Source organism: Paenarthrobacter sp. NPDC057355 (assembly GCF_042667405.1).
Lineage (GTDB): Bacteria > Actinomycetota > Actinomycetes > Actinomycetales > Micrococcaceae > Arthrobacter.
On record NZ_JBHVAL010000002.1, the window covers coordinates 230687 to 336746 of the forward strand.

The 106060-nt window shown below is 63.2% G+C and carries 109 protein-coding genes, 2 tRNA genes and 1 riboswitch (1 of these 112 only partly in view); of the genes, 59 read left to right on the forward strand and 52 right to left on the reverse strand.

Features of this window, described 5'->3' with window-relative positions:
- Positions 1–468 carry the 3' portion of an NAD(P)/FAD-dependent oxidoreductase gene (locus tag ACFUOZ_RS04955; protein ID WP_377545340.1) on the forward strand. 780 nt of this gene lie to the left of the window's left edge, so only the last 468 of its 1248 coding nucleotides appear in the window; the start codon falls outside the window, past its left edge; it ends in the stop codon at positions 466–468.
- A gap of 7 nt (positions 469–475) precedes the next feature.
- On the opposite strand, the gene ACFUOZ_RS04960 is transcribed toward ACFUOZ_RS04955, so the two are convergent.
- Both ACFUOZ_RS04960 and ACFUOZ_RS04965 read right to left on the reverse strand, forming a co-directional pair.
- Positions 476–1699, reverse strand: coding sequence for a cysteine desulfurase family protein (locus ACFUOZ_RS04960; protein ID WP_377545342.1), 1224 nt, complete (start codon positions 1697–1699; stop codon positions 476–478).
- Between the two features lie 26 nt (positions 1700–1725).
- On the reverse strand, positions 1726–2409 hold the full coding sequence (locus tag ACFUOZ_RS04965) for a helix-turn-helix transcriptional regulator (protein ID WP_377545344.1): 684 nt from the start codon (positions 2407–2409) through the stop codon (positions 1726–1728).
- Between the two features lie 92 nt (positions 2410–2501).
- On the opposite strand from ACFUOZ_RS04965, the gene ACFUOZ_RS04970 reads away from it, so the two are divergent.
- Positions 2502–2909, forward strand: a complete 408-nt coding sequence (locus ACFUOZ_RS04970; protein ID WP_377545346.1) for a hypothetical protein — start codon at positions 2502–2504, stop codon at positions 2907–2909.
- A gap of 24 nt (positions 2910–2933) precedes the next feature.
- Here the strand turns inward: ACFUOZ_RS04970 and ACFUOZ_RS04975 are convergent, their stop codons facing one another.
- Both ACFUOZ_RS04975 and ACFUOZ_RS04980 read right to left on the reverse strand, forming a co-directional pair.
- Positions 2934–3608: a hypothetical protein gene (locus tag ACFUOZ_RS04975; protein ID WP_377545348.1), complete on the reverse strand. Its 675-nt coding sequence runs from the start codon at positions 3606–3608 to the stop codon at positions 2934–2936.
- Between the two features lie 83 nt (positions 3609–3691).
- Positions 3692–4624: a diacylglycerol/lipid kinase family protein gene (locus tag ACFUOZ_RS04980; protein WP_377545350.1), complete on the reverse strand. Its 933-nt coding sequence runs from the start codon at positions 4622–4624 to the stop codon at positions 3692–3694.
- Positions 4625–4744: 120 nt separating this feature from the next.
- On the opposite strand from ACFUOZ_RS04980, the gene ACFUOZ_RS04985 reads away from it, so the two are divergent.
- The 4 genes from ACFUOZ_RS04985 to ACFUOZ_RS05000 all read left to right on the forward strand — a co-directional run bounded on the left by ACFUOZ_RS04985 (position 4745) and on the right by ACFUOZ_RS05000 (position 7832).
- Positions 4745–5686 (forward strand): J domain-containing protein, encoded by a 942-nt coding sequence (locus tag ACFUOZ_RS04985; RefSeq protein ID WP_377545557.1) that lies wholly within the window; start codon positions 4745–4747, stop codon positions 5684–5686.
- A gap of 51 nt (positions 5687–5737) precedes the next feature.
- Positions 5738–6205, forward strand: coding sequence for a tRNA (cytidine(34)-2'-O)-methyltransferase (locus ACFUOZ_RS04990; protein WP_377545352.1), 468 nt, complete (start codon positions 5738–5740; stop codon positions 6203–6205).
- Positions 6206–6394: 189 nt separating this feature from the next.
- On the forward strand, positions 6395–7000 hold the full coding sequence (gene sigK / locus ACFUOZ_RS04995) for an ECF RNA polymerase sigma factor SigK (RefSeq protein ID WP_377545354.1): 606 nt from the start codon (positions 6395–6397) through the stop codon (positions 6998–7000).
- A 1-nt stretch (position 7001) separates the two neighbouring features.
- The gene (locus ACFUOZ_RS05000; protein ID WP_377545356.1) at positions 7002–7832 is read left to right on the forward strand and encodes an anti-sigma factor domain-containing protein; all 831 of its coding nucleotides are present in this window, start codon (positions 7002–7004) and stop codon (positions 7830–7832) included.
- A gap of 80 nt (positions 7833–7912) precedes the next feature.
- On the opposite strand, the gene ACFUOZ_RS05005 is transcribed toward ACFUOZ_RS05000, so the two are convergent.
- From ACFUOZ_RS05005 to ACFUOZ_RS05030, 6 genes are all read right to left on the reverse strand, one after another.
- Positions 7913–9316: a gluconate:H+ symporter gene (locus tag ACFUOZ_RS05005; protein ID WP_377545358.1), complete on the reverse strand. Its 1404-nt coding sequence runs from the start codon at positions 9314–9316 to the stop codon at positions 7913–7915.
- A complete protein-coding gene (locus ACFUOZ_RS05010; protein ID WP_377545360.1) occupies positions 9313–9858 on the reverse strand; it encodes a gluconokinase in 546 nt (181 codons plus the stop codon). Before ACFUOZ_RS05010 ends, ACFUOZ_RS05005 begins: the two co-directional genes overlap by 4 nt.
- 74 nt (positions 9859–9932) lie before the next feature.
- On the reverse strand, positions 9933–10712 hold the full coding sequence (locus ACFUOZ_RS05015; protein WP_377545362.1) for a PIG-L deacetylase family protein: 780 nt from the start codon (positions 10710–10712) through the stop codon (positions 9933–9935).
- A 5-nt stretch (positions 10713–10717) separates the two neighbouring features.
- A complete protein-coding gene (locus tag ACFUOZ_RS05020) occupies positions 10718–11671 on the reverse strand; it encodes an electron transfer flavoprotein subunit alpha/FixB family protein (RefSeq protein WP_377545364.1) in 954 nt (317 codons plus the stop codon).
- A gap of 14 nt (positions 11672–11685) precedes the next feature.
- Positions 11686–12489 carry an electron transfer flavoprotein subunit beta/FixA family protein gene (locus tag ACFUOZ_RS05025; RefSeq protein WP_377545366.1) on the reverse strand — a complete coding sequence of 268 codons (804 nt, stop codon included), beginning with the start codon at positions 12487–12489 and terminating at the stop codon, positions 11686–11688.
- A 233-nt stretch (positions 12490–12722) separates the two neighbouring features.
- Complete coding sequence (locus ACFUOZ_RS05030; protein ID WP_377545368.1) at positions 12723–14384, reverse strand: S1C family serine protease; 1662 nt, start codon at positions 14382–14384, stop codon at positions 12723–12725.
- A gap of 320 nt (positions 14385–14704) precedes the next feature.
- On the opposite strand from ACFUOZ_RS05030, the gene ACFUOZ_RS05035 reads away from it, so the two are divergent.
- Together ACFUOZ_RS05035 and ACFUOZ_RS05040 are read left to right on the forward strand one after the other, a co-directional pair.
- A complete protein-coding gene (locus ACFUOZ_RS05035; protein ID WP_377545370.1) occupies positions 14705–16759 on the forward strand; it encodes a TPM domain-containing protein in 2055 nt (684 codons plus the stop codon).
- Positions 16760–16858: 99 nt separating this feature from the next.
- The gene (locus ACFUOZ_RS05040) at positions 16859–17647 is read left to right on the forward strand and encodes a PspA/IM30 family protein (protein ID WP_377545372.1); all 789 of its coding nucleotides are present in this window, start codon (positions 16859–16861) and stop codon (positions 17645–17647) included.
- 78 nt (positions 17648–17725) lie between these two features.
- Here ACFUOZ_RS05040 and ACFUOZ_RS05045 read toward each other — a convergent pair whose 3' ends face one another.
- The 5 genes from ACFUOZ_RS05045 to ACFUOZ_RS05065 form a co-directional block, all read right to left on the reverse strand.
- Entirely contained in the window at positions 17726–18538 is an 813-nt protein-coding gene (locus ACFUOZ_RS05045) for a GntR family transcriptional regulator (RefSeq protein WP_377545374.1), read from the reverse strand.
- A gap of 135 nt (positions 18539–18673) precedes the next feature.
- Positions 18674–18747: transfer RNA gene (locus tag ACFUOZ_RS05050), tRNA-Met, on the reverse strand.
- Positions 18748–18978: 231 nt separating this feature from the next.
- Positions 18979–19052 (reverse strand) — tRNA-Met (locus ACFUOZ_RS05055).
- Positions 19053–19183: 131 nt separating this feature from the next.
- Positions 19184–22174, reverse strand: a complete 2991-nt coding sequence (locus tag ACFUOZ_RS05060; protein ID WP_377545376.1) for a UPF0182 family protein — start codon at positions 22172–22174, stop codon at positions 19184–19186.
- Between the two features lie 126 nt (positions 22175–22300).
- Positions 22301–23455 carry a PDZ domain-containing protein gene (locus ACFUOZ_RS05065; RefSeq protein WP_377545378.1) on the reverse strand — a complete coding sequence of 385 codons (1155 nt, stop codon included), beginning with the start codon at positions 23453–23455 and terminating at the stop codon, positions 22301–22303.
- Between the two features lie 213 nt (positions 23456–23668).
- On the opposite strand from ACFUOZ_RS05065, the gene ACFUOZ_RS05070 reads away from it, so the two are divergent.
- Positions 23669–25096: a zinc-dependent metalloprotease gene (locus tag ACFUOZ_RS05070; protein ID WP_377545380.1), complete on the forward strand. Its 1428-nt coding sequence runs from the start codon at positions 23669–23671 to the stop codon at positions 25094–25096.
- Between the two features lie 46 nt (positions 25097–25142).
- On the opposite strand, the gene ACFUOZ_RS05075 is transcribed toward ACFUOZ_RS05070, so the two are convergent.
- The 3 genes from ACFUOZ_RS05075 to nudC are packed head-to-tail and all read right to left on the reverse strand — an operon-like array spanning position 25143 to position 28881.
- A complete protein-coding gene (locus ACFUOZ_RS05075) occupies positions 25143–25766 on the reverse strand; it encodes a M48 family metallopeptidase (protein ID WP_377545382.1) in 624 nt (207 codons plus the stop codon).
- Positions 25766–27898: an ATP-dependent DNA helicase UvrD2 gene (locus tag ACFUOZ_RS05080; RefSeq protein ID WP_377545384.1), complete on the reverse strand. Its 2133-nt coding sequence runs from the start codon at positions 27896–27898 to the stop codon at positions 25766–25768. The genes ACFUOZ_RS05075 and ACFUOZ_RS05080 overlap by 1 nt, the downstream gene beginning before the upstream one ends.
- Positions 27895–28881, reverse strand: coding sequence for an NAD(+) diphosphatase (gene nudC / locus ACFUOZ_RS05085; RefSeq protein WP_377545386.1), 987 nt, complete (start codon positions 28879–28881; stop codon positions 27895–27897). The genes ACFUOZ_RS05080 and nudC overlap by 4 nt, the downstream gene beginning before the upstream one ends.
- Positions 28882–29063: 182 nt before the next feature.
- Here nudC and ACFUOZ_RS05090 point away from each other — a divergent pair, with 182 nt between their 5' ends.
- Positions 29064–30284, forward strand: coding sequence for a phosphotransferase (locus ACFUOZ_RS05090; protein ID WP_377545388.1), 1221 nt, complete (start codon positions 29064–29066; stop codon positions 30282–30284).
- Between the two features lie 27 nt (positions 30285–30311).
- On the opposite strand, the gene ACFUOZ_RS05095 is transcribed toward ACFUOZ_RS05090, so the two are convergent.
- The 3 genes from ACFUOZ_RS05095 to ACFUOZ_RS05105 are packed head-to-tail and all read right to left on the reverse strand — an operon-like array spanning position 30312 to position 37569.
- Positions 30312–33830 (reverse strand): ATP-dependent helicase, encoded by a 3519-nt coding sequence (locus ACFUOZ_RS05095; protein ID WP_377545390.1) that lies wholly within the window; start codon positions 33828–33830, stop codon positions 30312–30314.
- Positions 33827–37156: an ATP-dependent helicase gene (locus ACFUOZ_RS05100; protein WP_377545392.1), complete on the reverse strand. Its 3330-nt coding sequence runs from the start codon at positions 37154–37156 to the stop codon at positions 33827–33829. Before ACFUOZ_RS05100 ends, ACFUOZ_RS05095 begins: the two co-directional genes overlap by 4 nt.
- Positions 37153–37569, reverse strand: a complete 417-nt coding sequence (locus ACFUOZ_RS05105) for an MGMT family protein (protein ID WP_377545394.1) — start codon at positions 37567–37569, stop codon at positions 37153–37155. The genes ACFUOZ_RS05100 and ACFUOZ_RS05105 overlap by 4 nt, the downstream gene beginning before the upstream one ends.
- A gap of 66 nt (positions 37570–37635) precedes the next feature.
- Here ACFUOZ_RS05105 and ACFUOZ_RS05110 point away from each other — a divergent pair, with 66 nt between their 5' ends.
- The 4 genes from ACFUOZ_RS05110 to ACFUOZ_RS05125 all read left to right on the forward strand — a co-directional run bounded on the left by ACFUOZ_RS05110 (position 37636) and on the right by ACFUOZ_RS05125 (position 41124).
- Positions 37636–38346 carry a 3'-5' exonuclease gene (locus ACFUOZ_RS05110; RefSeq protein WP_377545396.1) on the forward strand — a complete coding sequence of 237 codons (711 nt, stop codon included), beginning with the start codon at positions 37636–37638 and terminating at the stop codon, positions 38344–38346.
- Positions 38347–38662: 316 nt separating this feature from the next.
- Positions 38663–39613, forward strand: coding sequence for a transporter substrate-binding domain-containing protein (locus ACFUOZ_RS05115; protein WP_377545398.1), 951 nt, complete (start codon positions 38663–38665; stop codon positions 39611–39613).
- A 12-nt stretch (positions 39614–39625) separates the two neighbouring features.
- Positions 39626–40390 (forward strand): amino acid ABC transporter permease, encoded by a 765-nt coding sequence (locus tag ACFUOZ_RS05120; protein WP_377545400.1) that lies wholly within the window; start codon positions 39626–39628, stop codon positions 40388–40390.
- A complete protein-coding gene (locus tag ACFUOZ_RS05125) occupies positions 40387–41124 on the forward strand; it encodes an amino acid ABC transporter ATP-binding protein (protein ID WP_377545402.1) in 738 nt (245 codons plus the stop codon). Before ACFUOZ_RS05120 ends, ACFUOZ_RS05125 begins: the two co-directional genes overlap by 4 nt.
- Before the next feature lie 82 nt (positions 41125–41206).
- On the opposite strand, the gene ACFUOZ_RS05130 is transcribed toward ACFUOZ_RS05125, so the two are convergent.
- The 10 genes from ACFUOZ_RS05130 to hemE all read right to left on the reverse strand — a co-directional run bounded on the left by ACFUOZ_RS05130 (position 41207) and on the right by hemE (position 52474).
- Positions 41207–42481 carry a glycoside hydrolase family 3 N-terminal domain-containing protein gene (locus ACFUOZ_RS05130; protein ID WP_377545404.1) on the reverse strand — a complete coding sequence of 425 codons (1275 nt, stop codon included), beginning with the start codon at positions 42479–42481 and terminating at the stop codon, positions 41207–41209.
- A gap of 118 nt (positions 42482–42599) precedes the next feature.
- Positions 42600–43913, reverse strand: a complete 1314-nt coding sequence (gene hemL, locus ACFUOZ_RS05135; RefSeq protein ID WP_377545406.1) for a glutamate-1-semialdehyde 2,1-aminomutase — start codon at positions 43911–43913, stop codon at positions 42600–42602.
- A gap of 65 nt (positions 43914–43978) precedes the next feature.
- Positions 43979–45049, reverse strand: coding sequence for an LLM class flavin-dependent oxidoreductase (locus ACFUOZ_RS05140; protein ID WP_377545408.1), 1071 nt, complete (start codon positions 45047–45049; stop codon positions 43979–43981).
- Positions 45049–46029 carry a porphobilinogen synthase gene (hemB, locus tag ACFUOZ_RS05145; RefSeq protein WP_262275480.1) on the reverse strand — a complete coding sequence of 327 codons (981 nt, stop codon included), beginning with the start codon at positions 46027–46029 and terminating at the stop codon, positions 45049–45051. The genes ACFUOZ_RS05140 and hemB overlap by 1 nt, the downstream gene beginning before the upstream one ends.
- Positions 46026–46871: a uroporphyrinogen-III synthase gene (locus ACFUOZ_RS05150; RefSeq protein WP_377545559.1), complete on the reverse strand. Its 846-nt coding sequence runs from the start codon at positions 46869–46871 to the stop codon at positions 46026–46028. The genes hemB and ACFUOZ_RS05150 overlap by 4 nt, the downstream gene beginning before the upstream one ends.
- Before the next feature lie 61 nt (positions 46872–46932).
- Positions 46933–47916 carry a hydroxymethylbilane synthase gene (hemC, locus tag ACFUOZ_RS05155; RefSeq protein WP_377545411.1) on the reverse strand — a complete coding sequence of 328 codons (984 nt, stop codon included), beginning with the start codon at positions 47914–47916 and terminating at the stop codon, positions 46933–46935.
- A complete protein-coding gene (locus tag ACFUOZ_RS05160; protein WP_377545413.1) occupies positions 47913–49136 on the reverse strand; it encodes a ferrochelatase in 1224 nt (407 codons plus the stop codon). Before ACFUOZ_RS05160 ends, hemC begins: the two co-directional genes overlap by 4 nt.
- The gene (gene hemQ, locus ACFUOZ_RS05165; RefSeq protein ID WP_144659734.1) at positions 49133–49834 is read right to left on the reverse strand and encodes a hydrogen peroxide-dependent heme synthase; all 702 of its coding nucleotides are present in this window, start codon (positions 49832–49834) and stop codon (positions 49133–49135) included. Before hemQ ends, ACFUOZ_RS05160 begins: the two co-directional genes overlap by 4 nt.
- 72 nt (positions 49835–49906) lie before the next feature.
- The gene (gene hemG, locus ACFUOZ_RS05170; protein ID WP_377545415.1) at positions 49907–51355 is read right to left on the reverse strand and encodes a protoporphyrinogen oxidase; all 1449 of its coding nucleotides are present in this window, start codon (positions 51353–51355) and stop codon (positions 49907–49909) included.
- A gap of 6 nt (positions 51356–51361) precedes the next feature.
- Positions 51362–52474 carry a uroporphyrinogen decarboxylase gene (hemE, locus tag ACFUOZ_RS05175; RefSeq protein ID WP_377545417.1) on the reverse strand — a complete coding sequence of 371 codons (1113 nt, stop codon included), beginning with the start codon at positions 52472–52474 and terminating at the stop codon, positions 51362–51364.
- A gap of 158 nt (positions 52475–52632) precedes the next feature.
- Here hemE and ACFUOZ_RS05180 point away from each other — a divergent pair, with 158 nt between their 5' ends.
- Positions 52633–53955, forward strand: coding sequence for a glutamyl-tRNA reductase (locus tag ACFUOZ_RS05180; protein WP_377545419.1), 1323 nt, complete (start codon positions 52633–52635; stop codon positions 53953–53955).
- Positions 53956–53967: 12 nt separating this feature from the next.
- Here the strand turns inward: ACFUOZ_RS05180 and ACFUOZ_RS05185 are convergent, their stop codons facing one another.
- Genes ACFUOZ_RS05185 through ACFUOZ_RS05195 form a run of 3 tightly spaced genes read right to left on the reverse strand, consistent with a single transcriptional unit; the run spans position 53968 to position 56526 of the window.
- Entirely contained in the window at positions 53968–54957 is a 990-nt protein-coding gene (locus ACFUOZ_RS05185; RefSeq protein ID WP_377545421.1) for an SDR family NAD(P)-dependent oxidoreductase, read from the reverse strand.
- 39 nt (positions 54958–54996) lie between these two features.
- Positions 54997–56199 carry a molybdopterin-synthase adenylyltransferase MoeB gene (gene moeB, locus ACFUOZ_RS05190; RefSeq protein WP_377545423.1) on the reverse strand — a complete coding sequence of 401 codons (1203 nt, stop codon included), beginning with the start codon at positions 56197–56199 and terminating at the stop codon, positions 54997–54999.
- A 36-nt stretch (positions 56200–56235) separates the two neighbouring features.
- Positions 56236–56526, reverse strand: a complete 291-nt coding sequence (locus tag ACFUOZ_RS05195; RefSeq protein WP_377545425.1) for a helix-turn-helix domain-containing protein — start codon at positions 56524–56526, stop codon at positions 56236–56238.
- Positions 56527–56635: 109 nt separating this feature from the next.
- Here ACFUOZ_RS05195 and ACFUOZ_RS05200 point away from each other — a divergent pair, with 109 nt between their 5' ends.
- From ACFUOZ_RS05200 to ACFUOZ_RS05300, 21 genes are all read left to right on the forward strand, one after another.
- Positions 56636–56848: a hypothetical protein gene (locus tag ACFUOZ_RS05200; protein WP_377545427.1), complete on the forward strand. Its 213-nt coding sequence runs from the start codon at positions 56636–56638 to the stop codon at positions 56846–56848.
- Positions 56845–57561, forward strand: coding sequence for a helix-turn-helix domain-containing protein (locus ACFUOZ_RS05205; protein WP_377545429.1), 717 nt, complete (start codon positions 56845–56847; stop codon positions 57559–57561). Before ACFUOZ_RS05200 ends, ACFUOZ_RS05205 begins: the two co-directional genes overlap by 4 nt.
- On the forward strand, positions 57558–57740 hold the full coding sequence (locus tag ACFUOZ_RS05210) for a hypothetical protein (RefSeq protein ID WP_377545431.1): 183 nt from the start codon (positions 57558–57560) through the stop codon (positions 57738–57740). Before ACFUOZ_RS05205 ends, ACFUOZ_RS05210 begins: the two co-directional genes overlap by 4 nt.
- Positions 57737–57895, forward strand: a complete 159-nt coding sequence (locus ACFUOZ_RS05215) for a hypothetical protein (RefSeq protein WP_377545433.1) — start codon at positions 57737–57739, stop codon at positions 57893–57895. The genes ACFUOZ_RS05210 and ACFUOZ_RS05215 overlap by 4 nt, the downstream gene beginning before the upstream one ends.
- Positions 57889–58122 carry a hypothetical protein gene (locus ACFUOZ_RS05220; protein ID WP_377545435.1) on the forward strand — a complete coding sequence of 78 codons (234 nt, stop codon included), beginning with the start codon at positions 57889–57891 and terminating at the stop codon, positions 58120–58122. The genes ACFUOZ_RS05215 and ACFUOZ_RS05220 overlap by 7 nt, the downstream gene beginning before the upstream one ends.
- Positions 58115–58306: a helix-turn-helix transcriptional regulator gene (locus ACFUOZ_RS05225; RefSeq protein ID WP_377545437.1), complete on the forward strand. Its 192-nt coding sequence runs from the start codon at positions 58115–58117 to the stop codon at positions 58304–58306. Before ACFUOZ_RS05220 ends, ACFUOZ_RS05225 begins: the two co-directional genes overlap by 8 nt.
- Positions 58299–58577, forward strand: a complete 279-nt coding sequence (locus ACFUOZ_RS05230; protein ID WP_377545439.1) for an HNH endonuclease — start codon at positions 58299–58301, stop codon at positions 58575–58577. Before ACFUOZ_RS05225 ends, ACFUOZ_RS05230 begins: the two co-directional genes overlap by 8 nt.
- A complete protein-coding gene (locus ACFUOZ_RS05235; protein ID WP_377545441.1) occupies positions 58574–58828 on the forward strand; it encodes a hypothetical protein in 255 nt (84 codons plus the stop codon). The genes ACFUOZ_RS05230 and ACFUOZ_RS05235 overlap by 4 nt, the downstream gene beginning before the upstream one ends.
- 241 nt (positions 58829–59069) lie before the next feature.
- Positions 59070–59444, forward strand: coding sequence for a hypothetical protein (locus tag ACFUOZ_RS05240; protein WP_377545443.1), 375 nt, complete (start codon positions 59070–59072; stop codon positions 59442–59444).
- Complete coding sequence (locus tag ACFUOZ_RS05245; RefSeq protein WP_377545445.1) at positions 59441–60940, forward strand: hypothetical protein; 1500 nt, start codon at positions 59441–59443, stop codon at positions 60938–60940. Before ACFUOZ_RS05240 ends, ACFUOZ_RS05245 begins: the two co-directional genes overlap by 4 nt.
- Positions 60941–61025: 85 nt before the next feature.
- Positions 61026–62204, forward strand: coding sequence for a phage portal protein (locus tag ACFUOZ_RS05250; protein ID WP_377545447.1), 1179 nt, complete (start codon positions 61026–61028; stop codon positions 62202–62204).
- On the forward strand, positions 62201–63769 hold the full coding sequence (locus ACFUOZ_RS05255) for an HK97 family phage prohead protease (protein WP_377545449.1): 1569 nt from the start codon (positions 62201–62203) through the stop codon (positions 63767–63769). Before ACFUOZ_RS05250 ends, ACFUOZ_RS05255 begins: the two co-directional genes overlap by 4 nt.
- A 5-nt stretch (positions 63770–63774) precedes the next feature.
- Positions 63775–64095 (forward strand): hypothetical protein, encoded by a 321-nt coding sequence (locus ACFUOZ_RS05260; RefSeq protein WP_377545451.1) that lies wholly within the window; start codon positions 63775–63777, stop codon positions 64093–64095.
- The gene (locus ACFUOZ_RS05265; RefSeq protein WP_377545453.1) at positions 64092–64460 is read left to right on the forward strand and encodes a hypothetical protein; all 369 of its coding nucleotides are present in this window, start codon (positions 64092–64094) and stop codon (positions 64458–64460) included. Before ACFUOZ_RS05260 ends, ACFUOZ_RS05265 begins: the two co-directional genes overlap by 4 nt.
- A gap of 9 nt (positions 64461–64469) precedes the next feature.
- A complete protein-coding gene (locus tag ACFUOZ_RS05270) occupies positions 64470–64892 on the forward strand; it encodes a hypothetical protein (protein ID WP_377545455.1) in 423 nt (140 codons plus the stop codon).
- Positions 64893–64895: 3 nt separating this feature from the next.
- Positions 64896–65315 carry a hypothetical protein gene (locus tag ACFUOZ_RS05275; RefSeq protein WP_377545457.1) on the forward strand — a complete coding sequence of 140 codons (420 nt, stop codon included), beginning with the start codon at positions 64896–64898 and terminating at the stop codon, positions 65313–65315.
- Entirely contained in the window at positions 65312–65617 is a 306-nt protein-coding gene (locus ACFUOZ_RS05280; protein WP_377545459.1) for a hypothetical protein, read from the forward strand. Before ACFUOZ_RS05275 ends, ACFUOZ_RS05280 begins: the two co-directional genes overlap by 4 nt.
- Before the next feature lie 119 nt (positions 65618–65736).
- The gene (locus tag ACFUOZ_RS05285; RefSeq protein WP_377545461.1) at positions 65737–67161 is read left to right on the forward strand and encodes a hypothetical protein; all 1425 of its coding nucleotides are present in this window, start codon (positions 65737–65739) and stop codon (positions 67159–67161) included.
- Complete coding sequence (locus ACFUOZ_RS05290; protein WP_377545463.1) at positions 67158–68516, forward strand: hypothetical protein; 1359 nt, start codon at positions 67158–67160, stop codon at positions 68514–68516. The genes ACFUOZ_RS05285 and ACFUOZ_RS05290 overlap by 4 nt, the downstream gene beginning before the upstream one ends.
- A gap of 2 nt (positions 68517–68518) precedes the next feature.
- Positions 68519–68974, forward strand: a complete 456-nt coding sequence (locus tag ACFUOZ_RS05295; protein ID WP_377545465.1) for a hypothetical protein — start codon at positions 68519–68521, stop codon at positions 68972–68974.
- Between the two features lie 5 nt (positions 68975–68979).
- On the forward strand, positions 68980–70677 hold the full coding sequence (locus ACFUOZ_RS05300; RefSeq protein ID WP_377545467.1) for a GDSL-type esterase/lipase family protein: 1698 nt from the start codon (positions 68980–68982) through the stop codon (positions 70675–70677).
- 4 nt (positions 70678–70681) lie between these two features.
- On the opposite strand, the gene ACFUOZ_RS05305 is transcribed toward ACFUOZ_RS05300, so the two are convergent.
- Positions 70682–71401 carry an SGNH/GDSL hydrolase family protein gene (locus tag ACFUOZ_RS05305; RefSeq protein WP_377545469.1) on the reverse strand — a complete coding sequence of 240 codons (720 nt, stop codon included), beginning with the start codon at positions 71399–71401 and terminating at the stop codon, positions 70682–70684.
- Between the two features lie 83 nt (positions 71402–71484).
- On the opposite strand from ACFUOZ_RS05305, the gene ACFUOZ_RS05310 reads away from it, so the two are divergent.
- From ACFUOZ_RS05310 to ACFUOZ_RS05320, 3 genes are read left to right on the forward strand one after another with little or no spacing between them, the layout of a single operon-like run.
- Complete coding sequence (locus tag ACFUOZ_RS05310; protein WP_377545471.1) at positions 71485–72135, forward strand: N-acetylmuramoyl-L-alanine amidase; 651 nt, start codon at positions 71485–71487, stop codon at positions 72133–72135.
- Positions 72135–72365, forward strand: coding sequence for a hypothetical protein (locus tag ACFUOZ_RS05315; protein ID WP_377545473.1), 231 nt, complete (start codon positions 72135–72137; stop codon positions 72363–72365). The genes ACFUOZ_RS05310 and ACFUOZ_RS05315 overlap by 1 nt, the downstream gene beginning before the upstream one ends.
- Positions 72358–72669, forward strand: coding sequence for a hypothetical protein (locus ACFUOZ_RS05320; RefSeq protein WP_377545475.1), 312 nt, complete (start codon positions 72358–72360; stop codon positions 72667–72669). The genes ACFUOZ_RS05315 and ACFUOZ_RS05320 overlap by 8 nt, the downstream gene beginning before the upstream one ends.
- Here the strand turns inward: ACFUOZ_RS05320 and ACFUOZ_RS05325 are convergent.
- Positions 72666–73202 carry a tyrosine-type recombinase/integrase gene (locus tag ACFUOZ_RS05325; protein ID WP_377545477.1) on the reverse strand — a complete coding sequence of 179 codons (537 nt, stop codon included), beginning with the start codon at positions 73200–73202 and terminating at the stop codon, positions 72666–72668. The genes ACFUOZ_RS05320 and ACFUOZ_RS05325 overlap by 4 nt on opposite strands.
- 696 nt (positions 73203–73898) lie before the next feature.
- Here ACFUOZ_RS05325 and ACFUOZ_RS05330 point away from each other — a divergent pair.
- From ACFUOZ_RS05330 to ACFUOZ_RS05340, 3 genes are read left to right on the forward strand one after another with little or no spacing between them, the layout of a single operon-like run.
- Positions 73899–74480 carry a TetR family transcriptional regulator gene (locus ACFUOZ_RS05330; protein WP_018776515.1) on the forward strand — a complete coding sequence of 194 codons (582 nt, stop codon included), beginning with the start codon at positions 73899–73901 and terminating at the stop codon, positions 74478–74480.
- A 50-nt stretch (positions 74481–74530) separates the two neighbouring features.
- On the forward strand, positions 74531–74755 hold the full coding sequence (locus ACFUOZ_RS05335; protein WP_144659727.1) for a DUF3107 domain-containing protein: 225 nt from the start codon (positions 74531–74533) through the stop codon (positions 74753–74755).
- A 35-nt stretch (positions 74756–74790) separates the two neighbouring features.
- Positions 74791–75093 (forward strand): hypothetical protein, encoded by a 303-nt coding sequence (locus ACFUOZ_RS05340; RefSeq protein WP_377545478.1) that lies wholly within the window; start codon positions 74791–74793, stop codon positions 75091–75093.
- Between the two features lie 85 nt (positions 75094–75178).
- On the opposite strand, the gene ACFUOZ_RS05345 is transcribed toward ACFUOZ_RS05340, so the two are convergent.
- From ACFUOZ_RS05345 to thiO, 3 genes are all read right to left on the reverse strand, one after another.
- Entirely contained in the window at positions 75179–75976 is a 798-nt protein-coding gene (locus tag ACFUOZ_RS05345; RefSeq protein ID WP_377545480.1) for a thiazole synthase, read from the reverse strand.
- 3 nt (positions 75977–75979) lie between these two features.
- A complete protein-coding gene (gene thiS, locus ACFUOZ_RS05350) occupies positions 75980–76216 on the reverse strand; it encodes a sulfur carrier protein ThiS (RefSeq protein ID WP_377545482.1) in 237 nt (78 codons plus the stop codon).
- A 34-nt stretch (positions 76217–76250) separates the two neighbouring features.
- Positions 76251–77495, reverse strand: a complete 1245-nt coding sequence (thiO, locus tag ACFUOZ_RS05355; RefSeq protein WP_377545484.1) for a glycine oxidase ThiO — start codon at positions 77493–77495, stop codon at positions 76251–76253.
- Positions 77487–77607: riboswitch (TPP riboswitch) on the reverse strand. Its footprint overlaps the gene before it by 9 nt.
- A gap of 27 nt (positions 77608–77634) precedes the next feature.
- Here thiO and thiE point away from each other — a divergent pair.
- The 5 genes from thiE to ACFUOZ_RS05380 all read left to right on the forward strand — a co-directional run bounded on the left by thiE (position 77635) and on the right by ACFUOZ_RS05380 (position 83800).
- On the forward strand, positions 77635–78318 hold the full coding sequence (thiE, locus tag ACFUOZ_RS05360; protein ID WP_377545486.1) for a thiamine phosphate synthase: 684 nt from the start codon (positions 77635–77637) through the stop codon (positions 78316–78318).
- 74 nt (positions 78319–78392) lie between these two features.
- A complete protein-coding gene (locus tag ACFUOZ_RS05365; protein WP_377545488.1) occupies positions 78393–79343 on the forward strand; it encodes an NINE protein in 951 nt (316 codons plus the stop codon).
- Positions 79344–79455: 112 nt separating this feature from the next.
- On the forward strand, positions 79456–80925 hold the full coding sequence (locus ACFUOZ_RS05370; RefSeq protein ID WP_377545490.1) for an RNB domain-containing ribonuclease: 1470 nt from the start codon (positions 79456–79458) through the stop codon (positions 80923–80925).
- 275 nt (positions 80926–81200) lie between these two features.
- Complete coding sequence (locus ACFUOZ_RS05375) at positions 81201–82907, forward strand: DEAD/DEAH box helicase (protein WP_377545492.1); 1707 nt, start codon at positions 81201–81203, stop codon at positions 82905–82907.
- Positions 82908–82915: 8 nt separating this feature from the next.
- A complete protein-coding gene (locus ACFUOZ_RS05380; protein ID WP_262275494.1) occupies positions 82916–83800 on the forward strand; it encodes a site-specific DNA-methyltransferase in 885 nt (294 codons plus the stop codon).
- Positions 83801–83840: 40 nt separating this feature from the next.
- Here the strand turns inward: ACFUOZ_RS05380 and ACFUOZ_RS05385 are convergent, their stop codons facing one another.
- Positions 83841–84449 (reverse strand): MarC family protein, encoded by a 609-nt coding sequence (locus ACFUOZ_RS05385; RefSeq protein ID WP_144659717.1) that lies wholly within the window; start codon positions 84447–84449, stop codon positions 83841–83843.
- Between the two features lie 31 nt (positions 84450–84480).
- Positions 84481–85326, reverse strand: coding sequence for a PHP domain-containing protein (locus tag ACFUOZ_RS05390; RefSeq protein WP_377545495.1), 846 nt, complete (start codon positions 85324–85326; stop codon positions 84481–84483).
- Between the two features lie 80 nt (positions 85327–85406).
- Here ACFUOZ_RS05390 and ACFUOZ_RS05395 point away from each other — a divergent pair, with 80 nt between their 5' ends.
- Positions 85407–86990, forward strand: a complete 1584-nt coding sequence (locus ACFUOZ_RS05395) for an aminopeptidase P family protein (RefSeq protein ID WP_377545497.1) — start codon at positions 85407–85409, stop codon at positions 86988–86990.
- 82 nt (positions 86991–87072) lie between these two features.
- On the opposite strand, the gene ACFUOZ_RS05400 is transcribed toward ACFUOZ_RS05395, so the two are convergent.
- Positions 87073–87879: a general stress protein gene (locus tag ACFUOZ_RS05400; protein ID WP_377545499.1), complete on the reverse strand. Its 807-nt coding sequence runs from the start codon at positions 87877–87879 to the stop codon at positions 87073–87075.
- A gap of 76 nt (positions 87880–87955) precedes the next feature.
- On the opposite strand from ACFUOZ_RS05400, the gene ACFUOZ_RS05405 reads away from it, so the two are divergent.
- Genes ACFUOZ_RS05405 through ACFUOZ_RS05415 form a run of 3 tightly spaced genes read left to right on the forward strand, consistent with a single transcriptional unit; the run spans position 87956 to position 91084 of the window.
- Complete coding sequence (locus ACFUOZ_RS05405) at positions 87956–89239, forward strand: magnesium transporter MgtE N-terminal domain-containing protein (protein WP_144659714.1); 1284 nt, start codon at positions 87956–87958, stop codon at positions 89237–89239.
- Positions 89220–89951 carry a DUF1003 domain-containing protein gene (locus tag ACFUOZ_RS05410; RefSeq protein ID WP_377545501.1) on the forward strand — a complete coding sequence of 244 codons (732 nt, stop codon included), beginning with the start codon at positions 89220–89222 and terminating at the stop codon, positions 89949–89951. Before ACFUOZ_RS05405 ends, ACFUOZ_RS05410 begins: the two co-directional genes overlap by 20 nt.
- A 5-nt stretch (positions 89952–89956) precedes the next feature.
- Complete coding sequence (locus ACFUOZ_RS05415; protein ID WP_377545503.1) at positions 89957–91084, forward strand: Mrp/NBP35 family ATP-binding protein; 1128 nt, start codon at positions 89957–89959, stop codon at positions 91082–91084.
- A gap of 26 nt (positions 91085–91110) precedes the next feature.
- Here ACFUOZ_RS05415 and ACFUOZ_RS05420 read toward each other — a convergent pair whose 3' ends face one another.
- The 3 genes from ACFUOZ_RS05420 to sigE form a co-directional block, all read right to left on the reverse strand.
- On the reverse strand, positions 91111–91509 hold the full coding sequence (locus tag ACFUOZ_RS05420; RefSeq protein WP_377545505.1) for a Sec-independent protein translocase TatB: 399 nt from the start codon (positions 91507–91509) through the stop codon (positions 91111–91113).
- 31 nt (positions 91510–91540) lie between these two features.
- Positions 91541–92299 carry a hypothetical protein gene (locus ACFUOZ_RS05425; RefSeq protein ID WP_377545507.1) on the reverse strand — a complete coding sequence of 253 codons (759 nt, stop codon included), beginning with the start codon at positions 92297–92299 and terminating at the stop codon, positions 91541–91543.
- Positions 92300–92462: 163 nt separating this feature from the next.
- A complete protein-coding gene (gene sigE / locus ACFUOZ_RS05430; RefSeq protein WP_377545509.1) occupies positions 92463–93086 on the reverse strand; it encodes an RNA polymerase sigma factor SigE in 624 nt (207 codons plus the stop codon).
- A 236-nt stretch (positions 93087–93322) separates the two neighbouring features.
- On the opposite strand from sigE, the gene ACFUOZ_RS05435 reads away from it, so the two are divergent.
- Positions 93323–93955, forward strand: coding sequence for an O-methyltransferase (locus ACFUOZ_RS05435; protein ID WP_377545511.1), 633 nt, complete (start codon positions 93323–93325; stop codon positions 93953–93955).
- A gap of 69 nt (positions 93956–94024) precedes the next feature.
- On the opposite strand, the gene ACFUOZ_RS05440 is transcribed toward ACFUOZ_RS05435, so the two are convergent.
- The 4 genes from ACFUOZ_RS05440 to ACFUOZ_RS05455 all read right to left on the reverse strand — a co-directional run bounded on the left by ACFUOZ_RS05440 (position 94025) and on the right by ACFUOZ_RS05455 (position 96869).
- On the reverse strand, positions 94025–94192 hold the full coding sequence (locus ACFUOZ_RS05440) for a DUF3117 domain-containing protein (RefSeq protein WP_064721643.1): 168 nt from the start codon (positions 94190–94192) through the stop codon (positions 94025–94027).
- 227 nt (positions 94193–94419) lie between these two features.
- The gene (locus ACFUOZ_RS05445; protein ID WP_377545562.1) at positions 94420–95595 is read right to left on the reverse strand and encodes a hypothetical protein; all 1176 of its coding nucleotides are present in this window, start codon (positions 95593–95595) and stop codon (positions 94420–94422) included.
- A 77-nt stretch (positions 95596–95672) separates the two neighbouring features.
- Positions 95673–96014: a DivIVA domain-containing protein gene (locus ACFUOZ_RS05450; protein ID WP_377545514.1), complete on the reverse strand. Its 342-nt coding sequence runs from the start codon at positions 96012–96014 to the stop codon at positions 95673–95675.
- Positions 96015–96032: 18 nt separating this feature from the next.
- Positions 96033–96869, reverse strand: coding sequence for a TIGR00730 family Rossman fold protein (locus ACFUOZ_RS05455; RefSeq protein ID WP_186313518.1), 837 nt, complete (start codon positions 96867–96869; stop codon positions 96033–96035).
- A gap of 163 nt (positions 96870–97032) precedes the next feature.
- On the opposite strand from ACFUOZ_RS05455, the gene ACFUOZ_RS05460 reads away from it, so the two are divergent.
- The 4 genes from ACFUOZ_RS05460 (at position 97033) to ACFUOZ_RS05475 (ending at position 100308) form a co-directional block, all read left to right on the forward strand.
- Positions 97033–97788, forward strand: a complete 756-nt coding sequence (locus ACFUOZ_RS05460; RefSeq protein ID WP_144659707.1) for an amino acid ABC transporter ATP-binding protein — start codon at positions 97033–97035, stop codon at positions 97786–97788.
- A 56-nt stretch (positions 97789–97844) separates the two neighbouring features.
- Positions 97845–98720: a glutamate ABC transporter substrate-binding protein gene (locus ACFUOZ_RS05465; protein ID WP_377545517.1), complete on the forward strand. Its 876-nt coding sequence runs from the start codon at positions 97845–97847 to the stop codon at positions 98718–98720.
- Between the two features lie 92 nt (positions 98721–98812).
- Positions 98813–99463 (forward strand): amino acid ABC transporter permease, encoded by a 651-nt coding sequence (locus ACFUOZ_RS05470; protein WP_262275505.1) that lies wholly within the window; start codon positions 98813–98815, stop codon positions 99461–99463.
- A complete protein-coding gene (locus tag ACFUOZ_RS05475) occupies positions 99460–100308 on the forward strand; it encodes an amino acid ABC transporter permease (RefSeq protein WP_377545519.1) in 849 nt (282 codons plus the stop codon). Before ACFUOZ_RS05470 ends, ACFUOZ_RS05475 begins: the two co-directional genes overlap by 4 nt.
- 74 nt (positions 100309–100382) lie before the next feature.
- On the opposite strand, the gene dapE is transcribed toward ACFUOZ_RS05475, so the two are convergent.
- Complete coding sequence (gene dapE, locus ACFUOZ_RS05480; protein ID WP_377545521.1) at positions 100383–101513, reverse strand: succinyl-diaminopimelate desuccinylase; 1131 nt, start codon at positions 101511–101513, stop codon at positions 100383–100385.
- Positions 101514–101598: 85 nt separating this feature from the next.
- On the opposite strand from dapE, the gene dapD reads away from it, so the two are divergent.
- A complete protein-coding gene (gene dapD, locus ACFUOZ_RS05485; protein WP_377545523.1) occupies positions 101599–102624 on the forward strand; it encodes a 2,3,4,5-tetrahydropyridine-2,6-dicarboxylate N-succinyltransferase in 1026 nt (341 codons plus the stop codon).
- A gap of 13 nt (positions 102625–102637) precedes the next feature.
- Complete coding sequence (locus ACFUOZ_RS05490) at positions 102638–103480, forward strand: hypothetical protein (RefSeq protein ID WP_377545525.1); 843 nt, start codon at positions 102638–102640, stop codon at positions 103478–103480.
- A 63-nt stretch (positions 103481–103543) separates the two neighbouring features.
- Here ACFUOZ_RS05490 and ACFUOZ_RS05495 read toward each other — a convergent pair whose 3' ends face one another.
- Positions 103544–104155 carry a hypothetical protein gene (locus ACFUOZ_RS05495; protein WP_377545527.1) on the reverse strand — a complete coding sequence of 204 codons (612 nt, stop codon included), beginning with the start codon at positions 104153–104155 and terminating at the stop codon, positions 103544–103546.
- A gap of 111 nt (positions 104156–104266) precedes the next feature.
- On the reverse strand, positions 104267–104890 hold the full coding sequence (locus ACFUOZ_RS05500; protein ID WP_377545529.1) for a TetR/AcrR family transcriptional regulator: 624 nt from the start codon (positions 104888–104890) through the stop codon (positions 104267–104269).
- 80 nt (positions 104891–104970) lie between these two features.
- Between ACFUOZ_RS05500 and galE the strand changes: the two genes are divergently transcribed.
- Positions 104971–106011, forward strand: coding sequence for a UDP-glucose 4-epimerase GalE (gene galE, locus ACFUOZ_RS05505; RefSeq protein WP_377545531.1), 1041 nt, complete (start codon positions 104971–104973; stop codon positions 106009–106011).
- Positions 106012–106060 lie beyond the last annotated feature (49 nt).

The window sequence follows — 106060 nt, forward strand, 5'->3', positions numbered from 1 at the left end:
ATCGTGGTGGACGCCAGCCTGCACACCAGTGCCCCGGATGTATTGGCGGCAGGGGATGCAGCCAACGCCTTGCACCCCTTCACAGGTGAGCACCATCGCAGCGAACATTGGGCCAATGCGCTCAATGGCGGGAAGGTGGCCGCCAAATCCATGATGGGGAAGGATGCCGTGCTGGATGCAGTTCCGTACTTCTACACGGACCAGTTCAACGCAGGCATGGAGTATTCCGGCTACCCGTCCTTGGCTTCGGGTGCATCGCCGGTGGTTCGTGGCTCCATGGAGGAGGGCAGCTTCATCGCCTTTTGGCTTCAGCACGACAGGGTAGTTGCGGGAATGAGCATCAATCAGCGGCGTGTCCAGAAACCCATCAAGGCGCTCATCTCCGGTCGCGTCGCAGTGGATGTCGGCCGGCTCACCGATCCTGATGTGCCTCTGGAAGAACTGCTGCCAGACGGCAACCAGCCATAGAGGCAGGCTACGCGACGCCCCGCCGGGCAACAGTTGCCGCTGTCTGGATGGAGGATTCATGCCCTGCCATACCGGCCTGCCGCGCCCGGGCACAGGCGTCAGGGAGCGCCTTCAGGAGCGCATCGACATCCGCTTGGGTGGAAGTATGCCCCAGAGTGAAGCGCTGCGCGCCACGGGCCGCGTCCTCATCAAGTCCCATGGCCAGCAGGACATGCGACGGGCGCGGCACACCCGCGGTGCACGCCGAGCCTGTTGAGGATTCGACGCCGGCCAGGTCCAGCAGGAACAGCAGCGAGTCCCCTTCACAGCCGCCGAAGGTGAAGTGGGCGTTGCCGGGAAGCCGCCGCTCACCGCGGGCGCCGCGCAGCACGGCATCGGGAACCGTTTCAAGGACTCCACTGATGAGTTGTTCGCGCAGGGCGGTCAGTCGTTCCCGTTCCTCGGGCAGCTTCGCAGTGACTGCCTCCGCGGCTGCCGCGAACGCGGCAACGGCAGGCGTATCAAGTGTTCCGGAGCGAACGTCCCGTTCCTGTCCGCCGCCGTGTTGGACGGGGGTCAGCTTGACCGCCCGGCCGAGGAAGAGCGCACCAACACCCACGGGTCCGCCCAGCTTGTGCCCGGACACGGACATGGCAGCCAGGCCGGAAGCACGGAAATCGATAGGCACGGAGCCGAAAGCCTGCACGGCGTCGGAGTGGACCGGAATGCCGTGCGGCTTGGCCAGTTCCACGATCTCCGCCACGGGCTGGATGGTGCCGACCTCGTTGTTGGCCCACATCACCGTTATCAGCGCAATGGCCTCGGGGTCTCGTGCAATCTCGGCTTCGACGACGTCCAGCCGGACAGCACCTTCACTGTCCACCGGAAGCCATGTGACGTCCGCGCCTTCGTGGCGCTCAAGCCATTCGACAGTGTCCATGACCGCGTGATGTTCGACGGCGGAACAGAGTATCCGGGTCCGGCGAGGGTTTTCGTCGCGGCGGGCCCAGTAGAGACCCTTGACGGCGAGGTTGTCGGCTTCCGTTCCACCCGAAGTGAAGATGACCTCTGAGGGATGGGCGCCTGCAGTGGCGGCCAGGGTTTCCCGGGCATCCTCGACGGCCCGCCGTGCCCGCCGGCCGGCACCGTGCAGGGATGACGGGTTTCCGGTCTTCGCCAACTCGCGTGTCATGACGGCAAGCGCTGCGGCCGAGAGTGGCGTTGTCGCGGCGTGGTCAAGGTATACAGGCACCTTGCCATTCTACCGACGCCTGAGGCTCAGGACTCAGTGATCTCCTGCACAGTGCCGATGCGCGCACAGCAATGTCCCGCACCCGGGTCAGGTATCACGCAATCCTCCGGTTGCCCGGACGCCGAAGCCACGCCCGAGAGGAAGGCTCCATTCATGGTGCAGACGACGTCCTCATGGTCTTGCGACAAGCGGTGGAATGGACAGTTGCGCAGGCGGTACCCTCCCGAGCCATCAGCCGACGGCACATACCCAAGCTCCCGCAACGCACCAGGCAAGTCTCCGGGCTTTCCCAACTCACGTCCCTTGAAACGGGCGACCTCAACCAAAGCCTTGCCTACCGGAATGTCCTCGGCACCGGAGCGTGAGATCGCCTCGGCCATGAGATGGCCGGCGAGATCATAGTTCCGTTCGGGGATGGAGGCAGCCACTTCGTGGACCTCGGGGCTGTAGAGCTTCGCCGGCCGGCCTGAGCCGGGGCCGGCTTTGTGCGCGGCCTTCCTGAATTCAACCCGCAGGATCCCCTCACGGACCAAGCGGTCCAAGTGGAACGATGCAGTGCTGCGCGGAAGATCCATGGCAGCCGCAGCCTCGTCCCGCCCTACCGGTTCCGGTGCCGCAAGGACGTACTCAAACAGCCGGCGGCGGTGTTCGTCTCCCAGGGAGGCTACAGCCGCTATTCTTCTGGTCCACGGAAGACCGGATGCGCTCATGCCCACAGGATAACTCTAAAAACAAGATCCATTGCTTTAGTAGTCATTTCGAGTTCTAAAATTAATGAATCTACTTTTAGAAAGGAACGGCCATGTACACAGCAGCAGCACCGGCGCAGACTTCAACCCTGCAAGGACCTTCCAAGCAGGCCTATGCCCTGCTCAGGACGCTGTTCACCGTAGCGCCGATAGCCTTTGGCCTGGATAAATTCACCAATATCCTTACTGACTGGACCAATTACCTGGCCCCGGTGGCAACCACCGTCATCCCGGTGTCTGCGCAAACATTCATGTATGGGGTGGGAGTAATAGAGATCGTCGCCGGGATAGCCGTAGCGCTTCGGCCTCGCTGGGGTTCCCTGGTAGTAGCGGCGTGGCTGCTGGGCATCATCGTCAACCTTCTCGCCCTGGGCTCCTACTTCGACGTAGCCCTGCGGGACTTCGGCCTGATGGTGGGCGCACTGGCCCTTAACCGGCTGGCCACGACGCACAGCAAGTAAACCCGATCAGTACCGGGGGCATGCCTAGGACGGCGGAATCACCGCGAGCTTGGCTTGGACATCAGCCCGGGCCGCGGCCAGGGCAGCATCACTTGGGCACGCCAAGGAGATATAGACCGAGGACGCAGGGGCACTGAACAGCCTGGCAAACACCAGCACAGGCTTGCTCCCGGCTGCCGCGGATGACTCCAAAGACAGGAACTCCACGCTGTGCTTGGGCTTGTCCGAGTCCTGGCCCCACGGCAACGACGCCGGCTTCAGCGTCTCCGCGTCGATTCCCGGATTCAGGTAGTGGAAAAGGGCCTTGGTGGACGCAGCATCATCACCGGCCACTACCAACGGACCTTGGTTCACGCTGACACGGGCGGCGAGCGTGCATCCGTCGGTTTTCCTGTACCGGACCTCGCCCTGCAAACCGGAGTGCACCAAGGACCACCCCGGCACTTCTTCCAGCTTGCCGGCCACAGTCACGGGATCACCGGGAGCCAGGGTGCCACCGGCCGCCAACGGCAGGTCCTTCGCAGCCACGGCCTCGGCATCATGCCCGGGCGTAATGGTGGGGGTCGCGAGGGTTGATTCCGACGGCGAAGGCTTGGGCGCCGTTGGGTCGGGAACATTCACGCTGCAGGCAGCCAGCACAACACCGACGGTTCCCAAGGCAGCCGCCCCCGCCATCCGCCGTCGAACACTGAACGCCACCTGTGTCTCCCCCTGTATGTCCTGCCGCCTGCCGGGTCTGAGTCTAACCGTATGCAACGGAACCACCGGCCAGCCGAAACAAACTACGCAAGAACCCGCAAGGCCAACGGCAGGAGATCTATATCAACGGGCAAGGGAGCAACGCGTTCACCATCGGCATACGCCACAACGCCCGCGGCTTCCAAGCGCACCGTGCGGACACGGCGGATCTCCACCTCCGGCCTGCCTGTGTGCTTGCCTGCGAAGACCTTGGGAAAGATGGACAGAAACTTCAGCCGCGACAACGGCTTCACCACAAAAAGATCCAGCCACCCGTCATCGGGCAACGCATCCGGGGTGATCCGCATGCCACCACCGATTGATTGCCCGTTCGCGACCGAAATCAGGAGCGCGCGCTGGTTCCACCGCACGTCGTCGGCAATCACCGTGTATTCAGTACGCCTAAAAGTACCGAGCTCCCGCAGCATCGCCAGGTTGTAACGGCTTTTCCCCCGCGGCCAACGCCACGAGTTGGCGCGCTCGTTCACAGCGGCATCGAAACCCGCTGACAGTACGCCTGCGAAGTGGGTGGTGCGCCCGTCCGCCCGGACCCTGCCGACGTCGATCCTCCGCCCGCCGGTGACCAATGCGTCGAGAATCCGCTGGCATGCTTCAGCTGGCCTGTTCAACGGAAGACCCAGCAACCTTGCCACGTCGTTGCCTGTGCCAGTGGGGATGATACCGAGCGGCACTTCCAGCCCGGCGAGCGCATTCACCCCCAGATGGACCATACCGTCGCCACCGGCCACCACCAGCGCATCCACCCCTGAATCGGTGGACAATGCCTCCCGCACCAACGTCTCCAATGAATCGTCGCCATCAGCTCGAAGAACGACGACGGCCCGGCCTGCGGCGCGAAGATACGCGGCGGCCCGGTCCCCCACTCCCTCGGTACGGCCGAAGGAGGCCGCAGGGTTGATGGCCAGCAGAATCTTGACCTGCCCGTGGGGGGCCTGTGGATGTTCCGGAGGGTTCACAGCCCGAATTATGCCAGTCGGGAACCACGGCCCCGGGTGCCTGCGTTCACATAGTGGCTGGATAAACTTGCCAATACCGCCCTGATGGGGGCGGTCGTCAACTCAGAGAAGGGCCCGTGCTTGGCCGAGGGCAGCAGTTCGCACTATCAGGTTCTCCGCGTCTCCGTCACTGCGACGGACAAAGAGATCAAAGTGGCCTACCGCAAGGCTGCCCGGAAAGCACACCCCGATCATGGCGGCGAGGCCGAGATGTTCCGGCGCGTGACTCTCGCGTACGAAACACTCATCGACCCGCAGCGCCGGGCCGAATATGACCGCCGATACGCCAGCGGAGCCTCCGGACGCACCCAAGCACGCCCGGGAGACTACACCGGAGCGGCTGCCCCGGCGCCGTCAGCGACCACCAACGTCAAACGGCCGCAAACACAACGCAATACCGCGGGCGATCCGCCGGTCTATGTTCCAGCCTTCGATGATCCCAATGAAGTGCCGCTGATTTCGGCAGCGGAAGCGGCCCAACAGGTTCACGGACTCCCCCGCAAACGCGGAATCTTCGGGGCAGATGCCCGCATCCAGCGCGAAATGCGTACCGTCCAACTCATCAGCAGGCAGATCCTCCCCGCCATACCGGCTGCGCGACTGATCAACGGACTGCGCTCGCCGTCGGACAACAACCACATCGACCACGCCGTCCTGTCCGGGTACAGGCTGGCACTGGTCGGCTCAATGCTGCTGCCCAAGGGCGCCTATGCCTGGGACGGGCATTCCCTGAGGCATGGCGGCCGCTCGGTCGCGCCCCCACAGCTGGCCCATATCGTCCGCCACATGCAGGACATCTTCCCGGAACTGAACGTGACCGGTTGGGTAGTCCTGCATGGACCGGACGGCAATCTGCATGAACCGGTCATTGACCAGTATGGAAAGGGCCAGGGCGGCAGCGCCGTTGAGATCGTTAATGGCGCCGGGCTGGTCCGGGGCCTGAAGCAATTCCTCAGTTCAGGGCCCGCGCCCAACACAGTGGTGGTTCCGGTGTTGGCCCGGCTGCTTCGGGGCATGCACTAGCTTCCACGATCCCTGTCGGACGCCCAACGCGCGCCTGACTAAGATGGGACGGTGTTCCGCATCCTTTTCCACACTCCAGAAATCCCGGGCAATACCGGCAACGCCATCCGCCTCGCCGCCATCACCGGCGCCGAGCTTCACCTGGTGGAGCCCCTTGGTTTCGACTTTTCCGATGCCAAGCTTCGCCGGGCGGGCCTTGACTACCACGACCTCGCGGTGGTCACAGTGCACAAGGACATCGAGGCCGCCTGGGAAGCCCTGCAACCGGAGAGGGTCTTCGCCTACACCTCCGACGGCGAGACGTCCTACACTGACATCGAATACCGCGAGGGCGATGTGCTGTTGTTCGGACCGGAATCCGTGGGCCTTCCCCAGTGGCTCAAGCAGGATCCACATGTCACCGCGCGCGTCCGCCTCCCCATGAGGCCGTCCCTGCGCTCACTCAACCTCGCAAATGCCGCTTCGATCGCCGTTTTCGAAGCCTGGCGGCAGAACGGTTTCGCCGGCGCCAAACTGTAACCCATCCATGACGGCTGCTACACCGAATACCTTATGCAGGGACAACCCCCGCACAGGACATTCTTGGAGGGAGCCTCCGTGAGCGCGCTGCAGACCAGGGCCACGGCATCACGCGGCCATGCCGCCGCGCTTGCAACGTCGCTCCTCGGTTCTCACGGTTTCATACGGGACAACATATGCTGGACAGTAATGGACACCCCCAACAACCCCGGCCCCCCGGTCTTCGAAGCCACCGGCACTGCCAGCGACCTCAACGCGCAGCTGACCAGCCTGCTGGAACTCATGGCAGCGGGAGACCAGAAGGCGTTTGCCGAGTTCTATGCACTGACCTCGCGGCGCGTCTTCGGTATGGCCAAGCGCGTGCTGATAGACCCCGATCTCAGTGAGGATGCCACTCAGGAGGTCTATATCCAGGTCTGGCAAGGAGCAGCCAACTTCGATCGCGCCGCAGGGACTCCCCTGGCCTGGCTCATGACCATCGCACATCGCCGGGCCATCGACAGGGTGCGTGCTGTTCAGGCAGCAACTGACCGGGAGGCCCGTTACGGTGCCGCGAGCCAGGACCTGGACCGGGACCTTGTTGCCGAGGAAGCCGACAGCAACCTCGAAGCCGAGGCCGTGAGCCGCTGCCTCGGTACCCTGACGGACACCCAGCGTGAATCCGTGCGCCTGGCCTACTACGGTGGCCTCACCTACCGTGAAGTGGCCGAACACCTGGGCGCCGCAGTCCCAACCATCAAATCGCGCATCCGCGATGGACTGCTGCGCCTGAAGACCTGCCTGGGGGTGGGCTGACATGACTGAAAACACCGGTGGAGGCTATATCCGCAGAATGTTTGCCAACGACATTGCCACAGACCTGGCTGAGGGCAGGATCCTTGAGCTGGCGGAAATCTATGCCTTGGACGCGCTCAGTGACGAAGAACGTGGCTTGATCGACCAGCACCTCAAGGACGCCCCTGAAGGTCCCGAATTCTTTGAACGGGTACGCGCGGCCCGCGAGACACTGGCCGTGAGCTTCACCGCCGAGGATGAGCCTCCCACGGGCCTCTTCGACAACATCATGGAACGCATTGCCAAGGAGACGACTGCCCCGGCCGCAGCCGAACCGGCAGCCCCTGCGGTTGGGCCCGCCGCCGTCGACGAACTCGCGGCAGCCAGGGCCAAACGCGCAGGGCGTCAGCAGTCCGGCGCGCGGCGCTGGATCATTGGCGCGGCAGCCGCGGCCGTCATTGCACTTGGCGGCATCGGCGTGGGAGCCTACGTCGCGCAGCAGAACGATCCCGTCAACCAGGTGCTCCAGGCCCAGGATGTGCAAAAGCAGTCAGCATCCGTCCCCGGCGGCGGCACTGCCACGATTTCCGCATCCTCGGCGAAGGATTCGTTCGTGGTCCTGATGGACGGCGTCGCACCCGCACCGGAGGGCAAGGTCTACCAGCTGTGGACGCTGCCGAAGGACGGCTCAGCGCCGGTTCCCCAAGGCACCATGGACGCCCAGACCCTGTCCAAGCCGGCTGTGGTGAAGGGTTTGTCTTCGGCCTCCTCGGTAGCCATAACGGTTGAGCCCGCCGGCGGGTCGCGCGCCCCTACCAGCGCACCGGTCCTGGTGGTGGCCCTCAGCGCCTAAGCCGCAAGGACTAATGCACGACGGCGGCCGTCCCACCTTGGGGACGGCCGCCGTCGTTGTGTGTCAAGCGGTTTTGCTAGCTACAACACCAGCGACAAGAGCATCACGAAGCCGAAGCCGACCACGGAAATCAGCGTCTCCATCACGGACCACGTCTTGAAGGTCTGACCGACAGTGAGCCCAAACAATTCCTTGACCAACCAGAAACCGGCATCGTTCACGTGCGAGAGGAACAACGACCCCGCGCCGATGGCCAACGCCAGCAACGCGGCGTGCGTCGGGCTGAGGCTGCTGGCCAGGGGCGCCACGATTCCCGCCGCGGTAACCGTTGCGACCGTGGCCGAGCCAGTGGCCAGGCGCAGAGCAACGGCCACGATGAAGCCCAGCACGAGGACTGACATGTTGGCGCCTTCGGCCCATTTCTTCACCGCGTCACCAACGCCGGCACCGATCAGGGTCTGCTTGAAACCGCCGCCGGCACCCACGATCAGGAGGATGGCTGCGATCGGGCCCAGGCTTTCACCCAGCTTGGCCGTAATCTTGCTGCCCGTGAAGCCCACCGCGTACCCGAAGGTCACGATGGCCACCAGGACGGCGAGCGTCATGGCCACCAGCGGCTGGCCCACGAAGTCGAAAAAGATCCGGATTCCAGGGGCAGTTTCGGCGTTCGGCCAGATGATGCCGCCCAAGGCTTTCAGAAGCATGAGGACGACAGGGAAGATGATGGTCAGCAGCGTAACCACGAACGACGGTTGGCGCTTGACCTCGCTGAGGTCCGCCGAATGCCGGGTGTCGATGCCACCGGCTACGGCTGGGGCGTCGACGGGAACCCAGCGGGCTGCCAGCCTCGAAAACAGCGGGCCACAGATAATGACCGTGGGGATTGCCACCAGGATGCCCAAACCGAGCGTTGTTCCCAGTTCGGCTTTGACCGCGCTGATGGCGATCAACGGTCCCGGGTGCGGGGGCACCAGCCCGTGGAGCACGGACAAGCCGGCCAGCGCCGGGATCGCGATCCGCATGAGCTTCATCTTGGATCTCTGCGTCACCAACACAATGACCGGGAGCAGCAGCACAAGTCCGATTTCGAAGAACATCGGCAGGCCGATAATGACGGCCACCAATGTGATCATCCAGACAAGTTTGTTGCCGCTCGCCTTGGCCAACAGCGTGTCCACCACACGGTTCGCCCCACCGGAATCCGCAAGCAGTTTCCCCAGCATGGCACCGAGAGCGATCAGGAGCCCAACCTCTTTGAGGACACCTCCCACACCGTCCTCAAAGTTGGTGATGACTTTGCCCAGTTCAACGCCGGAAGCCAAGCCAACGAAGGCGGAGCCGAGGACCAGGGCAAGGAACGGGTGGAGCTTCAGCTTGGCGATGAGGACAACGATCAGGGCAATGCCCAACGCGGCCACCACCAGGAGCTGGGTATCGTGCCCCGACCATTCCTGGACTTCCGCGGCCGCCTGCAAGGCGATCACAGGGTGCCTGCTTCTGCATCCCCAGCAACCGGGCGGAGTCCGAGTCGGTCAATGACCTCATCTGCTTCTTCTGCCGGTGATGCGGAAACACAGAGGGAAATGTAGTTCTCGTCTTCCGTGGGCTCCTCGAGTGCTTCAAACTGCGATTCGAGCAGGGACGGCGGCATGAAATGGCCGTGCCTGGAAGCCAGCCGGTCCGAGATCTTGTCCTTGCTGCCTTGCAGGAACACAAAGACGACGCCTTCGGCACGAAGGACGTCACGGTACTTTTTCTTCAGGGCCGAGCACGTGATGATCGCTGGGACACCGGCGTCGACGTGTTCCCGGATCCAGCCGGAGATGATTTCAAGCCAGGGCCAGCGGTCCTCGTCAGTGAGCGCCTGTCCGGAGTGCATCTTGGCCACGTTTGCTTCCGGGTGCAGATCGTCGCCTTCGGCCAGATCCCATCCCAACTTGCCGGCAAGCACGCCTGCCACGGTGGACTTTCCTGAGCCGGAGACTCCCATAATCACCAGCACGGGTTGTTGCGCAGTCTTCGCCATCAAAGTCTGCCTTCCTCAAATAAATATGATTTAACCGAGGTCAAGCATATGACACGCGTTACATGAGGGCAACGTCAGAAGCCGGCGATGGTGCTGGACCCGTTCACGGAGACCACATGGAAGGCCTCCGCGCTGGCTCCTGCCGGGAGGCCACCTCGCTCTCCATTGGCCAGCATCATGCCCCTGACTACCCGCTCCATGCCCGCGACATCAGGGTGCTGGCTGGCATGGACCCGGATGGCTTCGAGCTTGGCTGCCACATGGGCCGAAACGTCCACGAAGTGGTTCTCCCTGGCCTCCGGGCTGGAGATGAACCACAGCCATGGCAGCTTGTAGGCTCCAAGCCCGGCCTCAGCCAGCTCGGGGTAGGCAAACGGGTTCTCCACGGCAGGATAGACAGCCCGCGTGACGGCCTCCCCCGCCGCGAGGTGGTCCGGGTGGCTCTTCTGGAGCCGGTCCCAATTACGCTCCGGATGCATGGTCAGCACGATGTCCGGGCGGATCTCACGGATAAGTTTCACCACCTGCTTGATGACGCCGTGTGACGGTTCCAGGTACCCGTCGCGCTCGTGGAGGTAATGGATATCAGTGACGCCGACAAGCGCCGCCGCCCGTTGCTGCTCCTTGGCACGGAGCTCAATGATTCCGGCCCGGTCCGCGGGGTCAAAGCCGCCGGCATCGCCGTCGGTCATGATGCAGTAGCTGACCTGGACGCCGGCCGCGGTCCACGCCGCGATGGTCCCCGCAGCACCGAAGTCGATGTCGTCCGGGTGGGCAGTAAAACAAAGCACCCGCTCGACGCGCTCCTGGGAGGCATCGAACGGGCTCTTTGCTGACGAAACGCCAGTAGGCAAGGAGATCAGCCTTTCCGCTTCTTGATTTCGGCCGTGGCCTGAGGGATGACCTTGAAGAGGTCGCCGATGATGCCGTAGTCAGCGATTTCGAACACCGGTGATTCAGCGTCCTTGTTGACGGCGACGATCACCTTGGACGTCTGCATGCCGGCCTTTTGCTGGATGGCTCCGGAGATACCAGCGGAGATGTACAGCTGCGGCGAGACGGTGACACCGGTCTGGCCGACCTGGGCGTCGTGGCCGATCCAGCCGGCGTCGGTAGCGGCACGGGACGCGCCGACGGCAGCGCCGAGGGCATCGGCAAGCTCTTCCAAAGGACCAAAGTCGCCATCGACGCCGCGGCCACCGGCCACGACGATCCTGGCTTCGCTAAGGTCCGGCCGACCGCTCACCGGCTTCTCGGCACGTGCGGTGATACGGGCGGAACCAGCAACAGCGTCAGCAGGAACATCCACAGTGGTGGTTGCCGGAACACCCGCATCGGCAGCCGGCGCGGGCTCGACATTGTTGGCCTTGACCGAGAGGACGGTAACAGGAGTCGTGGCCTTCGCCGAAGTGTTGTAGGAGCCGGCCAGAACCGACTTGTGCGCGGTGCCGTCCGGCTCCACGCCTACGACGTCGGTGATGACCCCGGCGTTCAGCTTGATGCCGAGCCTGCCCGCGATCTCCTTGCCCTCAGGCGAGTTGTCCAGCAGGACTGTCGTGGCTCCGGACGCTGCGGCAGCGGCTGCCAGGTAGGCGGCTTTCGGGCCCACCAGGTAGTTCGCGAGGTCCTCCGTCGACGGACGGTAGACCGCCGTGGCGCCGTAGGCACCCAGGGTGGCGGCGACGTCGTCGGTCAACTCGCCGGTGAAGGCGACGGCGGTCTCCCCCAGCGAGCGGGCGATGGTGAGAAGCTCAAGGCTGCTCTTCTTCAGAGAGGAGCCCGGGTTGTCAATAAAAACAAGTGCATTTGCCATGGTTGGAGTCCCCTTTAGAGCAGCTTCTGGGCGGCAAGGAAATCGACCAGCTTGATGCCGGCGTCGCCTTCGTCGGTGATGATGGTGCCGGCAGTGCGCGGCGGCCGCGCTTCCGCAGACTCCACCAAGGTCCATGACCCGGCCAGGCCCACCTGCGAAGCGTCCACGCCGATGTCGGACAGGGTAAGGGGCGTGATCTTCTTCTTCTTCGCTGCCAGAATGCCCTTGAAATTGGGATAGCGCGGCTCGTTGATCTGGTCGGTCACCGAAACGACCGCAGGAAGCGGCGCCTCAACAGTTTCCGAGTACGGGCCTGCGTCCCGACGTGCGGTCACCTGGCCACCGGCCACCTCAAGGCTGGAAGCAAAAGTCACCTGCGGGAGCGACAAGCGCTCGGCCAGCTGGGCAGGGATCAGCGACGTCTCGCCATCGGTGGATGCCATTCCCGTCAGGACCAGGTCCACGGGGCGGCCGTCGGCGGAAATGTGCCGGATCGCGGCGGCCAGCGCCAGCGAAGTAGCGGCAGCATCGGAGCCAGTCAAAGCGTCATCGCTGAGGTGGACTCCCGAGTATGCGCCGATCTGCAGCGACTTCTTGACCGCGTTGACGGCCCCGGAGGGTCCCATGCTCAGGGCAATAACCTCGTTGCCCGCCTTCGGGCCGCCGCGTTCCTCGGCCAGCTGCAGCGCCGCCTCGAGGGCATACTCGTCCAGTTCGGACAAGATGCTTTCTTCACGATCGGTTGTGTTGGCAGGGCCGGTGATGTGCCGGTCGAACTGCGCGTCCGGGACGTGCTTGACCAGAACGACAATCTTCAATGTCTCTTCCACTGTCTTCGAAGCAGCCTTCCATGCTTGTGGACGGCCAACCGCAACAGCGTGGCCGTGAATTGCCCAGCGCGTGGGCTCGTCCTAGCTAAGCATATTGCCCGCAGAAAACCACTCCCAGCGTTAACGCCTGTTGCGCTTGCGCGAACCATGCCGGGAACGGCACGACGGCGGCCTCACCTCTTGGGTGACGTCCGCCGTCGTGGTTTATCCGCTTTTGTGTCCTACTGCTGGGCGGCGTCGAGGGTTACCTCGATTTCCTGGTTCTGGCCGCCGCGCTGGATAGTCACCTTCACCTTGGCGCCTGCCGGCTGCTCCCGGACCGCTGCGGTCAGCTGGTTGGGATCGCTGACAGCGTAGTCGCCGAACTTGGTGACGACGTCGCCCACCTTGATGCCGGCCTTGGCGGCGGCTGAACCGGAGGTGACCGATGCGACCTCGGCACCCACTGAGAATCCTGAGTCACTGTTGGTGCCGGACTTCGCCCGGACCGAAACGCCGAACTGTCCGTGGCTGGCCTTGCCGGAATCGATGATCTCCTGCGCGACACGCTTGGCGTGGTTGATCGGGATGCTGAAGCCCACGCCGATGTTGCCGCTTGAAGAATCGGAAGCGCCGCTGCCGGCGGAGGCAATCGCGACGTTGACGCCGATAATCTCGCCCTTGCTGTTGACCAAGGCACCGCCGGAGTTACCGGGGTTGATGGCCGCGTCAGTCTGGATGACGTTGATGGCAATGGAGCCTTCGTTGGCTGAACGCTGGTTCTGGCCGCCGTTCGGCGGCGCGAACTCGAAGCCTTGGTCACCACCCTGGGAGTTGTCCGTGCCCTCCTTGGGCGCAGCTGACGACGCCACGCTGATGGTCCGGTTCAGCGTGGAGACGATGCCGTCCGTGACCGTACCGGTCAAGCCCAGCGGTGAACCGATGGCGACGGCGGTGTCCCCCACATTGATCTTGGAGGAGTCGCCCAAGGTGGCAGGAACCAAGCCCGAAGCATCGCTGACCTTGATGACAGCGAGGTCGGACAACGGATCTGTTCCGACGACCGTTGCTTTCAAGACCTTGCCGTCGTTGGTGCGCACCTCGATGGCGGCACTGGACGTAGCTCCGTCCAAGGTCACCACGTGGGTGTTGGTCAGGATGTGGCCCTGGTCATCCAGAATGATGCCGGAGCCCGTGCCGCCTTCGCTTCCGCTGGTTGCCTTGATGGTCACCACGCTCGGGGATGCCTTGGCTGCAGCAGCGGTGATGACATTGACGTCGTCCTTGTTGTTCACAATGACGGTGCTGGATTGTCCGCCACTGGAGGCTGCCGGAGCCGGGTTGTCCCAGAGGGCGTTGCTTCCGGCCACTACCCCGCCGCCGATCAGGCCTGCCGCGAGCATGCTGGCCACAAGGGTGCCCACGCCAAAGGCGGGCTTGCGCTTGGTGGCTACAGTCGAATGGCTGCCTGTCTGCACTCCGGGAGCGTGCTGGCTGTGCGTCGAGTGGAACTGGGTGCCGGGGTTGTTGCCGGACGGGTTCGCGGCGCCGCCGTAGAAAGGCTGGTGCTGCGGGTAGCCGGGGCGCTGGGCCGGGTCGTGCTGCTGGTTGCCGTAGTAGGTCGGCTGGGGCTGCTGCGTCACTTGTGGCTGGGCCTGTGTCTCTTGTGGCTGGGCCTGTGAGTTTGGCTGGTAAGCCGGCAGGGGCGTGGTGGGCTGCGTCGGCGTAACCGGCTGCGCCGCGGTTTCGTCGCCCTGCTTCTGACCTGAGTTCCAGGCGGGCTGCTGCGGCTGCTGTGAGTCGTCGCTGTGCCGGGAGGCATCATTGTGCTGGCCGGGTGTCGCATGGGGCTGGGATGGCTCCCGGTTCTCCGGTGCACTGCCCTGCGCTGGGTTCTCCGTCATGGGTCTTCCTTTCGTCCTCGTCTTCATCAACTATGTACCCAGTAACTGGAACAAAAGGGGACGTTCGCTGGGAGCTTCCTGAAAGGGGTAATCTCTCCGTATTCGGCCAGCCCGGGACCCCTCAACGACACAACAAACGATGTTTCTCCTATATTTCGCTGGTGGCATATTCACCCCTGTGGACGGGTCAAGGGGTGCACCATAGAATCAAGAGGAATTGCCACAGCGACCTGCGGCTTTACACCATGCGTGGGGGCGCTGAGCATTCTGTGACGATTGGTACGCCTTGTTCCAGTCGCAGACGTGCTGAAGGGTTGCACATGCGGTCAATAGTTAAACGCGTACTCGCTGTCATTGGCGTGGCTGGAATGTTGGCCCTCCCGGCCGGCGCGGCCTGGGCCTCTGACCCGGTAACGATTCCGTCCGGTCAGAACATCGTCGATGATGCCAACGTCCTTGGCGCCCGCAAGGGCGAAGTCCAGGACGCTATCCAAAAGACTCTGAAGGACCACAAGTACAACCTGTATGTGGTCACGGTGAACTCCTTCACGAATCCTTCGGATCCCAAGGCGTGGACAAAGGCCGTTGCTGACACCAAGGGCATGGGGAAGGCGGACGCCATTCTGGCGATCTCCACGGCAGGCCAGTACAACTTCGTCCTGAACTCCGGGAGCGCCATTTACTCCAAGCAATCCGCCATTGCACAGAATGCCGTGGTACCGAACCTCGCCGGTGGCAAGAAAGATTACGCCCAAGCGGCCATCGACACAGCTGCCGCGATCGGCGATGCAGCCGGTGGGGGAAGCGGCACGGTTCCCAGCGGCAACGCAGGGGTGGGCGTGCTGGTTGGCGTAGGAGTCGTAGCGGCCGGCGGAGCGGGTACCTACCTCTACCTCCGGAATCGCCGCAAGAAGGGTGGCACCAAGGCCGTCAATGCTAGTTATGGTCCGCAGGGTGAACAGCTTGACCCCCTTGCAGGGATGAGCATCCCTGAACTGCGGCAGAAGAGCGGCTCCCTGCTGATCGAAGCCGATGACGCCATCAGGTCCAGCGAGCAGGAACTGGGCTTCGCACAGGCGCAATACGGCGACGCGGCGGTCGGCAACTTCACCAAGGCCTTGGAAGAAGCCAAGGCCCACATGACCGAGTCCTTTAAGCTGCAGCAACAGCTCGATGACCATATTCCGGACACCGAAGAACAACAGCGCAGCTGGCTCGGTGAAATCATCCGCCGCTCGGAGGCTGCCCTTTCATCACTCCGCGACCAGAAGGCGGATTTCGATTCCCTGCGCGAGCTGGAGAAGAACGCCCCACAGGCTCTCTCTGCAGTGGCCACCGGAGCTCAGGAAGCTGACGCCAAGATCGCAAGCGCGGAGCAATCACTTGAAGGTCTGCGTGCCAAATACGCCGAGTCGGCGTTGACGCAGGTCTCCGACAACATTCTGCAGGCGAAGGAACGCCTCGCATTTGTCCGGAACGCAGCATCCACTGCACAGGAAAAGCTGAGCTCCGGCGACAACAGCATGGCCGCTGTGGCCGTTCGCGCCGCGGAAGAAAGCCTGCACCAGACCAACATCCTGATGGAGGCGATCTCCAAGACGGCCGGCAGCCTGGATGAGGCGCGCACCGCTCTCGACAGCGCTGTCGCCGAAACCAGCCAGGATCTCGCCCAGGCACGGGCCATGATCCAGTCCGGGCAGCATCCCGAACTTGCCGGTCCGGTGGCCGGAGTGGAAGCCGCCCTGGGGCAGGTAAAGAACGAAATCCAGAGCGGAAAGATCGATCCCATCGCGACCCTGAGCCGGGTCGAGTCCGCCCACCAGGCGCTTGACCAGTCGCTGTCCGGCATCCGCGACCAGCAGGAACAGGCCCGTCGCGCGCAGGCTTCGCTGCAGCAAACGATCATGGCTGCACAGGCCCAGATCAGCGCCACGTCCGACTACATCACGGCACGCCGCGGCGGCGTCGGCACCGACGCCCGCACCAGGCTGGCCGAAGCCCAGCGCAATCTTGACTATGCCCTGTCGATCTCCCGCAACGACCCCGTCACGGCGCTGACCTACGCCCAGCAGGCACACTCACTGGCGGCGCAGGCAGCCCAACTTGCGCAGTCCGACGTCGACCAATTCGGCTATGCCAACCAGGGCTACGGCCGCGGCGGCATGTTTGGCAGCGGTGGCGGTGGCGGCGGCCTCGGCGGCGCCATCCTCGGCGGAATCCTCATCAACTCCATCCTCAATGGCGGTGGAGGCGGCTGGGGCGGAGGCCACAACGACGGCGGTGGCGGCGGAGGCTTCTTTGGCGGCGACTCCGGCGGTGGCGACTTCGGTGGCGGTGGCGGCGACTTCGGTGGCGGCGACTCCGGCAGCTTCTAGACCCAAAAACTAAGCGGGGTCCGTGCCCCGCATAGAAGCGGTACAACAACTGATCACTGATTTCAGTGAGCATCACTGAGCAGGACGAAAGGCAACACCATGGTTAAGCAGTCCATTTTCGGTCGGATCTCACAGTTGGCAAAGGCCAACATCAACGCCTTGCTTGACCAGGCAGAGGACCCGCAGAAAATGCTGGACCAGATGGTCCGCGACTACACGAACAACATTGCCGAGGCCGAGTCCGCCGTGGCACAGACCATTGGCAACCTTCGTATGCTTCAGGCTGACTACAACGAGGACATCAAGAACGCACAGGACTGGGGCAACAAGGCCCTCGCGGCGTCCAGGAAGGCCGATGAGTACCGCGCGGCCGGTGACGCCGCTGATGCTCAGAAGTTCGACAACCTGGCCAAGGTTGCCATTCAGCGCCAGATGACCGCCGAGTCCGAAGCCCGTACTGCGGAGCCGAGCATCGCTTCCCAGACGGAGGTCGTGGAAAAGCTCAAGTCCGGCCTCGACCAGATGAAGAACAAGCTCAACCAGCTGACGGCCAAGCGCAACGAACTGGTGGCACGTTCCAAGACGGCTGCCGCACAATCCCAGGTCCACGACGCCCTCAAGAGCATCGACATCATGGATCCCACCAGCGAAGTGGGCCGTTTTGAAGAGAAGATCCGTCGCGAAGAGGCCAAGGTGCTTGGCCAGCAGGAGTTGGCTGCTTCGAGCCTCGACGCCCAGTTCAACCAACTGGAGGACCTTGGTGAGCAGACGGAGATTGAGGCCCGCCTTGCAGCCCTGAAGTCCGGTGGCTCCAAGCCTGCCATCGGCGCAGGTGCCCCGGCTTCGTCCGAAGCCACAGTTGACGAAGCAGACTTCGACAAGCTCTAACAACGGCTTCAGGGTTCAGGCCCTGCACCGCACCAACGGAAGTGGGCAGGATCCAATGGGATCCTGCCCACTTCTTCTCTAAGTGCTTACCATCTGACCCGCGGCGTTCTGTTGGGCTTCGTCCCCCGGGCTGGCATCGGTTGCCACTTCTGCGCGGATCTCGAATCCCTTCGGGTGGAAATATGTCACTGTGCACTCAAGGACCTCCCCATGTGGGCCCAGGGTGGTCCGTTCCAAGCGGGGCACCATGGCGAATGCACGGACGTTCAGGGCGTCGGCCAAGTGCTCGGGAGGCGCGTGCATGGTGACAGTGATTTCGGCACGTTGCAGGGGCTTCAGGGTCCGGTCCTGGATGACCTGGTAGATGGAGTTCCGCTCTGCATCAGCCAGGCTGATGTGGCGTCCTATGTGCGAGGGAATGAAGATCTCCGCGATGGCGTAAGGCCAGCCGGCGCTGGAGTAAGAACGCCGAATCACCAGCACAAGGTTGTCATCCGAAACCAGCTTGGCCGGAACCGTCTTGTCCTTTTCCATCCATTTGTATTCAATGAGGCCCTTGACGGTCTTCATTCCGGCCGCAGTAAACGTCTCCATGAACGGGGCGAGGCGGTTCAGCATCTTCACGGGACGCTGCGCCATCACAAACGTACCTTTGCCCTGCCTGCGCACCAACAGCCCCTTCACTACAAGGGTCTCGATGGCCTTCCTCACTGTCGTTCGGCTGATGCCGTACTCATCCATGAGGGCTTCCTCGGTGGGAATGCGGGAACCTGGTTCCAGGCGGCTCACCAAGTCAGTGAGTACGTCGGCCACTTGCTGATAAACCGCTATTGGACTGTCCCGCTGGAGGACTTGGCGGTCCGGGCTTGGATTGGTGTCGTCATTGACCATTGGGCCGTCCCATCGGAGTCTTCCTGCTTCAGCGAATTCGGAATCGATGCTAGCACCGCGGCTCCGGCGACATTTTCCGTTACAGGTTAAGCAAAAGATCCGGACCAGTATTACTGATCCGGATCTTTTCTCCAGTTGCGGGGACAGGATTTGAACCTGTGACCTCTGGGTTATGAGCCCAGCGAGCTACCGAACTGCTCCACCCCGCGTCGCACGAACAACTCTACCGCACGCGCAGGGGTGCTTCCGACCATACGGCGCCCAAGGTGCCGGAGATCACAGCAGGCCGCTTTAGGTGCGGGACGTGAGAGAGCAACGCCGCCAAGCAGGTGGGACGTGAGAGAGCGATGCCGCCAAGCAGGTGGGACGTGAGAGAGCAACGCTTTGCGGGAAAACAAAAGGTCCGGATCAGTGATTACTGATCCGGACCTTTTCTCCAGTTGCGGGGACAGGATTTGAACCTGTGACCTCTGGGTTATGAGCCCAGCGAGCTACCGAACTGCTCCACCCCGCGTCGCAAGAACAACATTACCGTCCGGTGAATGACAGACCAAATCCTGGCTACGTGATGAGCATCTCCCCCACGCAAAAGGCCGGCACCAGCTCCCGTGGGAACTGGTACCGGCCTTCAGGCGGCGTATGCCTTTAGCTGCTCGGCGAGGGTGACGGTGTCGGCGTCGCACTCGGCGATGCAGTCGGCGTCGACGTCGTCCCCAATCGGGCTTCAGCGTCCACGGCCTTCTTCAAGGCTTCCGACAGCTTGTTCTGCTGGTCGCCATACCCGGCAAAGTCACCCTTGGCGAGAGCTGCCTGCCCGTCCTGGATGGCTTTGTTGGCTGCCTCCAGAGCTGCCTTGAGGTCGGCCTTGGCATCGGTGGGACCCGCAGGCGGGGTGGTTGTTCCCGGAGGCGGAGTGGGCGTCTGACCATTGTTGGCCGAGTCCCCGGCAGTTGCTCCGGAGTTACCACCGAACAACTGGTCCAGTGCCGCATCCAGGGTCGGCGCAAAGCCGATCTTGTCACCGAAGGCTACAAGGACACGCTGCAGGGTGGGGTACGAGGTCTCACCGGTCGACTTCAGGTAGACCGGCTGGACGTACAGCAGACCGCCACCAACAGGCAAGGTGAGCAGGTTTCCGTTCAAGACGTCCGAGGCACCCTGGCGCAGGAGGTTCAGCGCCTGCGAAACCGTGGGATCGGAGTTGAACTTGTTCTGCGCCTGGCCCGGACCAGGAACCTGCGTATCGGTCGGGAGCTCCAAGAGCCGGAGCTTTCCATAGCTGTCCGCCTTGACTCCCTTGACGTTGCCGGCGTCGGAATCTGCCGCAAGGAAGCCATACAGGATGTTGCGTGCATTCCCGTTCACAGTCTGCGGAATGAACGAGGACGTCAGCTGGAAGGCGGGCTTCTCCTGGTCCGGCATCTGCAATGACATGTAGAACGGCGGCTGCTTCACAGCCTCCGAGACGGTGGGATCGTTGGGAACGCTCCAGGCGTCGTTGTTCTGGTAGAAGCTGTCAGGGTCCGTCACGTGGTAGCGGCCAAGCAATTCCCGCTGGACCTTGAACAGGTCCTCCGGGTAGCGGACGTGGCTCATCAGATCGCCCGACATTTCGGAGTAGGGCTTGATGGTGGTCGGGAAGACCTTCTGCCACGCCTTCAGGATGGGGTCCTGGTCGTCCCACGCGTAAAGGTTTACCGAACCGTCGTAGGCGTCGACTGTGGCCTTCACGGAGTTCCTGATGTAGTTCACGGAGCTGTTCGGCAGGGCCACTGTCCGACCCGAGGTTGTCTGGGAATCGGCCGTAGCATTCTGCAACTGCTGCGGCTGCGAGTACGGGAAGTACTGGCTGGTGGTGTAACCGTCGACAATCCACTTCACGCGACCGTCAACCACGGCCGGATAGGCGTTGCCATCGACAGTCAGGTACGGCGCCAGTTTTTCTACTCGTTCGCGCGGGTTGCGGTCGTAAAGAATCTGGGATTCAGCGTTGACGCCATCGGAAAGCAGCAGATCCGAAGACTGGAACTTGATGGAGTAAAGAATCCGGTTGAGCCAGTTTCCAACGTTTGGCCCGCCGTTGCCGTTGAAGGTGTACTGGGTCTCTCCCCCGCCTTCGCGGCTGGCGGGACGATCCTGCTCGCGGTTCGGCGCGCCATCCGGGGCACCGACGATCGAGTACTCCGGGGAGTTTTCGCCGAAGTAGATACGGGGCTCATAAGTGGTGTCGTTACCCAGGACGCCGTTGGAGGGAATACCGGACTGCAGGAACTCGGGCTTGCCATCGGCAGTAAACTTATTGCCCTTCGCAGCCACCACGCCATAGCCGTGCGTGTACACAATGTGCCGGTTGACCCAGGTCTGCTGGTTGGCGCTCAGGCCATCCGGGTTCAGCTCGCGGACAGCGATCACGGTGTCCTGAACCTTGCCGTCCACCGTGTAGCGGTCCACGTTGAGGGTCTGCGGGAACTGGTAGTAGGGGCGGAATTGCTCAAGCTGGGCAAACGCGGAGGAGATGAGGTTAGGGTCAAGGAGCCGGATGTTCGCCGCCGTCTGGGCGTCCGCAGCCAGGGCGCCGGCGGTAGCGGTGGTCGTGGCGTTATAGGCGGACACATCGATCTTGTCCAAGCCGTAGGCAGACCGGGTCATGTTGATGTTCCGGTTGATGTACTCCCGCTCAAGGGTGTTCTCCGAGGGGCGCACCTGGAACTGCTGGATAACCCAGGGGTAGACACCACCGGCGAGGATGGCGGTGATGACCAGCATCGCCGTGCCGATGACCGGCAAACGCCAGCGTCCAATCACCGCAGCAACAATAAACAGTATTGCTACCAAAGCCGCGGCCACGGCAAGGATTGCCTTCGTGGGCACTACGGCATTGACGTCCGTATAGAGGGCGCCGGCCCAACGGCCCGAGTTGCTCTGGACGGTGGTGTACCTGTCCAGCCAGAAGTTGACGCCCAAGAGGATCAGGAAGAGTGCGCCCGTGACCGCAATGTGGATCTGCGCCGCGCGGCTGGTGAAGATGCCACGCTCCATAAGCCGGATGCTGCCGTAAAGGTAGTGCGTCAGGATGCCGGCGATGCCGGCTACGACGGTGATGCTGATCAGGAACCCGGTGACGAACCCGAGGAACGGCAACGACATCAGGTAGAAGCTGATGTCGAGATTGAACAGGGGGTCCGATTGACCGAAAGGCTCCTGGTTGAAGAACAACAGGGCCTTCTGCCACTGGCTTGCGGCCGCACTGCCTGCGAAGAGTCCGAAGAGGATAGGCAAGCCGATCATGACCACCCTGCGGACAGGCTCAAGCTGGGCCTGGTAGCGGTTCAGGTTGTCCCTCGACTCCGCATCGGGAGCGTAGACGGGACGTGACCGGTAGGCAATCCGGATGGCGAAGAAAACGGCTGCGAACATCATGGCGAAACCAACCAGGAACGTGATGATCCTGGCAAGGTTTTCGCGAAGATAAACTTCGAAGAAACCAAGCTGCTGGTACCAGAGGACGTCAGTCCAGACGTTGGCGAAGAAAATGAACCCGACGACGGCCACAGCCACGACAATGAGCGTCGGAGTGAGGGCACCTCGTCTCAGCGGTGATCTTCCGGGCGGGTTGGTGCTGGCGGGACGGGACAAACTCTGTACCTCATTGATGTCAGTGAACAGTCGGTGTGCGAGTACTTGACATTCTCTGCCGCTGGGATATGGCGGAGGCCGTCATATATGCCACGAGTGGCGGTGGAGCTAAGTTCCACCGCCAGTCTAGTTGTTTGTGCAGGTGGGAAGGCCCGATGTGTCCTGTCCGGACCCCAGGCGCTCCACGGCGGCGGTTGCGTCCGCCAACGTTTCGACCTTCACTACCTGAAGACCATCGGGAACATGGCCTGCAACATCTGAACAATTGGCAGCCGGGGCGAGGAACATCGAGGCCCCGTGCTGGCGGGCACCGATCATCTTTTGGGCAATGCCGCCAATCGCTCCCACAGCACCGTCCGCGGTGATGGTGCCCGTGCCGGCGACGTGCTGGCCTCCGGTGAGGTCCCCTGGAGTCAGGTTGTCCACGATTCCCAGAGCGAACATCATGCCCGCGCTGGGCCCTCCCACGTTGTCAAGGGAAATGCTGACGTCGAAAGGAAAGGTGAAATCGCTCGACAACAGCACGCCGAGCACGTAGCGTCCTGCCTGGTTTTTCGTGGGGGTAACACTTTCGGTTACCAGGGTCCCGTTCCGCTCGACCTCGACGGCGACCGGTGCTCCGGCGCCGGCAGCAAGTTCCGCTTGCACCACGCTCATGGAGGTGATGGCCTTCCCATTGATGGTCTTCAGCCGGTCGCCCTCCTTGATCTTGCCGGCGGACGGGGACGGGTCGGACAGTCCGGCAACATCCAGCCGCTGCTCGAAGGGAATCTCCAGTTGCCGCAACGCGGCAGCCACCGCATTCTCCTGGGATGTCTCCATGTCGATTTCACCCTGTTGTACCGTCTGCTCGGCAGTAGTGCCCTTGGGATAGATGAGTTCCTCGGGATAAACCGCCTTTGAGCTGTCGAGCCAGGCGCGGAAAACATCAAAAATCGTAGCGGGAGTCTTGGGACCACCTGTCATGACCACGGTGGTGAGGTCCAGGTTGCCTTTAGCTGGGAACGATTCATGGCCGGAGATGCTGATGACCGGCTTGTCGCCGTCCTTGCCCAAGGTATTGAAGGTGGGCCCGGCTGACTCGATTACGTAAGGGACAGGCAACGCCGCCGCCCCGATGCCAAGCGCCAGGGCCAGCAAGCCTGAGACCACCATGATCATGTAGCGGCCATCGCGCGCAGGTACCGGAGGCACCCGGGAGGGATCGGCGTCGGAAGTCAGACGCGGATCCTGGCTCTGGCGCGAGGTGGAGGAGCCCTCGGGGCTGGGCGAAGTAAGCATTGAGGCCTCTCATTTTCCGGCATGGGATGACCGGTTCCTGTAGCTTGCTGCCTCCGCTGGCTGCGGCAGCACGTACCAAGCATCAACACTACGCGGAACTGCGTTGCTATACTGCTTTGCCTACAGCGAACGACGCCGCGTCCGGGCAGACACCGTTGCGGCTGCGCGGTACGGTGAAAGAGATCACCAGCCAGTTCGACGATCGGCGGCACCATGACTTCCAACCCCAACAACCCGTCCAACGACGACGAGAACCCCAAGGATCCGCTGGCAGAAATGCTGCAGAACCTCATGGGCGGACAGGGCATGGGCAACATCGATCCCGCTGAACTGGCCAAAGCGGCTGGCCTGCCGAACGACCCCCAGCTGTTGCAGCAGATGTTCGCCCAGGTACAAGCCATGATGAGCTCAACTTCAGAGGGTCCCGTCAATTGGCAGCTTGCGCACGAGAATGCGCGGCGCGTGGCAGCGACCGGCAGCGATCCTTCGGTCAACGCCCAACAGGCCCGCGAAATCGACGAAGCCCTGAGGCTCGCAGAACTCTGGCTCGACCCCGTCACCGATCTCTCGGCAACCGGACTGATCGGGCGTGCATGGTCACGCGCTGAATGGGTGGAAGCGACCCTGGGGACCTGGAAGCGCCTGACAGAACCGGTGGCAAACAGCATCGCGAATGCCTTGTCCAATGGGCTCACCCAGCAAATGCCCGAGGAAATGAAATCCATGATGGGTGGTGCCTCGTCGATGTTGCAAAACATGGGCGGAGCGATCTTCGGAATGCAGCTGGGCCAAGCTATCGGAGCGCTTTCCGCTGAAGTCGTCAGCTCCACTGATATCGGTGTCCCGTTGGCGGATCTCGAGATGGCGCTTTTGCCTGCCAACGTCGCCAAGTTTGGCGAAGGACTCAGCCTTCCGGAAAACGACGTACGGCTGTTCCTGGCCGTCCGTGAAGCCGCGCATGCCCGCTTGTTCGTGCAGGTCCCGTGGTTGCGCGGCCATCTGCTGGGCGCCATCGAGGCTTACGCCCGCGGCATCCACATCGATATGTCCCGAATTGAGGATTTGGCCCGCGATCTCGATCCCAGCAACCCCGAGGGCATCCAGGCCGCCCTGTCCCAGGGCGTCTTCACCCCGGAACGGACTCCGGTCCAGACTGCCGCGTTGGAGAAACTCGAAACTGCCCTTGCACTGGTGGAGGGCTGGGTTGACGAACTGACGGCTGAAGCCACCGCCAAGGTATTGCCCTCCGCGACAGCCCTGCGCGAGACTGTCCGGCGCCGGCGAGCCACCGGAGGACCTGCCGAGCACGCCTTCTCCTCCCTGGTGGGCTTGGAATTGCGCCCACGCAGGCTGAGGGAGGCTGCCACCTTGTGGGCCACTCTCAAGGAGGAGCGCGGTATCGCCGGGCGCGATGCCATATGGCACCACCCGGACCTGCTGCCTACCGCCGAGGACCTGGACGATCCCAAGGGCTTCTCGGAGCGGCGCCGCCTTGCCGAAGCAAGCGACAGCGAAGTTGACGACGCCCTTCAGAAACTCCTGAATGGCGGTTACGACGAGGCCGGCGATGCTGAAGGTTCCGATTCCTCAACAGACGGCCCCGGCACGGACGACAACGATCCCCAGCCGCCCAAGAAGTAAATACTGCCAGACAGCAACGGCCACCGTGAAGGGTGGCCGTTGCGCTTTAACGGGCGTGATCCGCGTCAGCGTCTGGGTTGCCATTGTCCGGGCCGCCGGAGAGCCCCCTCGACGATGCGAAGGCCACGCCCTCAAGAAAGGCCTTGGCCCGCTCGGTCTCGGGGTAGGCAGCAACGAGCGACCAAAACTGTGCATTGTGCCCCGCGACCAGCAGGTGCGCCAGCTCGTGCACCAAAACGTAGTCGATGACCCATTGGGGCATGGGCTGGAGCTTGTCTGAAAGCCTGATGCTCCCGTCCGCGGGCGTCGCCGAACCCCAGCGTGAGTTCTGGTTGCCAACCCAGCGGACCGAGGTGGGAACAGCCCGTCCGCCGAGATAGGTGCGTGAAAGATGCGCGGCATGCTCAGCAAGCACCTCGTCAGTGGCCGGGCGGCGCTTATTCCTGCCTGATCCATGCTCGCCTTGCTTCTTGAGCTTTGCGAGCATCCGACGGACCCATTCCCGTTCCTGCGACTTCGTGAAGCTCGCGGGAATGGCCACCACCGCATTGCCGTCCTCCCAAAAAGCGGCGACCGTTCGACGCCGCCTGGCAGATCGGCGCACAACCACCGGGGCGCCATCCTCAGTCATCTGGGGTACGCCGGTATCCCCTGCCCGTGCGCCCGCCATCAGAGAACAGCATTCTCTGCGAGGACCGCCAAAACAGCTTCGCCGTAGCGCTCAAGCTTGGACGGGCCGATACCCGCCAAGCCCGCCAATTCCTCGAGGGAGGTCGGCTTGGCCTCGGCGATCGCCGTCAGTGTGGCGTCAGTAAACACCACGTAGGCCGGGACGTCGGCGGACTTTGCCTCGTCTTTGCGCCACTGCCGCAAGGCGTCGAAGGTCTGTTCCTCGTAGGAGGGAGGACACTGGTTACAGCGTCCCACCTTCCGCTCGGCGCCGGTGGCAAGCATGCTTCCGCACACCCTGCACGACGCCGGCGCTGCAGCTTTACGGCGCATCGGACCGGTCGTGCTCCGGGCGTTTGCGGACGCCACGGAGTCGGGGCGAAGCCCGTCGAGGAACCGTGAGGGTTTACGGTTGGCCCTCCCGCCGGGCGTACGCGCGGTGGACCAGGACAGGCTCAGATGTTCACGGGCACGGGTAATACCCACATAGAGGAGCCGGCGTTCTTCGTCGACGTCTTCGGGTGAATCCGCGAAGGAAATCGGCATCAGGCCTTCGCTCAGGCCCACGAGGAACACCGCATCCCATTCAAGGCCCTTGGCTGAGTGCAGGGAAGCCAGGGTGACACCTTGGACAGTGGGCGCATGTTGCGCCACCGACCGTTCCTGGAGTTCATTGACGAATTCTGCCAACGTGAAGGACTCACCTCGACTGACGGAGAGTTCATCGGCCAAAGCGACCAGTGCTGCCAACGATTCCCACCGTTCGCGCAAAGCTCCTCCGTTGTGCGGGGCGGCATCGGTGTATCCAAGGGAGGCGACGATGTCCCGGACGATCTGCCCCAGCGGTTCCTGGGGACCTTCGGCGACGGCGCGGGTGGCGGCGCGAAGTTGCAGGATGGCGTCACGGACTTCCTTACGGGCGAAGAACCGCTCACCGCCACGGAGCTGATAACCAATGCCGGCCGAAGCCAGCGCCTGCTCATAGGCCTCCGACTGGCCGTTGGTACGGAACAAAATGGCGATCTCACTGGCCTGGACACCGGCGTCGAGCAGTTCATGGATGCGGCCCGCCACCACAGCGGCCTCAGCTTCGTCGTCAGGGCATTCCATGAACCGCGGCTCAGGACCGGAGGGGCGTTGGGCCACGAGCTTGAGGGGAGGTGCCCATGCAGCATCGGCAACGGGCCCACCGCTTCGCCGTGAGCCCAGGAGCTCGTTTGCCAGCTTCACCACCTGTGGCGTGGACCGGTAGTCGCGGATGAGCTTGACCACGTTGGCTTCAGGGAATTGGGCCTTGAATCCCAGCAGGTGCTTTGGAGAAGCTCCAGTGAAGGAGTAGATGGTCTGGCTCGCGTCCCCCACCACGCACAATTCATCGCGTCCGCCCAGCCACAAATCCAACAGCCGTTGCTGAAGCGGCGAAACGTCCTGGTACTCGTCCACCACAAAGTGTCGGTACTGCTCACGAACGGTCGCCGCCACTTTCGGATCCTCCTGGAGAATCCCCACGGTGATGAGCAGAACGTCCTCGAAATCGATGACGTTACGGTCGGTCTTGATGTCCTCATAGGCCTGGAATACCCGGGAAACAGCCGTAAGGTCGAAACCCCCGGGCGTCCCGCGGCCTTGGGCGTTCTCCAGGTAATTGGCAGGGGTCAGCATGGACACCTTGGCCCACTCGATCTCCGCCGCCAGGTCCCTGATGGAGGCACGGTCTGTGCTGAGGCGAAGACGGCGCGACGCCTCGGCGATCATGTTCGCCTTGTGGTCCAACAGGTTCGGCAAGGTACCGCCGATGGCCTGAGGCCAGAAAAACTGCAGCTGTCGCAACGCCGCAGCATGGAAGGTGCGGGCCTGCACGTTGGGCACACCCAGATCGCGGAGCCTGCTGCGCATCTCTGCAGCAGCCCGCGCAGTGAACGTCACGGCAAGCAACCGCTGGGGACTGTAGACCCCGGAATGGACCCCATAGGCGATGCGATGGGTGATGGCGCGCGTCTTCCCTGTGCCAGCGCCGGCAAGCACGCACATGGGACCTGTCAGGGTGCTGGCCACCTCGCGTTGCTCGTCATCCAAGCCGCCGAGGATGCGCTCCTCAAGCGATCCCTCGTTGTTGAATAACCCCTCCGTCACGGCTGGAGGTCTTCGATGACGCCGCCGTACCAGTGCTCGATCAAAGAACGGGCAATCGAAAGCCGGGTGGAAATGGTGATTTCGCCACTGAGCACGGCTTCCTGCAGCTCATCCCGGCTGAACCACCGCGCGCGGGTGACCTCCACGCCGTCGGGCCTGGCAACTGTGTCCTCCGTAGTGGCCGTGAACCCCAGCATGAGCGAGGCAGGAAAAGGCCACGACTGGGAGCCAAGATACTGGCAGGCAGTGACGCGCACACCCACTTCTTCCCCGATTTCCCGGACTACAGCTTGTTCCAACGACTCACCAGGCTCCACGAATCCGGCCAGAGTTGAGTAGTTCTTGGCGTCAACCGGGCCCCCACCGCCCAAAAGAAGGCGACCATCCGGGCCCACTACGGTGACGATAATGGCAGGATCGGTCCTGGGATAGTGTTCCGAGTTGTCCCTGGGGCAGCGCCGGACCCAGCCGCTCGCCTCGATATCCGTGGGACTGCCGCACTGCGGACAATGCGTGTGGGTGGCATGCCAGTTGGAGATAGCACTGGCTTCGATAAACAACGCAGTGTCCATGGCGTCCAGGCTGGCAGCAACCTCCCGGAAGCCGGCCCACTGGACATCGGAAGGGATCGTGGCCGTGCCTGCGGCAGGAGGCTTAGCGGTAGTAAAGAGCAGGACCTGGGTGCCTTCAGGCAACGAGGACGACGCCAGAGTGGTCCCCAGGTAGATGGCGGCAGCACCGGCGTCGGACTCTTTGAGGGCCGTCCAAAGGGCGGTGGCATCTCCGAACCAGAGACCGTCGGCAGTCACCAACGCCTTGCGCTGCGAAATCACCATGGCCTTGGCAGTTCCGGAGGCTATGGCGTCTTGCACCATGCCCGGCTTCATGCGGACAACCGAACCGCGGTCCACCATGGCAGGGCGGACGGGAAGCACAGTGTCCATCAGGTGGTTGGCAAGCGCCGGCGACTCGGTATGACTCATGTATCTACCGTACTGACTCGCACCGACAAAAAACATTTGAAAGGGTCCCCGCTTGTGGACGGAGGGGCTCCGGGACAGAGCACGCTCCCGTTTTGCTCTCTTCCGCTGTGGATTTGCTGCAGATCTGGAGACTCGCCGCACTGCATCATGGCCACAGGCCGCACTCAATCTACCGTGGAGAGGTGAGAAGAACACCGCTCGAACTGGCCGCTATAGCAACTGCGGCGGTGCCTGGTTTGGCGCCGACGGCTACAGCCTATTCCCCCGACGACGACGCCGACTTCGACTCCGCGTCGCTGCTGGACGGGGAAGGTAAACGCTGGCGCGTCCGTTCGCCGCGCCATCCGGAGGCAAGCACGCGGCTGGAAACCGAGTTCATGGTGCTCCGCGCTTTCGCCCCGGCCATCCGCGCGGAACTGCCCTTCCATGTGCCCACCATTGCCGGGACCGTCCGCCAGGGAACTCTCACCACTTTCGTGTATGCCCACCTGCAGGGATCCGTGCTGTCCATCGACGAACTTTCCGCCAGCAGTCCGGCGTTGGCCAAGGAGATCGGCGCAGCATTGGCCGCGATCCATGACCTTCCGCTGTCCCTGGTCACCAATGCCGACCTCCCCAGCTACTCTGCCAACGAATTCCGGCAGCGCAAGCTCAACGAACTGGACCAGGCCGCGACTACGGGCAAGATACCTGCCACGCTGTTGCGTCGATGGGAGCACGCCTTGGAGGACGTGGCCCTGTGGCGGTTCAATACCTCAGTAGTCCACGGCGACCTGCATGAGGACAATCTGATGGTCCAGGGCGACTCTGTGACCGCTGTTACCGGTTGGACCGATCTCCGGATCGGAGATCCGGCCGATGATTTCGCCTGGCTCGTAGCATCCAACGAAACATCCTTCGTGGAATCAGTACTGGCCCATTACACCGGGGCCCGCCGGGAAACGCCAGACACCCATCTGCTCAGGCGGGCGGCCCTGCTGGCAGAATTCGCGCTGGCCCAGTACCTGGTCAAGGCCATGGCCGCAGGACATCAGAGCATGACGGCGGAGGCCGAGTCCATGCTCCAGGCCCTGGCCAATGACATCGAGGAGCAGGCGCGCCGCGATGAAGAAGCCGAAGCCGCGATGAAGGAGAGTGCAGAGCATCAGGCGGCAACCGCCGTCGAGAACCGGCCAGCGGTGAGCGTGGTACCAATTCCCGACGCCGGTCCCGCCGTTTCGGTTGCAGCGATACCTGCCGCTGAGCCTTCTGCGGAACCTTCGACGGACGCCGATGCTCCGGCGAAGCCGAAGGATTCCGCCTCGACGGACCGCGATGATGCCGCCGTAGAGCACGACGATACATCCACCGCGGCCATCAGCGTCGTCTCCGTGACGCCTCTCCACGCGGGCGAGCGCACGTAGGCATCCGTCGCCCGTTAGGCCTGGCCATCAGCTGCCCTTCAGGGCAGTGGCAACAATCCTCTCCAGGGCCTCGGCGCTGCCGAGATCGTGCGGGCGCACCACGGCATCCTCCGCTACGTAGTAGAACGCAGCACTGACGTCTTCGAGGGGCACGTCCTTAAGGCGTGACCACGCCAGACGGTACACAGCAAGCTGTACTGCACGTGTTGCCAGTTGCTTACCGGCGGGACGTCGGCCTGTCTTCCAGTCAATAAGCTGCCATCGGCCATCGGCGTCGCGGAATACCGCATCTATCCGGCCGCGGACCACGACATCGCCGATACGGGTCTCCACGGGCACTTCGACGAAAGCAGGGGCGCGCTGCGCCCACTCGGATTGCTTGAACGCGGCCACCATGTGGTCCAGCCCATAGGCCTCGTCAATGTGGGAGTCCGAGCCAGGTGCTTCGTCAAGGTCCAGCATCCCGGTGGTACCGAAGTACTCCTCCACCCAAGCGTGGAACGCCGTACCCTTCCGCGCGGAGATCCCGGGTTCCCTCGGAACGGGCCTGCGGAGTTGGGACAGGACAGCGGCCGGGTTGTCTCCGAGATCAACGAAAAGCGATGCGGAGATATGGCTTGGCAAGTGGATGTCGTGGATGTTCTTCCGCAGCCGTTGCCGTTCCAGCAGCAGTTCAGCCTCTTGTGACCATCGCCCGGCAATACCGTTCAGGGAGGAGGGCTCTTGGGAGGACGAAAGAGTTTGCAGCCCGGGATCTTCCATGTAAGTACGGACCATTGCTGCAGCCCTGTCCATGGCCTCGCGACGACCAGGTGCCAGTCTGAGACGGGCTCCGGTCCGGGGGTCCGATGGCCCTTCAAGGGGATCGTAGGGAAATTGGGCTACCTCGAGGGCAGCTGTCAGGGGGCTGGTATCGGGCAACGATTCCTCAGCTACTGACTCCGGGTGGACCACGGCGCCGGGCAGGCGGCGACCGTTTCCTTCGAGGTGCTGTCCCGCCTCCGCAAGGGGCGCCAGCTCCGATAGGAACGCAGACATGTCGGCTATTCCCGAGCGCGACCCATTCCACGCCGCGCTGGAGGCCCACAAGACGAACTTTGCCCTGGTGTAGGCAACGTAGGCGAGCCGTCGTTCCTCCGCTTCACCGTGGTGCTGGACCTCTGACTTGAAGTCCTTCTCCGCGTCCAGCCAGCCCTTTTGGTCAGGTTGGTCCAGATCCCATTGAGGGAGGTCGGCGCGATCTCCACGCAGAGGCCATGGCAGGGCCGCGGCCCCGGTGCTCCATCGGGAGTCCCTGTTGCTGGGGAAGGAACCAGCGTTGAGGCCGGGTACAAAGACAACGTCCCATTCCAGGCCTTTGGAGGCGTGCACGGTCAGCAACTGCACGGCCTCACGATTGGTGTCGGCAGGAGCGATGTCCAGGCCGCCCTCCTCGGAGGCTGCTGCTTCCAGCCAGGACAGGAACGCGAGAAGGTCAATCCGCTGGGCGGTTTGAAGGAATCCCGCAGCAGCGTCCTGGAAGGCATCCAAATTACGCCGCGCCTGGTGGATGCTGACTCCAGGCTTGGCAGCGACTTCAATGTCAAGGAGCATGGCACGCTCCACCTCGCCCAGCAGCGTCGTGAGGTCGTCGCCGATAAAGCTCCGCAACGAGCGCAGCTCTGCGGCCAGGCTGCTCAGCCGTTCCAGGGCGGTGTCGCTGATGCTGCGTCCAGGCCCGGACGTCCAACCCGGCTTCGGCAGGTAGTCCAGGGCCTCCACCAAACTGGCGGCATCGGTGATATCGCTTTCGACAACCACGGCCGACGCCTCCTCATTAGCATCGAGGGCCTCGCCTTGGGAATCCGGAGCGGCCCGTCGACGGGCCAGGAACCGCGACCAGTCGCTGAAGGCCATCAGGTCCGCCGGCCCGATCCGCCAGCGCGCGCCGGAGAGCAGCCTCATCAAAGCATCGGACCGTCCCGGATCGGCCAGCACCCGCAGGGTGGCCACGAGGTCGACCACCTCGGGAGTATCGAGCAAACCACCAAGCCCGACGATCTCGTAAGCGATTCCCTGCAGTTCGAACTCCCGGCGGAGACACTCCATCTGAGCCCTTCGACGGCAGAGAACGGCCATGGTCGGCTTCACTGGAGTGCCGTCCTGCTCTTCCTCAAACACTGTCCGCTGGTACCGCCGGACATCCCGGACGATTGCTGCGGCCTCGTCCTCGTCCGTTCCGAAGCGGCCGATCACTACACTCCCGTCCACGGCGGCCGGGCTGGGAACCAGCGGTGGGACGGAGACGTTCCCCGGATGCCCCTTCTCCCCCGGTGCCGCATCGGTGGCAGCAGCTTTGTTCAAGGGTGCGGCGATGGTGTTGGCGGCCTGAAGGATGTTCCGCCCGTTCCGCCACGCCGTGGTCAGGTACGAGGTAGGGGCCACCGAATAAGAGTCCGGGCCGCCGTGCCCGTCCTTGCGGACAACCGGAAATTCCTGCACGAAATGGAAGAGCTGCCCGGCGGAAGCACCGCGGAATCCGTATATGGATTGGTTCGGGTCACCCACGGCCGTGACAGCGTGGCCTTGCCCGAAAAGCCGGGAGAACAGAACCAGCTGGGCATGGGAGGTGTCCTGGAACTCGTCCAACAGCACAACCTTGTAGCGGGCGCGTTCGGTGGCAGCAGCCAGGGGAATGTCCCGCGCAATCCGGGCAGCCAGGGCAACGAGGTCCCCGAAATCCAGGACGCCGCGTTGGCGCTTGGCTTCCTGGTAGCGCACCACCATGTCCGCCACGCTGGCGCGGGTCCGCAGCATGGCGGCCAGATTTCCCGCGGCCTGAGTGGGATTCTTCTTTGCACCCGCTGTGTAGGGAAGCTGTTCAAAGCCGTTGACGCGTTCAAGCACCCATTCACGCACCAACGCCGGATCCTGGAGATGTTCGGCGCACTCCCCGGCCAGCTGGATAACACCGTTGACCAAGGTGGACTTGGCCGCGGTGAAGTGCTCGTAGTCGCCGTCGTAGGCCTCCACGACCTCGCTGGCCAACTGCCACGACTGCGCGCCACCGAGCAAGACGACGTCGCGCTCGATCCCCAACCGCAGGCCGTAATCGGACACGATTCCGCTGGCATAGGAATGGTAGGTGGATACCCTGGGCTCCAGGTCATCGGCACCCAGCAGTCCCTGCGGAAATCCGATCCTGCCATCGTCCTCGGCAGCAACGCGCTGCAGCGTTGCAAGCTTGCTCCGGATCCGGCTGGCCAGCTCTCCCGCGGCCTTGCGCGTGAACGTTACGCCAAGGACCTCCTCCGGACGAACCCAGCCGTTGGCCACAAGCCACACCACACGGTCGGCCATTGTGGCAGTCTTGCCCGAACCTGCTCCCGCAATGACCAGACGCGGTGTCAAAGGAGAAGCAATGATGTCGGATTGTTCCGCGGTGGGACGGTTCTTCTCGCCCAGGATGCCCGCCAGTTCCGAAGGGCTGAAGCGGGGTTCCGGGAGGTCAGCCCCAACGACGGAAGAAGACAGGCCCCCAAGTCCGTCCAGAAGTTCGGTACTCATTCTGTGACCTGCTTTCCTCGGGCGCACAACGGGCAAATATCCGGCAGCCGGCAACCATGCCCGCCGTGGCTTCCCTTGCCGGGATCGTGCCTTGCTTCGAACGTTGCCCCGGCCATCAAGACGGCGGCCCCATTGACGAGGCCTTCCGCCCAGTTGTCCTCCGGGTCCAAAGGATCCTGCTGCTGAACGGCGGGACTCTTGGTCGTGGTTCCGAGCTGGGCCAACACCGCACCACCAGGGACCAGGGCTGTGGCGGGCTCATCGCCTGCATCTTGCCCCGCTGGTAAGGCGTCCCGGAACGCACCTTTCAAGACCGCAGCCTGATAGGCACCCAATTGGGGATGGTTGGCGACCTCCGCCTTGCCAGGTTGCCTCTTGCCGGTTTTGAGGTCGACTATGACCAGTCTCCCCTCAGCGTCAATCTCCAAACGGTCCACCTGGCCGCGCAGCACGGCATGGCGTTGAAGAGGCCCGGCGTCAGTATCTCCGGCGCCTGCTTCAAGCAGCACGTCGGGAAGTGCGACGTCGAAGTCGTGCTCGACTGCCAACAGGCTCCTGCCTTCGCTGCGCATGATGAGGACATACTGGGCCAGCTTTCGGACCATCAGCTCAGCCCGCTGGTAGTCCAGTTTGCCCTCCCAGTTGTCCTTCATGCCCAACGTGGGCCAGCGGCGGACCAGTTCGGCTACGTACTCTCCTCCGGAGGCTTCGGGCAGGTCCTGGGCGATGCTGTGGACCAGCGTGCCGAGGCTTCGGGCGAAGTCGGTGGCGGCCTCGCCTCCGGCGGCCTGGACAAACCAGTCCAACGGGGATTTGTGGACGGCTTCGACCTTTGACGGTGAAACCGACACTGTACCTCCCGGGGGTACCACAGGGTCCGTCGAACTCAGGGCCGCCAGCCCCCACCATGTGTCCGGGTTCGCGCCCGGCACTGGAGGCTCGGTGCCGGCGAGCCTGGCCAGAATCCTCGCCGCCTCCTGGGTGGTTTGGAGATCCTGGCCGGAAGAGTCATCCAACTGGACATGCTGCCGTAGTTCGGCCACAAGAGCACGCAGCGTCATGGGCCTGTCTACAGGGGTATAGCCTCGCTTGTATTCCCCCTGCTCCAAGGGAGCGACGTAGTCCAGGAATGCTGATGGTTGCTCATCCTCGGATGAAACGGCCGTGCAGATCAGGACCTCGCGGGCGCGGGAGACGGCAGTGGAGAAACTCCGGAGTTCGTCGTAGCGGATGTCCCGGAGCCGGCTGAGCGGGCCGCGGCCCAGGGCGTACTCCACGCCGTGTTCCACCGCGTCCGCATACACAGTGCTGCCCAGCAGTTCACCGCGCAGGCGGGTATTCGGCCAGACTCCTTCCTGCAGACCAGCGACAATTACCACCGGCCATTCGCGCCCGGCAGCGCTGGCCGGCGTCATGATTTCCACGCAGTCCTCAAGCTGCGCGCGGGCTGCCAAGGTGTCCATGGGCAGCTCCTGGTTCAACAGATAGTCCAGAAACTGCTCGGGGCCGGAACCCGGGAGCTGGTCCACGTACCGTTCTGCAGTGTGGAACAGTGCCATCATGGCATCAAGGTCCCGATCGGCGCGGGCCCCGCCGGCACCGCCTTCCAAAGCGGCTTCTGCCCATCGAGAAGACAGACCCGTTGCTTGCCACAACGCCCAGAGGACGGACTCGGCATTGGCCCCGGGCTCAGTGGCCGCTGCGGTGCCGGCCGCGATCATCCGGGAAAGCCTGCGGGCCGCGCTCCCTTCGATTCCCATTGAGGCCAATGCTCCCGGTTCCAGCAGGGCCTCAACCAGCAGTGAGTCACTGGACCGGCCGCCACCTCCGAGCAGCTCCTCACGACGAAGCGACTGCCGCAGGCGTCGCAACTCAATGGCAGTGGCCCCGCCGATCCGGGAGGTGAGCAAGGAGACAGCCGTCTCGGGAGTCAGCTTGGCGGGGTCCAACACAACGGCGAAAGCCTCAAGGAGGGGTCGGACGGCGACTTCGTCGCGTACCGCGGAGTCTGCTACGGGAACCCGCACAGGTATGCCCTGCCCGCCGAGGTAGCGCTGCAACTGCGAGATTTGCCCGCCGTTGCGGACGATCACCGCGATGTCGCTGAACTCCCGTCCCTCCCGTAGCTGGGCTTCAAGAATCCGCTGCGCAACATAGCGCATTTCATGGACCGCGGACGGCAGCACATGGCCTTCCACCCGGCCTTGTGCCACCGTTGTCCGGCTGGCATCGCCGGAGTGCGAGGGCTGCTCCATTTGCCGGGCAAGCTGGCCGCCGGACCGCTGGGAGATGCGCGCCGCTACCCGGATCCAGGCCTCAGCGATTGCAGGAGCGTGGCGGTGCGTGACGGACAAAGGACGTTCCAGGACCACGCGCTCCGGACCTCCCAGCAGGGACGGTAACTCCGCTACAAGATCGGGCCGTGCGCCACGGAAGCCCTGCACGACGGTATCCGGCGAGTAGGTCACCACGGCGTCCTTGCCCTCTGCTACATCGGCCAGGAGCTCGAAGACCGCCGGATTGGATTCCTGGGCGTCGTCCACCAGGAAAAGCTGGATTCTCCTCCGCTCTTCGGCCAGGAAGTCCGGGGACTCCTGGAAGATCTGACGCGCGGTGGTGATGATCCCGGCCGGGTCGAAGGCCTCCGGCATGCGGAGGTCGAGGACGTCCCTGTATTCGCTGTACAGCTCGGCGGCAGCCATCCAGTCCGGTCTGCCGCATTCGTAGGCCAGGCCAACCAGGTCATCGGCTGTACGGCCGGATTCGATGATGCGATCGAACAGCTGGCGGATCTCGTGGCGGAAACCGCGGGTGGGAAGGGCTGCTGCCAGGTCATCCGGCCATGGGAGTCCGAAGCCCGGACGGGCGTGGCCTTCCAGCAGTTCCTTGATAATGAGGTCCTGCTCCGGGCCGGACAAGAGCTTCGGCGGCCGAGCGAGCGGCAGGACACCTTCGGCTTTGGCGCGTCGGATGATATCGAAGGCATACGACGCCCAGGTGCGGGCCGGCGTCGTACTTAAACTGCGGTCCAGGCGACCCGTAAAGGTGTCCCGCAAGGCCGCCGCAGCATGGCGTCCCGGGGCAAGGATGAGTACTTGTCCGGGGTCCAGGCCGTCATGCACACGGCGGACGGCCGACTCCACGAGCACGGTGGACTTCCCGGTTCCAGGGCCTCCGGGTACGAGGATCGGTCCACTCCCCTGTGGCAGCGAGACCACAGCCTCCTGGTCCGGCGACAGGGCGGGTGCCGCGTAGTGGGTTTCCCGCGGCGGCAGCAGCCGAAGGGCTGCGGATGCTTGGCGTATTTTGGCAGGAGTCGCGGTCACACAGTCATTTCATCATCGGGCACCGACAATATATGGCGTTGACGCTCCAACTGGTCGGAGATCACATCAAGTTGGTCAAAATCATTGTCCGTGGGAGCCCATCGGGCCAGGGCAAGGTCCACCCGCCAGCGGCCTTCTCCGGTGAGCATGAACGCCTTGTACGCGCCATGCAGCGGGGTGGACTCTTCCAGATAATGCTTCAGGGCGTCGGCCTCGTGGCCGGGGGGCGCTTCACCACTGGCCCGCAGGACCCGCCACCAGGCCACTGCGCTCCCATAGTGGCTCATGACGGCGCCAACCTGCCGGGGCCCGCCTGAGCCGAGGAGCTCGGCGACGTCGCCGTAGGACACTGCCGAGCCTGGCGGTACGAGGTCCACGACGGCCAGGACCGCCGTTACGTACTCCATCCGCATGTGTTCAGCCTAACGTCAGGAGTGTCGTACCCAATAGTGTCGGGGCCAGCCGGTAGCGTGAAAAACATGAGCTCCTGGAACACCCACTCCCGCGCCGCATTCGATCTTGAGACCACCGGGAAGAACTCCCGATCGGCACGGATTGTCACCGCTTCCATCACCGTAGTGGATGCCCGCGGGGAACTCATCGCGGAGCACGAGTGGTTGGCGGATCCAGGCGTCGAAATCCCTGCGGAAGCCAGCGAAGTGCATGGCGTCACCACGGAAAAGGCGAGGGCTGAAGGGCGGCCGGCAGCGGAGGTAACCCGTGAGGTCGCCGGGGTACTGCAGGAACTGTTCGACGCCGGAACTCCCGTTATCGCTTTCAACGCCAGTTACGATTTCACCGTGCTGGCGGCCGAATCCGCTCGCTACGGCGTCCCTCAGCTCAGCCGCTTCCCGGTTCTCGATCCCTATGTCATGAACAAGCAGGTTGACCGGTACCGCAAGGGCAAACGGACGCTGACCGCCCTGTGCGAGGAGTACGGCGTCGATCTGACAAACGCCCACACCTCCGCCGCGGATGCCCTTGCCACTCTCCGGGTCCTGGACGCCATGGCCGGCAAGTTCCCCAAGCTACAGATGCCGGCTTCAACGCTGCACCAGCTCCAAGTAGACTGGGCGGCGTCGCAGGCTGCCGATTTCCAGCAGTATCTGCGCCGTAGCAAGCCCACTGCGGTCATCGAGGGTGAGTGGCCGGTGCTTCCTCCCGTGGATGCAAGCCGCGGGGGCTTCTAGACGCGCCAATCGAAAGACTCTCTGCGACGCAAGTCACAAGATTTTCGGGAACCCCGATTCCCCTCGGCCTTCAGGCGTGGATTCCACCACAGCAGCCCCTTCCGAAACACTGTGGCGGGCAAGTGACCGTCTGAGGAAGATAGTTCGGAGAAATCGAGGGTGTGCACCCATTTATTCGATTCACGGCGAGCTGGTGCGCTGGTGACATAATTAAGTTTGGCGGGTTGAAGTCTGCTAGGACAGCCAACTCTTGTGGAGCTGCCATTTCCCCGCCCACCGCGAAACGTCTCCGTGACCCGATGAAAGTGATTTCTTCATGAAATTCAAAGCCCCTAAGTGGCTGTCTGTCGCTCCTGTGGCCGCAGCCCTGGTGATTTCCCTGGCAGCCTGCGGCGGAGGAAGCTCCCAGCCCAGCGGAACACCCACTGACGCACTCGCCGGAAGCGACCAGAAGTCGTTGGACAGCTTCACCACCGCTGATGTCACTCCACTGGACAAGATCGACAAGTCCAAGCTGGGCCTCATCACCGACGGCACAATCCGCGTCGGCACTCTGTCCGATGCCCCGCCGAACATCTTCATCGATCCTTCCGGCAAGTTCACCGGCTACGACAACGAGCTCCTGCGCGCCATCGGCGACAAGCTGGGCCTCAAGGTCGAGTTCGCTTCTACCGACTTCTCCGCGTTGCTGTCCCAGGTGGGCAACAAGCAGTTCGACGTCGGATCCTCCTCGATCTCCACCACCGACGCCCGTCGCAAGACGGTTGGCTTCACCAACGGCTACGACTTCGGCTACATGGCCGTCGTGACCAAGAGCGACTCCAAGGTCACCGGCTTCGGCGACATCAAGGAAGGCCTCCGCATCGGCGTCGTCCAGGGCACCGTCCAGGATGACTACATGACGAACACCCTCAAGATTGAACCGGTACGTTTCCCCGACTACAACACCGTCTACGGCAACGTGAAGAACGGCCAGATCGACGCTTGGGTTGCCCCCTCCCAGCAGGCCGAAGGTCAGGTCAAGGAAGGCGACAACACCAAGATCGCCGAGAAGGTTGTCAACACCCAGAACTTCACCGCCTACGCCGTGAACAAGGACAACAAGCCGCTGATCGACGCCCTGAACTCCGGTCTGGACGCGGTCATCGCTGACGGCACGTGGGCCAAGCTCACCGCCGAGTGGTACAAGGACCGCCCGACGGCTGCCGAGCAGACCCCCCAGGGTTGGAAGCCGGGCAGCAAGGCCGTCCAGCTCCCCGCAAAGTAACCAAGGCGTTCCATGGATATCCTCAATCAACTTGTCGAGACCTTCTTTGACTGGGAGGCAATGGGCGAAGTCATCCCCAAGATGTTCGCCGTCGGCCTGCCCAACACCATCGTCCTGGCCGTCGTCTCGGGCATCATCGGGACCGCCCTCGGGATGCTGCTCGCCCTGATGGGGATTTCCCGGAACGCAGCAGCACGGTGGGTGGCCCGCATTTACACGGACATTCTCCGCGGGCTCCCTCCCGTGCTGACCATCCTGGTGATCGGTTTCGGTTTCGGCCCGATCATTCGTGAACTCACGGGCTCCACGAGCCCGTACCCCATGGCCATCGCAGCGTTGTCCTTGATGTCCGGGGCGTATATTGGCGAGATTTTCCGGTCCGGTATCCAGAGCGTGGACAAGGGCCAGCTTGAGGCCACCCGCGCGCTGGGGTTCAGCTATGCCTCGTCCATGCGGCTCGTAGTGGTTCCCCAGGGTATCCGTCGCGTGCTGCCGGCGTTGGTCAACCAGTTCATTGCGTTGATCAAGGAATCATCCTTGGTCTTCATGCTCGGCCTGCTGGCGACTGAGCGCGAAATCTTCCAGATCGGCAAGGATGCAGCTGCCAACAGCGGCAACCTGTCACCGTACGTCGCGGCAGCCATCTTCTACCTGGCAATAACGATCCCGCTCACGCACTTCGTGAACTTCATTGATGCCCGCATGCGCGCCGGTCGCCCGGAGAAGAAAGAACCGGATGAGGCCGCAGCAGTGGTTGGAAAAGGAGCCCAGGCATGAGTGAATTCGCTTCAGGTTCGCTGACCGCCAAGAACATCCACTTGTCGTTCGGCAGCAACCATGTGCTGCGCGGCATCGACCTGCACGTCGAGAAGGGCACCACGGCCTCGGTCATCGGTCCCTCGGGCTCGGGCAAGTCCACCCTCCTCCGCGTGATGAACCGGCTCATCGAGCCGGACCAGGGTGACATCCTGCTGGATGGGAAGTCCGTACTGAAGGACAACCCTGACGAACTGCGCCGCCGTATCGGCATGGTTTTCCAACAGTTCAACCTGTTCCCGCACAAGACAGTGGCCGAGAACATTACCCTCGCACTGCGCAAGCTCCGCGGAATGTCCAAGGATCAGGCCCGCGAAGAGGCACTGGCCCAGCTGGACTTGGTGGGTTTGAAGCACAAGGCCGACTCGCGTCCTGCCAACCTCTCCGGAGGCCAGCAGCAACGTGTCGCCATCGCCCGCGCGCTGGCCATGAAGCCCGAGGTCATGTTCTTCGACGAGGCCACATCGGCCCTGGACCCTGAGCTCGTCAAGGGCGTTCTGGCCCTCATGACGGACCTTGCCCAGGGCGGCATGACCATGGTAGTGGTAACCCACGAGATGGGCTTCTCCCGCAACGTCTCCGACGTCGTAACCTTCATGGACGCAGGCGTGGTGGTTGAATCCGGTCCCCCGGAACAGCTGTTCACCAACCCGCAGACCGAACGGCTTCAGGGATTCCTCTCGGACGTTCTCTAGCCAGGACAAAGCCCAAGCGACAAAGAACCCCGTTTCCCTCCAATCACCAGTAGGTGGAGGGAAACGGGGTTCTTTGCTGTGCCTATTTTCCGGCTTTGACGCGCAACACGGTGAGGGCCGCGGCGTCGACCTTGGCACGGAAGGCCGGGTCTGCCTGGGCCTTCTTCACCACCGCCTGGTGCATTGCGGGAATGCTGGTGGGATCGGCGCAGACCAGCATGGTGCCTCCGGCAGTGAAGAAGTTCAGGGCACGATCGGCGTCGGACCAACCCTCCAACTGCGCAGCACTGCAGAGGTCATCCGAGAGGACAATGCCCGTGAAACCGGCATCCTTCCGCAGCATGGTGTCCATGATCGCAGTGGAGAAGGGCGCAATGTTGGCCGGATCAATCTTGTCGTAAAAGGCATTGGAGACCATGACCCACTGCGTCCCTGACTCGATGGCCGCTTTGAATGGCTCCAATGCAGGATCCGTCCGGGTGGTGGCAGTGTCCCGCACGTGGCTGGTGACATCGGTGTTGGGCACCACGCGCCCCAGGCCTGGGAAGTGCTTGACCACGGGGGCCACCCCGGCGTCCTTCATCCCAGCGGCGAAGGCATTCCCAAGCTCCGAGACCGTATCGGGTGCATAGCCGTACTCACGCTGGAAATGGCCTATGGGTCCGTTGGACGGCGCAAACTGCGGACTCGTCACTGTATCCAGCACCGGGGCAAGGTTGACGTTGACACCGACGCTGCTAAGTTCCTTCCCCCACAATTCGGCGTCCGACCGGATTTTCGCCGCTCCTGATGAAGCCTGGACCAGCGCGGTTGGCATGGTGGAGAACCCGGGACCGGAGAGAACCTGGACGAATCCGCCCTCCTGGTCTGTGGCGACGAAGAGCGGCACACCGCCGGTCGTCGCAGGGGAAACCGTCCCCGTCAGCGAGGAAACAACCGCCGCAGTCGTGGTCGCCCCGGCCTTGCTTCGGCCACTGAGGTACACATTTCCGGCGTGGTACTTCTTCAACGCTTCCATGGTGGCGGGTTCAGCACCGGTAGCTTTTGCCGCCACCATGAACAGCTGCCCTACGCGCTGCTCAAGAGTCAGGGCAGCGAGTTGTTGCTCGGCCGCGGATGCAGTGGGGGTGGCAGGTGCCGGCACCTGGGGTGTCGCAGTTGAGGTAGCGGAGGGACTGGTGCTCGTGGGCGCGGTCGACGCGGTGGGCTGCGATGACGACGGCGACGGCGATGTACCTTCCGCAGAGGACGGACCGCCGGATGCCGTCCCGGCAGAACAGCCTGACGCCATGGCGATCAAGGCTCCAGCGGCGGCGATGCTCATACTGAGGGATGCAATGGTGTTGGACTTGCGCATGGTAAACCGTGAGTTCGTTGGGGGGTTGGGTTTCCACTTACGAGCCTACCCTGATTGGAGACAACAATGCCCGGGACCGCAGCCCGTCCAAGCGCTGCGGTCCCGGGCAGAGGACAAACTAGGCCGAAGCCGCCGCCTTGGCAGCAGCCGGGAGGGCCTCGATGATGCGGTTCATGGCAGCGTCGTCGTGGGCTGCGGACAGGAACCAGGCCTCGAAGACCGACGGCGGAAGGTAGACACCGGAATCCAACATGGAGTGGAAGAACGGTGCGTAGCGGAAGCTTTCCTGGCCCTGGGCGTCGTCGTAGTTGTGAACGCCGTGGGCCGAAGTCCCGAAGGCAACCGAGAACAGGTTCCCCGCCCGCTGGATGGAGTGGTCAACCCCCTCAGCATCAAGGGCCGAGGAGAGTGCGGCCGAGAGTTCCAGCGACCGGGCATCCACGTAGGCGTAAACGTCGGGCGTTGCGTGGCTCAGCGTCGCGACGCCTGCGGCCATGGCCACGGGGTTCCCGGACAACGTACCGGCCTGGTAGACCGGACCAACGGGAGCGAGGCAGTCCATGACGTCGGCGCGGCCGCCGAGTGCCGCCGTCGGCATTCCGCCGCCGATGACCTTGCCGAAGGTGAGCAGGTCGGGAGCCCAGCCTTCCTGGCGGCCGGTCAGGCCCCAGTAGCCCGCGTAGCCGGTGCGGAATCCGGTCAGGACCTCGTCGAGGATCAGGAGGGCACCGTGTTCCTTGGTGATGCGGGACAGTCCGGCGTTGAAACCCTCCCCCGGAGTAACGACGCCCATGTTGGCCGGGGCTGCTTCGGTGATGACGGCAGCGATGTTCTTGCCGTGGGCCGCGAAGGCGGCCTCAACGGCGTCGAGGTCGTTGTAGGGCAGCACCAAAGTCTCGGCCGCGGTAGCTTCGGTGACACCGGCCGATCCCGGCAACGCCAGGGTGGCGACGCCGGAGCCTGCAGCGGCAAGCAATCCGTCCAGGTGGCCGTGGTAGCAGCCGGCGAATTTGATGATCAGGTTCCGGCCGGTGTAACCGCGGGCCAGGCGCACAGCCGTCATGGTCGCTTCAGTGCCGGTGGACACCATCCGCAAGCGTTCGACGGCGGAAACGCGGTCCTTGACGATCTCCGCCAGGTTGGCTTCATCAGGGGTGGAGGCGCCGAAGGAGAGCCCGCGGTCCACGGCTGCGTGCACGGCTTCGAGCACGGCCGGGTGTGCGTGACCGAGGAGTGCCGGGCCCCACGAACACACGAGGTCCACGTATTCCTGGCCGTCAGCGTCGGTGAGGTAGGCGCCCTTGGCGGAGACCATGAATTTCGGGTTTCCGCCCACGGAACCGAAGGCGCGCACCGGCGAGTTCACGCCGCCGGGCATCAGGGAGCGCGCGCGGTCGAAAAGCTGATCGGACACAGGGGTGTTTGACGTCATGGTTCCTATTCTTTCAGTGTTTCCAGGGCAGGCGTGCCCCCTGGCAGTAACGAGGGCCGTCAGGCCTAAGCCAGCAGCTCGGCAACCCGGGGAGCCACCTCGGTGCCGTAAAGCTCGATGCACCGCATCATGGACTGGTGGGGCAACGTGCCGTTGCTGTACTTGAGGTCGAAGCGATCGACTCCAAGGTTCCGCTTCAGCAGAGCAATCTTCTGCGCGACGGTCTCCGGCGAACCAACGTAAAGTGCACCTTCAGGACCGCACATGGCATCGAATTCGCCCCGGTTTCCCGGACCCCAGCCACGCTCTGCACCGATTCGGTTCCGCTGTTCAAGCCAATGCGGGAAGAGTTCCTCGCGGGCGGCCTCGTCGGTGTCGGCGATGAAGCCGGGAGAGTGCGTTGCAATCTGGCGCATCGGGTGACCGTACTTGGCCATCGCTTCGCGGTAGAGGTTGACCAAGGGGGCGAAGCGGCGGGGCTCTCCCCCAATGATCGCGAAGATGATGGGGTATCCGTATTCAGCGCAGCGCAACACTGATTCCGGTGTTCCGCCCACTCCGATCCAGGCCGGAAGCAGATGGTGCTGCAGCTTCGGATACACTTGCAGGCCACTGACGTTTGGCCGGGTGCGTCCCTCCCAATGCACCGGCTTTTGCACCCGTACCTTGTCGAAGAGTTCCAGCTTCTCTTCGAAGAGGACCTCGTAGTCCGCCAGGTCCAGGCCGAACAGCGGGAACGACTCGATGAACGATCCCCGCCCGAGCATCACTTCAGCCCGGCCATTCGAGATCGCGTCAACGGTAGCGAACCTTTGGAACACGCGGATGGGGTCATCGGAACTCAGGACAGTCACAGCCGAGCCAAGCCGGATCCGGGAGGTCACGGCGGCCGCCGCCGCCAGGAAGACCTCGGGCGCCGACACCGCGAAGTCGCGGCGGTGGTGCTCTCCCACACCGAACGCATGGATTCCGACGGCGTCAGCCAGCTTCGCTTCCTCCAGCAGCTCACGCAGGACTTGCGCGTGCTCCTTGGGGTTCCCCTCGGCGTCGAGCCCGGCATCACCGAAGGTGTTCAGCCCGAGGAGGATCTGGTCGGCAGCCACCGGTGCCGTGGGATCGGAGGGAACGGACGTCATCAGGACTCCTTCAGCCAGCCTGCCAGTTCGGAGGCCCAATAGGTCAGGACGGTATCGGCTCCGGCACGCTTGATCCCGAGCACCGATTCGGTGATGGCACCGCGCCGGTCGATCCAGCCGTTGGCGGCAGCCGCTTCGATCATGGCGTACTCACCCGAGATTTGATAGGCCGAGACCGGGACAGGGCTCATGGCAGCGACATCGGCAAGGATGTCGAGGTAGCTCATGGCCGGTTTGACCATCACCATGTCCGCACCTTCCTCGAGGTCGAGTTCAACCTCCAGGATGGCTTCACGGCGGTTGGCGGCGTCCATCTGGTAGGTGCGCCGGTCACCCTTGAGCTGCGAATCGACAGCCTCACGGAACGGGCCGTAGAAGGCTGAAGCGTACTTGGCGGCGTACGCCAAGACCGCGGTGTTTTTGTGGCCGGATTCCTCCAGGGCCTGGCGGATGACGGCGATCTGTCCGTCCATCATGCCCGAGGGCCCCAGCACATGGGCACCCGCATCGGCCTGTGCCACAGCCATTTGGGCGTAGATCTCCAAAGTTGCGTCGTTGTCGACGTAGCCCTCGGCGTCCAACACTCCGCAATGTCCGTGATCGGTGAACTCGTCGAGGCAAACGTCGCCCATGATGACAAGGTCGTCCCCAACTTCGGCTTTGACGTCCCGGATGGCTTTGTTGAGGACGCCGTCCGGGTCAAGGGATGCGGTGCCCCGGGCATCGCGGACCGCAGGCACACCGAACAGCATGATGCCGCCCACGCCAAGCCCGACGGCTTCGGCGGCTGCCCGCTTCAATGAGTCGGTGGTGTGCTGGACGACGCCGGGCATCGAGCTGATGGGACTTGGCTCCGTGAGGCCCTCACGGATGAAGGCCGGGAGGATCAGGTCGGCGGGAGCCAACCTGTTTTCAGCAGTGAGCCTGCGCATGGCGGGAGTGGTGCGCAAGCGGCGGGGACGGTGGTTCGGAAAGCTCATTGCGGATTCCCTTCGTTGGCGAAAACAGATTCCAAGGCGGCCACAATGCCGTCCGGTGTTGGTTCTTGGGCGGTGGCTGCCACGGTGATGCCGAGCCGGGAAGCTTCGGCCGCCGTCGGGCGTCCGATCGCGACGAAGCGGCTCCCACCCAGCGTCGGAAAGATGGCCGCCAGCCGCCGTGCGGCACTGGGTGAGGCGGCCACCACGGCGTCCATGGTCCCGGCGTCGAACGCCTTTCGGACGTCAGCTGGGTCCAGGACCGTTGGAGTCCTGTCCCCGGAATCTACGACGACGGCAGGTAACTGGGCGCCGAGGCGCATTTCCTCACGGGCCGGGTAATCGACAGTTTGATACGCAATGACTGTAGTGACATCCGCGTCCCTGGCGGCCAAGCCTTCCCTGAGGCCGGGTGCTGCGATATCGGCTTGCGGCAGGAAGACTCGCGAAGGCGTTGGTTCCCAGACCTCCAACAAGCCTTCGGCGGACTGGGCGCCGGCGGGAATCAAATCAACGGCGAGGCCAAGGGATTCGAGGACGTCACGGGAGGACGTGCCAACGGTGGCAACCCTGGTTCCGGTTGAAAGCAGCTCAGGAAGGGCCGCACCGCGTTCCGCGGCTTTCTCCACAAGGACCCTTACGGTGGTGATGCTGCTGATGACCAGCCAGTCAAAGTCCCCTGCGGAGAGCCTGTCCAGTCCTGCATCAAGGGCGGGCTGGTCCTGCGCTTTTTCGAAGTCGATCAATGGCAGGACCAGAGGCTCGGCCCCCAATCCGCTGAGGAGGGTGGCCAACGGACGGGCACGGTCGGCGCTCCTGGTGATCAGGATCCGCCGACCGGCCAAGCGTGTCTTGGCTTGCCCGGGCCTGGCGTGCCGGGTAGTGGCATGCCCGGCATCCGCTTGCTCAGGACGCTGCAAGGTCCGCGATCTCCGCGGCGCCCGCGGCCAGCAGAAGTTCGGCAACTTCGATGCCCAGCAGTGTGGCTCCCACTTCGGTCAATCCGTCGGTGGCTTTCTTCTCGCGGACAGTCTTGGTCCCATCCACTGCGCACACCACTGCCTCCAGGTGCAGCATGCTGCCCTTGCGGAAGGCGTAGGCACCAACGGGAGCCGCGCATCCGGCCTCGAGCCGGGCCAGCACCGCGCGTTCAGCCGTCACGGCGAGGCGGGTGTCGTCGTCGTTCAGTGCCGCAAGCGCCTGTGCCAGCACGCCGTTCGAACCCTGCGCAGGCGCGTCCTCTGTCCTGCATTCAATGGCCAAAGCGCCCTGTCCCGGCGCCGGCAGCATCACGTCGGTGCCGAAGAACTCGCTGACGGAGTCCAGCCGGTCGATCCGCTCCAAGCCCGCGGCAGCAAGCACCACGGCATCAAGGTCGCACGACTTGCCTGGGACAACCTCATCGGTCGCGTTTCCGGGAAGCCCGGGGACACGGCCGAGGCGGGTATCGACGTTGCCGCGGATATCCAGGACCTCGATGTCCGGGCGGGCCGCACGGAGTTGCGCCGCACGCCGGGGTGAACCGGTGCCAACTTTGGCTCCCGAGGGCAGCTGGGCAAGCGTCATGCCCTCACGCGCGCACAAAACGTCCCGGACGTCCACTCGGGTGGGGGTGGCGGCGATGGACAGTCCAAGCGCTGATCCCGTGGGGAGGTCCTTGAGCGAGTGCACCGCGACATCGCAGCTCTCCGCCAGCAAGGCATCCCGGAGAGCGGCAACAAACACACCGGTTCCGCCCATCTGGGAGAGGGACCCGGTTTTGACGTCGCCCTCGGTTTTGATATGCACCAGCTCCACAGGGAAGCCACCCACCGCAGCCAGCTTGTCTGCCGTTTGCTGTGTCTGCGTCAGGGCAAGCTTGCTGGCCCGGGTTCCGATGCGGACTGTCACTTGGCTGCCTCCGAAGCGGGGTAGGCATCGTGGCTGGTTCCCACGGTGGTTCCCACTTCGGCAATGACGGGCTTGGCACCCCGGAAGTTCTCGCAGCAGTTCGGACGGCAGACGTCGTACCAAGGACCCAGGTCCGTGACGTGGGGACGGTCCGGGATGTTGTTGGCCACGGTCCGCTCACAGATGAGGTCCACGAGTCCGGCAACGAAAGCCGCGTGCGTGCCCGGCGTCGGGACACGGGTTGCTGCAATGTCGAGGTTCTTGCAGGTCTCCAGTGCCTCGGTGTCGAGGTCCCAGGCAACTTCCATGTGGTCGCTGACGAAGCCAAGGGGAACAATGACCACACCGCGAACGCCTTGCGGAGCAATCTCTTCAAGGTGGTCGTTGATGTCCGGTTCGAGCCACGGAATGTGGGGAGCGCCGGAGCGCGACTGGTACACCAGGTCCCAGGCAACATTCGGCGCCACGACGTCCATGATGGCCTGGGCATTCGCCAGGTGCTGGGCTGCGTAGGCGGAGCCTTCGGCGAATTCGCGGGGTTCGTCTTCCGACCGGCCTGCAGCTTCAGCATCCCGGGTGGGGATGGAGTGGGTGGCAAACAGGACCCGGATCCTGGAGTCCGGGTCGGCTTCGCCTGCAGCTGCAAGCTTGCCCCGGACCTCTTCCAGTCCGGCAGCAGTTCCCTCCAGGAAGGGCTGGACGACGCCCGGGTGGTCGAAATACTGGCGGATCTTGTCCACCTGGAGCTTGCCGTCCAAACCGGTTTCGGTCAGCGCAATGCCGATGTCCTCGCGGTACTGGCGGCAGCTGGAGTAACAGGAGTAGATGCTGGTGGTGAGCATCAGGATGCGGCGGTGGCCGGCGTCGTAAGCGTCCTGAAGGACCGGCGCGATGTACGGATCCCAGTTACGGTTGCCCCACAGGACCGGCAGTTCGATGCCGCGCTTGGCCAGTTCGGCCTCGATTGCGGCCTTCAGTTCACGGTTCTGCTGGTTGATGGGACTGATGCCGCCAAAAGCGCGGTAGTGGTGCGAGACCTCTTCGAGGCGTTCGTCCGGGATTCCACGGCCACGCGTCACGTTGCGCAGGAAGGGAATGACGTCTTCCTGGCCTTCAGGACCACCGAAGGACGCCAGCAGCACGGCATCGTAGTCTTGGGGTGCTTGGCGGCCGCGTTCGGTGACTTCGTTCAGCTCGGTGGAGACGACTGGTGTGCTCACGCGAGGACCTCGGCAATCTCGGCTGCGGTGACACGGCGGCCGGTGTAGAAGGGGATTTCTTCACGGACGTGGTTGCGGGCATCGGTTGCGCGAAGGTGGCGCATGAGATCCACCAGGTCCACGAGTTCGGGAGCTTCAAGGCCCAGGATCCATTCCCAGTCGCCCAATGCGAAGGAGGAGACAGTGTTGGAGATGACCTGCGGGAACTCGCGGCCCAGCATGCCGTGCTCGCGGAGCATGGCGCCACGCTCTTCGGCGGGCAGGATGTACCACTCGTATGAGCGGACGAAGGGGTAGACACAGAGCCAGGTGCTGGGTTCAACCCCGCGGGCGTAAGCCGGGACGTGGCTCTTGGCGAACTCCGCTTCGCGGTGCACACCCATGGCCGACCAGACAATCTCGGTCCCGGCGAAGAGCTTGCTCCGGCGGATGGAGCGGACCGCTGCCTGCAGGTCTTCCGGCTTGGCGCCATGGAGCCACACCATGATGTCGGCGTCGGAGCGCATTGCCGAGACATCGTAGCTGCCGCGCAGGACTACTCCGTCAGCGGCCAGCTTTTCCACCAAGGCTTCGAATTCCTGGGCAGCATCGCCGCTGCGCAGGACGTCGGCCGAGCGCTTGAAAACAGTCCAGAGCGTAAAGAACTGCTCTTCGGTTTCAGCAGTTTTAGTGACAGATTCGACAGAAGTGTGGCTCATGGTTCAAGTTTGCCCCGTGCCGGCCCCTAAGTCGAAACGGATCAGTTCTACATGGCGTAGAAGTGACGTAAATCACGCAATGATTGCTTCCTCGCCGCTCCCCTGGGCGAGTTGCCGCCGCGTGTCAGCAACGACGGCCGCCAAGCCGTTTCCAGCCAACCAACCGCCAACCACCACCAAGTCCTCGGCAGCGGCACACACCTTCCTGACCTCGGCTACGCGCTGTTTGTGACCGACGGCGGCGAAGGGCAAGGCTCCCGCCCACCGGACTACATCCCAATCGACAACGTCACTGCCGGACACCGGCACCGTCAGCAGCTTCGAAGCATCTTCCAGCGCTGCAGCCAGGAGTGCGTCGTCGTCCAAGACCACATCTGCTCCCCCGCCGGCTTCTTCGCGACGACCATACGAAAGGCGCACCACATGCGTCCCGGGGCCGGCTTCCTCGGCCAGCCAGTCCCATTTGGCCGTGGCGTGGGTCAGTGCCTTGGCAGTGACGCCAGGGGTTTGCGGCGCCACCAGGATTCCGGTGCCTCGTGGCCGGCTATCCAGCTCAGGCAGGTCCACCACGAGCGTCACCAGGCTCACCAGTGGTCCTGGCGCGGGACGCAAGGCAGCCAAGGCAGGCACGGACTTCTCCAGCAGCCCGACGGCGGCCGGACCGTCCAGCGCAACCACCAACCGGCCGGCGTCGTACGTTGAACCGCCGGCGGCGACCCGCCAGCCGTCCCGGGTCTTCACTACGTCTTCGGCACGTTTGTCCGTCAGCAGCTCTGCGCCGCGGTCCCGGAGATCCGCTACCAGCGCGGTGACCAAAGTGTTCATGCCACCGTTCAAGCCGGCGACGGCGGAACCCGCCTTCGCCGGTCCGGCGCCGGCTTTCCGCTGTGCTGCTACGGCAGCGGCAAGCGAACCGTGCGTGCGAATGCCAGGCCGTAGTCCGGGTGCGACCATGTCCACGTCCAGAAGGCCGGGATCGGCAGAATGGACGCCACCGACCACCGGCGATACGAGCCGGTCCAGCACCTTCTTCCCCATCCGGGAGCGGACCAACGACGAGACACTCGTGACGTCCGAGGAAGTCCCGACGGTTGCCGGCAGCCAACGGTCAAAGGAGGCTCGCAAAGCCCCTGCGAACCCGAGTGAACGCCTCACTTCGGGGTCCCATGGGTTCGCGGGAATGCCCAGGACGCCGGTTTTGGGCAGTTCCTGCGGGCCATCGGGCAACTGGACCCATGCACCGCCGGGGTGGGGAGCAACGATCTGCTCCCCCAGGCCGAGTTCCGCGGCGAGGTCGGCTACGGCCGGGGACCGCGTGGCAAAGGACTCCGCACCGCTGTCCAGGCGCAAACCGGCAACCACATGGCTCCCGACGCAGCCTCCCCACGATCCGGTTGCTTCCAGCACGGTGACAGATGCCCCCGCCATGGCCAGTTCCCGCGCGGCCAGAAGACCGGAGATGCCACCGCCCACAACCACTGCCGTGGTGCCTGGCTTGTGCGTTGCGTGTCCGCCGCGCATGCGCCCCTACTTGGCGGGGATCGAGTGAATGAGCTCCACAACGCGCGTGAGCACTGTGGGATCGGTTTCCGGAGGTACTCCATGGCCAAGGTTGAGCACGTGGCCCGGGGCAGCGGAGCCGGCGGCGATGACTTCGCGGACATGCGCCTCCAGCACGTCCCAAGGGGCCGAAAGCAGCGCGGGATCGATGTTGCCCTGCAACGGAACTGTGCCGCCCAGGCGCCGGTTGGCTTCATCCAGCGGCAAGCGGTAGTCGACGCCGACGACGTCCACTCCGACGTCGCGCATGGCAACCAGGAGCTCGGACGTTCCGGTACCGAAGTGGACCAATGGAGCGCCCAGTCCACGGACGTGGTCCAGGGCGCGGGTGGAGGCAGGTGCAACGTACTTGGTGTAATCGGCCAGGCCCAGGGAACCGGCCCAGGAGTCAAAGAGTTGGCCTGCGGACGCGCCGGCTTCGAGCTGGGCTTGGAGGAACAGCCCTGAGGCGTCGGCAGCCCAGTTGGCCAAAGCAGTCCAGGTTTCAGGGTCGGCATGCATCATGGTCCGCGGGCCCAGGTGATCGCGGGACGGCTTTCCCTCCACCATGTAGGCGGCCAGCGTGAACGGCGCCCCGGCGAAACCGATCAGCGGGGTGCTGCCCAGCTCGGCAACCGTGAGGCGGACCGCTTCGCGAATGGGCTCCAGGGCTTCCCATGTCAGCGTTGGGAGTGCCGCCACGTCCTCGGCAGTCCTGACCGGCTTGTCCAGGACGGGACCGACACCCGGAACGATATCTACGCCAACGCCTGCCAGCTTAAGGGGAATGACGATATCCGAAAAGAAGATGGCGGCGTCAACGTCGTGGCGACGAACAGGCTGAAGCGTGATTTCGGAGGCCAGCTCCGGGCGCAAGCACGAGTCCAGCATCGCAACGCCCTCGCGGACTTTGAGGTACTCGGGCAGCGAGCGGCCAGCCTGGCGCATGAACCAGACAGGCCTGCGGGACGGCGTGCCGCCGCGGTAAGCGGTGATCAGCGGTGAGTCCGAAGTGCGGCCGTCCTTCAGCGGGTGATTGGCGTCGAGGCTACCCGGGGAGTTGGAGGCCGTACTCTGGGATGCTGCCGAGCTAGAAGTCATGCCTTTGATTGTGCCGAAAATCCGGAACAAAAGATAACGACAAGCTGTCACGTACCGCCCACCTGGGAGCGCTGTGGCGCGGATCACCGGACTCCGTGGGGAGACCCACGGTGCCATATTGTTCTACCGGGCTACGAAAAAGCTATGATTGGGGTGCTGTGGTTCTTTTCTCATTGGTGGCTACACACGCCGACATCGACCTCGAAACCGTCGCTCAGTTGAGCAACGGTTCCTCAGGGCTTGCCTCTGCGGCCCTCACCGAATCCCCCGTGGTGTCCGGAGCGGTGGTCCTCGCCACCTGCAACCGCTACGAGGTATACGGCGAAACGGCCAACGGTGATGACCTTGAAGCGGCCCGCTCCGCCCTTGTTTCCCGGATCAGCGAGCTGAGTGGCCTCAACGAACAACTCGTCTCCCGCTCCTTCGCTACCCACACCGGCCCCGAAGTTACCCGCCACCTCTTCGCGGTGAGCTCAGGCCTCGACTCTGCCGTGGTGGGTGAGCGTGAAATCGCCGGCCAAGTCCGCCGTGCACTTATTACCGCCCAGCAGGAAGGGACCGCCAGCTCCGGCCTCGTCCGTCTCTTCCAGGCGGCCTCCAAAACCGCCAAGGATGTCGGCGCCCAAACAGCGCTCGGCTCGCGTGGGTTGTCCATCGTCTCAGTTGCCCTGGACCTCGCCACGGACCTTGCCGAAAACGACGACTGGTCCACCAAGAAGGTCGTGGTCTTCGGAACCGGCGCCTACGCCGGCGCCACCATGTCCCTCCTTCGCGAACGCGGTTGCACGGAGATCTCCGTCTATTCGTCCTCGGGACGCGCGGAAGCCTTCGTCGCCACGCGCGGCGGAATCGCGCTCGACGCCGACACCCTCCCCACCGCTGTTGCCGAAGCGGACGTCATGATCGGCTGCAGCGGCTCGGACAACCGAGTGGAAGCCGCCGATCTTGCACGCGTAAGGGCCAACTCGGGCAAGCCGTTGATCGCCATCGACCTCGCCCTCACCCACGACTTCGATCCCGCGGTAGGAGAACTCGACGGCGTGGAACTGCTGACCCTTGAATCGGTTCGCCTCGCCGCGCCCCAGGAACAGGCAGAATCACTGTCCCAGGCCAGCGCGATCGTCACCGGCGCAGCCGCCTCTTTCGAGTCCGAACGTGAAGCCCGCTCCGTGGACACGGCCATCGTGGCCCTGCGGCGCCACACCATGAACGTCCTCGACGCCGAGATGGAGAAGGTCCGCGCCCGTCATGGCTGCACGGCCGCCGCCGAGGAGGTGGAGTTCGCGCTTCGCCGAATGGTCAAGCAACTGCTCCACATCCCCACCGTCCGGGCCCGCGAGCTTGCCGCCAATGGCCAGCAGGACGACTACGTCGCCGCCCTCGAGGCACTCTATGGGATCCAGGTGGAGCAACCGCAGGCAGCTGCCGCGGCCCCGGAATGCCCCGTGGACCACCAGCAACTCCGTTCTGAAAGCGCCTAGGCTCTTCCAGGCTCAGGCGAAGGCGTTCACCCCGGTCAGTTCCGCCGACAACGCCCACAGCCTTGCCGCGTCCTCTTTGTCGACAGCGTGGGCGTCAACTCCTTGGTAGCGTGCCAACGGCGACTCCTTGTCCGTGGGCTTGGCGATATCGCAATCCTCGCAGTAGACGCCGCCCTTGCCGTTGAGGGCCTCCGAGGTGGCTGCCCACACAGACGTAGCCGCACCCTGTTCGGGAGTCTTGAATCCTTCGCGGACGTTCCCCTGGGCATCCATCCAGCCCGCGGCCACCATTTCTTCCTCGGGCAGATGCCGCTGCAACTCTGTCATGATCCCGCCGGGATGGACGGCAAAGGCCCGCACGCCTGAGTCCCTGCCCAGGTGGTCGAGCTGCACGGCGAAGTGGGCGTTCGCGGTCTTCGCCTGGCCGTAGGCCTTCCACTTGTCATAGCCGGTGGTGAAGTTGATGTCGTCGAAGCGGATCGGAGAGAGCTTGTGTCCGGTCGATGACAATGAGACGACCCGCGCATTCCCTGCGGCCTGCAAAGCCGGCCACAACGTGTTGACCAGCGTGTAGTGCCCCAGATGGTTGGTGGCGAACTGGGCTTCCCACCCCGGCCCCACCCGTTGCTCCGGGCTGGCCATGATGGCGGCGTTGTTGATCAGGATGTCCAGTTTGTCGTGATTCTCCAGATAGCGCGCCGCAAACTCTTTCACGCTGTCCTGATCGGCAAGGTCCAGCTGTTCAACCCGGACGGACTCGGCCAGTCCGGCATCGGCAAGGACGGAACGGGCGTGTTCGAGCCGGCGTGCAGGAACCGTCACCTCAGCCCCGGCCGAAACCAAGGCCCGCACTGTTTCCAGGCCCAAGCCGGAGTAGCCGCCGGTGACGATCGCCGTCTTGCCCTTCAGGTTGATGCCGTCAATGACTTCCATGGCAGTGGAGTCGTGGCCGAAGCCGGAGCCGATGGGGCGTTGTTCTGTTTCAGACCGTTCTTCGCTCATGCTTGAGCTTCCCAGAGAAGCCTGGAAGCAGGCAATGAATCAGTAAACGGGCTTCCCTGGTTCCACCTGCCGCACCCAGGCGAGGATGCCGCCGTCGAGGTGTTTGACGCGGCTGTAGCCGGCCTTGCGGGCCGCTTCCAGCACCGCTGCCGAACGCGTTCCCGCCTTGCAATGGAACACGATGTCCTTGTCCTGCGGCAGCTCGACCCAGGCTTCACCGGACAGGATGCGGCCCTGCGGAATCAGGACCGAACCGTCGATGCTCACGATGCTGTGCTCTCCGGATTCGCGGACATCCACCAGCTCGAAGTCCCGCTCCCCCGATTCCCGCTCCGCAAGCATGGCGGCAAGCTCCGTCGCGGTCACCGTGTGGTCCTGGTCCGTTGCAGCGGCCGGCGTCACTCCGCAGAAGGCCTCGTAATCGGTCAATTCCGTGATGGGCTCGGCCTCCGGGTCCTTGGAAACCTTGATTTCCCGCCAGCTACCGCCCAATGCGTCGAACAGCGCCACACGCCCCAGCAGGGAACGCCCGACGCCGGTAATCAGCTTCACGGCTTCGGTCACCATGAGCGAACCCACCGCTGCGCACAGCATGCCAAAGACGCCGCCCTCACCGCAGGACGGCACCGAGCCTGCCGGAGGGGCTTCGGGGTAGAGATCCCGGTAGCTGGGTCCGTGTTGGGCCCAGAAGACGCTGACTTGGCCGTCGAAGCGGAAGATCGAACCCCACACATACGGCTTGCCAAGGATGGCCGCGGCATCGGCGACCAGGTACCGGGTGGCGAAGTTGTCCGCACCGTCCAGGATGAGGTCGTACTGGGCGAAAAGCTCCAGGGCGTTGGAAGAGTCCAGCCGGAGGTTGTGGAGAACCACATTCACCAACGGGTTCAGCTCTGCGATGGCATCACGGGCGGATTCGATCTTGGGCTTGCCTACATCCTTGACTCCGTGGATGACCTGGCGCTGCAGGTTGCTCAGGTCGACGTCGTCGTCGTCCACGATTCCGAGCGTTCCCACACCGGCCGCGGCCAGATACAGCAACGCGGGCGAGCCCAGGCCGCCGGCGCCGATGACAAGAACCTTCGCATTCTTGAGCCTGCGTTGGCCCACGGCTCCGATTTCGGGAATGATGAGATGCCGTGAGTACCGCTCCACCTCGGCCGGCGAGAGCCCGGCGGCCGGTTCGACGAGGGGTGGCAGGACTGTGGGCGCGGCGGAGTGGGCAGCAACAATTGAGGCCATACCCCAATGTATGCCTGCCGATGCCGCCCGGTCATATTACCCACCGGTATTACTTTCAAGCGGTCCACCATCGTTAGGACCGCCCTGACCTGCGTAATCGCCGGTCTTTAGCCAGTCAATAGGCGCTCCTGTACGCATAGCAAAGGCCGCCAACTGACGGTCATTTGGCTTTGCTCGCCCGTTTATCCACGCGCTAATGGTGTTGCGATTCATGCCAACAACATCAGCAATCTCCTGAACGCTTACGTCAGACACACGTAGTGCTTTACGCATACGGTCAGCCAGGTCCATCTCGAAACGGAAAACAAACATCGGTTGAGTGCTCATGCACTAAGCATTGCACGCGCGACATTCCGATGCAATGGTTTGTGCATTGCGACGCGCCGACGAATCACACGCTTGTGATTCTTTGTGCATTGCACATACTGTTGCTGCCATGAAATCTTTGAGCAACGAGGCGCGTATCGTCGTGCCGGGTCAACTGATCGGAGCGGGCACCGTATCGGACATCCTGTCCATCGACCGCTCTACGGTCTCTCGCTGGGTAGCCAGCGGCAAGCTGGTCCCCCTTGCTCAGTTGGACGGCGCACGCGGCGCTTTCGTCTTTGACATGAACGACTTGGTCAAGAACGCGGAGGACGCCTCATGAGCGTCGAATCCATGGCCATTGTCATGAACCATTCGAAGGCCAGCGGCACTGACAAGCTCGTTCTATTGGGGATCGCCAGCCACGACGGCGACGGCGGAGCATGGCCTAGCATCGCTACCCTGGCTCGCTACGCCAATGTTGAACCCCGGACCGTGCAGCGCTCCATAAACAAACTCGGCCACGCTGGCGAACTTATCGTTTACGCCAACGACGGCGGCACAAGGTCACTCCCGGACTACCGCCGTCCCAACCGCTACGAAATCGCGCTGAAGTGTCCGCCCAACTGCGATGGAACCTCCCGTCACAAGCTTGTGGATAACTACAATCAGACGCTCTTCAAAGCCCCGAAAAAGGGGGTGACGCCGATGACACCCCCTGACGCCCACGTCACCCCACCCGGTGACATACGTGTCACCCCACCCGGTGACGCCCACGTCACCCTAACTGTCCTTAAGAACCACCCTTTGAATCATCCTGAGAAGTCGGGTACCTCACCAGCAAAAGAGCACATTTGCTGGACCTGTGGAAAACCCGGGGCCAAGACTGACCAGGGCTATTGCCTCTCGTGCGAATCACGCGGCCTGAATAACCCGATGATCAGTTGCCACTGTGGGCTACGGGCGCAACGTCGCCGGCATCGCGGACAAACTCACTTCTTCTGCCCAGAATGTCCGCCAAAAGAAGCTCTTGACGGCAAGGGGGCCACGCCTTGATCCCACCGGCCCACCAGATCGACATGGAAACGCTGATCATCCTTCATCTCGGCCTAACGAACGACGTAGACGAACAAGGCCGGATCAGCCCACGGAACGCGGCACCATTCAACGCCGCAGCAGAGACAGCAATGCGATTCATCCAGACACCCTCCATCTACGAAAGGCCAGAGCAGTGAAGCAGCCAGTCGAGTTCTCACTCCACGAAGTAGCCCAGCACGACCTGAAGCGGTTCAACGACGCCGTTTCATCCGGCTACCTGACAGCCCAGCCCATCAGCGGCGACCTGACGGCGGCTGACTCCCGCAACACCGCCATGGAGGTGCCGTGCTAACTCGTGAGGAAGCCCAAGCCGCCTACGCCTCTGCCGTAGGAGTCGCTGATGCCTACCGAAAGCAGGTCCACAAGGCACGCGAGAAATGGGCCACATGCGCACCAGTCGACGCCAACCGCTACCGTGCCAAGCTCGCCGCCGCCGTAGCCCAGCACGACAAAGCCCTGAAGAACGTCACCGAAGCACGCCGCGAACTGCACGCCCAACCCGAGGAAACCAATGCCTGAACTATGGACTCCTGACGAGTTCGCCGCGTTCGCCAAGATCACCACCGACCAAGCCAGCAAGCTACGGATCAGCGGCGAAGGGCCACCCTTCATCAAGCTAGGCCGGCTCGTGCGCTACTTCCCAGGGCAGGTGTCCGAGTGGATGAAGGAGAACGCCCAGCAGTCCAGCAAGACCAATGGCTGACGACTACCTCAGCCTGTCAGGGCCGCAGCGCTCCGCACTCCTGGACAGGGCCATCCAGCAATGGGGGTGGACCTGCTGCATATGCGGCCTACCGATCAGGAGCAGGGACACGGCATCACTACAGCACGTGATCCCACGCTCCAAAGGTGGAGCTACAGCCCTAGCCATCAACAAGCCAGCACACCGCCGCTGCAACTACTCACTCGGCAACAAGACCTTGGATCAGGAAGAAGCCCTGATCCACAACGGAGAGGACTACTTCACACCATGAGCATTCGGGAATCGTCTTACTACTGGCTTGAATGTGACACGTGCACGGAGAAGTCAACTGAAGGTGGTGACTTCGGCGCTTGGTCTGAGGTTAGCCAAGCCATTGATGAGGCTACCAATGGTGACTGGTGGATAGGCGACGACGGCCAGCACTACTGCTTCGACCACGCGCCACGCTGCATCACCTGCAAGGACATGTTGGAGTCCGACCGCACGTGCGACAACGAGGAGAACCACGATGAATCACACTAGGACAGACCCAGCATGCAGCCGCTACCGCCGGCCACGAACGGCGTTGGGTAGGTGGCTTCACAATCGCAATCATGGCCGTGGTTGCATCCCATGCATCCGAGTGCGAGCCGTTGCGCGACTCAGGGCGGGAATCGCCGCTCAGCGTGCCAGTTTTTCTGACTGACGGCTAGCGTTCCACCCCGCGCCAGCATGGAAATATCCCCCCAAACCCCCACAAAAAAAGTGCCCGAAGGAGGCCGAATTGACCGACGAAATGAACCCACAAACTGGCGAGTTTCCGCCAGTTTTGCCCGGATTCGAACAGGGCTCAACGAAAAAAGGCGAACCCGGTTTTGTCGAGGCCGCAACGCTCCGCATGATCAACAAGCTGGAAGCTGACGGCTGGATCACCGCACACCACGCCGGCCCCTGCGCCCTGGCTATCGTCACCGCACGCCGAGTGGACAGTTCTGAAGGACGCGGCGCCCCATCGGGGCAAGCCAACCTCCTGCGTGCCATGAAGGAAATCTTCGAGCTACTCCCGGCGCCTGAAAACGCGTCCTCCGATGCGCTCGACAAGGCTCTAGAGTTCATGACCGCAACAGAGCCGGCACCAGTGGAGGGCACCCCCGCGTGACCGCTACTGTCACGGCAGTATCTGCCAAGTTCCGCTTTGCCCCGCCGCCAAAGTACGCGCCCAAGCGCGATTACTCATACCTGACAGAGGGCGAAGAAATCGCCCGGCTGCAGCGGCTCATAGGCAAGGAGCTTATGCCGTGGCAACGTCTCGTGATCGACATTGCGACCGAGTACAAGCTCGGATCCTTTGGCGAGAGGATTTACCACTACTCCAAGGTGCTGATCACTGTCCCTAGACAGTCGGGCAAGACTACCCTGATGGGGCCGGTCAAGCTCCACCGGATCATGACCCGCCCCGGTATCACTTGCTTCAGCACCGCCCAGACAGGCAAAGACGCCGGCAAGCGCATGATGGACCTCATCAACATGGTCACCCAATCGCCCCTTGCCCCGGTTTTCAAACCTCGCAAATCCAACGGCTCTGAAGGTCTGGAAGTGCGCAAGCACGGATCGAGCATCACCCGATTTTCTCCCACCATCGGCGCCATCCACGGCGAAACTCCCCACCTGGTCGACTTTGACGAAGTGTGGAAGTACTCCGAGGAACTGGGAGACAACTTGCTTGGCGGTGTCGGTCCAGCCCAGATCACCCTCCACGGACAAGCTCAGATATGGATGATCAGCACGCGCGGCACCGCTGCATCTGTGTTCATGAACAAGTGGGTAAAGGCCGGCAGGGACGGCACTGCCGCCGGCCTCGCCTATTTCGAATGGTCCATGCCTGACGGGATGGACCCTGACGACCCCGCCACGTGGTGGACCTTCCACCCCGCGCTAGGTAACACCATCACCGAAGAAGCTCTTAGGGCCGAGATGTACGGCGAAGGCATGAGCCACGCCGAGCGCATGCGCGGTTACATGAACGTCCTCACCGAAGCAGAAGACCCAATCATCACTCCCGAAGATTGGGCCGCACTGGCGGTCAAGCCGGAAAAGGTGCCCTTCCGTGGTTCCGTCGCCATCAGCTACGAAGTGGCACCGGGCAACGAGCGTGCCGCCGTGCTGGCGAACTGGCGCGACGTGGACGGCATGGCCGTTTCCCACGTGCTTCATTCCGCCCCTGGCACTATCTGGCTGACGGACTACATCCGCCGGCTCAACGCCGAGTGGGCACCGGCGGCCATCGCAGCCGACGACGGCGGACCCTCCCGACGCGTAACTGACGAACTGAGGAACCCCCCGGAGTGCAGCCAGCACGACGCCGGCGAATGCCGCCGTTGCAGGGCCATAGACGTAGTGACGCCGGGAATGCGGGACTTTGGCACCGCCTGTGACGCGTGGCTGACCATGGCCCGTGATGACAAGACGTTCAAGCACGACGGCTCCAAGGTGTTCAGCAACGCAGTGGCTCATACCGTGCTTCGCATGTCGAACGGAACAGAGCGGATCGACCGTGATAAGTCCACCGGTCCTGTCGCTGAAGTGATCGCGTCCGCCGTGGGCATTTGGGCATACGACCACCAAGAGGCAGAGCTAGGCGCCCAAATCTTCTAGCGCTCAGCGGCGCCCTGAAGCGTCTAGAAGCGTCTAAAAGATAAGTCCTTTGCCCCGGACCCGCGCCGGCGGTTTGAGTGTGTCCATGACGTTCCTAGACACCATCGCCGGCAAGCTTGGCTTTCAGCGGTCGGACTCCATGCCAGAAGGTGTTAGGCCGCCGGCCCGCAGCGGCGGAAACGTCGTCACGGTGGATACCTCCATGGGCCTCATCCCGGTCTACCGCAACATCCAGATTCTCGGCACCGCAGCTTCTCAAATCAGCATCGACCAGAAGCGCACCTACGGCAAAGCCATCGCCTTGCAGGATCAGCACTCCCTCGTAAAGCGCCCCTGCCTGGACATGTCCCGCTCTGACTTCATCGAGCAAACCGTACTCGGTATGGCAACCTCCGGTAACGCCTACTGGCGAATTCACCGAGTCGGCGCCGGCAAGACCGACGCCGTAGCGAACTTGGAACCGCTGAACCCCCACGAAGTGGCCGTAAACAAAGACCCCGACACCGGCGGAATTTCCTACTCGTGGCGCGGACGCATCTTGCAGCGCCACGAGGTAAAGCACCTGACCCTGATGCAGCTGCCCGGCGCAACATACGGCCTAGGCCCAATCCAAGCCGCACGCGCCGAATTGGCCGGATCGCTCGACTTGCAGAACTACGCGTCCAACTGGTTCAACGGCACCGGCCAGCCTGACGGCGTTCTGACTTCAGACCAGCCCCTCAACAAGTCGGACGCGGACCAGTACCGGGAAGCGTGGTACAGCGCCGATGAAAACACGCCCGGCGGCAAAAAGGGCATCAGGGTACTCGGCAAGGGCACCACCTACGCCCCCATCTTCCTGAAGCCGGCAGACGCCCAGTTCCTTGAATCCCAGGGCTTCACTATCGCTCAGCTCGCACGCTTGTTCGGCATCCCGGCTTCACTGGCTCTCGCCGCCATTGAGGGTGGTTCGCAGACGTACGCCAACGTTGCCCAAGACTGGCTGGCCTTCTATCGGTTCACGCTGATGGCCTACCTCCGAAAGATCGAAGAAGCGCTATCGGACCTCCTGCCCAACGGCAGCGTGGCCCGGTTCAACGTCGAATCCTTGCTTCGCCTGGACACCAAGACCCGCTACGAAGGCTACGAAATCGCCATCCGCTCGAAGTGGCTCGCCCCGTCCGAGGTCCGCTCCATAGAAGACCTCGACCCATTCACCGCCGAACAGCTTGCCGAACTGGCAGCACTCCAATCCGCACCAGAGACAGCGAAGGCCACGGCATGACACTCACTCTTGACCACCTGACCGACAAGACCGGCGTAGCCCACCGGGAAATGTCCATCCGCGCCGAATCCAACAGCGAAGCCCGCAGCTTTACCGGCATCGCCGTTCCGTGGAACGACGTCGTAACCATCCGCACGTGGTTTGGCGAGTTCACCGAAGAAGTAGAGCGCGGCGCCGTCGTTGAGTCCGACGGCGCAAAGATCTTCTGGCGCCACGGCGAAATTATCGGCCACGTCACCGCCCACCGTGACGTAGGCGCCGGCTGGGAGATTGACGGCCTGATTGCCGAAACCCGCCAGGGGAACGACGCTTACGCCCTTCTCCGCTCCGGCAGCCTCGACAAGCTCTCCATCGGATTCGAACCCGTGGAATGGCGCGAGGACGAAAACGGCCACATCACCTACACGAAGATTCGCGTCCGCGAAGTCTCCCTAGTCCCCCACCCCGCCTACGACAACGCCGCCATTTCCGAAGTCCGCAGCATGACCCCGAAAGGTAACCCTCCCATGAACGACGTACTGACCCGCGCGGACCTCGCCCCGCTGACCGACCAGTTGCAGACCATCGAGCGCAGCGTGGCACTGCTTCAGCCGCCGGCCCCCACCGGCCCCGCCATCCCGCAGTTCCGCAGCATGGGCGAATTCGTCAAGGCCATCGCCGCCGGCGACAAGGACGCCGCCGACTTCCACCGCGCCTACACCGGCGCCACCACCGCTGACGCCATCGTGAAAGACACCTTCATTGGTGACTTCATCCACCTCGTGGAAGAACGCCGCCGCATCATCAACACCTTCCAGCGCGGCACCCTCCCGCCCCAGGGCAACAACGTCGAATTCGGCAAGCTCGTATCCGACACCACGAAGGTAGCCAAGCAAGCCAACGAAGGCGACGACTTGCAGTACGGCAAGGTCACCATCGGAACCGACACGGCCCCGGTGGAAACCTACGGCGGCTGGACGGAACTGACGCTTCAGGCAATCCAGCGATCCTCCGTCTCCGTCCTGAACACCACGTTCAAGGCCATGGCCCTCCGCTACGCCAAGGCCACCGAAGCCGCCTTCCGCACGCTCTACAAGAACACCATCGCCGCCAACCTCGCCGGCGACGTGAACGACGACTGGCTTGCCCTGCCGGCAAACCCCACCCCGGATCAGCTTCTCGGCCTGATCGTAGACGCCTCGCTCTTGATGGACGACAAGGGATTCCTCCTGAACGGCATGCACGCCTCCGTGGATCAGTTCAAGAAGCTGATCAGCCTGAAGGACGGCGACAACCGCCTCATGACGGTGCAGGGAACCGGCGTGAACCAGATCGGCACGCTGAACCTGAAGGGTGTCACCGGCCAGCTTGCCAGCGTCGAAGTCTCCCTTCTGCCCGGCGCAGCTGCAAACACCCTCAGCTTCTACGATGCCCAGGCATTCGAGACGCTGGAATCCCCCGGCGCCCCGGCCCAGCTTCAGGATGAAAACATCATCAACCTGTCCAAGGCCTTCAGCATCTACGGCTACGCGGCATTTGCCGACGTTATGCCCGGCGCCATCATCCCCACCAAGCCGGCAGCCTGATCCTGATGGCCACCACGCTAGCCCAGTACGTCGGCGCCAAGGATGGCCGCGACGAGGAGTTCATTAAGGAGTGTGAGGAAGAGGCTACGGAGATGGTGAAGAACCATGTCCGTAACAACATCCGCCCCGACGTTGAACTTCCGTCGGTCATCCGCGCCAGGGCAATCCGGGAGGTTGGTGCAGACCTGTTCTTCAGGCGCAACGCCCGTAACGGCGTGGCCGGCTTTGACGGCGCGGAAGGGTCACAGCCCGTCAGGATCGCCCGCGACCCGATGGCCGCAGCCTACGCGACCTTGCGCCCTTACATGAAGCCAGGGATCGCGTGAGCATCGAACGCGGGAGGGAGCTACGGGCCGAAATCGAGACGGCCCTAGTCTCCGCCGCCATCGACGACGTAGAAGTGACGCTTGACCCGTCAGAGCTTGAATCCTTGGTCAACGGGTCAAACGTCCTTCTCATCACCCCGCCGGACATGGAGTTCCCAACCTACAACGCCACCAAGGGCGAGTGGGAGCTTCAACTGATCATCACGGACAGGGAAGTAGTGCCGGCGTGGGAATCCGCGTCACGCATCATTGACGCACTGAAAGACCCGCTGAACTTGGAAAAGGCCCGCGCTACGCCGTTCGCCATTTCCAGCAACGGCGTCCCCTACCCCGGCTACACCCTGACCTTCAACGAAATCTTCTAGGAGAACCCCATGACTGTTGCTCACCGCCTCGGCCCCGGCTCGCTGCTCATCGGTGCAACCGGCAGCGAAAAGGAATTCGCTGTCCAGACCACCAAGACCACCCTCACACCCTCCGTGGCCGCTGAGGACGACATCAACACCCTTGACGGCAACACGCTTGGCGGGGACGAAACGGAAACGTGGGAACTCACCGGGACCATTCACCAGTCCTACGACGCCAATTCCCTCCTGAAGTACTGCTTTGACAACCGCTACTCCAAGACCAAGGTGGCGTTGCCGTTTACGTTCATCCCCCTGGACTCCGGCACGCAGGAATGGACGGGCACCATCAAGCTCCGCGCTCTGGACATCGGCGGCGACGTGAAGAAGCAGAACACTTCTGACTTCTCCTTCCCGCTCGTTGGAGAGCCGGCCCTCGGCACGAACGCCTAGCCCATGGCCGGCGGGGAATTCCGGGTAGAGGGTGGCCGCAAACTCCGGGCCACCCTCAAAGCCGCCGGCGACGACCTGACCGACCTCAAGCAAGCCAACAAGGACGCCGCCGAGATCGCCGCGAGAGCGTCCGCAGCGCTGGCCCCGGAAGTGTCAGGAAAGCTCAGGCGCACCATCCGCGCCGCCGGCACCAAGAGCGCCGGCATCATCCGTGCCGGCACCAAAGCCGTCCCCTACGGCCCCGCCGTCCACTGGGGCCGGCTGTGGTGGCCGAACAAGCAAGCAAGCCCCAGGCACATCAGCAAGGTCCGGCCTCAGCCGTTCCTCTCGGACGGCGCCACCAGCAGTGAAGGCCGATGGCTCCCGGTCTACGAAAAACAGCTTGAAGAAATCATTTCCAGAATCGAAGGTACAACCCCATGAAACTAACCCTCATCACCGTAGAACTTGCCAGCGGCGAAGTCCTTGAGGACTTGCGCGTGACCATTCAGGACCGCCTGAAGATGGAAAAGACGGGCCGCGTCCAGAAGTGGGACGTGGGAAACCCGGACTCAACCCACATGACTACCCAGCAGGTCTACCTAGCTTGGGCCGCCGCCACTCGCCTCGGCCACTACACCGGCACCTTTGAACAGTTCCGCGACACCGACCTTGCAGACCTTGAATTCAAGCAAGCGGAAGCGGTCCTTGGTGACCCTACCCAGCCGGCAGCGTCAGCCGGCTAATCGTGGAGCTTGCCCTTGCCACCGGCATTCCGCCGGCGGCATGGGCGGCTGAAGAAGATGACGTGATCGCAACCGCGCTGGACGTCCTAGAGGAACAATTCGAACGGAAGGGCTAACCCATGGCTAAGACCGCCATTCTTGCCATTCGCATCATCAGCGATGCCAAGAACGCGATAGCCGGCGTGGACGCAACAAACGCATCCGTCAGCAAGTTCGAAGTCGGTGCCCGGAAGGCGAATGCAGCCGCAGCCGTAGTCACGGCAGGGTTGCTCGCCATGGCAAAGCAGGCCGGCGATGCAGCCTCCGCCCTGGAACAGTCCACAGGTGGCGTCGAAACCGTGTTCGGTGATCAGGCGCAAGCCGTGAAAGACCTTGCCGCCGGCGCCGCCGATGCAGTGGGCTTGTCCCGCAACAGCTACCAAGAGCTAGCCACGTCCCTTGGTGGGCAGCTAAAAGGGCTCGGTGTCGCCGGCGACCAGGTGGTTGGCACGACAGAGGGCTTAATCAAGACCGCCGCAGATTTGGCGGCGACCTACGGTGGCACGACGAAAGAAGCCGTGGAAGCCCTCGGTAGCTTGTTCCGTGGAGAAGCTGATCCCATCGAGCGCTACAACGTGTTTGTGAAGCAGTCCGACGTGAACGCCCGTCTAGCAGCGCAAGGACTGGACAAGCTGGAAGGCTCGGCACTGAAGCAAGCCGAAACCCAAGCCCGCTTGGCTATGGTCACCGAACAAACCAGCCTCGTGAACGGCAAGTTCGCATCCGAAGCCAACACCGCCGCCGGCTCATCCGAACGGTTCAAAGCGCAGCTTGAAAACGCCCAAGCCGCACTGGGAACTGCCCTCCTGCCGGCCCTGACCCTAGGCGCCCAACTGCTGGGTGGCCTTGCCGCATGGGTGGAGAAGAACAGCTCTACGGCGCAATTCCTCGCCGTGGTGCTTGGCACCGTTGCCGTCTCCATGATGGCCGTAAACCTTGCCATGAGCCTGAACCCCATCGGCCTAGTAATCATCGCCGTGGCCGGCCTTGTCGCCGGCATCATCTGGCTTATCAACCAGCTTGGCGGCATTGAAAACGTGCTTGCCCAGATGGGCAATTGGTGGAGGGACTTCATTGGCTGGATCAATGACGCCGCCAACGCCATCGGGAACTTCCTTGGCCTGAACAACCAAGCCCAATCATCCGGTGGAGCAGGATTCGGCGGATTCGGCCTCATGGCCTCCCCGTCCCCGGACATGACCACCAGCGGATTCGCCCCAAGCCCCGGCGCCGGCCAGCCGCTCTCCAAGAGCGCACCGAACCCCACGTTCGGCCTCATGTCCACCAGCGCTACCCCGATGGCCCTCACTGCCCCGTCCGTGCCAGTGAACGCCGCCGGCAGGGCAGCCGGGACCAACGCCGCCCCCACCATTCAGAACTTCTACGAAATCAAGGTGGAAGGCGCCGTAGACCGGCGCGGAGTCGCTGAAGAAATCCGCAGCATGCTTGACGAACTCGCTCGCTCGCGCGGCGAGAAGGTAGGAACAGGAGGCATCCGCATATGATCCCCGCAGTTCCAAGCGTCACGTTCGCCGGCCTGACCGTCTCCCCAGGCGACGCCAATGACCCGAAGTTCGGCGCCGTCGTCGTGGAAGGCCTCGCAATCCGCTATGGCCGCTCGTCACCGTTCGAACAGCCGGCCCCCGGATCGGCCACCGTTTCATTCGTCGTCTCCGAAGGCAAGGAAGACTTCCTTTTGCAGCCGGCGGGGAAACCGCTGCAAGTGATCATACCCACCATCGCCGGCAACCGTACCGTGTTTCGGGGAACCGTGGACACTGCCCGAGTCAGCTTCTGGAAAATCCGCAAGCTCGACAGCAAGAAGCTATTCCGTTTCGAATGCACCGTTGTCGACCCCATGTCGCAAATCTCGGAAATGACCCAGTTTCAGGGACTCACGCGCCCCCAGGAGACGGCCACGGCCCGACTCGTCGCCATCGAGAATCAGATCCTTTCCAACTACCCCGGACTGATCAACGGCCTTGGTGGAGGCAGCGCCTACCCCTACTCGCTCCGCACTGAGGAACAGTCGGGAAGCTTGCTTGACCAACTGGCAGCCATCTACACCACAGTTGGTGAAGTCCTTTGGTACGACGCCGGCACCAACCGCCTTGAAGCCGCCGGCCATCGACACTACCGGGACATCACCGGCGGTCCGCTGGAAATGGTGGCCGTAAACGGTAAGTACGCCTGCACCGCAGCCGGGAACCCCGGTAGAGCACTCCGCAGCAAGGATCACCGGGTGGAAGCCCTGGACGACGCCAAAGCGGACAAGGAATCAGCCATCCGTGGCGTCCAAGTTCGCGGCAAGCTCTTTGACACCAGCACCAGCAAAGAAGTTGATTGGAACGTCTTTGTCACTGCCGGCGGTGGAGTCTCCACCCTGCAAGTTGACAGCAAGGCTTACACGGTCGGACCTCCATATAGTCAGGCCGGCATGCAAGCCACCGGCAACCTTTGGGCAGAAGTCGCCAACGATAACGCCGGCCTACAGCACCCACCCATCCGGGCAGTGTTCCGAGACGGTTTCGACAACACCGAAGCCGTGAACTTCTGGCTAGCGGGACGGGAACAACGCCTAGCGTTCTTTGTCGGCGGATCGGTCTACAGCGCACTGAAGCCCGGCAAGGGAACATTCGTGCGCACCATCGGCGGCACGATCGCATACCGCCGGCAGCACGGCGGAGAGATGGCGTGGGAAGCGGAAATGAACCTTGCCCCCGTCGCCATGAACTACGACACCCCGCCCGTAACGTGCGCCAACGTGAACCCCTCCTACGCCACTACCCCCGTCCGGCTGGCAGACCTGGACGACACCGTGACATGTGAAGCGCTCGGCTTCACCGGAAAAGGAATCTAGCCATGACCATCCGTGAAACGCCCGTCTACGGCTTCAAGTACATGGACGAAAATGAGCCGCTGAAAAGCCTCGCCGCAATCTCCCAGCAGGTAGCAGAGCGGACAGAGCAAGCCATGGGCAACGCCCAGATTCCACCGGGCAACCCTGACATCAATGACATTCTCGTCAGGCTCAACAACCTCGAGCGCCGCGCCGCCGGCAGGGCCACCATCACCGTCACAGCCAGCGCTCATGGATTCCTTGACGTGACCTTTCCCGCGGGACGGTTCAGTCTCCCGCCCGTCGTCACCGCAACGAAGCAATCAGACGCCGCAGCCAAGTACGTCCCCTACGTTCACTCGGTCACCACCACCGGATTCCGGATCGGTGTCTACGCCGGCGACGGTTCCACTTCCAGCCAGTCAGTGCCGGTCGGCTGGACCGCAGTTCAAATGTCCGCAACCTCAGCGACGGGATAGCACCAATGCTCACCACCATCACCGGAACCCTGTTGGACGCCGCCGGCGAACCAATGCACGGCTACGTGACCTTCACCCCAGATACCCCCATCGTGAACGTCACCGACGCCGGCAAGACCATCCCCCGCGTTCCCGTCCGCGCCGACCTCGACGCAGAAGGGAAGTTCACCGCAGAGCTACAGCCGGCAGACGCAGCCGGCGTGAACCCGCAGAACTTCACTTACCGCGCATCGCTTTACGTCTACGCCGCCGGCCAACGCCCTGCCCGCCCCACAGAGTTCAGCTTCACAGCTACGGACGGCGCCACGCTCGACCTTGCCGACATCACCCCCGTAACTGACAACAACGGCGTACCCCACGTCGTCGGCCCCGCCGGCCCGCAAGGTGTTCAAGGCCCCCAAGGCGTAGCCGGCCCCGCCGGCCCGCAGGGAGTCCCAGGTATCGCGGACGACGCCAGCGTGAAGTCTCTGATCACTAACCCAGCAACTCAAACTGGTGCAGCAGTAAAGGCAGGCTTTGCGCCGCGCTACGGCCTCCCGGACTTGGCGGGCAAGGTTATCGGTGCCCGCATGCTTGACCGTTGGGTGTCCGACGCTTTTGCACCTCCGCCCGCAGTGGACACCCCAGTTATTACATTTGACGCGGCCGGATACGGTACGTTGTTCGCTCCCAAAAGGGTCGGTGACGTGGCTAACGCGGCCCTCGATATGGCCGGCGATACGCGCTTTCGCTACTTTGGTTTCCCCAGCGCCACCGCGACACCATCCGACCCCACACAATTCGTAGACACAGGATTGAAGCCGGGTGGGGCCACCATGGCCGCAGCGTGGCCGTTCAGTGTTGAGTTTGAGACGACATCTGACATCGTTCAGGTAAAGAGCCGAGCGAGTACCGCGAATCCCAATCAAGGCATCATTCTGGTGAATGGCCGCCTCGTGTCGGAGACGCGCATCCAGTCCACAACCGCCGCTGGCAGCTGGACCCGTATGCGACTCACTTTCCCCTCTACCGGCTGGCGCAGGATTCAGATCATAGGCCTGAACCCTGTCTTCGGTAGTTTTGGCGGAGTCCAGGTAACCGCCGGCCATAGCGTCATACGCCCGTCGCATGCCGTGAAGCGCAGGATAGCCGTGATCGGCGATTCCTTCACTGACGGATCAGGTGTAGCACCTGCCGGTGCCACCATGACCGAAACGTACGCGCTCAGGCTTGCCTATCTCATGGGCGCCGATCAAGTCATTTTGGCAGGTATCGGCGGCAGCGGCTGGGTTGCTCAGACCGGAGCAGAAACACAGTCCCATTTCGGAGCGCGTGTAGCCCCAGTTCTTGCGATGAATCCAGACGTCATAATCTTCATGGGATCGAGAAATGACCCCACCGCCGTTGGAGTTCAAGCCGCCGTAGAGTCTGCCCTGGACGCGTGTGCGAACGTGCCAGAGGTATACGTGACCGGAACGGTAACGCGTACGGGATTCACCGCACAAAACGCAGCGGTCAAGGCAGGGACTGAAGCAAAGGGCCGCAGATTCGTTGACCTTGCAGGGATAATCTACGGCTCCGGGAAAGCAGGAGCGCCAACGAACGACGGCAACGCGGACTTCTTTATCAGCGGCGCCGATGGTGTTCATCCGACGCACGAAGGCCATAAGTACATCGCACGGCGATTCTTCCAAGCAATTGCAGGGGCTTATGGTCAGTCGTGACCGGCTACCGGAGCGCGGGCCCCACGCGCTCCGCAATAGCCTTATGACCAGCGTCGTTTACGTGCGCACCGTCCTGCAGCACCATGGGCCGAGTGATCACGGGCGGCTCAAGCAAGCTCACGTACCCGGCTTTGACACTAGCCGCAGCTTCTTGCACTGTCTTGTCGAAGGCCAGAACGTCAGGCGTTACTTCCCATGGCGTCGAAGGTCCAACGGCGACAATCTTGGCTGCTGGAAGCGCGGCGCGAAGGTCGGCGTAAGTCTTGGCTATGGCGTCCGACACCCGCTCGGGATCGCGTGCGAATTGCTGGAAGTCGTTCTGTCCACCAGCGACTACTACGGCCGAAGGCTTGGCAGCAACAGCCTGCGAGACCATCTCCGGGTAAGAGGGGCACTTCTCCATGCCGCATCCCTCTTTGCCAGCCACCGTCAAATAGCCTGTACCGCCCCGCCCCAGGTTCACGGCGTTCAGGCCGGCGCCACTAGCCGCAACCGTCACCCAGTTGTTCCCGGAGCTGGCCCCCGTTCCCTGCGTGTAGGAATCGCCAATGAACACGGCAATAGGCTTCGCCGGCTGAGGCTTTGCGGACGGAGGAAGCGACTTGTGTGTTTCGTAGTAATCCTGGACCTTCTGCGAAACAGGGGCCGGCTGTGCAGCGCAGCCTGCCGCCGAAGTCATGGCGATGGACAGCAGGAGTGCAGGAAGGGCGCGACCAAGGCGCATGAGTTCCCCCAGAGAAGTGAATTGGCAAAGTCAAGTCATTCTACGATCCCCGCACACTCTCCGTTGAACAGGGAAAGGCAATCATGTTCGAACTGACCACCACATCCACTAGCCCGTTCCGCGCAACCCGGACCCAGCAGATTCAGTCGATCACTATTCACTGGTGGGATAAGCCGGAACGCCGGCCCTCCTTTGACGGCACGGTTGCTTGGCTCTGCCGCCCTGAAACAACAGCCAGCGCCCACTACGTCGCGGAGGATGGCCGGGTGGCTTGCATCGTCTCTCCTGACGAAGTTGCGTGGCACGCCGGCGACGGCGGCAACGGCCCCGGCAACATGACCTCCATTGGGATCGAATGCAACCCGCGAGGCTCTGACGGCGACTATGCCACCGTGGCTGAACTCGTCCGGGAACTCCGCGCAGCTTACGGAGACTTGCCCCTCTACCCACACCGGCATTGGACCACCACGGAGTGCCCAGGCACCTACGACCTTGACCGCATCAACCGACTAGCCGCACAAACCACCACGGAGGATGAAATGACCCCGCAGCAAGAAGCCAAGCTCGATAAGCTCATCAGCTTGCTTGAACCCGTCCACGACGCACTGTTCAACAAGAAGGGCAGCAAAAAAGGCGACAACAAGTCCATCGTCGGCGGCGAAGCCCTGGATGACCTGATCAACAAGGGTCAACTGAAGATCCTTGCGGCAATCGAGTCTCTGAAGGGTAAGTGATGGCAGAGAACCCGCCACCGACCCGAAAGGCCGGCGTCGTCACGCTAGCGGCAACCGCCGGCGGAACCGTGGGAGGCGCCACTTCCATCGTGGTTGTGTGGCTCCTGTCGCTTGCCGGCGTTGCCGTCCCTGATAGCGTGGCCGACGCCTTGACCATCCTTGCTACGGCGCTCCTGTCGCTTGCCGGCGGCTGGCTTGTCCCGCCGGGAACGGGGAGCCGCCGTGCCTGAAGCCGCAGTAATGACGGACGTGACCCTTGGTGAGGTCTACCGCCTAATCAAGGACCAATCCAAAACGCTCGACACCATGTCCCACAACATGGACAAAAAGCCGTCGTGGGATGACATCGAGCGCATGGAGGAAGCCCGCATCGAACGCGGCAAGCTACACGCCGCGAAAGAGCAGCTTCAGGACCAAGCCATCAAGGCGTTGGAAGATAACAACAGGTGGCTAGTCCGAACGGTGATTGCATCCCTGATCACTGGATGCTCCGGCCTAGCCTTTGCAGCTTTCCGGTTCTTCGCCGCCGGCTAGGCCGCAGCCGCCATTACCGCAGCCCGCTTTGCACCGTCAGGAACGGCGCAATAGCGGGCTGTGGTTTGTGGGTTGGCATGCCCCAGAAGGTCTTGCACTGCCCGTAAGTCCTTCTCTGCCCGGTAAGCGACGGTGGCGAAGCGGTGCCTAAGCGTGTGGCCTGTCCAGTCTCCGTCAAGGTTGCGGGATAGCAGCGTGGAGACGTATGGCGCGGACAGGTGGCCTCCGGTCTTGTTCGGGAAGTAATAGCCGGCCTCACGTCGCCGCAGGTAGCCGGCAAGGCGTTCCGTTAGCGGGATGATGCGCACGACGCCTCCCTTACCCTGAATTTCCAACGCCCAGCCGTCCTCACCGTCGTGAATGACGTTGTTGGTGTGCAGCTTGGCTATCTCAGTGCACCTAAGCCCGCACTCTGCCCCCAGGGCGACCATGAGGGCCAATCGTTCATCAAGCAACTGCCGGCCCGCGTTCACGATGGCTTCAGGAGCAGGACGAGGACGGCCCGGGGGAACGCGAACGCTCGGAAGGAGCATCGCCGGGTTAGTGTCGGTCCTGCCGCTCGTGACGGCCCATATCCAGAATTGCCGCAGACAGGCACGGTAGCTCTTTAGCGTCTCCGGTTTCCAGCCGTGCAAGCCCATCCAGCCGGCTAGATCGTTGGCGTTCAGTGTCCACGGTTCAACGTCCGGGAAGTGATGCGCAAGTCGGCGTATCTGCGTCTTTCGAAGGGCAATAGTGAGGGGTGGCCTACCTGACGCTTTTAGCCAGGACAGCCACCCCTCGATTTGTTCACTCCACTGTTGAGTTGTTAGATCATCCTTCAACGTTTCCCCATTAGCTTGAAATTTGAAATGTCAAGCATTTAGATTATCCGGCGTGTCGGTTACTCTCGCGTACGTCCGCAAGCAGCGCTTTGTGCGTTCGGGCTACCTTCCGCGCCGCAGCCTTCAGCTTTGCCTTGTATGCATCGACTGAAATCGTCTTATCTGGATTGTCGATAAGCTCGGCACGTTCGACCACCGCAGCCTCCCAGGCATCGAAGGCGCTCACGCTGCCGCCGCCGTATCGCGACGGCCAAACAGTGTTACTACCGGGTATTCTTCGATTAACCCACCGGTAGAGTGGTCATAACTGCAAAGGAAAGGCGGCAGACTGTGGCTGACGGCACACGGGCAAACGATGAGGCACCCGCAAAGCAGGAACGGACCGTTGCACCCCGTTCACCAAGGCTGCCCAGGGACGAGCGCCGTGCACAGCTGCTGAACGCCGCCTTGGAAGTCTTCGTTTCCAACGGATTCCATGGCGCAGCGATGGATGAAATCGCTGAAACCGCGCATGTCAGCAAACCGGTGCTTTACCAGCACTTCCCCTCCAAGCGCGAGCTCTACATGGCCCTCCTGGACAGCCACCTGGCAACGCTGACCGACTTGATGCTGGGCGCGCTGAACTCCACAACGGACAACAAGGAACGCGTCAAGGCCGTCATGCGCGCCTATTACAGGTTCATCGCCGACGACGACCAAGCGCACCGTTTGGTGTTTGAGTCCGACCTCATCAATGATCCTGACGTCAGCTCCCGCTTGGAGACGTTCAACAAAACCTTCGCCGACGCCGTCGCGCATGTGATTGCCGAGGACACCAAACTTCCGCCCCTTGAGGCCCAGCTCCTGGGACGCGGCTTGGCGGGAATGGCCCAGGTCAGTGCCCGTTACTGGCTGGAAACGGATGGAAACCTTGACCTCGATGTAGCCAGTGATCTGATCTATCGTTTAGCTTGGCGCGGAATCAGTCGATTCCCCAAAGAGTCCTAGGCTACAAATAGAGGACTGACTTAACACTTGATTGGCTTGGAGGCCTTGCTGTGGAAGTAAAGATCGGCATTCAAAACGTTGGCCGTGAAATTGTGCTCGAATCCGCCCTGGATGCTGACGCCGTAGCCAAGATCGTGGCCGAAGCCGTGTCCAAGGGCTCGGAACTGCGCCTGACTGACGAGAAGGGCCGCCAGATCATCGTTCCCGGAAACGTGCTGGGCTATGTGGAGATCGGCGCCGAGGAAGTCCGCCGGGTCGGCTTCGGCGCCCTCTGACACTCTTCCGCCCAACTGCCGCTTAAGGAGTTCCCATGCTTTCCCTCGTCATCGTGGTCCTGGCCACTGTTGCCACTGGTTTCATTGTGTGGGCAAACGATAAGCGGCACATCAGGTACGGAATCGCACTGCCCGCCGGTGTTTCGGCCTGTGTCGGCGCGCTGAGCTGGATAGCCTTCATCAGCGCCGGCCTCGGCTACCAGCCGGGTGCCACCTGGATCCCCTGGGTCCTGCCGATTGTGCTCGGAACCGCCGCAGCGGCGGGAGTCGTGGTTTATCTTGGACGCACACGCACCAAGCACGACACTGAAGCGCTGACCAAGGCGCTAAGGCTCTAGGGCTTAAACAAAACAATGACCATCACCCCGCGGGGTGATGGTCATTGTTGTTTGTTGCCAGCGTGTTTGACGCCGGGGCCCGACGTTAGAGGAACTCCGCCCGGCCTTCCATCGCGGAGGATGCCAGCGCGTGCTCACGACGGGGAATCCGGCCCGCCTGCTTGGCAAGCCTGCCGGCGATGACAGCGTGCTTGAAGGCCTGCCCCATCTGGACGGGGTTCTGCGCCCGGGTCACGGCGGTGGCCAGCAGGACAGCGTCGCAGCCCAGTTCCATCGCAAGTGCGGCATCCGAGGCAGTGCCGATCCCCGCGTCCAGCACCACAGGGACGGAAGCGCGCGACACAATCAGTTCGATGTTGTGCGGGTTCAGGATGCCAAGTCCTGTTCCAATAGGTGACCCTAGCGGCATGACGGCCGTGGCACCCAAATTCTCCAGGCGCAGCGCAAGGACGGGATCGTCGTTGGTGTAGGCGAACACCTTGAAGCCCCGGTTGACCAGTTGCTCTGTTGCTTCGACCAGCTCAACGGCATCGGGCAGGAGCGTGTGTTCGTCCGCTATGACTTCCAGCTTCACCCAATCTGTCTCCAGCGCCTCTCGCGCCAGTTCTGCCGTCATCACCGCGTCTTTGGCCGTGAAACAACCCGCCGTGTTCGGAAGGACACGGATGTTGTTGTCCACCAGGAGCTGAAAGAGCGAACCGGTTTCCGCGGTCGAATAGCGCCGCATGGCCACGGTTGTGAGCTCGGTTCCGGAAGCCAGGAGCGCCGCTCCCAGACCATCAAGGCTGGGGGCGCCTCCGGTTCCCATGATCAGCCTGGAGCCCAGTTCGACGCCGTCGATCACCAAAGCGTCCGCGCGGATTTCCGTATTTGCCTGCGTCATTGTTCAGCCTCCCTGTACTGCGGTCACGAGTTCGAGTTCGTCGCCGTCGGCCAACGCAGTGGCCGCCCATTGGCTCCGGGGTACCACCTCGGAGTTCCGGGCGACGGCGACACCCAGCTTTCCGCCGTCGGCCGCCTGTCCGCGGTGGTCCAGGGCACGGCCGGTGACGGCGGTGACCAGGCTGCTGACAGAGGCGCCGTCGAGCACTTCGTGCACGGCGCCGTTGAGCTTGATGTTCATACTGTTTCCTTGCTGTGGAGAAAGCAACGCGGGGTCACTTATGGCCCCCTGAAGGGGTTTCCATGGGCCATAAGTGACCCCGCGTTGCATTGAAGCGGTCAGGGCGGAAGATGGACCAGCGCGGGTCGGTGGAACCGGAGATCAGTTGTCCCACGATCTCAGCGGCGACGGGAGTGAGGAGGACACCGTGCCGGAAGAAACCCGTGGCGATCAGCAGGCCTTCGACTTCCCCCGTGGAGTTGCCCACGCGGCCCAGCAGCGGGGCATTGTCCGGAGTCCCGGGACGAGCCCGGGCCGTTGCCTCAAGGAGTTCAAGTTCGGCAACCGCAGGCACGAGCATCTGGGCGTCACGCAGGAGTTGGTAGACGCCACCGGCCGAGACGGCGTTTGAGGTCGCTGACAGACTATCCTCGCGCTGGGTAGCGCCGATCACCACGGTTCCATCCTCCCGCGGGACGATGTAGACGGGCACTCCGCGAACCATGCCACGGACCGTGGCGGTTACCAGCGGGCGAAGGTGGGTGGGCACGCGCAGCCGAAGGATGTCTCCGTAGACCGGCCTGACCGGAAGGCTGAGCTCCTCCGGAAGGGCTTCCAAGTCAGGAGCGCCCAGCCCGTTGGCTACTACGGTCTCGCCCGCAACGACAGACTGTCCGGAATCAAGTTCCACTCCGCAAACACGGTCGCCGTCCCACAACAATCCACGGGCAGACTCCCGCACTGCGTAGCCGTCACCGGCCCCCTGCACCCAGCTGCCATCGTTCGGTAAGTGCGCAGCCAGCCCGGCCAGCAGCTGCCCGGCCAGCTTGCGTGGATCCACCTGGTGATCGGCGGGAATGTCGAAGGCACAGGATATTTGCGGGCTCAGGAGTGGTTCGCGGTTCCTTGCTTCACGCAAGGACAGCGGTTCGACCTCCAGACCCGCCGCAAGCTGAACCGTGCGAAGGTCCGCGAGCGCCCGGCGGTCCGCAGCGTCGGCACCCACGGCGAGGGTCGGCGTCGTGCTGTATCCAGTGGCTTCCACCGGCTGAGGGAGGCCGCCCACGAACGATGGCCACAATCGGGAAGACACGAGCATGAGCTCCAGGAGGTCTTCTTCCTGGTAGTGGAGTTCGCTCACAGGTGCCAGCATGCCGGCGGCGGCGAAGGTAGCGCCGCTGGCGGGCGCCGGGTCGATGAGGGCCACGGAGCGGCCCAGCTTTCGCACTTGATGGGCAATGCCCAGGCCGATGACGCCTCCGCCAATGACAGCGACATCTGCGTGAATGGCTTCTGCCATCTGATTCCTTCCCTACGCCGGTACTAGCCGGATCAGGTCAAGCGGTCGGCTCCTAAGCCCTCTCAGCCGGACGGTCACAATGACGGTCGTCGCGGCTCCCGCGGTACGTGCCCAGTTTAGAGGAACTACTGTGGTTTCCATGACCCAGCATGAATCCCTCGCCTCGGCCCGCCTCTACCTGTGCACTGACGCGCGCAAACGACAAGGCGATTTTGAAGACTTTATGGACGCAGCCTTCCAGGGCGGAGTGGACATCATCCAGCTCCGCGACAAGACGATCGAAGCGGCCGAGGAGTTGGAGTTGCTGGCCGTCCTGCGCAGCGTCGCGGAACGGCATGGGCGGCTGTGGGCAGTGAACGACCGGGCCGACGTCGCCAGTGTTTCCGGGGCTCCGGTGTTCCATGTGGGCCAAAAGGACCTGCCTCTGGAGATCGCCCGCACCTTCCTCCCCGCCCCCGCCGTAATTGGCTTGTCCACCCACACTCCCGAGCAGGTCAATGCGGCCATCACGGCCTCGCCCGGCGACGCGGGACTGGATTACTTCTGTGTGGGCCCCGTGTGGGCGACCCCCACCAAGCCCGGCCGTGAAGCCGTGGGAACCGGCTTGGTCACATATGCCGCGGAGGCGATTAAGCGCGCGGAAGAGACCACCGGCGGGGCCGTCGATTTGCCCTGGTTCGCAATCGGTGGAATCGACCTCGGCAACGTCGAAGAAGTAGTTGCAGCCGGAGCCAGCCGCATCGTCGTCGTCCGGGCCATCACCGAAGCGGAAGATCCGACGGCGGCAGCCAAGTCGCTGCTCGAAGCCCTCGACGCCGCTTAGCTGCAACTCAGCAGACCGCTCGCCTCCGGTCCGCCACCCAAAACCTCGCACCCACACCACTGAAGGAAGTACACGTGAGTTACCCGAGTTACCCGCCCGCGCCCGAAAACGGCCCGGGAGCGGGAGTTCCACCGGTCCCCAACGCACCTGCCCCTTACGGCAGCCGTTATCAGGGTGGGCCGAACACCGGGTATCAACCCACCCCTGATTCCGGCCCTTACGGCACACCGGCCGGTGGCGGAACATCAAAGTCATTCGTGGTCACGTGGATCCTGTCCTTGCTCCTGGGCGGCTTGGGTGTCGACCGGTTCTACCTTGGCAAGATTGGCACCGGCATCGCCAAACTCCTCACCGCCGGCGGGTTCGGCATCTGGTCGATCGTGGACCTCATCATCACGTTGACAGGTAACGCCCGTGACAAGCAGGGCCGCCCGTTGGCCGGCTACCCGGAAAACAAGAAGAAAGCATGGATCATCACCATCGTGGTGTGGCTCGCCGGCCTGATCATTGGCATCATTTCCGCGGTGCTGTCCCTGACGCTCTTCGCCGCCGCGGTCCAGGGGCAGAAGACTCCTGTACCGGTCCCTCCTTCAGCTTCCCAGGAGGCGCCCCTGCCCTCTTCCGGCGCTGCCAGCGACGCAAATTCCTTCACAGTGACCGTGTCCAGTGGGGACACGGTGAAGGTGGGCATCGTTGACTCCCTCTACACCGAGGAAATTCTGGACATGCCCTACCTGGAGCCAGCCAATGGAGGGTTCCTGCTGATGGAAGTTTCCTGGCAAACTGCCACGGGAACCAGCTTCGCGACCGCCACAAACTTTGAAGCCTATGATGCTGACGGCAAGGAGGGCGAACTGCTCTTCCTCACGGAAAGCATGGGGAGCTTCCCGCCGGGGAATGTTGCGGCCGGGCAGTCAGTGCAGGGCATCATTGGCTTTGACATCAAGAAAGGCCCCACCACCATCGTCGTCAACGACCTCTACGGTGAGAAGGCAGCGAGCTTTACGCTGACCCCGGCAGGCTAGCCTCCGACAGCACAGCGGTGCTGCCCACAGAAACCCGTAGTCGCTTGGCGGCTGCGGGTTTGCCTGTTGGGCGTCCAAGACTATCGGCCTGTTTCGGGCTACGCTGATTTTCGTGTCACATCACCGGATAGCGCCCAACGTCGACGATTCATCGGACCAGCTTGCCGCAGCCCTCGCGGCCCTGAGGACAGAGCTGGAGCTGCCCGGTGAGTACCCGGTTGAGGCCGTCCAGGAAGCGAGGGACGCCGTCGAATCCCTTCACCTTCCCGACCGGGACCTGAAGGACATTCCGTTTGTGACCATCGACCCTGCGACGTCCACCGACCTTGACCAGGCCCTGTTCATTGATCGTGCCGGCGAAGGGTACAAGGTGCTTTATGCGATCGCCGATGTTCCCTCATTCGTGGCTCCGGGAGGGGCCCTGGATTCAGAAACGCGGCAGCGGGGACAAACATTCTACGCGCCGGACGGGCGCATTCCTTTGCACCCGGAGATCATCAGCGAGAACGCCGGAAGCCTGCTGGCGGGCCAGGATTCTGGGGCCTTCGTCTGGGACTTCGACTTGGATGCAAAGGCGAAGGTGGTGAACGTTTCCGTCGCGCAGGCCACCGTTCGCAGCCGCGCCAAGTTGAGCTACGCCGGCGCCCAGCAACAGATTGACGACGGAACGGCACCCCCCGTACTCCAACTCCTCAAGGAAGTTGGACTCAAAAGGGTCGAGTTGGAGCGGCTTCGTGGTGGGGCCAGCCTCAACATGCCCGAGCAGGAAATAGTCCACGTGACCGACGGCGGGTACAGGATCATTGCGGCGCCATCCCTGCCGGTGGAGGACTGGAATGCGCAGATATCGCTCATGACAGGGATGGCAGCGGCACAACTGATGCTGGACGGGAAGATCGGCATCCTGCGGACCATGCCTGCCCCCGACGAAAGGTCGCTGCAGCACTTCAAGCGGCAGACGGCGGCCCTCGGCAAACCGTGGGATGGCAAGGTCACCTACGGTGAGTATCTGCGGACGCTGGACGCCTCGGATCCTAAGCAGCTGGCCATCCTGCACTCGGCCGGGACGTTGTTCCGCGGTGCCGGCTATACGCCTTTTGATGGCGAAGTGCCCGAAACAGTGGTTCAGGCAGCTATCGGCGCCCCCTACGCCCACACAACGGCTCCCCTGCGGCGGCTCATTGACCGGTTTGTCCTGGTGATTTGCGAAGCCCTCTGCAACAACAAGGAAATCCCCCACTGGGCACGTGAGGCACTGCCCTCCCTGCCCGAGATCATGGGTGCCTCGGATCAGTTGGCCGGGCGGTTGGAACGTGCCGCGCTGGACACCGTAGAGGCAGCACTCGTAGCGGGCCACGTGGGCCGGGAGTTCGACGCCGTCGTCATCACCGGGTCCAAGCCATCCAACGGGAACGGCAACAACGGCAACGGAAACGGCGGCCCGTACGGCGTGGTCCAGATCGCCGAACCCGCCGTCACGGCACGGTGTGATGGGGAACTGGAGTCTGGCACGCAGGTCAGAGTTCGCCTCGTGAAGGCGGAAATCGCAACCCGGGAGATCAGGTTCGAGCTTCTGAACTGACGCGCTTCAGTCCCCGATCCGGGCTTTATGGCTCCCAGAGGATAGACTGGGCCTGTAGTAATGGATGCCCGGTCGTTGATTCAGTTAATTTTTGAACTCAACAAGCCCGCCCCTACGCGATCTTGAGATGTACCAACTGGTCACCAGTGCCAGTACTTAGATAGCCCGCGATCGGCTTCCACTGGAATTGCTTGCGCGCCCGTTCTGCTCCGGTACGGCTATGCCGTCCCGTTGAGCATGCAGCGCCAATGCCCAAATGAATAAGGAAACTCCCTGTGAGTGAATTGCACACCCATGAAGTCCTGACGGACTCCACCGGAACTGAGACCATCGAACCCGAGGAAACGATCACCTCGGATGAGACGCCCCACGAGATCGAAGAAAAATCGTTCGCGGATTACAACGTCCGCGCGGACATCGTTGAGTCCCTGGCCGACGCCGGAATCACGCACCCCTTCCCCATCCAGGCCATGACCCTGCCCGTTGCTTTGAGCGGCCACGACATCATCGGCCAAGCCAAGACAGGCACCGGCAAGACGCTCGGCTTCGGCATTCCCGCCCTGCAGCGCGTTATCGGCAGGGACGATGCAGGCTATGAGAAGCTCGCCGTCCCCGGGGCCCCGCAGGCCCTGGTGATCGTCCCCACCCGTGAACTTGCCGTGCAGGTTGCAAACGACCTCCAGGCTGCCTCCCGGAAGCGCAACGCCCGCATTGCCACTATCTACGGCGGCCGCGCCTATGAGCCCCAGATCGAAGCGCTGCAGAAGGGTGTTGAGATCGTGGTCGGCACCCCCGGGCGCCTGATCGACCTCTACAAGCAGAAGCACCTGAGCCTGAAGAACGTCAAGATGGTCATTCTTGATGAGGCCGACGAAATGCTGGACCTCGGCTTCCTACCGGACGTTGAGACCTTGATTGCCGGTACTCCCGCAGTACGCCAGACCCTCCTGTTCTCGGCCACCATGCCCGGACCGGTCATCGCAATGGCACGCCGCTACATGACCCAGCCCACCCACATCAGGGCCGCTGACCCGAACGATGAAGGCCTCACCAAGCGCGACATCCGCCAGCTGATCTACCGTGCCCACAGCATGGACAAGACCGAAGTTGTGGCCCGCATTCTCCAGGCCAAGGGCCGCGGACGCACCGTCATCTTCACCAAGACCAAGCGCACCGCTGCCAAGGTCGCTGAGGAACTGGTGGACCGCGGCTTTGCCGCCGCCGCCATCCACGGAGACCTCGGCCAGGGTGCGCGCGAGCAGGCCCTGCGTGCTTTCCGCAACAACAAGGTGGACGTCCTGGTAGCAACCGACGTGGCAGCCCGTGGCATCGACGTCGAGGACGTCACCCACGTCATCAACTACCAATGCGTAGAAGACGAAAAGATCTACCTGCACCGCGTTGGCCGCACCGGCCGTGCAGGCAACAAGGGCACCGCCGTAACTTTCGTCGACTGGGACGACGTCCCGCGCTGGGCCCTGATCAACAAGGCTCTCGGGCTCAACGTTCCCGAACCTGTGGAGACCTACTCCTCCTCGCCGCACCTCTTCACCGACCTTGACATTCCCGAAGGCACCAAGGGCCGTCTGCCCCGCAACAAGCGCGTCCTCGCCGGCGTCGACGCCGAGGTCCTGGAGGACCTGGGCGAGACCGGCAAGAAGAACGCCCGTTCAGGCGGTTCCGGCCGGGACGGTGGACGTGACGGGAAGCGCGACGGCGGCCGCGGTCGCAAGTCAGGCGACTCGGGCAAGTCCGGCGACTCCGGCGAAAGCAAGGGCGACGGCGGACGCAACCGCACGCGCCGTCGTCGTACCTCCGAGGGCGAAACAGCTCCGGCGGCAGGTGCGTCCGAGACCCGCAAGGCAACCGCCGACAATGCTGAGAAGCCTGCACGCACGCGTCGCACCCGTACGCGTCGCCGCAATGGTGAAGTTGTTACCGGTGAGTCGGCTGCTGCCCAGCCTGGCAACACCGAGGCCTAATACCTTCAATGGCTGAAACTGTTTGGGCGCCGGACGGCGGCAACATGGTGGTGCACGCGGATAACGCGGAATTCCTTCCAACGCTGCCGGACGGCGCCTTCACACTCATTTACGTGGACCCTCCCTTCAACACGGGCCGCGTCCAGCGGCGCCAGGAGACCCGCATGGTCCGCAACGCCGACGGCGACGGCGACCGCGTGGGGTTCAAGGGCCGCTCCTATGACACCATCAAGGGTGCCCTGCACAGCTACGACGACGCTTTCAGCGACTACTGGTCCTTCCTCGAGCCCAAGCTCGTGGAAGCGTGGCGGCTGCTGGCCGACGACGGCACCCTGTACCTGCACCTCGATTACCGCGAGGTCCACTACGCCAAGGTGATGCTGGACGCGATTTTCGGCAGGGAGTGCTTCCTGAACGAGATCATCTGGGCTTACGACTACGGCGCCCGGGCGAAGAACCGTTGGCCCACCAAGCACGACAACATCCTTGTCTACGTCAAGAACCCCGCCAAGTACCACTTCGACAATGAGGAAGTGGACCGCGAGCCCTACATGGCTCCGGGCCTGGTGACCCCGGCCAAGCGAGAGCGCGGAAAGCTGCCTACCGACGTTTGGTGGCACACCATCGTCTCCCCCACCGGGCGCGAAAAGACCGGCTACCCCACCCAGAAACCTGAAGGACTGGTGCGCAGGATCGTCTCCGCATCAAGCCGCAAGGATGACTGGTGCCTGGACTTCTTCGCGGGCTCGGGAACCCTCGGCGCCGTGGCCGCCAAGCTGGGCCGCCGTTTTGTGTGCGTGGACCAGAATGAACAAGCCATCGAGGTCATGCGGAAACGCCTGGGCAGCAAGGCCGGATTCCACGAGCTGTTGCCGACCGGCCTTCAAGCCTGACCAAGCGGCACTGATTGCCGCTGGTCGGGCAAGGGCCTGCTTAGGCCGCGCCCTTCACGAACGCCGTCACGGAGTCCGCAATCATCTGCACGGCAATGGCGGACAACAACAAACCTGCGATCCTGGTGACCAGCTCCACGCCGTTCTCACCGAGAACACGTTGAACCACGCCGGCGAAGCGCATCGCCAGGTAGAGCGAGGCAAGGACAACGGCGATACCGGTGCCTACAGCGAGGTAGTCGGACAGCTCCGTGGACTGCTGCACGAACACCATCACCGCCACAATCGCACCGGGGCCAGCCATGAGCGGCGTCCCCAGAGGCACAAAGGCGACATTCTTATACTTGGCCGCGTTCTCCTCGCCACTTGTGTTGCCGGTCAGCAGCTGCAAGGCGATAAGTACCAGAAGCAAACCGCCCGCTCCCTGCAAGGCAGCCAACGAGATATGCATGTAGTTCAGGATCGACTGGCCGAAGATCGCAAACAGGACAATCACACCGGTAGCGACCAGGAGCGCCTGAAAAGCTGAACGGTTCCGGTCCTTCGCCGACAACTGGGCCGTCAGGGACATGAAGATCGGCACCGTTCCCGGCGGATCCATGATGACGAACAGGGTAACGATCACCGAGGCCAGCAGTTGCAGGTCCATCAGCGGGCCCCTCTCTCTGGGCGGGCCCTCTTCACCGGACCACCGTGCTGCCCGTCGCCAACTCCTCGATCCGCGCCAGTACCTCCGGCGACGTAAGGCTCTCCCCCAGCAGGTTCGGTTTGCCCGTCCCGTGGTAGTCGGAGGAACCGGTCATCAGCAGACCGTGTTCGGCTGCCAGGGCGCGGAGGAAACTCCGACCCTCTTCAGGGTTATCCCGGTGTTCAACTTCCACGCCCAACAGGCCGGCATCGATCATGTCCCGGTAGGTGGCCTCCCCTACGGTGCGTCCCCTGGACGATGCCACCGGATGGGCGAAGACGGGAACGCCTCCCGCTGCGCGGACAAGCTCGACGGCGAGGGCGGGGTCGGGTGCATAGTGCTGCACGAAGTACCGCGAATGTGAGGTCAGGATGGTGGTGAAAGCCTCGGTGCGGTCGGCCACGACTCCCGCTGCCACCAAGGCATCGGCAATGTGTGGCCGGCCTACGGTCGCGCCGGGAGCTACGTGGTGGATGACGTCATCCCACGTCAATGGATAATCCTCGGACAACAACGTGACCATGTGCTCGGCGCGAGTGAGGCGGGCGTCCTTGGACTTGGTGATCTCCTCCAGGAGCCCCGCATGGCTGGGATCGTGGAGGTAGCTGAGCAGGTGGACGCTGATCCCCTTCTCCGTTCGGCAGGAAATCTCCATGCCCGGGACGAACGCGATGCCATGTTCCCTTGCCGCGGCTGCTGCCGGTTCCCAGCCATCCGTGGAGTCGTGGTCGGTCAGGGCGACGGCGTCGAGCCCCGCGGCCACGGCGGAAACAATCACGCCGGCCGGGGTCTGCGTTCCGTCGGAAACATTCGAGTGCGTATGCAGGTCTATCCTCACTTTCCCAGCCTATGGGATGAGCGCCTGCTTGGACGGTTGCGCCGTTGGCCTCCTCACGGAACAGGTGGGACTATGTAACGGTGAACGATGCCGAAAGCACCCAAAACCTGGACTCCTCCAATTCCCAGCCGCTGCAGGAGCGCGTCAACAACCGCTCACAGAGGCCCACGTCTGATGCCTTCAAGGCATTCATGGCAAGCAACTGGGCTCCCGCCCCGCAGGTGACCCCTGCCCGGGATGCCGTTGCAGACCACGCGGCCCGCCGCCGTCGTACCATCTCCGAACTGTTCAAGGGCGAACGGCTTGTTATCCCGGCCGGGCCGCTGAAGGTCCGCTCGAACGACTGCGACTACCGCTTCCGCCCCCACTCCGGCTTCGCGCACCTGACCGGGTTGGGCCTGGACCACGAGCCCGACGCCGTCCTGATTCTTGAGCCGGTTGCCGAAGGAAAGGGCGACGACGGCGGTCACCACACTGCCACGCTCTACTTCCGTCCGCTGGCCGGCCGCGATACCGAACAGTTCTACGCAGACTCCCGGGCCGGCGAGTTCTGGATTGGTGCCCGCCCGACGCTGGCTGAATTCGAAGCGCGTCTGGGGCTGCCCACCGCGCACATCGCCGAGCTGGAAATGGCGATTACCAAGAACGTTGGTGCCCCGGAGATCGGTGGCATCTCCATCCGTTTGGTCCGCAAGGTTGATGAGAACATCGACGCGCTGGTAGACACCGCCCGCTACAACACTGCCAAGGATCCCGAGAACCTGGACCTCGGCGAACTCGATGCCTTGGACGAGAAGCTCAGTGAAGCCCTCTCCGAGTTGCGCCTGATCAAGGACGTATGGGAAATCGAGCAAATGAAGATCGCGGTGGCTGCCACCGTTGAGGGCTTCGCCGACGTCGTCCGCGCCCTTCCCCGCGCCCTCACCCACCCCCGCGGCGAGCGTGTTGTTGAAGGCGCGTTCTTCGCACGGGCCCGCGAAGAAGGCAACGAGCTCGGCTACGACACCATTGCAGCTGCCGGCAATAATGCAACTGTCCTGCACTGGACCCGAAACTCGGGAACGGTCAACGCAGGGGAACTTCTCCTCCTCGACGCGGGTGTGGAAGCCGACTCCCTCTACACTGCTGACGTCACCCGGACAATGCCGGCGACCGGTACCTTCACCGACGTCCAGCGCAAGGTCTACGAGGCAGTACTGGACGCCGCCGACGCCGGTTTCGCCGCAGCACAGCCCGGCGTGAAGTTCCGCGACATCCATACAGCGGCCACGACCGTGCTTGCTGAGCGCCTGGCCGACTGGGGTCTGCTGCCAGTCTCCGTCGAGGAAGCCATCAGCCCCGAAGGCCAGCAGCACCGCCGCTGGATGCCGCACGGAACCAGCCACCACCTGGGCCTGGATGTCCACGACTGTGCCCAGGCCAAGCGTGAGCTCTACCTGGACGGAATCCTTACCGAAGGCATGGTCTTCACGATCGAACCCGGCCTGTACTTCAAGGAAGAGGACCTGGCAATCCCGGAGGAATACCGTGGGATCGGTGTCCGGATCGAGGACGACATCCTGATGACCGCGGACGGTCCCGTCAACCTCAGCGCCGCCCTGCCGCGCAAGGCGGACGACGTCGAGTCCTGGATGGCGGGTATTTACCAGGACGCCCAGGGCTAAGCTGCCGCTTCAGGCAGGCCCATCACGGCAGCAAAGAGGGAAGGCCATCGGTAATCCGGTGGCCTTCCCTTTGTCTACTGCGCTATTGCTTGTGCGGGCCCTCAGGACCTGCCTGCTGCGCATCGTCTTGCGGGGCATCAGCTTGTCCCTCATTGACCCGCACCCCGTACTGCGGACGGCCATCGGGCAGGTCCGGGTATCGGACGGCTGCCGGCGTCGGGTTTTGCACGGGCTGTTGGGCGCCGACGGGAGCGCCCTGGCCGTTGGCACTGTCCTGGCCGGATTCGGGACCGCGTTGACCGTAGGGGTCGTTCCAGGTGGTGGGGCGCTCGGGGGCTTGGCCCGGTTGCTGGAACGGCTGGTTCTGCGGGGCGTAGCTGTTCTGGTGTGCCTGTGACGGGTTCATCGGCAGCTGCTGGAGCAGCCGGCGTGCCTCATGGGACGCTTCCCGGGCCACGATGACGTCATAGTTCGTGGCCACCACCTGGCTGGTGGAGGTGAAGTCGCGCTTGCCGCGCTGGGTGGCGTAGGTGACGATGCCGAAGAGCATAAAGAAAGCCGCACCCATCAGTACCGAAGTGATGATGGAGAACGGACCGCCCGCGGGAGTGAAGAAGGAAAGCATGACCCCGACGAAGAGGCCGAACCACATGCCGCTCAGCGCCCCGGACAACGCAACCCTCGGGTAGCTCAGGCGGCCGGTGACACGCTCCACCATTTTGAGGTCGTTGCCAACGATCGACACCAGCTGAACCGGGAACTGCTGGTCAGCGAGATAGTCCACCGCCTTCTGGGCATCCAAATAAGAGGTGTATGAGCCCACGGTGTCACCTTGGGGGACGCTGCGGGCTTCCTCGATAGCTTTGGGACCACCAAAAATGTTAGACATAGCCCCATTGTGGCCCATGGATATGTGAAGCGGCTGGAATTCAGCTAAAAGAGAGCAGACTCGGTAGCCTGTAAACATGAGCACACATCCTTCTCGCGTCTTTGTGGCGCGCCTTCTGGGCTTGGACGTCTTCGACCCCTTGGGCGATCGTCTTGGCCGGTTGCGGGACGTCGTGGTGCTCTCCCGCGGGACCCGCGGTGCGCCACACGTCGTCGGCATCGTCGTCGAAGTCCCTGGCAAGAAACGCGTCTTCGTTCCCATGACCCGCATCACCTCCATCGACCAGACCCAGATCATCTGCACCGGGTTGGTCAACCTGCGCCGCTTCGAACAGCGCGGCGCGGAAACGCTGGTGGTGGCGGAGATGTTCGACCGTCGCGTCACGCTGGCCGATGGCAGCGGGGACGCAACCATCGAAGACATCGCCATGGACCAGCACCGCTCCAAGGACTGGTTCGTCAGCAAGCTGTTCGTGCGCCGAGGACATTCCTTGTCGCCCTTGAGCAGGCTCCGCCGCAACGAGACCCTGATCATTGACTGGGCCGACGCCCAAACCGGAGGCCACAACGAGCCCCAGGCGGCCACCCAGTTCGTTGCCACCCACGAAGACCTCAAGCCTGCCGACTTCGCTGAAGCCCTGCAGGAGATGAGCGACAAGCGACGCTTTGAAGTAGCCAGCGAGCTTCAGGACGAGCGGCTCGCCGATGTCCTCCAGGAGCTTCCGGAGGATGACCAGGTCACCATTCTTTCCGCGCTGGATGTCGAGCGCGCCGCCGACGTCCTCGAGGAGATGGACCCGGACGACGCCGCCGACCTCCTTGCCGAGCTTCCTTCCGCGCAGGCAGAGGAACTCCTGCAGTTGATGGAGCCCCAGGAAGCCGAGGACGTGCGCCGCCTCCTGGAATATGACGAAGACACCGCCGGTGGTTTGATGACGCCCGTCCCGGTGATCCTGCCACCGGAGGCCACGGTCGCCGAAGCACTGGCCCACGTCCGGCGCGAGGAACTCTCTCCGGCGCTGGCGTCATCCATTTTCATTGCCCGCCCGCCCTTGGAAACGCCCACAGGACGCTTCCTGGGTGTCGTGCACATACAACAGCTGCTGCGGTTCCCTCCGCCGGAACCCTTGGGCAACCTCGTGGATAAAAACCTGGAACCGGTCTCGGACCAGGCCCACATCAGCGAGGTGGCCCGGACCCTGGCTACGTACAACCTGAACTCGCTTCCAGTCGTGGACGACGACGGCCGCCTCGTGGGGGCGGTGACTGTTGATGACGTGCTGGATCACCTGTTGCCGGATGACTGGCGCGCCCACGAGGACGACGCCCCTATAAGGAAACTTGGAGGCCGCATTGGCTGAGAACAACGCCACCCGACCCCCCAGGAACACAACACGCCAAGGCAGCAGCCTCGATACTCCACTGAGCGGCCGTCAACGGATCCTCCCCAAGTTCTCACCGAACCCGGACGCTTTCGGCAACGCAACAGAGGGCTTTGCCCGTTTCATGGGAACGCCGCAGTTCCTCGTCTACATGACGATTTTCTGTGTGTTCTGGCTCGGGTGGAACACGTTTGCGCCCACAGAGTGGCAGTTCGACCGCATGGAGCTGGGCTTCACGCTCCTGACGTTGATGTTGTCCCTGCAGGCCTCCTACGCAGCCCCCCTGCTGCTGCTGGCCCAGAATCGTCAGGACGACCGGGACCGCGTCTCGTTGCAGCAGGACCGCCAGCGCGCCGAACGGAACCTCTCCGATACCGAATACCTGACCCGCGAACTGGCCTCCCTGCGTATTGCCCTGCGTGAAGTTGCCACCCGTGATTACGTCCGAGCCGAACTGCGCAGCCTCCTGGAAGACATCATCGATGCCCAGGAAGAACTCCGCGACAGCGAAACCTCCCCGGATGGAGCGGAGTCGCCCGGCGAGAAGGTCAAAGAGAAATTGAAGGAGAAACGGGACAAGTCCAGGGGTCCGCGCACGCAGCAGATCCCCAAAGTGCGCGCACCCCGGGCCGCCGGGCCACAACACTCCACCGCCAAGCCTTCCACTGACACCCCTGAAAGCAGGGCCTGAACCTTATGAGCACCGCTACTGCCGAGGCACTGCAGGTTGCCCTGGCAACGGTTATTGATCCCGAGCTCCGCCGCCCCATCACGGAATTGGGCATGGTGGAATCGGTCTCCGCCGCCGACGACGGAACGGTTCACGTTGCCGTCCTGCTGACCATCGCCGGATGCCCACTGCGGGAGACCATCACCCAGGACGCCACGGAGGCACTGATGCGCCTCGACGGCGTCACTGGCGTCGACGTCGAATTGAAGGTCATGACACCCGCCCAGCGGGAGGCCCTGAAGGAACAACTCAGGGGCCCGGGCGGACAAAGGGGCATTCCTTTCACCAAGCCGGGTTCGCTGACCAGGGTCTACGCGGTCGCCAGTGGAAAGGGCGGCGTAGGCAAGTCCTCAGTCACGGTCAACCTGGCCACTGCCTTGGCCGCCCAAGGACTCCGGGTGGGCATAGTTGACGCGGATGTGCATGGTTTTTCGGTACCGGCCCTGATGGGCATCACCCAGAAACCGACCCAAGTGGACGACATGATCCTGCCGCCCGTGGCCTATGGGGTGAAAGTCATTTCCATCGGCATGTTCGTTGCCGGCAACCAGCCGGTTGCGTGGCGTGGACCCATGCTCCACCGTGCTTTGGAACAGTTCCTCACCGATGTCTACTTCGGCGATCTCGATGCCCTCTTCCTCGACCTGCCTCCGGGGACCGGCGACATTGCAATCTCCGTGGCCCAGCTGCTGCCCAATGCCGAGATCCTGGTGGTCACCACACCGCAGGCCGCAGCTGCCGACGTCGCTGAACGTGCCGGAACGATTGCAACGCAGACCGGCCAGAAAGTGGCCGGCGTGATAGAGAACATGTCGTTCCTGGAAATGCCCGACGGCGGCCACATGGAACTTTTTGGAAGTGGCGGAGGTGCCATCCTGGCTGAGCGGTTGAGCGCCGCCGTCGGAAGCGACGTCCCGCTGCTGGGGCAGATCCCCCTGGATATCCGGCTGCGCGAGGGAGGCGACGCAGGAACGCCTGTAGTCCTGGCAGCCCCCGAATCCGCAGCGGCCAAGGCCCTGGCAGGAATAGCAACAAAGTTGGCATCGCGTCCCCGCGGACTTTCCGGGTTATCGCTGGGCATCGAGCCCCGGTAAGACCCCTTTCAACAAGAGGCTGAGGCCTAAGTAGCCTCGGTGTCGAAAGGAGCGGCTTCGCCCTCGGCGAGCCGCTCAATGACCCGCGCAGGCGCCTTGGGCTTGGCTTCGGTAGCTGCAACCGCAGCGGTGGCCGCCACGGCCGGGGCCCCCGCGCTGACCGGCTTGGTGTCATCATCCAGCAGGGCGTCCTTGATGATGCGCCGGGGATCGTACTGACGGGGGTCGTATTTCTTCCAGTCGACCTCATCGATATCGATGCCGACTTCTTCTTTGATCTGCTCGCGGGCGCCGGAAGCCATCCGGCGCACTTCCTTGACCAGGTTGGCGAGCTTTTGAGTGTATTCGGGCAAACGGCTGGGACCGATGACGAGTACGCCGATAATCAGAAGGAGTATGAACTCCGGGCCGTTGATTCCAAGCACGCTACGAAGATTACCTTGTCTGTGGTGCCGCTCATAAACCAGCGGGGCGAAGAAGGGTCTGAAGGCCGCGGAGCAGCCTGGGGTACCAGGCCTCGGAACCCCCGGCACCCTCATCGTCCGCCAAGGACTGACCCGCCCGGACTAATTCCGGAACGGCGTCGTCCGCGGACTCAGCGGGAAGATCGGACGCATAACTGATCACGGCGGCAGGCGTGGAGTAGACGGCCTTCCATGGGCTTCCCTGGGTGACGGAGAGCTGCGCCGGGTTCGACGCCCCGGGAACGACCTGCCCGGCAGCACGGTGCTCCTCGACGATGGTGGCGAAGTGGCCGTTCCTTTCAAGCCTCAGCTCAACAGCCGGATGGGCATCAACCATCCTGGCGTGGGCAGAGACAACCTTGAAACCCGCTCCGGCCAGCTCTGGACACGCCCACCCTTCCTGCCGAAGTGCGTCCAACTGGGCGGCATTCAGGGTAATGGTGCCGCCGGCTTGGAAAGCAGGTGCAACCGCGGACTCCGATGGCCCGCCGGTCCATGCACCGGCGAGGAGGCGGGCGTCGTTGGTTTGTACAAAAGTTTGCGGCCCCTCTTCCCCGGCCACGATGTACGCCGAGCCAGCCAAGGCGCCGGCTGATACCGTCAAGGTCCCCGCAGCAATGGCTGTTACCCGGAACCCGCGCCGGATTCGGTTCCGGGGCGTCGGGGTTTGGAAGGAATGCGGGGATTGGTTGGCAAGCCGTTCAGTCTGCTGGATGAGCCTGGCGGTGAGATCCCGGCTGGCCTCAGGCACTGCAGCACTGCGCAGGCGTTCAATGTACTGCCGTTCCTGGCGAAGAAGGCCACGGCACTTTTCGCAAACCTGCACATGTTCCGGGTTTCGGGAATGGCGCAGCGAAGTCAACTTGCGCCGGGACAAAACTCCCGGGCGATCAGGACGTCGGGGCATTGACGACCTAAAGGATGCTGGCGATGCGTGGCATCTTCAGGCGCGGCTTGCGGGCCTCAGCCGGACGCGGGTCGCGGTGGGCCAGTTTCTCGCGCAGCATGGTCCGCCCACGGTGGATCCGGGACCTGACGGTCCCGAGCTTTACGCCCAGGGCCTCTGCGACTTCGTCGTAGGACAGTCCCTCGAGATCGCACAGCACGACGGCGGCGCGGAAGTCGGGAGGAAGCTCCTCCAGGGCCCGCTGGACGTCGAGGTCGAGATTGTTGTGCTCGAAGCTTTGCTCGGGGCCGGGCTCACGGCCGGGCAGGCGGGACTCGGCATCCTCCGCCAGGGCGTCGAAACGGATCCGGCTCTTTCGGCGGGCCTGGTCCAGGAACAAGTTGGTGGTGATGCGGTGCAACCAGCCGTCCAGCGTTCCCGGCTTAAAGTTCTCCAGCGAGCGGAAGACCCGGACGAAGACCTCCTGGGTGAGGTCCTCGGCGTCGAACTTGTTGCCGGTCAAGCGGTAGGCGAGGCGGTATACCTTGGCGGAGTGGTTGGACACCACTTCCTCCCAGCTGGGCATGACCCAGTCGGTGGCGGCCTCAGGGCCTTCTGATACAAGGACTGGCGCAGCATGGGATGCCGGCATCGTCCACTCCCCTCAAACTGTGGTTCACCGTTTATTCGGCGCCGCCCACCTCGTGGATGACCGGAGCAATATCATCCCAAGTTTGTCTGGGAATTACCTGACTGGACGTCGTTTTTCCCGTACGGCTGAAAAGCCGGGCTGACACAGGACGGGAGCCACTTCCCAACAGCCGGTTTACCGGGGCGGACACAGTAGTCTGGTACAAACACCCCTACCCGCGGAAAGCGAATCCCTTCATGAGTGCCGACAAGTCAAGCAGCTGGTCCTACGCAGAAGATCTGCCGGCTGAGGATGACGTGATGTTGCGCGCCCGCGAGCGTTCCTTCGAGTTGGGCGTGACACCCATCAGCCCTGGGGTTGGGGCGGTCCTGACGGTGCTCGCAGCGGCGTCCAAGGCTCAGACTGTGGTGGAGGTCGGTTCCGGCGCCGGGGTTTCAGGTGTCTGCCTGCTCCGCGGACTGGGACCCCAGGCTGTGCTGACCACCATCGATGTTGACGTCGAGCACCTCAAGGCGGCCCGGGAGGCCTTCCTCGAATCGGGCAGCCCCGCCAACCGAACCCGCACCATCTCAGGTCGCGCGGCAGATGTCCTCCCGAGGCTGACCGATGGGGCCTACGACCTCGTGTTCATCGACGCAGACAAGCCAAACTTTCCCAAGTACGTGGAGCAGGCCATCCGCCTGCTGAAGTCCGGGGGCACGCTGGTCATCAACGACGCATTGGACAAGGACCGGGTTTCCAACCCGGCAGCACGTGACTCCACCACCGTGGTGCTTCGCCAGATCGGAAAAGCCATCCGCGACGACGACCGGCTCGCCTCGGCCATGCTGCCCACCGGCGACGGCCTCTTGGTGGCCGTCAAGAAATAGGTGACGGCCGCCGTCGGGCCTTAAACAAAAAGCAGGGCTCCGGCTGGCGCCGGGCCCTGCTCCGAAACTCTATTCCGTCACACCTACGAGGCATTCCTTGAGGTTTTCCGCTTCGGCGGCATTGAGCTCGACCACAAGCCGGCCTCCACCTTCGAGCGGCACACGCATGATGAGGCTGCGTCCCTCTTTGGTAACTTCCATAGGGCCGTCGCCAGTACGTGGTTTCATAGCCGCCATTAGGAAAATCCCCTCCATTTGTCCCAAGTCACGCCAACCCGGCCGGGCTGGTTCCGCGTCGCAATTGCAGCCGGCGGCACTGCTTGGAGGCCGCCATGGCCGGGCACTGTTAGGTGCTTTGTCCCTGCTCTTGGGTCCATTATCCCGTACTTACCCGTCCGTAGCGAAATCAACGGCCTGTTTGTGCGGGCTTTGTACAAATTGGCGGTCAGGGACAAAGGTCCACGTCAGGGCGGATAGTCGCCGCCTCCGGGCAGCTGTGCCCACGCCCACAGCCACACAACCCAGACAATCTGGAGGAGGACAAACATCACCACAACGGTCCCCCGGTAGGCCTTGGACTTTGACAAGGCCGCAGCCCCGAGCGCCAGGGGGAACAATGGCAGCAGCATCCGGAATGTACTGGTCTGCGGGTGCAGGAAAACCAGGAGGTAGCCCATGTAGCAGGCGCACCAGAGCCGCAGTTCGGGCCCGAGCCTCTTCACCGGAGCGGACACCATCAACAGCACGAAGAGGGCGGTAAAGACAAAGGGAGCCAGGACACCCAGCACCGGACCGAACAACATCCGGCCGGTATCGAACCAGGGTTTGAAGGGCACCAGGTCATGTCCACGCCAGGCGGTTTCGGTCCGTGTGTAGGCGGCAGGATCGCCTGTAACGGCCCAGGCTATGGCGAGCCAGGCGAGGGCACCGATTCCCGTTGCCACCACCAGCGCGCCCAGGGATACGAGGCTCCGGGTGGACGGGGTATTTGCAGTGGAGGGGCGCCCGAACCTTTCCCAGAGGCGCCAGAGCAGCAGCAAACCGACCATGGCAGCGAAAGGTACGCCCGTGGGCCTGGAGAGGCACATCACCAGGGTTACCGGAATGGCTGTCAGGTAGCGGCGCCTGACCACCAGGAGAAGCGACGCGGCAAGCAGCAGCAGGTTCAGCGACTCGGCATAAGGGACTTGGAGGATGGGGGACACCGGGAACGTGGAAACGAAAACAACGCCCCACATGGCTGTGCGCTTGCCTGCGAATTCCCGGAAGAGCTTGTAGATCACCAGGGCTGCTGCCAGTCCGGACACCATTGCGATGGCCGTGAGGGCCTGCAAGGTGCCCAGCCCCGTCATGGCAGCCACGCCGCGCCCCAGGAGCGGGAAGAGAGCATAAAAGGCCCAGGCGTTCTCCTTGACCACGCCGTTGGCGTCCACAGGCAGGACCGCGGGATAGCCGCTATCGGCAGCTTGTTGGTACCAGCGGCCATCCCAGATGGTGATGAAGTTCCAATAATCAGGGGCGGGCGGGAACCAGGGGTTGGTGCCCTGTTGAAGTGCCGCCGCCATGAAGATGCAGGCGCTGACCAACCGGGCGGCGATAAAGACCAGCGAAACCTGCAGCCACCAGGGCCACGTGGCCATCCTTGATCCGGCAGCCGCCAAAGCCCGCGAAAGCCGCGCCGCGGGTCCTTCGCCGCGCCGGGCCGGAGCCTGCACGGTCACTGTGGGGTCCGGCCGGTTTCGTCGTCTCCGGACTTTTGCTCCGCCAACGCCCCAAGTCTCGCGATTTCGAGGTCCTTGGCCCGCAGCTGGTTCCTGAGCTCATCGAGCACCTGATCCACCTGGTCCATCCGGTAACCGCGCAGCCCCAGCGCAAAACGCACGGAATCGACGTCGGAAGGCAGCGCCTCCGCAGGCAGCAGCACCGGGGGCAGGTTGGGAAGGGGGTCGTCGAGACCCGCGCCCATCGTGCGCCCCCGGACCAGTCCGGCGCCGAAGAACAGTGCCGCACCAACCAGGACGATTGCGAGGAATACCAGAAAGAAGCTCACAGTGTCCATCGTGCCAGAAACACGCTGCTACTCGGGGCGCTGCTCCCCTGTCGGTGTGGGAAGAGGCGCACCGTGGAGCACGCGGTGGACGGCATCTGCGGGGTCGTCCACCAGCTGGATCAGGTCGAGGTCCTTTTCTGACACCATGCCTTCGGCAACCAATGTTTCCCGGATCCACTCGATCATCGGACCCCAGAAGCGGACGCCGAGGAGCACGATGGGGAAAGACGTCACCTTGCGGGTCTGGACAAGGACCATGGCTTCAAAGAGTTCGTCAAGTGTTCCGAGACCGCCGGGAAGCACGACGAATCCTTGTGCATACTTGACGAACATGGTCTTGCGGGCGAAGAAGTACCTGAAGTTGATGCCAAGGTCCACCCACTGGTTGAGCCCCTGCTCGAAAGGCAGCTCGATGCCCAGTCCTACAGAGACTCCGTTGCCTTCGACAGCGCCCTTGTTCGCTGCCTCCATGGAACCCGGTCCACCGCCGGTAATGACTGCCACTCCGGACTCTGCCAGTTTGCGGCCCACTTCAACGGCCATCTCGTAGTACTCGCTGCCCGGCTTGGTGCGGGCCGACCCGAAGACACTGACGGCGGGGCCGAGGTCGGCCAGCGCCCCGAACCCTTCCACGAACTCACTTTGGATCCGGAGGACGCGCCAGGGATCAGTATGAATGAACTGTCCGGCACCGCTGGTATCCAGCAGGTGCTGGTCCGACATTCCCGTATCCGCCTGTTTGCGTCGAAGCTCCAAGGAGCCCTTGTGCTTGGCGGGTGCGATCTCCGAAGGCAGGGGCACGTGGGTGGTCCTGCCGTTGCCGTTGGCATCCGGGTTGGGAATTGAGTGCTGGCTGATGCTCATTGCCCAAGGCTAGCGCCTCCTGGCGCCGGCTCCATCGCAGCGACCCGCTTCTTGCATTGCAGTCTGGTATATGCCTGGGGAGCAGGTTTCTGTTCAGTCACGATCTTCACGAAGTTGCCGTGACCGTGGTCATATTTGCTTCTTTGTTCGCTAGATTCTTCGTATGACTACTCAAGCGTCCGGCGATGCCCTCGTCTCCCTGAATGGCGTCAACAAGCACTACGGTCAACTGCACGTCCTCAAGGACATCAACCTCCAGGTTCGGAAGGGTGAAGTCGTGGTAGTTATCGGACCTTCCGGTTCCGGTAAGTCCACGCTGTGCCGTGCGATCAACCGTTTGGAAACGATCGACGACGGCGATATCGCCATCGACGGGAAGAAGCTTCCCGAAGAAGGCAAGGATCTCGCCCACCTGCGAGCCGACGTCGGAATGGTCTTCCAGTCCTTCAACCTTTTTGCCCACAAGACGATTCTTGAGAACGTCACCCTCGGGCCCATCAAGGTCAAGAAGGTAGCCAAGGGAACCGCGGACAAGGAAGCCATGGCGCTCCTTGAGCGTGTCGGCGTCGGACACCAGGCTCCGAAGCTTCCCGCACAGCTCTCCGGCGGACAGCAGCAGCGCGTGGCAATTGCCCGCGCCCTTGCCATGAAGCCCAAGGTGATGCTGTTCGACGAGCCCACGTCCGCGTTGGACCCTGAAATGATCAACGAAGTCCTGGACGTCATGATCCAGCTGGCCAAGGAAGGCATGACCATGATCGTGGTGACCCACGAGATGGGCTTTGCCCGCAAGGCTGCTGACCGTGTGGTGTTCATGGCCGACGGACAGATCGTGGAGGACGCGAGCCCGGAGGAGTTCTTCACCAACCCGAAGAGCGACCGTGCCAAGGACTTCTTGTCCAAGCTTTTGACCCACTAGCTCCTTACCGCCCGCACCCTGAGGCCGTAAGGCGGCCATCCAATGAAAGGAACATCATGAAGTCTCTTATTAGCCGGAGGAAGTCACTCCTGGTGGCCGCTTCTGCTGCTCTTGCCCTGTCGCTGAGCGCCTGTGGCGGCGGCAGCTCCACCACTCCCCCCGTGGCTTCCGCGAGCTTCGAAGCCGGCACCACAATGGCGAAGCTGAGCGAGGCCAAGACGATCAAGATCGGCACCAAGTTCGACCAGCCGCTCTTCGGACAGAAGGGCCTGGATGGCAAGCCGGTCGGTTTCGACGTTGAAATCGGCAAGGCCATCGCCGCCAAGCTTGGCATCCCTGCAGACAAGATCGAATGGGTGGAGACGGTCTCCCAGAACCGGGAGTCCTTCATCGAGCAGGGCCGCGTTGACCTCGTCATCGCCACATACACCATCACGGACGCCAGAAAGGAAAAGGTCGCCTTCGCAGGCCCGTACTACGAAGCAGGCCAGGCACTTCTGGTGAACAAGGACGACAACTCCATCACCAAGCCCGAAGACGTCAAGGGCAAGAAGGTCTGCTCCGTGACCGGATCCACACCGGCAAAGACCATTGCCGAGAAGTACGGCGCCGAGGTTGTGCCTGCGGCTACGTACACCGCTTGCCTGGAGCCGCTGCGCAACAAGCAGGTTGTCGCCGTGACCACTGACAACGTCATCCTCGCCGGCTACGTGGACAAGGAACCGGACGCATTCAAGCTCGCCTCGGACCAGACCTTCACCAAGGAGCCCTACGGCATCGGCCTGAAGAAAGACGACACCGTGTTCCGCAACTGGATCAACGACCAGCTGGAAGGATTCGCCAAGGACGACACGTACAAGAAGGCTTGGGAAGCCACAGCCGGCAAGGTCATCAAGACCGCTCCTGAACTTCCTGCGATCAACCGCTACTAGTCGGGACCCATCAACTGCCGCCGCCCACCCGGACGGCGGCAGTTGATGAATCCAGGACCCTGTTCCCTGATTAGCTGCAGCCAAAGGAAGCCATGGACGCCGTCATAGCAAGCCTCCCCGAATACTGGGACGGATTTCTCCGAACCCTTTATCTCTCCGTAATTTCAGGAATCATTGCCCTCGTTGTCGGCACACTCCTGGCGGCCATGAGGGTCTCCCCCGTGGCAGCACTCCGCGGCTTCAGCATGTTCTATGTTGAAGTAGCCCGTAACACCCCCCTGACCATTATTTTCTTCTTCGCAGCCATCGTTCTCCCCCGGCTGGGCGTCAAATTCGAACAGTTCGAAGTGGCCGCCATCATCGCCCTGAGCAGCTACACCGCCGCGTTCATCGCTGAAGCAGTCCGTTCCGGCGTCAACAGCGTCCCCGTTGGCCAGGCCGAAGCTGCCCGCAGCGTCGGCATGACCTTCACCCAGGTCCTGGGCTTCATCGTCCTGCCCCAGGCCGTTCGGACAGTGGTCCCGCCGTTGATCAACATCCTGATCGCTTTGGTCAAGAACTCCTCGGTGGCCGGTGCGTTCTTCGTCCTGGAGCTCTTCGGCTACGGTCGCCAGCTCTCGAATGACTACGGCAACCAGGTCCTCTGGATCCTTCTTGGGGTGGCCTTCTTCTACCTCCTGATCACGGTTCCCCTTGGCCTCCTGGCGCACTTTGTCGAACGAAAGGTGGCGATTGCCCGATGACCTCGGTCCTGTACGACGTCCCCGGGCCCAAGGCCCGCCTTTACTCGCTCATTGGTTCCGCTGCCGGAATCCTGATCATCCTCGGCGTCCTGGCCATTGCCGTGATGACCCTGGCCCAGCAAGGCATCTTCGACGCCGACCGTTGGGAAATCTTCTACGGCCCCATGGCTCCGGATGTCTGGAACCTGATCGGCCAAGGCATACTCTCCACCCTTGCTGCTGCTGCGGTGGCCGCGATCATCGCCTTCCCACTGGGAATCGGCCTTTGCCTGCTGCGTATCTCGCTGATTCCGTGGGTCCGTATTCCTACCCAGGTGGTGCTTGAGTTCCTCCGCGGCATGCCCGTGGTCCTCATGATGTTGTTCGTCCTGCTGGTGTTCGCCACGGGGCAGTTCCAGGCAGTCGTGGTTGGCCTGGTCCTCTACAACGCAGCCATCTTCGCGGAGATCCTCCGGGCCGGTATCCAGTCGCTGCCCAAGGGCCAACGCGAAGCCGGACTGGCCATCGGTCTGCGCAGCTTCCAGTCCCGGATGTCCATCGAATTCCCGCAGGCAGTCCGGCGCATGCTTCCCTCGCTGGTCGCCCAGCTGGTTGTGCTCCTGAAGGACACCTCGCTCGGTTACATCGTGGGCTACGAGGAACTGCTGAGGAAGATCCAGATCATGGCCGACTTCCTCGGGCCGAACTTCCTGTTCCCGGCGTTCTTCGTAGGCGCTGCGATCTACATCCTGATCAACCTCACGGTTTCCCGTATCGCGATCTGGATTGAACGCCGCGGTTCCAGGAAGACGGCCGGCGGCACGGCCAAGGCCACCGCTGCAGGGACAGTTCCGACGGCTAAGTAAAGCCTCCGGCAAAGACTAAGGCGGGTACCGGTTCAAACCAACCGGTACCCGCCTTCTTCGCGCTATGGGGCACGTTATGCCGACGGCGCCAGCCACGTCCGGAGTGCACGCAGGCACTCGCGGATGGCATCGGCGTCGACGTGTTCGTTGTCCTTGTGCGCCAGCAGCGGATCGCCCGGGCCGAAGTTCACCGCCGGGATGCCCAGCTCACTGAAACGCGCGACGTCGGTCCAACCGTATTTGGGCTTGGGCTCAGCACCCACGGCGGCAACAAAGGACGCGGCAGCGGGGTGGTTGAGCCCCGGCCGCGCGCCTGCAGCGGCGTCTGTCCGGACGACGTCGAAGCCTTCAAGGAGTTCACGGACGTGGGCTTCGGCTTCGTCGGGAGACTTGTCCGGGGCGAAGCGGTAGTTGATCTCCACCACGCAACGGTCCGGGATGACGTTGCCCGCGGTGCCGCCGTTGATCTTCACCGCATTGAGGCTTTCGCGGTAGTCCAGGCCATCAACATTGATGGTCTTGGGCTCGTAGGCAGCCAACCGCTCCAGGATCGGGGCTGCGGCGTGGATCGCGTTGACGCCCATCCAGGCACGTGCCGAGTGGGCTGTTTCACCGAAAGTCGTGGCTTCGAAGCGGCTGGTTCCGTTGCACCCGCCTTCCACCGTGCCATGCGTCGGTTCCAGCAGAATTGCGAAGTCGCCCGTCAGCAGCTCACCGTGGTTGCGGACCAGCCGGCCCAATCCGCTCTTGACCGCCTCCACTTCCTCATGGTCGTAAAACACGAAGGTGACGTCCTTGTCCGGCTGCCGACCGCCGTCGAACAGTGTTGCCGCCAGCGCGAGCTGAACCGCGACGCCGCCCTTCATGTCCGTGGTGCCGCGTCCGTAAAGCACCCCCTCTCCCGGGGTTCCCGATTCCCAGGTTGCCGGGACTGTGCCCAACGATCCCTCGACCGTCGGCAGGGGGACGGTGTCCAGATGGCCGGCCAGGATGACGCGCTCGGGGAGGCCAAGTTCCGTCCGGGCAATGATGGCGTCTCCGTCCCGGACCACCGTGTACGCCGGAATGGCCCGCAGTGCGGACTCGACGGCGTCGGCCAGTTCGGTCTCGTTGCCGGAGACACTATTGAAGTCGATGATCGCGGCCGTCAGGAGGGCAACGTCCTGGCGCAGGTCAAGGAGGGCGGGGGCAGGATTCAGGGTCACACGTTCAGCTTAATGCCAACAAATGCGACTTCTGCGGCGTGAGACGGGTTTTAGCCCACCTCTGCGTGCTGGATAGACTTGGGCCATGACTGAAACTGCTTCTTCCGCTGCGCCCGCAACCGCGCCCACCAACGATCGATCAGCTTACGGATTCGGCCTCGCCACCATAGCCACTTCGGCCTCGGGGGAAGCAACGGTCCTGGACGTCTGGTTCCCGGCACCGGCCCTCGGTGTTGCGGCCGAGACCCTGCGCGACGTCGAAAACGCCGACCCCGCGCTCACTGCGCTGGCGGAAGAAGGCAAGGATGCCGACCGCGGCACCGAGCAGAAGGTGGTCTTCGCTCAGATCGACCTCGACGCCGCCCCGGCGGACACTGCCGACGCCTACCTTCGTCTGCACCTCCTCTCCCACCGCTTGGTCAAGCCGAACAGCATCAACCTCGAGGGCGTCTTCGGAAAGCTCCCCAACGTGGTCTGGACAAACTTTGGCCCCGCCGCGGTTGAGGGCTTCGAACTGACCCGCGCCCGCCTGCGCAAGCGCGGCAACGTAGTGGTCTACGGTGTGGACAAGTTCCCGCGCATGGTCGACTACGTGGTTCCCACGGGCGTGCGCATCGCCGACGCCGACCGCGTCCGCCTCGGTGCCCACCTGGCCGAAGGCACCACGGTGATGCACGAAGGCTTCGTGAACTTCAACGCAGGAACCCTGGGCACCTCCATGGTTGAAGGCCGCATCTCTGCCGGTGTCGTGGCCGGCGACGGTACCGACGTCGGTGGCGGCGCGTCCATCATGGGCACCCTCTCCGGGGGCGGCAAGGAAAAGATCGCCTTGGGTGAACGGGTACTCCTCGGCGCCAACTCCGGCGTCGGCATCAGCATCGGCGATGACTCCGTGGTTGAAGCCGGCCTCTACGTCACTGCCGGAACCCGCGTCCGCGTGCCGGGCCCCAAGGACGAGAACGGCGAAGACACCAGCCAGATCATCAAGGCCGTGGAACTCTCCGGCGTTCCCAACCTGCTGTTCCGCCGCAACTCCACCACTGGTGGCGTGGAAGTCCTTCCGCGCAAGGGCCAGACCGTGGAGTTGAACGAGGCACTTCACGCCAACTAGCAGGAGGACACCAGTGCGCCGGTTCCGCCGCGCCATCGTAGCGGTGCTGGCCCTGGCCCTTGTTGCAGGGGCCATCTACGCGATCGTGGCTGTACTGCAGCGCTCCGAGACCCTGGTCACGGAGCGCTGCACCGCCGTCGTCGGTTCTGAAAGCCACGAGCTCGCCACGGACCAGACCGCCAACGCATCGCTCATCACGGCAATCTCCGTCAAGCGCGGGCTGCCGCCCAGGGCGGCGAGCATCGCCCTGGCCACCGCCATGCAGGAATCCCGGCTGCGCAACATCAACTACGGTGACGAAGCCGGACCGGACTCCCGGGGGCTGTTCCAACAAAGGCCGTCGCAGGGCTGGGGTACCGAGGCGCAGGTCATGGACCCCGTTTACGCCACCAATGCGTTCTATGACGGCCTGGTCAAGATCCCGGGCTACGAGACCATGGAAATCACGCAGGCGGCCCAGGCAGTCCAGCGCTCGGCTTTTCCCCGGGCGTACGCCCAGCATGAGCCGATGGGTCGGGCCTTCGCCTCGGCATTGACCGGCCATTCGGAATCCTCGTTGAACTGCGAACTCCGCATGCCTGAAGCGGCCGGTGACCCGGTCGCCGTCGTCGATGAACTCACGACGGCGTTCGGCACCCAGCCTGCCTCGGTCCAGGGCCGCTCGGTGCAGCTGGAGGTGACCGGAACCCAGGCGTGGGCCGTGGCCCATTGGGCGGTGGCAAATGCGAAGGCCCTGGCCATCACCCAGGTGGATGTGGCGGGGCAGACGTGGAACCGTGAAAAGCGCGATGGCTGGCACGCGGCTGCCGCCCCCTCGGACACGGTCACGATCACGGTGTCGGCTCCCTCCACGTGAGTTTTTGTACAGTTAATGCCCTTAAGAAGCTCTCTTAAGGGCATTAGGTGTACAAAAACTCCATTAGGCGAGGAGTTCGACGACGGGTTGGACGTAGCTGCGGAAGGCATCCGGTTGGGACATCAGCCTGTGGCTCATGATCATGGTGTTGGGCTCCAGGTACCAGGCGCGGGGTTCGTTGAGCGGCAATTCGATGATGGTGAGATCAAAATCCCGGGAGCTTCGTCCAACCTCCAGCAGCCGGTCCTCCACCATCTCGCTCAGGAGCCCGGTCATGCCGCTCGCCGCGCGTTCGGCTTCCAGGCGGGCGTATTCATCAATCCTGTCCGTAGCCCATCCCAAGGCGGAGCCGAAGTGCGCCTGCAGCACCCTTTGCAGCGCCGGGGAATTGCCGAACGCCTTGAAGCTCGGGGGTGCCAGCTCCGACACCGGGTTGGGATAGGACTTCAATAAGCTTTCCCACCATGCCTCCCACTCGGTCTTGAGGGCATTGATGCCGCCGACATCGGAGGTGAGGTGGCTGTGGTCTGCGTGCCGTACTTTGGGGTCTGCATGGGAGAGGCTGGGCCTACCCGCACCGTCCAGGCCCGCGACGTCGCGCAAGTACAGTGCGATGAGCATCGGTCCGGACGTGTCCATGGTGATACGCCAACCCTGGCCGTCTGATACGTGCATCCCTAGACCTTCCGCAGCAGGATACCGACACCACCCAGTCTATTCCTGATCAGCGGCCCTGTCCCATGCCGGTGCGGGGGCCCATGCCGGTGCGGGGGCCCATGCCGGTGCCTACGGCACTGCAGGCTCCGACAAGGACCTCAGGTGGGCAGTGAGGACATCGCTGCACACCTCGGCTGTCATCCATTCGGGTTGCAGCAGGGCGTGCATGCACAGCCCATCCATGGTGGCCAGAAGCCGCTCCGCCTCGGTGACCAGGGTCTGCTGGTCGTCGGCCTGGCCGGGGTTCAGGAGCAGGATCAGGCGACCCACAATCGCTGCCACCGTCCTGTGGCTCCGCTCAGCTTCCGGGGCCAGGACGGGTTTGATGCGGGCAGCGTGCCGGAAGGCCATCCACACGCAGGCATCGACGGCGAGTTCCTCATCCAGAGGCAGGAACTGACCCAGGAGATTCAGCACGGCAGCATGTTGCCCCGGACTGCCGGGCTCTTCTTCCTCCACCAGGGCCAGCGCTGCTTCGAGCCGCCCGGCGATGCGCTCTATTACGGTCCCGAAAGAGAAGATGAGCAGTTCATCGCTGCTGGCAAAATAGTGACGGACCGAGCCCACTGCCAAGCCGGCTTCATCCGCTACCTCCCTGAGGGAGGCCCGTTCCAAACCATCGCTGGCGATGATCCTGAATACGGCTTGGACGACTTCCTGGCGCCGGGCTTCGGCATCAACAATTTTGGGCACTAATCGTTTTTAGCACGAACGTGCTTCCACGCGGCTCAACACAGAGCGGCGTGCCTCCGATTTCCGATAGCGTAGGGACCATGAAAATTCTTGTCACGGGTGGCACCGGCTATATCGGCTCCCACACCGTCTTGTCCCTTCAGGAAGCCGGCCACGATGTCGTCGTGCTGGATAACCTGGTGAACTCCAGCGAGGAGTCACTCCGCCGCGTGTCCGAGCTGACCGGCAAGACCGCTGCCTTCCACAAGGTCGACCTGGTGGACGAGCCTGCCGTTGAGGCAGTGTTCGACCAGCACCGGATCGACGCCGTCATCCACTTCGCGGGCCTCAAAGCGGTTGGCGAGTCCGTCCAGGAACCCCTTGCCTACTACTACAACAACATCGTGGGCACCCTGAACCTGCTCCGCGCCATGGACAAGCACGATGTCCGCTCCATCGTCTTCAGCTCCTCGGCCACCGTGTACGGCGAGCACAACCCGATCCCCTACATCGAGAAGATGGAAATCGGCGCCAACAACCCCTACGGCCGCACCAAGGAACAGATCGAGGACATCCTCTCCGACCTCGGCAACGCGGACAACCGCTGGCACATAGCACTGCTGCGCTACTTCAACCCCGTGGGCGCCCACCCGTCCGGGCGCATCGGCGAAGATCCCCAGGGCATTCCGAACAACCTCGTTCCGTTCATCGCCCAGGTAGCAGTTGGACGCCGCGAAAAGCTGATGGTCTTTGGCGGGGACTACGACACTCCTGACGGCACGGCACAGCGTGACTACATCCACGTCGTGGACCTGGCAGACGGCCACGTAGCAGCCCTGAACTACATCGCCGACCGCGCCGGTGTCCGTCGTTGGAACCTGGGCTCCGGCCGCGGCTCCTCCGTGCTGGAGGTACTCCGGTCCTTCGAGAAGGCCGTGGGCCAGCCGATTCCCTACGAGATCACCGGCCGCCGCGCTGGCGACCTCCCCGCCTTCTGGGCCGACGCTTCCTCTGCCTTGGCTGACCTCGGTTGGTCGACCACCAAGACCGTGGACCAGATGTGCGAGGACCACTGGCGCTGGCAGAAGAACAACCCGTACGGCTACAACGCGACCCAGCCTGCCGCGGCAAACAACGCCTAGGCGCCCAACAGCCAACGCAACCAACGACGGCGGGCCCCCCCCGCCCGCG

Bases quoted from the DNA above. Each gene is read 5' to 3' on its own strand.
- ACFUOZ_RS04965 (WP_377545344.1), bottom strand. From the start codon at position 2,409: ATGAGCGCATCCGGTCTTCCGTGGACCAGAAGAATAGCGGCTGTAGCC.
- ACFUOZ_RS04970 (WP_377545346.1), top strand. From the start codon at position 2,502: ATGTACACAGCAGCAGCACCGGCGCAGACTTCAACCCTGCAAGGACCT.
- sigK (WP_377545354.1), top strand. From the start codon at position 6,395: ATGGACACCCCCAACAACCCCGGCCCCCCGGTCTTCGAAGCCACCGGC.
- ACFUOZ_RS05000 (WP_377545356.1), top strand. From the start codon at position 7,002: ATGACTGAAAACACCGGTGGAGGCTATATCCGCAGAATGTTTGCCAAC.
- ACFUOZ_RS05010 (WP_377545360.1), bottom strand. From the start codon at position 9,858: ATGGCGAAGACTGCGCAACAACCCGTGCTGGTGATTATGGGAGTCTCC.
- ACFUOZ_RS05020 (WP_377545364.1), bottom strand. From the start codon at position 11,671: ATGGCAAATGCACTTGTTTTTATTGACAACCCGGGCTCCTCTCTGAAG.
- ACFUOZ_RS05030 (WP_377545368.1), bottom strand. From the start codon at position 14,384: ATGACGGAGAACCCAGCGCAGGGCAGTGCACCGGAGAACCGGGAGCCA.
- ACFUOZ_RS05035 (WP_377545370.1), top strand. From the start codon at position 14,705: ATGCGGTCAATAGTTAAACGCGTACTCGCTGTCATTGGCGTGGCTGGA.
- ACFUOZ_RS05040 (WP_377545372.1), top strand. From the start codon at position 16,859: ATGGTTAAGCAGTCCATTTTCGGTCGGATCTCACAGTTGGCAAAGGCC.
- ACFUOZ_RS05045 (WP_377545374.1), bottom strand. From the start codon at position 18,538: ATGGTCAATGACGACACCAATCCAAGCCCGGACCGCCAAGTCCTCCAG.
- ACFUOZ_RS05065 (WP_377545378.1), bottom strand. From the start codon at position 23,455: ATGCTTACTTCGCCCAGCCCCGAGGGCTCCTCCACCTCGCGCCAGAGC.
- ACFUOZ_RS05070 (WP_377545380.1), top strand. From the start codon at position 23,669: ATGACTTCCAACCCCAACAACCCGTCCAACGACGACGAGAACCCCAAG.
- ACFUOZ_RS05075 (WP_377545382.1), bottom strand. From the start codon at position 25,766: ATGGCGGGCGCACGGGCAGGGGATACCGGCGTACCCCAGATGACTGAG.
- nudC (WP_377545386.1), bottom strand. From the start codon at position 28,881: ATGAGTCATACCGAGTCGCCGGCGCTTGCCAACCACCTGATGGACACT.
- ACFUOZ_RS05095 (WP_377545390.1), bottom strand. From the start codon at position 33,830: ATGAGTACCGAACTTCTGGACGGACTTGGGGGCCTGTCTTCTTCCGTC.
- ACFUOZ_RS05105 (WP_377545394.1), bottom strand. From the start codon at position 37,569: ATGCGGATGGAGTACGTAACGGCGGTCCTGGCCGTCGTGGACCTCGTA.
- ACFUOZ_RS05110 (WP_377545396.1), top strand. From the start codon at position 37,636: ATGAGCTCCTGGAACACCCACTCCCGCGCCGCATTCGATCTTGAGACC.
- ACFUOZ_RS05115 (WP_377545398.1), top strand. From the start codon at position 38,663: ATGAAATTCAAAGCCCCTAAGTGGCTGTCTGTCGCTCCTGTGGCCGCA.
- ACFUOZ_RS05120 (WP_377545400.1), top strand. From the start codon at position 39,626: ATGGATATCCTCAATCAACTTGTCGAGACCTTCTTTGACTGGGAGGCA.
- ACFUOZ_RS05125 (WP_377545402.1), top strand. From the start codon at position 40,387: ATGAGTGAATTCGCTTCAGGTTCGCTGACCGCCAAGAACATCCACTTG.
- ACFUOZ_RS05130 (WP_377545404.1), bottom strand. From the start codon at position 42,481: ATGCGCAAGTCCAACACCATTGCATCCCTCAGTATGAGCATCGCCGCC.
- hemL (WP_377545406.1), bottom strand. From the start codon at position 43,913: ATGACGTCAAACACCCCTGTGTCCGATCAGCTTTTCGACCGCGCGCGC.
- ACFUOZ_RS05140 (WP_377545408.1), bottom strand. From the start codon at position 45,049: ATGACGTCCGTTCCCTCCGATCCCACGGCACCGGTGGCTGCCGACCAG.
- hemB (WP_262275480.1), bottom strand. From the start codon at position 46,029: ATGAGCTTTCCGAACCACCGTCCCCGCCGCTTGCGCACCACTCCCGCC.
- hemQ (WP_144659734.1), bottom strand. From the start codon at position 49,834: ATGAGCCACACTTCTGTCGAATCTGTCACTAAAACTGCTGAAACCGAA.
- hemG (WP_377545415.1), bottom strand. From the start codon at position 51,355: ATGCGCGGCGGACACGCAACGCACAAGCCAGGCACCACGGCAGTGGTT.
- hemE (WP_377545417.1), bottom strand. From the start codon at position 52,474: ATGACTTCTAGCTCGGCAGCATCCCAGAGTACGGCCTCCAACTCCCCG.
- ACFUOZ_RS05185 (WP_377545421.1), bottom strand. From the start codon at position 54,957: ATGAGCGAAGAACGGTCTGAAACAGAACAACGCCCCATCGGCTCCGGC.
- moeB (WP_377545423.1), bottom strand. From the start codon at position 56,199: ATGGCCTCAATTGTTGCTGCCCACTCCGCCGCGCCCACAGTCCTGCCA.
- ACFUOZ_RS05195 (WP_377545425.1), bottom strand. From the start codon at position 56,526: ATGAGCACTCAACCGATGTTTGTTTTCCGTTTCGAGATGGACCTGGCT.
- ACFUOZ_RS05200 (WP_377545427.1), top strand. From the start codon at position 56,636: ATGAAATCTTTGAGCAACGAGGCGCGTATCGTCGTGCCGGGTCAACTG.
- ACFUOZ_RS05205 (WP_377545429.1), top strand. From the start codon at position 56,845: ATGAGCGTCGAATCCATGGCCATTGTCATGAACCATTCGAAGGCCAGC.
- ACFUOZ_RS05225 (WP_377545437.1), top strand. From the start codon at position 58,115: ATGCCTGAACTATGGACTCCTGACGAGTTCGCCGCGTTCGCCAAGATC.
- ACFUOZ_RS05230 (WP_377545439.1), top strand. From the start codon at position 58,299: ATGGCTGACGACTACCTCAGCCTGTCAGGGCCGCAGCGCTCCGCACTC.
- ACFUOZ_RS05235 (WP_377545441.1), top strand. From the start codon at position 58,574: ATGAGCATTCGGGAATCGTCTTACTACTGGCTTGAATGTGACACGTGC.
- ACFUOZ_RS05250 (WP_377545447.1), top strand. From the start codon at position 61,026: ATGACGTTCCTAGACACCATCGCCGGCAAGCTTGGCTTTCAGCGGTCG.
- ACFUOZ_RS05255 (WP_377545449.1), top strand. From the start codon at position 62,201: ATGACACTCACTCTTGACCACCTGACCGACAAGACCGGCGTAGCCCAC.
- ACFUOZ_RS05260 (WP_377545451.1), top strand. From the start codon at position 63,775: ATGGCCACCACGCTAGCCCAGTACGTCGGCGCCAAGGATGGCCGCGAC.
- ACFUOZ_RS05270 (WP_377545455.1), top strand. From the start codon at position 64,470: ATGACTGTTGCTCACCGCCTCGGCCCCGGCTCGCTGCTCATCGGTGCA.
- ACFUOZ_RS05275 (WP_377545457.1), top strand. From the start codon at position 64,896: ATGGCCGGCGGGGAATTCCGGGTAGAGGGTGGCCGCAAACTCCGGGCC.
- ACFUOZ_RS05280 (WP_377545459.1), top strand. From the start codon at position 65,312: ATGAAACTAACCCTCATCACCGTAGAACTTGCCAGCGGCGAAGTCCTT.
- ACFUOZ_RS05285 (WP_377545461.1), top strand. From the start codon at position 65,737: ATGGCTAAGACCGCCATTCTTGCCATTCGCATCATCAGCGATGCCAAG.
- ACFUOZ_RS05290 (WP_377545463.1), top strand. From the start codon at position 67,158: ATGATCCCCGCAGTTCCAAGCGTCACGTTCGCCGGCCTGACCGTCTCC.
- ACFUOZ_RS05295 (WP_377545465.1), top strand. From the start codon at position 68,519: ATGACCATCCGTGAAACGCCCGTCTACGGCTTCAAGTACATGGACGAA.
- ACFUOZ_RS05300 (WP_377545467.1), top strand. From the start codon at position 68,980: ATGCTCACCACCATCACCGGAACCCTGTTGGACGCCGCCGGCGAACCA.
- ACFUOZ_RS05305 (WP_377545469.1), bottom strand. From the start codon at position 71,401: ATGCGCCTTGGTCGCGCCCTTCCTGCACTCCTGCTGTCCATCGCCATG.
- ACFUOZ_RS05310 (WP_377545471.1), top strand. From the start codon at position 71,485: ATGTTCGAACTGACCACCACATCCACTAGCCCGTTCCGCGCAACCCGG.
- ACFUOZ_RS05315 (WP_377545473.1), top strand. From the start codon at position 72,135: ATGGCAGAGAACCCGCCACCGACCCGAAAGGCCGGCGTCGTCACGCTA.
- ACFUOZ_RS05325 (WP_377545477.1), bottom strand. From the start codon at position 73,202: ATGCTCCTTCCGAGCGTTCGCGTTCCCCCGGGCCGTCCTCGTCCTGCT.
- ACFUOZ_RS05340 (WP_377545478.1), top strand. From the start codon at position 74,791: ATGCTTTCCCTCGTCATCGTGGTCCTGGCCACTGTTGCCACTGGTTTC.
- ACFUOZ_RS05345 (WP_377545480.1), bottom strand. From the start codon at position 75,976: ATGACGCAGGCAAATACGGAAATCCGCGCGGACGCTTTGGTGATCGAC.
- thiS (WP_377545482.1), bottom strand. From the start codon at position 76,216: ATGAACATCAAGCTCAACGGCGCCGTGCACGAAGTGCTCGACGGCGCC.
- thiO (WP_377545484.1), bottom strand. From the start codon at position 77,495: ATGGCAGAAGCCATTCACGCAGATGTCGCTGTCATTGGCGGAGGCGTC.
- thiE (WP_377545486.1), top strand. From the start codon at position 77,635: ATGACCCAGCATGAATCCCTCGCCTCGGCCCGCCTCTACCTGTGCACT.
- ACFUOZ_RS05380 (WP_262275494.1), top strand. From the start codon at position 82,916: ATGGCTGAAACTGTTTGGGCGCCGGACGGCGGCAACATGGTGGTGCAC.
- ACFUOZ_RS05385 (WP_144659717.1), bottom strand. From the start codon at position 84,449: ATGGACCTGCAACTGCTGGCCTCGGTGATCGTTACCCTGTTCGTCATC.
- ACFUOZ_RS05400 (WP_377545499.1), bottom strand. From the start codon at position 87,879: ATGTCTAACATTTTTGGTGGTCCCAAAGCTATCGAGGAAGCCCGCAGC.
- ACFUOZ_RS05405 (WP_144659714.1), top strand. From the start codon at position 87,956: ATGAGCACACATCCTTCTCGCGTCTTTGTGGCGCGCCTTCTGGGCTTG.
- ACFUOZ_RS05415 (WP_377545503.1), top strand. From the start codon at position 89,957: ATGAGCACCGCTACTGCCGAGGCACTGCAGGTTGCCCTGGCAACGGTT.
- sigE (WP_377545509.1), bottom strand. From the start codon at position 93,086: ATGCCGGCATCCCATGCTGCGCCAGTCCTTGTATCAGAAGGCCCTGAG.
- ACFUOZ_RS05435 (WP_377545511.1), top strand. From the start codon at position 93,323: ATGAGTGCCGACAAGTCAAGCAGCTGGTCCTACGCAGAAGATCTGCCG.
- ACFUOZ_RS05440 (WP_064721643.1), bottom strand. From the start codon at position 94,192: ATGGCGGCTATGAAACCACGTACTGGCGACGGCCCTATGGAAGTTACC.
- ACFUOZ_RS05445 (WP_377545562.1), bottom strand. From the start codon at position 95,595: ATGGCCACGTGGCCCTGGTGGCTGCAGGTTTCGCTGGTCTTTATCGCC.
- ACFUOZ_RS05450 (WP_377545514.1), bottom strand. From the start codon at position 96,014: ATGGACACTGTGAGCTTCTTTCTGGTATTCCTCGCAATCGTCCTGGTT.
- ACFUOZ_RS05455 (WP_186313518.1), bottom strand. From the start codon at position 96,869: ATGAGCATCAGCCAGCACTCAATTCCCAACCCGGATGCCAACGGCAAC.
- ACFUOZ_RS05460 (WP_144659707.1), top strand. From the start codon at position 97,033: ATGACTACTCAAGCGTCCGGCGATGCCCTCGTCTCCCTGAATGGCGTC.
- ACFUOZ_RS05465 (WP_377545517.1), top strand. From the start codon at position 97,845: ATGAAGTCTCTTATTAGCCGGAGGAAGTCACTCCTGGTGGCCGCTTCT.
- ACFUOZ_RS05470 (WP_262275505.1), top strand. From the start codon at position 98,813: ATGGACGCCGTCATAGCAAGCCTCCCCGAATACTGGGACGGATTTCTC.
- ACFUOZ_RS05475 (WP_377545519.1), top strand. From the start codon at position 99,460: ATGACCTCGGTCCTGTACGACGTCCCCGGGCCCAAGGCCCGCCTTTAC.
- dapD (WP_377545523.1), top strand. From the start codon at position 101,599: ATGACTGAAACTGCTTCTTCCGCTGCGCCCGCAACCGCGCCCACCAAC.
- ACFUOZ_RS05495 (WP_377545527.1), bottom strand. From the start codon at position 104,155: ATGCACGTATCAGACGGCCAGGGTTGGCGTATCACCATGGACACGTCC.
- galE (WP_377545531.1), top strand. From the start codon at position 104,971: ATGAAAATTCTTGTCACGGGTGGCACCGGCTATATCGGCTCCCACACC.